Genomic DNA, 115,343 nt, shown 5'->3' with positions numbered 1-115,343 from the left:
GGAAGAAATTATGCGCAAGTATTCGTACGAAAAAGATGTAATATTATACTAATGGCTGAAAAATACTCCTGATATTTGTACGCAACCCCTTATAAAAGTACAAATATAGCCTTTTCATCGCAGTTTTTTAATCTGCTCGTACATCTGTTTGCCCAGATATTCGGCTGAATTCTGATTGAAATGAAGGCGGTCGCCCATCAATTCCGCATCCGACATATCTATCAGATAGGCATTCTTGTCTTCTTTCGCCAGGCGTTTCATCGCTTCTTCAACCTCACTGCCGTATTGCTTGTTCTTCCTGGCTACCGTACCGAAGATAAACGGAAGCTTGGAGTAGTCTTCTCCTGTCTTTTCACTCAGATGGTTGCGCACATAAGCGACGACTGCTTTCAGGTTCTCGTAGTATTTGTCGCCGTATGCACGGTCGCTTTCTCCTTGATGCCACAGAAATGCGTCAATCCGGTAACCGTTCTTTAATTTCGATAAGGTGTTGTCGATGCAACCGTCTATGTCATTGATAAAAGAAAGCAATAAGGAACGCCCCTTTTGGCTGGTTGCCACGTTGCCGGATAGCCATTCGGGATTTGCCGACCAGTGAACCGACTTGTCCGAACTGGTGGACGGTTCGATAGAAGTGCCTCCGATAGCCCATTTGATAACGTAAAAAGGCTCTTGCCATAATTGCTCCAACCAATAGTAGGTGATGGCGTCATATCCCCATGTGTGGGGCTTGGCCCTTCTTTTGCTCTTCGGCCAGAAAGGACGGAACTTCCCGTCTGTGCGGTTCTGGGCTATTTTACAGTATTTGTAGGCTCCTGTGGTGAAGGCCGTGTCTGTGGACATAGCTTTGATGTAATCCGGCAGACGGTCGTTGGGCACACGTCCGTCGGTGTTTGACTGTCCGGCAGTGATAATGACATGGGCAGGTTGGTTATTATCTGCCAGGCAATTGCAACAGAATGCAAGCATTAAAATGATAACTAAATTTTTCATGATGAAATGATGGTTTATGATTTTAAATACAAACTGAATAATAAAAAGTCCTCCCAAACGATAGAAACGTAAAAGAGGACTTTTTAATCAAACTAACAATCTTATGTGGGTTCTATATACCTATTGAAAACGAATCTATTTGATTGTCTCGAGGAACTCTGCCTCGACGATTCGCAGCTGATTCTTACTGCTGCTCTTTTCCAGTTCCATTTTGTTGGCGGCTTTCGCTTCTACTTCTATCAACTGCCCGAAAGCGTCCTTGTCACTTGTATTGCCTTTCAGACGGATCGTAATGGTATTGGCACGTACCGGCTTTTCTATGTTCAGGTGGACATATCCCAAACTCTTCTCTGTAGTGCCGCTCCATATCAGCTCTTTGCCTGCGTATACTTCCAGCGGGTAGCTGCGCGAACGCCATCCGTGCAGTTTCAGACAAACGTCATCTATCATTGCTTCTCTTTCCAATGTATAAGTAATCCATGCAGTGCTGAGCTTGCCGTCGTTTTTCCATTCAGACAGTTCTATATCATCGTAGCTCTTGGCAACATCTCCGCTGTTGGCTCCGGCCTTTGCCGATACAACCCGGATTCCTCTTTTGGTATCTTTATAAGAAGGAGTGGAAGGAGTCTCACCTCTGTCCAGTCTACCTTTCAAACTCGCTTGAGGCAGATAGGAACTTAATCCATTGTTTACTTTCACCGGAACCGTTTCCAATGTAAGAGTGGCTGCAGGTAACCCTTTGGCTTGTGCGGTCAGTGTTATTTTTCCGGCAGTTGTCGTACTGCGGATAAGTGCACGGTTGATACCACATTCTACCGGCAGATTGGTATCGAGGATATGGTTGTTTTCACCTTGTGCGATACCTCCGCGCCATTCGGCATTTCCCTTTAAAGTGAATTGGACAGTACGGTTATCCAACGGGCAACGTTTGCCGTCCTTATCTACTACCTCTACCTGTATCAGAGCCATGTCGGCACCGTCTGCGTGGAAGCCTTCCGGATTCTGGATGGCGGTAAGTTTCAGTTTGGCTGGTTCACCTACCGTGCTTACGGCGTAACGGCTGATTTCCTTTCCGTCCTTGTTGTAGCTGACAGCTTCCAGCTTGCCCGGTTTGAAAGTGACCTTGTCGAAAGTAAAGAGGAAGTTGTACTGCCGTTTACCTTTTCCTAACGATTTACCATTCAGGAAGAGTTCCACATCCTCGCCGGTGGATACTACATGTACCGGTTTTACTGTATTCTCCGGGTAGTTCCAATGACCGATGATGTAGGTCTGGTCTGCTTCCGTATCCACCCATCCGTTCCACATGACCTGATGAGCGTAGAATGCGTCTTTCTCAATGCGCATGGCATCCGTCACCCCGCTTCTGCGGTAGTTTTCCTCGCCCCGATGATGAGTATTGGTATCGGAGAAAACAATCTTGGTTCCACCGGAACTGACTCTGTTGCCTGTTCCGGGACGTTCACGCCAATAGTCATACCAACGATTAATCATAATGATAGCAAGCTGGTCTTGATTGCGGTTGTAATCGGTAGCCGGTTGTCCTTTGTGAAGAGGTCCGTCTCCTTCTTTATGGAAAGGATAACTGTATTCATCCCAATATTTTCTTAAACCTTCGTCGCGGCAATATTCGGTTGCCCACATCGGATGATGTTCGCTTTTGTTGATATACAGCATTTCGCCGCCATATTCCGCTTCACGGATATCCAACATCTCGCGGGAACCGATGGCACGTCCGCCGAATGGATCATACTTGTCACGAACGGCTTTCATCTCAATCATGTGAGGCCGGCTGATCGCTTTGTTTCCACATTCATAGAACAAGATACTGGGATTGTTGCGATTATAAATGATAGCGTCACGCATCAGCTCCAGCCGTTGTTCCCATTGGCGTCCTTCACGGTCTTTTTCCGAATCACCGGCAGGCATTGCCTGTATCAAACCTACACGGTCGCAAGATTCTACATCCTGTTTCCAAGGAGTGACGTGCATCCAGCGAACCAGGTTGGCATTACTCTTCACCATCAGGTCGTTTGAATAATCACTCAGCCAAGCCGGAACGGAAAGTCCGACAGCAGGCCATTCATTGCTGGTACGTTGGGCGTATCCTTTCATCTGGATCACCCGGTCGTTCAGCCAAACTTTTCCTTCTGCAAAACGTGTCTTACGGAATCCGGTACGAGTGCTTACTTCGTCGAATATACGGTTGTTACTGTCTTTCAGAGCTGTCTTTACCGTATACAGATAGCCATATCCCCAACTCCAGAAATGAAGGCCGCCAACAGGGGCAGAGGCTTTTACTGTTTTAGTTTCCCCTGCTTTCAAAGTCACTTTGTCGCCTTGAAAGGTCTTCACTTGTTTGCCGTCGGCATCTAATATAGTCACCTGATAGGTGAACTGGCGAGGCTCTTTACTGTCGTTTCTGACTTCCGATTCTGCACAGATCGTAGCTTTTCTGCCTTTGATGTCGATGTCCTTAGCGTACGTATATACTCCCGTCGTTTTCAGATTACTATACAGGGGAAGTGTCTGATATACATTGTCGGTAACGTAGAGGAATACGTTTTTGGGAATACCGCCATAATTGGCGTTGAAGTTACGGTCGTTCCATTGAAATTTGGACTTGGTTCCTTCTTCCCTGTACATCCAGTCGTTGTCCGTCCGTACGGCAATCACGTTTTCACCTTGTTTGATATAAGGAGTCAGGTCGAAACCTACTGCCATCACCCCGTTTTCATGTCTTCCCAGATTGTGTCCGTTGAGGTAGAAGTCTCCACGCTGGCGTACTCCTTCAAATTCGATAAATACTTTCTGATTACTTTTTAAATCGGGAATGCGGAAACTTTTACGATACCACACCACCGTGTCTGTCAGTTGTTCGATAGAAACTTTGAATGCTTCATCTTCATTGAAGGCATGAGGCAAAGTGACTTGTTTCCACTTGCTGTCATCGAATGTTGCATCTTTGGCTTTAGGAAAATCTCCTGTTTGCAGTTTCCATTCGCTGTTGAAATTGTACTTTTTACGTTCACTTGCCTGTCCCTTGACGGCGGGCAATGCGACCAGTAAAAATACGAAAAGAAATAAGTTGTGTTTCATGATGATCAATTAAAATGTTTTGCTGCAAAGGAAGCACATTAATGGAAAATACGCCTATACTCCCGTACGGAAAGGATGTATTTTTTATCTTTTGATGAAAAAACAGTAATGGAGATTTGTACGCAAATCCGTAAGATAGTACACTGGGGCTTCTTCTCACCACAGATTACACAGATTAACACAGATAATAGATCTTGATTATTAATGCATTAAATTAATCTGTGTTAATCTGTGTAATCTGTGGTGAACTCGAACCATGCTGTCCTTTATTCTTCTGATAAATAGAAGGAGCGATTCCAAATTGGTTCTTGAAACATTTACTGAAATAATAAGGATCATTGATACCCACTTTATAGGAAATCTCGGCAACGGTCAGGTCTTCGGTCAATAACAATTCCGCTGCTTTCTTCATACGGATAACACGTAAGTATTCATTCGGAGAGTATCCTGTCACTCCACGTACTTTCTTATAGAATACGGTACGTCCCAATCCCATAAGGTTGGCATAGTCGTCTACCGAGAATTCGGCTTCTACCATGTGCTCGTTCAGTATTTCGTTCAGCTTTGCCAGGAACTTGCTGTCTTTGTTGTTGGTGCAGATTGCTGAATGGACGATTCCCGGTTCATTGGAGAACTTCTCACGGAGTTTGTCCCGTTGCTCTATCAGTCTGGATACTCTGGCGAGCAGCAAAGATACACTGAATGGTTTGGTGATATAGGCATCCGCTCCGGCCTCTATACCTTCCAGGTATTTTTCATCCATATTAAGGGCAGTCAGCAGGATGATGGGGATATGACTTGTTGCGAACTCATTCTTTAGTTTCTTAGTCACTTCAAATCCTGTCATTCCCGGCATTAACACATCACAGATAATCAAATCGGCGTCAAAGGTCTGTGCACGTTCAAAGCCACTGATCCCGTCCGCTTCGGCCACCACTTCGAAGTATTGACCGATTTCCTCTTTTAAGAATTCACGGACATCGTTGTCGTCTTCTATGATTAATACTTTCCGTTTATTCAATGGAACGGAAGGTTCTGCCGGTTCTTCTGTCTTGTCACTCGCAATAAATTCTTTATGGCGTTGTTCTTCTTCCTCAATCAGTATTTGGTTAGGGATGAGGAAGTCTTTTTCCTCGTAAACGTCGGCATTTGCCGGTAGTTCTACGGTGAAGATAGAGCCGCCTCCTTCATTTTCCTTATAAGAAATCGTTCCTTTATGTATATTGACCAGACCATAGGTGAGGTGAAGCCCTACACCTACGCTGCTGTGTGAGAAGCTGCTTTGCATGAAGCGGTTGAACAATTCGTTTCTTTTTTCTTTCGGGATGCCTACTCCTGTGTCCGTCACTTGGATACAAAGTTGTTGCTTTTGTTCCGAGATTTCTACCTTGAATATGATTTTCCCATTGGACGGAGTGTATTTGAATGCATTTGAAAGTAGATTGTAAATCACCTTGTCGAGATTTCCTTTATCGACAGGCATTTTGTAAGAGGTATGTGACGGCTCGAAGCGGAAATCCATGTTTTTGGATTCGCTTACATCCTTGAAACTTAGGAATATCTCATAGCAGAAAGCGATAATGTCCGTTTCTTCTAATGAAAGGGCAAGTTTATTCTTCTGCATCTTCCGGAATTCCAGCAATTGGTTGATAAGCCGCAACATCCGCTTGGTACTCTTATCCATGATTTTTAGGGAATGTTGCATATCTCTGGAATGGTTTCCCATATTGACGATTCTTTCCAAAGCTCCTTGAATCAGGGTTAATGGAGTGCGGAACTCATGAGATATATTGGTGAAGAATTCCAGCTTGTATTCCGTCAACTGGTTTTCTACTGTGATGCGGTTGCGCAATGCGTTGAAATTCCGGATGATACGGAAACTGAAATAGCCGGCTACTGCGATTAACAGGGCATATAACAGGTAAGCCCAAGTCGTTTTCCAGAACGGAGGGGCTATCACAATCTCCATCACATTCTCTTCTCCCCAGATACCTGCGGCGTTGCAAGCTTTCACGTGGAGTTTGTACTTGCCCGGAGGCAAGTTCCGGTAAGTGGCGAAGTTCAGGTTGGAAGGCGAACTCCATTCCGTGTCATAAGGGGGCAGGCAATAGGAATACTTGGATACCCCATTCAGATAGTTGAATGTGGAGAAGGAGATGACAAACGATTGTTGATAATATTTCAAGTTCAGCTCGTTGATGTATGGCATTGCCTCCTGCAAAGGAGAATCCTCTACACCGGGAAGCATATTGGCTCCGTTGATCTGAAGTCCGGTAAAGACTACGGAAGTCGGTTTGTCCAGATTCTCTATTTTATCGGCATTCAATACAACCAAGCCATAGTTGGTACCGAACAGTAGTTTGCCGTCATTGCTTACACAAGCGGTGTTCTCACTATATACATTTCCCAAAGTGTAGGAAGAGAAGAAATAATTCTCAATTTGCTTGGTTGCAGGAGTGAAGCGTGAAATGCCATATTCGGTAGCTATCCACATCTTATTATCCTTATCCTGAACAATGGATTGCACTACGGCATTGGACAACCCGTCTTTGATGTCGTAACAGTTGAAGGTCAGATGTTGATAATCGCCTTCCGGATGGCAGACGGCAAATCCGGCTCCGGCGGTTCCGATCCACATATTGCCTTCATGGTCATTCATCAGGCAACGTATCTCATTGTTGGGGAATGTGCCGTTGACATGATTGTATATGATATAATTCTTGGGCGAAGCGATGAGGGAATCCGGATGGAAGATATAAATACCGTTATTGGTGCCTACCCACATCCGCCCGTTCTTGTCTTCTTCGATGACACGGATACGTTTCTCTCCATAGTTGTCCTGCAAGAAGTGCCGGAATTGATAGCCGTCCTTCGTCTTTACGGCTAAGTTCAGTCCTCCGCCGAACGTTCCCAGCCACATTCGGCCTTTCCGGTCACGGTAGATGGAGAACACCTGGTCGTTGGAGAGCGAATTGGGATCTTTGCTGTTGTTCTTGTACCATTTGTCCGCTCCGATACGAAGACCGGTTCCTCTCATACCCAGCCATAGGTTACCTTCCGGGTCCTCGTTCATACTGTACACATTGTGGGTGAAATCCTCGCGGCGTATTGTCTTGGTCAGACCGGGGTCGTATTCGTACAGGCTGCCCATGCGGTTTGCCATATAGATATTTCCGTTTCGGGTTTGGAAAAGCATACGGATGGTATTGGAGCGGTCGGAACTGTTCTCGCCGCTGGGATGGAGACGTTGTGTGCCTTTGTTCAGAATCTCCAGATGAGATAAACCGGAAAATTCGGAGCTTACCCAGATACCGCCGGAACGGTCTTCCATTACATATTGGAGGTAATTAGAGTTAATATGGCTGGATTGGCCGATGTCAAAGGTGAAATGCTGCAAGTCTCCCGTAGCCAGCTCGTATGCGTAAAGTCCGTTTCCGTAAGTTGTAATCCAGATGATATCCCGTGAATCGTGTACGATACTATATCGTTCCACATCTATATAGCCGATATGTTCGGAAGAAAGGAACTGGAAAGGTTTGATATTGCCCGTTGTAACGTTGACGTACCATAAATGTCCGGTATAGTTGTGCACCCATACATTCTTTTTATTGTCTTTGGTGACCGCACCGTTTTTGATATTCAGGTCGGAGTAGCGGGAAAGTTTTCCGGTAGGGATATCCAGCAGATAACTGCCGTTGGCGGTAAACAATACCCATTTGTCTGCCAGGAGGAAGTTGCCCGTGACACGACTGTTGTCGTCAAAGCTTGCGGCAAGTGAACCTACTTTTTCCAGTTTGTCGGTAGAGTAGGTGTGACGGTAGATTTCATTCTTGTCGGTGATGATGCAGGTATATTGGTCATAAGCGATGATATGTTCCCAACTTTGGCTCTGCGGGTCCAGATTGTCAGTTTGCCCGTTCCGGTATTTCAATAGCCCTTTACGGGTTCCGATCCAGACTTCTCCTTTGGCGCTTTCCAATACAAACTGCACCCTGTCGGAAGGTAGATTTCCCAACTCTTTCTTATAAGTCTGTGACGAGAACTTCCCATCCTGATAAACGATTCTCCTGCATCCGTTTTGATTATGCCATAGCCAGACGGAATTATCGGAAGTAATGAAGAACTTAGAATAGTTTTCTTTATATTCGTTGCATCCGGTGAAATCCACAAAACGGCCGTGACGCAGGTCATAACAACTGATAAAAGAGGACATCGTTGAAATCCATAGGAAGCCGTTCGGATCTTCTTCTATACTCCGGATGCGTGAATCGGCCAGTGAAAGCGGATTGTGGATGTCAGGGTAGATGTTGACAAAAGAATTGCCGTCATAATAACTTAATCCGTTGAGCGTACCCAGCCAGATGAATCCCTTACTGTCTTGCGACATATACCGGATGGAGTTATTGGCTAATCCGTCTCCGGTAGTCAGTTTATTGGAACGTACCTCTACGGAGGCGAATGCCGGGTACAAGTAGAATAACAGGAGGGAGAATATAAGTAACGTATTCTTCTTCATAGTGAATTTATGTGTTTTATCTTACGCAACAAAGATAAGGATAAAAAACGAAAATAAAAGCGGATGAGTGCAAGAAGGTTGTAAGCAAGAGATTTGGCTTTCTGTCCTTCTATTGGTCGAGTACGGAGCGCAGCTATGGCAACGCGTACAACATGAACTTCGACTTTGGCTACATGTACTACGGCAGTAAGGTCGGCGATTCTTTTTAGAGTGCGTTTCTCTCTCGCTTTTTAAGCGCCCCGTAGTCCCGCAGCATTTGCATGGCCGTAGAAGCCGTGAAGAAGCCCGGGCGATGCAGGCAAGAAAACGGTGAAGATATAAGCCGCAAAGTGTTCTTTGATATGTTGGGAAAACGAGAAACTTTCTCAAAAAGCATACGAGCTAAAAATAAAGTTCCACTTTTATAGTGGAACTTTAGGAATATACTCTATCTTTGCACAATAAACGATACGGAAAAATAATGGAAATAAGCTTTGATAAAGAATATCTGCGTCAATTGTATGAGGAAGGGATGACAGTGGATAAAAAACACCGCTTCCAACCTCATATTATAGCCCGATATCAGCTACGTATCAAGGTCTTGGAACAAGTCCGGGGTATAGAAGAACTCCTTGCAATCAATTCGCTGCACTATGAAGTGCTGAAGGGTGATAAAGCAGGCATCTCGTCCGTCCGGGTGAACGACCAATACCGCATTGAGTTTACAGTAAAGCAAATCTCGTCCGAAACAGTCGTGACGATATGCAATATTTTAGAATTGTCGAACCATTATAAATAAACGAAAGGCATATGGGAAAATATACATGTCAACGCCCCATACATCCGGGCGAACTGCTCAAGGAAGAGGTTGAAAGCCGCAAACTGTCGCAAGCCAAACTTGCTGCACAGGCGGGAATTTCGTACAAGATTTTAAACGATATTCTGAACTGCCGCCGTCCTCTGACCACTTCCACCGCGTTGCTGCTCGAAGCGGTTTTAGGGATAGATGCCGGACTGCTGATGCGTATGCAGTTGGATTACAACATGCAGCAGACCCGAAATGACAAATCTTTTATGGAACGTTTGAATCGGATACGACAATACGCAGCGTTGCTATAAGAGCCAGACTTTACCTATCGGAAGATTTACCCAAACAAAAAGATACTCCGTTAGGCGTGGCCCGCCTAACGGATGGATATTACTTGAACTGATACCCTCTGAAAGTCTCTTTCTTCTTAGTGAGATCCGGCCCGAAATAGAATCCCGGTTGCGTTGGTTGGTTGTAGCCTACATTCTGGGTTGCGATACTGATTCTGTATATAGGATCTTCCAGGAAGGTATGGAAGCGGTATTCAGTAGGAATAGTCGATACATACAGTCGCAGGGAACAGTTGTCTTCCGAGCGTAACAGCACTTCTTCACGCCAGTCACCCACGATGTCACCTTGCAGACAGGGTACGGCTTTCGTTCCGTTATTGGAGAGAGCCCCTTCGAATGTTACGATTCTGTTTACCTTTTGTGCTTTCCAATCATACTTGCTGATAATGTTCTTATCCAATAACTCGCGCAGCAAGTCGCCATCCCACCACACAGCCATGTTGGTAGGCAATCCTTTTATCCTGCCTGCAATAGCTTCTCCTTTTGCATTGCGCATTCCTGCTTCCCACGACCACATTTCCACTCCGGGCTGGGTAGGGTCGATGTCGGCTGCCATACAGCGGCCTACATCCTTGTTGCTTTTCACTTGGAGAATGATCTCTCCCGTTGCCGCGTCGCGATAAGTACTGCCGTCACGTTTGTTCTCATGGCAGTCCCACACTTGCAGTCCCTTGCGTGAAGGATCAAAATGGGTAAGATGGATAGCGTCTCCGTGTCCCATCTTGGTAGAGTAGAGTCCTTTGCCATTATGGTCGATGGCGCAAGAACCGTAAATAATTTCATCGCAACCGTCACCGTCCACATCTCCTACACGCAGGTTGTGGTTCCCTTGTCCGGCATAATCTTCGCAACCGGGATCATTACTATCGAATACCCAGTGTTTTTTCAGTTCTTTCCCGTTCCAGTCGAAGGCAGCCAGGACGGTGCGGGTGTAATAACCCCGACACATCACTACACTTGGATGAATTCCATCCAGATAGGCTACACAAGCCAGAAAACGGTCGCTGCGGTTGGCACGCTCGTCTCCCCAATCGGAAGGATCACCGCGCTGAGGGATATAGTCAATCGTGTGCAATGCTTCTCCCGTCAGTCCGGAAAATACGGTTAAATACTCCTTGCCTTTCCATACCCGTCCTTGATTGACAATCGCATTTCTTTTCTTGCTGAAAGTACCGTGTTCACGATAATCGGCTTGAGTGTTCCCTATGACATTCCCTTTTGCGTCAACACTTCCGTCTGCTGTGCGTGTCACGACTTCCGCTTTCCCGTCACCGTCCAGGTCATATACCATAAATTGTGTATAGTGTGCCCCTGCCCGTATGTTTTTACCTAAATTAATGCGCCATAACTGTTCACCGTTCAGCCGGTAACAATCGATAAGCACTTCTCCGGTATATCCGTCATGTGAATTATCCCGTGAATTGCTTGGGTCCCACTTCAAGATGATTTCATATTCTCCGTCACCGTCCACATCACCGATGGAAGCGTCGTTAGGACTATACGTATAGCTGTCTCCTGCGGGAGTCACTCCGCCTTCCGGTCTTTTCAATGGTATTTGCAGATAGCCGAGAGGAGAGTTCTCTGGTAAGGTATACTTGCCATCCGTATGGTGAGTCTCTTTGCCTTTTATCACAGGGCGTACTTCATAAACTGCCGCTGCCGGACTTCCGTTCTTGTCGCGAAACATCGTACCGGCGATAACGGGTTGGTCGTTCAGCTTCTTGCCGTCCCGGTAAACATTGAACCCGGTTTTTATCGGGTCGGAAGATAAATATCTCCAGGAGACGGCAACTTCCGAAGGGTTCTCACGGATAGCGATTACTCCGCGTCCGAGCTTCTCCCGTTGGAGTTTGGAATAGTTGTAATTGGGTTGTGCCATTACAGTCGGTATAGTAACCAATGTAAGCATACATAACAGTAACCAGCTTGTACTTCTTTTCATGTCACTCTATTATTTTGAGTATTAGATAATTCTTTTTATTTCATGTGGCAAATTTAGTCCTTTTTTGAATGCCTGTACATGGAAATATGTACAAAGACAATATAGAATTGTCCACTTGTGTATATAGGATTATCCATTCCATATAAATTTCTATCTTTTGTGTACATTCGTCTATTTAGCCTTCTACGGAATGCGGTAATTTTGCAATGTGAATAAAAAGGAGTGAATATGAAGTATCTTTTATCTATTGTACTATTGGCATTGATTGGCTTTACGAGTCCGAAAAGAACCATTACCGTTTCCGCGCATGACTGGGGGAATGTCCCCGTACAGCCCGATTTGTCGTGGGCGGAACAGGTAGGTGCGCAACGGGTTCCTAAATCCGACTGTATCCATGCAACGGACTTCGGACTGAAAAGTGATACTTCCGTTCTTAGTACCCGTTTTATTCAGTCGGCTATTGACGCTTGCCATGAAAAGGGGGGAGGGACGGTTATCATTCCTTCGGGCGTTTACCGTATAGGCGCCTTATTCATTAAAAGCGGAGTGAACCTTCATCTGAGCAAAGGCACAACGTTGATAGCAAGTGAGGATATCCGTGACTATCCGGAATTCCCTTCGCGTATTGCCGGCATTGAAATGATATGGCCTTCGGCTGTTATCAATATCATGGATGCGGAGAATGCAGCGTTGACAGGTGAAGGATTCATTGATTGCCGTGGAAAGGTGTTTTGGGATAAATATTGGGAGATGCGCAAGGAATATGAGAAGAAGAAACTCCGTTGGATTGTGGATTACGACTGCAAACGGGTGCGGGGAATCCTTGTCTCAAACAGCAAACATATCACTTTAAAAGATTTCACCCTTGTACGTACCGGTTTTTGGGCTTGCCAGATTTTGTATTCCGATCATTGTTCGGTGGATGGCGTTACCATTAATAATAATGTGGGAGGACACGGACCGAGTACGGATGGAATTGATATAGACTCTTCGACCAATATTCTGGTTGAGAACTGTGAAGTGGATTGCAATGACGATAATATCTGTATCAAAGCGGGTCGCGATGCGGATGGGCTACGCGTGAACCGACCGACGGAGAATGTGGTAATCCGTAACTGTACCGCACGCAAAGGGGCGGGATTGGTGACGTGCGGCAGTGAGACTTCCGGTTCTATCCGTAATGTGCTTGCCTACGATCTGAAAGCTTACGGCACGGGAGCGGCGTTGCGTCTGAAATCATCCATGAATCGTGGAGGAACGGTGGAGAATATTTATATGACCCGTGTGAAGGCTGATAGCGTAAAGTATGTATTGGCTGTGGGGTTAAACTGGAATCCCAAATACAGTTACTCCGCTTTGCCCGAAGAATATAAGGGGAAAAAGATTCCGTTACACTGGGTTACCATGCTGACTCCCGTCGAACCGAAGGAGAAAGGATATCCTTATTTCCGGAATGTGTATTTCTCGAATATACAGGCCGACAGGGCAAAACGTTTTATCACAGCTTCCGGATGGAATGAGGAGCTCCGCATTGAGAACTTCTACCTGTCTAATATTAATGCGAGTGTGGAGTCTGCCGGAAAAATCGCTTATAGCAAGAACTTCCGGTTGAAGGATATCCGTCTGACAGTGGAAGATAAGACTAAAGTGCAGGAGGCGGATAATATAGACAGCCGGATTGAGATAGATTATAAATGATTTTTCATTGCTGTAGGATGAAAAATCATTTATGAGAGGATTCTCAATGAAAACTAAATGATATAGACGTGCATGCGACAATTTTTAATCTTTTACGTACAATCGTACAGGGGTTGTATATCTAGAATAGTCTAATTTTGCTTCGGAATTCATAGAATGGTAATTAATAAATCATATACTATATGAAAACACTCTTATTTTTAGGTTTTATGTGTTTGTTTATGTCTTGTCATAAGTATCCTGACACTGTTGAACAAGCATTAAAGCAAGCTGGAGACAATCGCAAGGAATTGGAAAAGGTGTTGGAACATTTTAGAAGACAAGGAAAAATACCTTATCAGTCAGCCTGTTTCTTAATAGAGAATATGCCATATCATCAATCAAAAAAGATGATTTTACTTGATTCTGCATACAATTCCTATTTTGAGCGGGTTGATTCTATCTATTCTCAGTTGTTTGCCAATATGACTATTGAAGAAATACGTCCATATAAAAAGAAAAAACATGATTCATTATGCATATCATTAGCTGAAAAATTTAATGGTTTTGTCGTTCCTAAAATCTCAAATGTTGATAAGACTGATATTCAAATCATAGATTCAGAGTTTTTAGTCGATAATATAGAGTCGGCATTGAGAATTTGGAATGAGAAAGGTTATAAAACAGATGAGGATTTTGATTTTTTCAAAGAGTTTATTTTACCATATCGAACTACTAATGAATTTCCTTTAATAAAGCGTAGTCAAATTCGGAAAATGTATAAAAAGATATTATTAGATTCTTTATTGGACACTACACACGAATCTGTGGAACGATATAAGATATATGTTGATAAATGTAGATGGTTGAATAAATATGTAAAGCCTAAAGAACACATGGGAATTTATGATTTGTTCGTTCCTAGATTTAAAATGGATTGTCATAATATGACGAACTGGAGCTGTAATGTCTTACGGGCATGTGGAATCCCTGTTGTTTATGAATATACTCCGAAATGGTTAGATAGGGATAGCAAACATTATTGGTGTAATTCTCCTGATTCGACGGGAATAGTCCAACCTTATACAGCACCAGGCAATAACTTGCGTGAAGATTGGGATAGTAATATTAAATATTGTGGAAAGGTCTACAGAAAAACTTTTGGAGTACAATATAATACTCCTTATTTTATGGCAACAGAAAATGAATTTATTCCTAAACAATTTAGTACTCCTTTGTTAAGTGATCAGACTTTCCGTTATCATCAAACCATAACTTTCCGGTTACCATTACTGGATAATATTGATAATAATATTGCTTATATCTGTATGGTCACTACTAAAGGGCTTACGCCTGTAGGCTGGGGCAAAATCGATCATCGGAAGAGTGAAATCATTTTTGAACAGATACCTTTAAATACTTTGTTCTTTCCCGTTATTTTTGATGGAGAAACAATGCTTGATATCAATGAGCCGTTTATGATATTATCTTCACGACTTAGGAAAGATATACCAGAACCTCTTACGGTTAATGAACAGCAAAAAAAGAAGCTCGATATATCTTTGGTAAACGGAAAGTTACTTGTTACAGGGGCAAATAAACAGCTTTCCGGAATGAAATATATCACTTTGAAATGTGATACAACTAAAAAAGAAACGTTACATCTTTTACGTAAATATCCGGAAAAACGAAGACTGAAAGCGTTGCAGGAAAGGATTAAGGGTTCGTATATCTTGGGAAGTAATAAGGAAAAAAGGGATTTTGACACACTTTACATCTTAGATTATGTCCCATATCCATATTTTCAAGAAGTCGAATTTAAAAATGACAAGAAATATCGGTATTATCGCTTTCGAAATCCAGATAAGAAAGGTGTTAATATTGCTCATATGGAGTTTTTGGGGAAATATTCACGAAATCATAAATGCTCTTCTCCAACACCTCTACCTATCTTTTCTAAAGAACAACTAGAAGATAAAAATCAATCTTTATATCGGATTAATGGCATTCCTCTTAATACCGGTCATAATGCTGCGGATGCTTTTGACGGAAACTATGATACCTATGTGACAACTTCTTCGGTAGGTATGGATTTTGGAACTCCTGTACAAATCAATCGTATTCGGTTTGTTCCACGAACAGCGAATAATGGGATTGTTCCGGGGAATAGTTATGCTCTTTTTTATTATGCCAATGGTTGGAAGGAGTTTAAAATACTTTATGCAGAAAATAGTTATCTGGATTTTAAAGATGTGCCGTATGCTACGCTTTATTGGTTACGGAATCTAACAACAGGAAAAGAAGAACTTCCATTCTTCTATTCTAATGGTAAACAATACTTTCTTCACACAGACACAATAAACGAATCCATATATTAATAATATTCTTTTTCTATGTTTAATTTAGACAGGAATACGGTATTTTCATCTTTGATGGGAATATTAATAATTTCTTTAATTATTAATCGTTTTACAGAATTTTACAATGCATCTGTTGTTTTTCCTGTTTTAGGTACATTAGTGGTTGGCGGGATTTTAGTCTTTTCTATTCTATTCAACCGTATAGTACCTTTTGTGCAACTCCATTGGATTGATTTAATGGTAGGAGCGGGAATAACTTGTATGATAGTAGATTATTTGTTGGGGAATAGTGGTTTGTGGCAACTTGGTTGTTTATGTGTACTCATTCTCTATTGTATTTTACGATTGATTAGAAAAATAAATTATGTTGTGATTTATATAGGAGTAATGCTGGCAGCCTTTTTGCTTGCTACTATAGGCTATTTGCAACTTTTTAAGATTTTGCCGTCCGGTAATTCTCATTTTTCTATTACTGGTCATTATCATAATCCGGCTGTTTATGCAGGTGTTATGTCTTTACTTCTTTGTGTGATAGTAGGATTTATTATCTATACTTTTGGATATTCGTTTTATAGGAAAATACGAAATATATCATATTGCATTTTTGTTTTTTGTTTCCCGGTTTTTATTTGTGTCGATTCAAGAGCGGCATGGGTAGCTCTGATTGTAAGTGTATGTTGGGGCATATTGAGAATCTATAGACTTCAGATAAGGATATTGTATAAATCTTATCTTCCAGTGATGCTTGTTCTTTTTTTTGCATTGAGTTTGTTGGCTTCTTATGGTCTTTATAAATATAGATCTGATTCAGTAGATGGGCGAATACTAATAGGAAAAGTGGGTATTGAGATGATAAAGAATAAACCTCTAACAGGATTTGGTGCAGGAGGATTTGCTGGAAATTATATGTATTATCAAGCCCGTTATTTGAAAGAAAAAGGGACAGAACGTGAAAAATATTTGGCGGGAAGCACTCATTTAGCTTTTAATGAACCATTGAGATTATTGGTTGAATATGGCATTGCAGGGCTGTTGATTTATGTCATTTTGATATATTATATTTTGCAATCAAGAAGAAATCATTTGATTATTAGGTTATCACAGATGTTGTTGATGTCTGTTTTTATTTGGGGACTTTTTGCTTATCCTAATCGTGTATTTCCTATTATTTTGTTTACGGTGTTAGCTTTGGCATTGTTGGTCAGGTTGGATAAAGTAAAACGGAAAAAAATACATTTAACTTCTCGTTGTTTTGTGGTTATCAAAGTTGTCTTTTTATTTTTAGTATTGCTATTGGGTCATGGTATTTCAAATATGTTGCTAGATTATCACCAACTGTATTTTTTAACTCATTCTTCTCCAAATACGCTGTCTGAAAAAACACTTAGTGAATACAATAAATTGGAACATTGGATGTCAAACGAAATAGGTTTTTACTATCACTATTGTTTGGTTTTAAATAGATATAGAAAAGATGAACTTTTAAAAGATAAATTGTCTTTTCTGATATCCCGTTTCCCTTCACCGACAGTATTTGTGTTGAAAGGGGATGTACACAAACGATTAAAGGAATTTATTGAAGCAGAAGAATCATATAAAATGGCTCATTGGATGATGCCTACACTTCAAACTCCTAGAGGAAAGCTTGCTTTTTTATACCAAGAAACAGGAAGAAAGCGAGAGGCACTTTTATTAGCAAATGAATTATTAACAGAAAAGGTTAAAGTCTATGGCTTTGCAACACATGATTTGCACCTTAAACTGAAAGAAGTATTTAGTGAACAGTTAACTAAAAGTTTAATTAAAAAAAAGTAAAGCTTATGAGAAAAATTAAAGAAACCCGTCTTATGCTTATTGTCTTGGCGGTATTGTGCTTGTGCATTTATGCCTGCTATGATGGTGTGGATTTCCCAAGTGGTAAATCAAGTCGTTCTGGTAAATTAAAAAAGAAAAACAAGGAGTTGACTACAGCGATAGCTCGTCAATGGTTTGAGGCTAACATGACTCCGGTTGTTACTATGCGTTCATCTGAAGCCAAAGATGTACAGGCTGCAATGGTTAAACCTAAATGGGAAGATGCTTATGAAGCTAACCGAGGAAAGTATGAAGTTGTACAGACTCCTATTCTAATGCGTGGTAAGAGAATATTTGTTGATGCGGAGACTCAAAAAGAGTTTGAAAAAATACGGGGACAGAAATATCTTCGTAACGCTGCTCGAATGGTAATTCGGAAAGACCTTAGAACAGGTGAAATTAGAAGTTTCATTACTGTTTTTGTCGGTTCATTAGAGTATATGAAGAAGAGCAAGAAGATGGGACGTAACTCATATTTATATAGAGAATCAGATTTTGATGGTAAAGTGTTATTCTTTGAACCTAATGGTGGATTAATTAACGGTTGGAAATATCGTAATGGTAAAATTGTTGCTAAAATAATGCCATTGAGTGAAGATGCGAAATTTTTTATTACTCGTGGTTGGGTTGAAGAATGCCATACAGAGATTGATTTTGAAGTAGAAAAAGTATGCCATGATGAGGTTTCTATTGAACCTGATGAAGAATTTGGAGAAGCGTGGGTAGTTGAATCTATATGTGAAGATATAACAACTCCAATCGAATATCAGGTCTGTGAAGAAGAGTGGGAGGAAGATGAAGATAATGGTGATAGTGGTATAGGTGATGGTGATGGTATTAGTGGTGATGTTGATCCTACTGAAAATGAAGCAGCGCCCAAAGCTAAAAAATTATTTCAAAATAAAGATATGCCAGTACGGGATTGGAAATTCATAGAAGAGAGACTGGATTCAATAATGAAAGATTGTATGGGAAAAGGATTATATAACAGTTTGGTGGACTCATTAAAAGGAAAACATATTTCTTTTCAATTTTCTACAAAAGACCAAGCTTCATTTAATCCTCAAACCAATATGCTTCAGTGGAATAGAAATATGGATAGTAATCAACTTTTTCATGAATTGATGCATGCTTATCAATACCAAAATGAAAAGTCCTTTGATTCTTGGAAAAATGCTATAATAAATATGGAGATAGAAACACATTATGCTCATTATCTTTATATAAAAGGAAGCAGTGAATATGGTGGAAGTGATTGGGAAAAAGGTAGTAAGGGAGGAGATTCTCGGATATTGTCAATAATACATTTGGAGGATTATGTTGATAATAAGGGAAATTTAATTGATGGGATGATTGTGGATTTGCTCGATACCTATTTAGAATTTCATGTTGTAACGGCTTTTAAGCAGGATGCTAATTATGGGAAGTATAGTTATGATGAAAGTCGTAGTTCTCTGTCTAATTTTTCAAACTTAAATAAAATAACTAAAGATTGTTGATTATGAAAATTTACATAATTTGTATTGCATATTTATTGTTCTGTTCAACGATGGTTGCTCAAAACTACTATTATAATGTTGACAAAACTTTTAAAGAAAATGGTTACACTTATCAATGTGATGTATTAGAAAAAGCTAAATTTGTTACCCTTTATAATAAGGAAAACAAATTCACTTATGTTAACCAGGTTGATAGACATACGGAACAAGTAATTTCTATTGAAGAAAATATGCAAGAAAAACAACTGGAAGATGATTCTTGGACAAAACAAAAATGTTATTCTATAATAAATGGAGCTTTTTCAAAAGAAGAAAAGTTACGGGTGAAAGGTCGTAGTTTTGGAATAACAATGTTTATAGATCCAAATACGGGGAAAATTGCAGAGGTGAACTATAAGTTTACTTGTATGAATCCTTATGCAACTATTCCTATTTCTGTTTTTCGCCAAATAGAAGTTGAATTGAAGAAGTACGTCTGGTTCGTTCCAACAGAGCTCGGGAAAAGACGAAACTATATTATAGTGGGATGGCGACATGAAGTGAGATGACCTAAAGATATAGAGTAGTTTGTTTGGATAGATATATTTTAGCAAACAAACTACTTTTTTGTTCTACTAGAATTTATTGCCGAATATGAAAAATCATGTAATATGTATCGTACTTTTATTGTCTTGTATGACAATTTTTGCTCAAGATTCTAAATTGTATAAGTATTATCTTGACTTCATAAAAGATGAATCATTATCTGGTTTTGTCAATGTGAATGGAAAACTTGTTATACCTGCGGGGAAATATGCTGATATCTTTACTGATGAATTTGATAAAATAGCATTTGTGGCTATTAGAGGTAGGCAAGGAACATATGTAATTGTGAAGTATATAGAGTGTGTTTGAATAGTGCGCTCTATATTTTGGTATGTTATTAGAAACAAATTTCTATTCTTTTTGTACGATATTACAGTTTCTAGGGTATAAAAAACACTAACTTTGCTGTCATATAATACATTAATACTATGAAACGAATCAGCCTTTTTCTTCTTTTTTTTATAGGATACTACCTTTCTCTTCCGGCAACAAATTATTTTGTGGCTACGAATGGTAGCGATACCAACAGTGGAACAATAGAGAAACCTTTTGCCACTTTGAGGAAAGCACAATCGAAAGTGGTTGCCGGAGATACTGTTTATATCCGTCGGGGGACATACAAGATAACGGAGTCTGAGGTGATGGAACACCATACGGCGGGGAGTACTACCTGGAGCCGTGTCTTTAAAATGGATAAAAGCGGGACGGGGAAGGATAAGCGGATTTGCTACTCCGGCTATAAGAACGAACGTCCGGTATTCGACCTTTCGGAAGTAAAGCCCGTCAATGAACGGGTTATTGTGTTTTATGTAAGCGGTTCGTATCTGCACTTCAGAAATATGGAAGTAGTGGGCACGCAAGTGACAATCACAGAACATACACAGTCCGAATGTTTCCGTAATGAAGGAGGCAGTAACAATATCTATGAGCATTTGTCCATGCACGATGGCATGGCTATCGGCTTTTATATAGTGACGGGCAAAGATAATCTGGTGCTGAATTGCGATGCATACAATAATTATGATCCTGTATCCGATAGCGGAAGAGGAGGAAATGTGGACGGCTTCGGAGGCCATCTGACTTCGGAATCCTATACGGGTAATGTGTTTCGGGGATGTCGTGCCTGGTACAATAGTGATGATGGGTTCGATTTAATTAATTGCAAGGCGGCTTTTACCATTGATAATTGCTGGTCTTTTCTGAATGGATATACGAAGGAGGGGGATAAGGCCGGAGATGGAACCGGATTTAAATCAGGAGGTTATGGTATGAGTGATAATCCAAAGGTGCCGAAGGAGATTCCGATGCATACTGTTCAGTATTGTCTGGCTTATAAGAATAAAAACAAAGGGTTCTATGCCAATCATCATCTGGGAGGGATTGCCTGGTATAATAACACGGGCTACCAAAACCCGTCCAATTTCTGTATGTTGAACAGGAAAAGTGCATCCGAAAAAGTTGATGTGCCGGGTTATGGTCATATTATAAAGAATAACATATCTTATATGCCTCGAAGCGCGGGCAAACACTTGATAGACGTGGATGAAACGCTGTGCGAGATTGTGAACAACTCTTTTGCTCCCGAAAGTTATGAACTGACTTCTGCCGACTTTATAAGTCTTGAAGATACGGAACTGATGAATCCGCGTCAGGCGGACGGAACTTTGCCGGATATTGGCTTTCTGAAAATAACGGCAAGCAGCGTGCTTTATGGCAAAGGCATGGGATATGAGTCCGGAGGGCAAGTTCCAGTTCCCGACGAAGAACGATTCGGTTGGCTGGAGGCTGCCGCTATCGCAGTGGAAGATAATATGGCAAGTGTGGTAGGACCGGATGCAGAATTGTTTACCAGTTTTTTTGTGAACAACAATCGCGTATCGTTTACGGAAAGAAAAGTTGACCTTTCTTCCTATCAGGGACTTGTAATGTTGGAAGCGAGGGCTGCCAACGGTACTATTGTCCGGTTAAAAGTAAACAAATAATAACCTTGAAGATATTATTGATATGAGAAAACATCACATAATAACAAGAATCTTTTTAGCTACGGGAGTACTGTTCTGTCTCTTTCTCATTGCTTGCGGTAATGATAATGGTATGGATGACATAACTCCCGATATGCCTTCGGAGCAAACGCCTCATTTCTTGTGGGACACGAAAATCCTTTTGGAAGAACCGAACGGTTGGGGTTTGCTGGTACAGCCAGGTGCCGTTGCAATAACCAATCTTGCAGAGGGTAAACAATACAGATTGCTATGGCAGGGAGATTGGTCTACGGGAAAGAAGGCTACTCCTGTTTTGAGAATTGTGGAAAAAGGGAAACAGACTGAAATCATAGTTTTAAAACAATTGGAAGTGTCTGTGATAAAGGACGGGCACTATTCTCTCACGTTCGGTAGTGATGATAGAGAGGGGGAGTTGGTGCTCGCTAAGTGAGAGTTTGCATTAGCCTTAATTTCTTTTATCATGGTTCTCGATCCATATACCAGAGCTCCCATGCTTAATCTGGATATTCGTCAAGAAGTGAAGATTGTGAAAGATCCGATAGTAGATTAGGTGCCGGATGCCCGTATGTAATACGTAAAGGCTACGTGCCTGTTAGTAAGAACATACGTACTTAGTATGTAAAACGTCTGAGAATCGTAAAGGCTCACATTAATGAGCGGTTTTGTCCACAGCCGTGAGCTGAAAGGTTTATGGCTGTTAGCTCAAGGGCTCACGAATGTGAGCCTTTATAAATATCGGGAGTTTAACAAAAGAAATAGGGTAGATTAACTTTGTCTGTGTTGTTGTTCTACATTAAACATACGGTTGTTCAAGGAGCATATACTGCTTGTTTATATTTGAAACTCCTGATAGTAAGTATGAGAGTAAAAGTTGCTCTCATACTTACTATCAGGCTTGCTCTCATTGCTGAAATGCCGATGAATAAGTCGATACGGCTGTTTATGAGGGTATGAGGGTAAAAAGTGATAAAATCTTTTCTGTAGTATTTACGATATATGTCGGTTTGAATTCTTCCAGTTCGCTTTTTGGACGAAAGCCCCATGTTACCCCACAAGCGGTTACTCCTGCATTGGCGGCCGTTTGCATATCTACTCCGGAGTCTCCTATGTAGAGAACTTCGTCTTTTTCTACATTGGCCAACTTTAATATATCGAAGACAACCGTAGGGTCGGGCTTTACACTGATTCCTTCCCGTTGACCGAACACGGCAGTGAAATGAATGTTCGGAAAGTAGTGAGCTATCAGTTTCTCCGTAGCGGCCTGATATTTATTGGAAGCTACAGCAATCTGAATGCCGGCGGACTGCAGGTCGGTCAATAACTCTGGAACCCCCGGATAGGGGCGGCTATCATCCGCATTGTGAATATCATAATAAGGAATAAACTCTTTGCGGACACGGAGTACATTTTCCTCTGTTTTTTCTCCTTCGGGCAGGGCACGTTCAAAGAGTTTGTTGATACCGTTTCCTACCATGAAGTTATACTTTTCTATTTCATGCGTGGGATATCCTAATTTATTTAGAGCATAGTTGGTACTGTGTGCCAGATCGGCGATCGTATTTAGCAATGTACCATCCAAATCGAATATTGCTAGTTTCTTCATTGTGGTTTGGGGTTATTGTTAATCCTTTATGATATTCGGATGGCAAAGGTAGGAATAAAAACGGATTAATGACTCGATTTCCGGTTACTTTCGTTATCTTTGTAGTTACTTAAATGAAAGAAGAAAGGAGATAACAATGGACAATTCAATGGAACTGGAAGCTTATAAAGCTGAATTGGCCCGAGAAATATTAATGTCGAATAGCCGTCAGTTGCTTGATAAGGTAAAGATGGTACTTCACGGTGAGTCTTCCGTCAATATAAATACAGTGAAGGAGGACTGTGTGCCCTATACCCCCCGAACGAAATCAGAGGTATTGGATGATTTAAAGGAAGCGTGTGAGGAAGCCCGACTGATACGCGAAGGAAAGGCAAAAGGTATTTCAGCCGAAGATTTACTCAATGAACTGTAATATTATAGCTACCTCTTTATTTAAGAGAGAATTGAAAAGATTAAGTAAGCATTATAAATCAATGCGGCAGGATTTTGCCGGTTTACTGGAGTCGTTGAGACGGGAGCCACAGCAAGGGGTGGATTTAGGTAGAGGACTTCATAAAGTGCGTATGGCAATTTCTTCTAAAGGAAAAGGTAAAAGTGGAGGGGCTAGAGTCATCACTCTCACTGTTTTGATATCGGAAACCGATACAAATATTGTCCTTCTGACAATTTATGATAAATCCGAATGTGAGAATCTTACAGATAAGGAACTGACAGATATTGTAAAAAAGAGCAGTCTGTAGGACTGCTCTTCTTATACTCTTCCTTTTGAAGATGTTACTTCTTGGCAATGCGGAACCAATCCACATCCACCCATCCGCCATCATTAGTCACGATAGCCGGACGTGTGCAGAATGTTCCGATCTTAGTACCGATCCATTGTCCTTCCCTTGCTTGAAAAGGATTGCCTAGTGGTTGATATTTCTTTCCATCAAGACTATAGCTGAAGTCACACATGACAAGAAGGTCATGTCCGCCTTCGCTGGCTTTGATTTTCTTTCCGTCACATTTGAATTTTACTTTCAGATAAACAGTGTTTTGAGTGAGGCTGACAGAAGCATTCGACTGTTCCGGTTTCCCTTTATCGGCTCTTTTGCATTCCACTTGCGACAGAGTAAGTCCCTTATCCGTATTTTCTAGGAATAATCCGGCATAATCCCTGCCCATCACAATCAATCCGGTACGTTCACCTTTGTTTTTCTGATTGGGAGTGAAGGTCAGTTTCATCGTAGCTGTGAAATTGTCAGAAGGAGTCTTTTGTAATAATAGGTTAGCTACATCCCACATATTCTTGTAATCTTGTACGACAGGGTAAGAGTATAATCTCATGTAACTCTTGTCGCCTGCATAGTAGGCCCATTTCTCGTTGATATTAGCATGCCATTGCCATTGCGGAGACAGTGTGTAGCCGTCGAACTCGTCACTTTCCTGTGGGGTACAGATAGGATAAGTCTTTCCCACATTAGGCTTCTTGTAAGTCAGGACCGGTTCACCGCACCCGTCACCGTCTTTGTCTACCCCGATCACAGGCCAGTCGTTTATCCACTTCATAGGTTGCAGGTGCATGATACGTCCGTAAGCACCTACGTCCTGAAAGTGGAGAAACCAGTCTTCACCGGTAGGCGTATCTACCCATGCGCCTTGATGAGGCCCGTTGACGGGAGAGTTACCTTGTGCAAGTACAGTTTTCCATTCGTAAGGGCCGTATACGTTTTTGGAGCGTAGCACCACTTGCCATCCTGTCGGCACACCGCCTGCCGGATGGAAAATATAATAATAGCCGTTTCTTTTATAGAATTTGGGGCCTTCACAAGTTTGGTGGGCCTCATGACCGTCGAAGACGATGCGTGAAGGAGTGATGGCCTTTGTGGCTTCAGCATTCAGTTCGCAGATAGTGATGACACTTTTTAATCCGGCACGGCTTCCCGCATATGCGTGTACCAGATATACTTTTCCATCCTCATCCCATAGCGGACAAGTGTCGATGATTCCTTTTCCGGCTTTTACCAAAACGGGCTCGCTCCATGGGCCTTTCGGATCTTTGGCTTTCACCATGAAAGCTCCTTGATCGGGATCTCCCCAGAAGATATAAAACTCACCATTGTGATGGCGGATAGAAGGAGCCCATATACGGTTGCCGTGTTCGGGACGTTCGGGAGTTTGGATAGGAGCAAGCGCGTCGGGTACTGCTGCACCGATGAACGTCCAGTTTACCAAATCTTTGGAATGTAGTATTTGTAGTCCGGGCAGACAGCCGAAACTGGATGAAGTCATATAGAAATCGTCGCCTACACGGCAAGCGTCCGGATCGGAATAATCGGCATAGAGTACCGGATTCTTATACTTCCCGTTTCCAAGATCGGAAACCCATACTTCGGATACATAGTTGCTCTGTGCCAGAACAGGGAAGGTAGTCAGCAGGCAGAGAACCAGAGTCTGTGTCAGTCGTTTCATGATATAAATAGATTAAATAGTTTTATATAAATGATTTATACGATTTATGTGATGTGGCAAAGGTATGAAAAAAGACTCTGCACAAGGAGGAATAATTGTGCAGAGTCGTATAAAAATTGGTAGAAACCTCGTAAATTTTGTTTAGTTGTATTTGTATCTACCTTATTTATATAGTGTGGATATCGCTTTGTTAGCGGATACCTTTAATTTTTACAGTTACCGGATGTGCCAGTTCTTCTTTCCATTTGCGGAGATAGGCAAACCAAGCTTCCGGAGTTTTATATCCGAATGTTTCTTTCATCGAAGTGAAAGTGGTATGATATTGGAAATAGTTGTTTCCCGGAGCGGTAATCGTATAGAGGAAGTTCGCTTTATCTTTTTCCTCCGATTGCACATAACGTTGCGGAATGCAGGTACCCAGCCCAACAGTTTCTTTGGCATATTTCACCGTATCATTGACAGGCCAGTCCGTACCCCAGCTTCCTACTAACCCCTTATGATCGGAGAAGGACTTGGAAGCGCCTACGATGTCCTGTACACCCGTGCAGAAAACTTCTTTATCGAGCGGTTCGTCAAAAAAAGCCTCGATGTGAAGGTCACGATGTCCGGCATACAGTGTGTAGCGGGTTGTCATGTCCAATTCCGTGCCTTGATATTTCCATCCGGTTACTTCTATTTCTGCAATTGCACGTACCGGACCGTAGGATATGATACGCTCCGTCCGTGTTTCTACCGGAGTGATATGCGTTGCCTTTTGTCCGTTCCAGCCTTTCAATGCACCCGGTCCGCAACTGTCGAACACGCGAAGTACGTCATCACCGAATCCTTTAGCTAACTGTGCGTCCGTTGGATAGAACTGAGATTCTTTGATTTCCAAGCCTTTATTGAATTTCCCATAGATGTCCGGTGTCTGCTTTTCGTTAAAGTAAAGTCGGTATCCCACCAGCTCCGATTCCAGAATCGGACCGTGAGGACGTACCATACTATATATATTACTGCTACCGGGAACGGTGATTGCCTGCACCCGCTGATGTTTCCCTTTCCGGTGGTCTGCGATAAACATATCGGCATATACCCGTTCCGGATAGGTCTTCGTGCTCTTCTCCGAAGAAAGAGTAACCTGGAATGTTTTTCTGCCATGAGCGGGAAGGTCGGCGACGAAAGCCAGTTCGTCCATCTTACGGTCTTTGTCCAAGTCGTCTAGTTGGGAAGGAACCTCGTTCGTCCCTTCCATGACAACGGCGGATTTGATTTTGAAATCTGCGTGTAACTCATGCAGGTTGATAACAATCGGGGCGTCTGTTTTTGCCTGACTCCAATTGTTATGCACTTCTACCGTAATGGTTTTCTCCTGTTTCTGCGCTTGGGAAGACAAGTGGAAACCTCCTAAAAGGAAAGCAAGTATAATAAGATTCTTCTTCATGATTCTAAGGTTGATGTTATACGTCGTATTTCTCTCTGCAAAAGTAGTTGAAAAAAATAGCAGACTGTCTATCTTTGGAAGATAAAATAGTCTGCTATTTGAGCTTTTTACTCTATATAATGATATTTTCTACTCTTATGCTTTTGAGATATTTCATGATAATATTCAGAGAGTATGTCGTTCATGGGTATTTGTACGGATGGAAATTACTGTTTGAACTAGGTCTAGGTCTGTTTTTTACTCCTTTTCTACTAGATTTTACTCTTTGTATTCCTTATATTTTCTCAATTTTGCACTGGTGAAAGAACAAAGAATTCACTCTAGCGAAAAACATTATTAATATACAATGAAAATCTAAACAGAATGAGAAACATGAAGCCAGCATTTATAATTGCCAATCCTCCTTAGGCTTGAATCCGTCTTTTAAAGAAAAGGGGCATAGAATTTTTATTCTTTTAATAATTGTATATCTTTAAATTATATATAAACTAATATTTATGAAACATCTAGTAAGTTTATTTCTTCTGTCATTTCTGCTTTGCTGTTCTTGTTCACAGCAAATGGATGATGAATGGAAACCGAATGAACAATTTCCCAATGTGCCCGAAACCCACCCGGTTGGCGTTTCTTTCAGTAGGGCTAGTCTTGAAACTTTTGCTGAACATGGAATTACAGAGGTCGGTGTTTATGTCTACCTGCAAGATTCCATGGTATATGGAAAAAATCTCCCTTTAAATAATGGAGATTTAAAAGTCGACCTTCCTTTAGGAGAAAATCTGCAAACTTTCATCGTGGCAAATGCCGATCATCTGGTGGATACAGATAGTCTTTCCAAAGTGGTAGTTTATCAGGATGCTCATATTCAAAAGCCGGTTTATATTTCGGATGTCGTAGGTTTTACTTCAGATAACTCGGTCAGTTCGCTCAACGTAGAATTGAAACGTTTAGTCGGGCAAGCAGTGTTTCAGCCGAAAGAGACGGAGGAGGAATTGAGTGCTATCACTCGTTTTGACCAGCTGAATGTCACTTTTACGAATGTGGCAATAGGCTATAAAGTAAAGAGCAAAGAATGTATTACAGAAAATGTGACCATCTCCACTAATCTTTCTACCGGCTTTGGAGCTTCGGTTTATTCATTTCCCACAGTGAATGGAGATTCCAGAACATCTATAGATGTGGTATATCTGAAAGGAGGCGAGGAGGTGAATCGCATCATCAGCCCTCTTGATACCGGTATAGGCTTTGAGTCTTCCAAGCGTTCTACCGTACATATGAAAATTACGGATGAGAATTACTTGGACGAGCCGTGGCCTTCGGTACGCACAGTCATGTATAAGAGTACATCCACTCAACCGTTTACAATAGAAGTTTCAGAATTTTAAAACAGGAGTTATATGAGAAATATATTCTATTCACTGACGGGAATAATGCTCCTGTTGGGAATAACAGCTTGTTCGGAAGAAGAACGATATGCCACTTCGGTAGTAAAAGAGATACAACTGTTTCTGGATGACGAACCGTGGGCGGTGAACACAGGTGCCTCTAACAAACCCCTGTTTATCTATACAGCCGATGGTGAGTATGTAGCCAACTATTCGTCGCTTTATTGCTTTCAGTTGGCCAACGGGAGTTATAACATTATTTCTACCACACAATCCGATTCTATTCCCAGTCCGAAGAATCTGAAAGATATTGTGATACATCAGGATCCGACGGCTAAAACAAAATATGCCATTTCGGCACCGGTGACTTATAAATCCCCGTTCGACGAACCGCTTAGTGTGCGTATGTACAATCGTACAGGTGTGCTTCGTCTGAAGTCTACCGATCGTAAATCGGATAAAAGCTACTCGAAATTACGCGCAGTCGTTTCTTCACCGATTTCAGGATATAAACTATCGGATGCTACTTTTGTAAAAGCTCCGACAGATGTGCAACGCGAGAAAGAAACAACAACCGGTGGAGTGAACTACACCGATGACTTTGTGTTGTTCCAAACACAAAGCGAAGGTGGAACAGTGTCCGTGCGTATCGACTATCTGGATAAAGATAATACGGTGGTCCAATCTAAAGCTATCGATGGGGCGTTCTCTATTTTACCTGATGATACTTTGCAAGTAGCGTTTGCATTGAACAATGCAGACGAGCCGGTCATACAGGATTACACTGTTACGATTGCTTCGGAAGGATGGAACGAAGAAGATATCAATCCGGAAGCTCCGATGAGAATTCCTGACGGGTATAGATATGTAAGTCCTGACGAGAATCTGGAATCAATCTGTAAGTCAATGCTGGCAGATGCTTCGGTGAACGAGGTGAAACTTTTCCTGAAAGCGGGAGCTACCTATCACTTGGGTAGGCAGACTGATATGCCAAAAGTCCTCTATATTATGGGACAGTTACCGGAGGATGGTGAAGAACCGGCTTATATGGAAATGGGAAATATGAGTATTAACTGCGCTGATGCGATAATTGAAGCTTTCCATTTTGAGAATCTGAAGATAAAGGTGACAGATGATAACTTCTTCAAGTTTAAGAATCAGGCTTTCCATGTAACTACTTTCTCTTGGAAAAACTGTGAGATAAGTGATTTAGTCCGGACGATGTGGTATCAGGAAGTAGATGCTCCCCAGAAACAGATAGCTGATAAGATCGTGATTGAGAATTGTCGTTTCTTTGGCTTGAATTCACTTTTAAGTGGGTTGTTCGGACTTTCTACCAAGCAAGATGCTCCTGTACATAACTTTGTGTTTAAAAATTCAACGTTCCATGCCAAAAACTTAACAAAAGCATTGATAACAGGTTTGGGGTCGATGACAGGAGAGCTGAATGTAACAGTAGAGAACTGTACATTTGTGAGTATGGCTCCTGCTGCAATGACTTTCTTTGACTTGAATCCGAAGAATACTTCTTCATTCAACCTGATTGTCCGTAATAATCTCTTTAGCGGTGTTTGTGAAGCCGGGCAGGGAACCTGGTTTACTACAAGGAACGTCTCAAGCAAGACTTTCGAGAATAACTATCGCACCAATGGCTTTGTAGTGGCTAACTGGGGAGTCGATACCGCTGAAATACCGGTAGAAACAGCTCTCCCTATGGAGACACTCTTCAAAGATGTGGCTGGTAGAGATTTCACTATTACCGATAAAAACTCCGAAGTATATACTAATGGAATCGGTGACCCGCATTGGATTAAATAATCAATAGAGTATTAACAATATAAAGATATAAAACATGAGATATTTTCTATTCATATTGTTGGCTGGATTGTTGAGCGCATGTAGTTCGGACGACGAATCTAATGCGGGTGCAATAGCTGCCAAACTGGAAGTGTCGAAGAATGAGGTGAAGTTGAGTAACGTAGACGGTTCGTTTACAATCAACGTAACGGCTACCTCTACATGGACTGCCGAAGTGACCTCGACAGGCGATTGGTTGACTATATCAAAAAGCTCCGGAGAGGGGAATGGTGATCTCCGTTTGTTTTTTACCGAGAATACAGACGGCCCCAAGCGCACCGGAACAGTAAAAGTATCAATGTCGGGTGCAGGCTCGACATTGGAACAAGAGATTAGCGTAGAGCAACTGGGGGCCGATCCCGATATTTTGTTTGATTGTTCATCAGATCCTTTGTCATTCAGAGAAGGTACATTTACTTGTAAGGTAGTGGCAAATGTGGAATGGGAATTGCAGATAGCAGAAGAATACGACTGGATCAGGTTGAAGGAAACAACTCCCAGAACCCGCAGTTTTGTGACAGACGAAGTAATATTTGCCGTAGATGCTAATACGAACAAAACCAGAACAGCTGTTCTGGTATTCAAATCCATAGGAGAGTACACCTTGCAACGCGTTCTGAAAGTGACACAAGACGGTGTAAGCGGTGCGGTGACAATAGAACAGGATGAGTATATCATTCCTTATAAATGTCCTAAACTGGTTATCTCGGCTCCGCAAGGAGAAAATCCGGTAGATTACGATGCTGTAATATCCGAGAGTTGGATTACGCAGGATAAGAAAAACTCTACTGCCAATGAAGTCGTATTGAATATCGAAAATAATGAAACAGTCTTCCCACGTACAGCAACGGTAGAGATGTTGGATAAGGTAATTACCATCTTCCAATATGGTAAACCGGATACAAGCATCGGTGACGATCATTCTACTTCTATACTCGCTTTCCCGGGTGCCGAAGGTGGCGGTCGTTTTACTACCGGTGGTCGTGGCGGAGAAATCTATCGTGTGACAACGCTGGCAGATTATAATAAAAATGAAACTCCTATTGAAGGTAGCTTGCGCTATGGAATTGAGAAGTCCAACCAACCGCGTACCATCATCTTTGATGTATCCGGTATCATCGAACTGAAAAGAGGGCTGTATCTGAATGAATTTCCTAATTTGAGTATCATTGGGCAGACCGCTCCGGGCGACGGTATCACGTTGAAGAATTACAACTTTACCTTTAATCTTTCTAAAGATCCGGCCATAGGTGCAGGGTCCAGCCTGAATGCTATTGTTCGTTTCTTGCGTTGCCGTCCGGGCGATCAGTTTGCCGATTATGGAGAAGATGCGATTGGCGGACGCTATTTCAAAGATGCCATTATCGACCATATTACAGCTGGATGGAGTGTGGATGAGACACTGACTTTCTATGGCGTGCAGAACTTCACGGCACAATGGTGCATTGCTTCTGAAAGTATGAACTTGTCTAATCATGCCAAGGGTGCTCATGGTTATGGGGCTATGTTCAGTGGAGATAATGCTTCTTTCCACCACATATTGTTGGCACATCACGGTAGCCGCTGCCCGCGTATCTCGGATTTGTCTGCTCCCGGCACACAAGCGGATTATGACTTTACCGGATATTTCGATGTGCGGAATAACGTCTACTACAACTGGAGTGGAAGAGGACAAGGCAGTTACGGCGGAAAGTATGCTGCTTTCAACCTGACCAACTGCTATTATAAACCGGGGCCAGCTACCGGAACAAACAACCGTTCTTACCGTATCCTGTCAAGTGATCCTACTGCCAGAGCTTATATCAATGGCAATTATGTGTTAGGTAACACAGGTGTCACGGCTGATAACTGGACAGAGGGTGTTTGGGGACAATTCGATTCTTCACTGGGTACAGTTCCTGAAGCAGAAAAGCAAGCTATGAAGATGGCAGATTACCAACCTTTCAGCAAACTGACCAGTCACACAGCTGAACAAGCTTACGATAAAGTATTGGAATATGCCGGAGCTTCTTTGCGTAGAGATGTGATAGATCAGCGTATCGTTCGCGAAGTAAAGAATGGTACTTACACCTATATCGGTTCCAAACCCGAAGAAGACGGCAAAGCCAAGCAACCCGGTATCATTGATACAGTATCAGATACTGAAGGTTACATTGAGGTGAAGTCGTTGAATCCCTGGCCTGATACGGATGGTGATGGAATTCCTGATATTTGGGAAGAAGCTTACGGGTTGAATCCTAACGATCCGAGTGATGCACAAAAAATCAGTTCGTCGGTTGATCCTAACGGACGCTATCCGAACATCGAAGTTTATTTCCACAACCTGGTTCAGCACATTATCTATTATCAGAACCAAGGCGGAATAGTAATGGAAAAGAAATAAAGGTGTGGAGCAAATAAATCTATTTACAATAAAAGCATAGAATGATGAATAAAATAATCATAAGCATATTTATCCTGCTGTGGGTAGCAGCGGGTGCTATGGCACAGACTGCTACCGTGACCGGTACGGTGACCGACGACATGGGGCCGGTAATTGGCGCCACAGTAACGGTGCAAGGCACTTCAATAGGTGCAACGACCGATTTGGATGGTAAATTTACATTGACCAGTGTGCCCAATGTAGCCAAGGCCGTGTTGATAGTTCGCTATGTAGGTATGGAAGAAGCAAAAGAACCGTTGAAAGGACGTACCTCGAACATTAATATCCACATGAAAGAAGCTGTCGGAATGTTGGACGACGTAGTCGTAATCGGCTATGGTACGCAGAAAAGAGGTAATCTTACCGGTTCTATCGCCAGTGTATCCGGCAAGATATTGGAGAAAGTACAGACCACTTCTGCTGCTGAAGCCATCGTCGGTAAACTGCCGGGTGTGCAGGTGACAGCTGTAGACGGTTCGCCGGATGCTGAAATTAAGATTTTGGTACGTGGTGGCGGTTCTATTACACAAGATAACAGTCCGCTTATCATATTGGACGGATTTGAAGTAAGCAGTCTGAACGATGTTCCACCTACCGATATTGAATCTATCGAGGTATTGAAAGATGCGGCTTCCACAGCTATCTATGGTGCGCGTGGTGCCAACGGTGTAATCTTGGTGACAACCAAACGTCCTGTTGAAGGACGGGTTGTCATTAGCCTGAACACTTATGTGCAGACCAAAGAACTTTCCAACAAACTGGATGTGATGGACCCTTACGAATTTGTATTGATGCAATATGAAAATGCGCGCCAGAAAAGCTCTAATCCTACAGCTTTTAATAATAAGTATGGACATGCTTACGAACACTACATCTATCAGGGAAATGCCGGAACTGACTGGCAGGACGAGGTATTCGGTTCCAATCCGGTGGCCAAATATGTAGACCTTAGTGTGAATGGTGGTACGGAGAAAGCCAAATATAAACTATCCTTTATCCATCAGGACCAACCGAGTGTGATGGTAGGCAACGGACTGAAACAAAACAATATGAACGCTTCTTTCAACTTCAAACCTTTTAAATTCCTGACATTGGAATACCGCACGCGTTTGTTGCATAAGGAAGTAGATGGATCCGGTACGGAAGGCGTTAGTCTGCTGACCGCTTTGCGTGAAAAACCTACTACCGGTTTGGATGAGTACATGACGCTTCCCGAAGATGATACCTATTTCGATCCCGACCAACTGGAAGAGGTAACCCGTTTCAATCCGAAAGAAGAATCGGAACGGAATTACAAAAAGAGAATCAACAAGTCGCTCAATACGATGGGAGCCGTGACCTGGGATATTATGAAGGGTATGACTTTCCGTAGTGAATTTGGTTTCGAGAATAACTCTGAAGAACAACGCCGTTTCTGGGGTATGGAGACTAGTAAAGCTCGTAGCAACAATAACCAGCCGGTGGCGGAATGGAGCATGAAACAAGGTACCAAGTGGCAGCTTACCAACGTGTGGAACTACAACTTTATGCTAAAAGAAGCACATGATATCCGTCTGATGTTGGGACAGGAAATCAAGCATAACCAGACTACTACCAAAACTTACTCTACCCGTTTTTTTCCGGAAAATATCACGGCAGAAAAGGTCTTTGATAATTTGTCGCTGGGTACTCCTTACGAGAACTCCTCGTCAGCGGCCTCTCCCTCGCGTATTTCTTCATTCTTTGGCCGTATCAACTATAGCTATAATGATAAATACCTCGCTACAGTAACGCTACGTGCCGATGGCTCTTCCAAGTTTGCCAAAGGTAACCGCTGGGGATTCTTCCCGGCAGGAGCGTTGGCATGGCGTATCTCTAACGAGGACTTTTTGAAAGATAATCAGGTCGTATCCAACTTAAAGTTGAGATTAAGCTACGGTACTTCCGGTAATGACCGCATCGATGCCGACCTTTATCAGAAATTGTATAGGGTAAACAGTTCCCGTCCTGCCGGCTGGGGAGAAGTCAGCCATTATTATTATGAGTTTTATAACTCTAAATATGTGTACAATCCTGATGTGAAATGGGAAACCACCATCACACGTAACATTGGTCTTGACTTCGGTTTCTTTAAAGAACGCCTTAGCGGTACGATTGATGTGTACTGGAATACAGTCAAAGATTTGCTGGTGCCTTCGGATATTCCAGGTTACACAGGCTACACTAAACTGATGACCAATGTGGGACAGACATCCAATCGGGGTATAGAACTTCAACTGAATGCCTGGCTGGTAGAAACGAAAGACTTCTCACTGAACGCCACATTCAATATCGGTCATAATAAAAACAAGATTGATAAACTGGCAAGTGGTGAAAAAGAATGGATTCTCACTTCGGCCTGGAGAAATGATGTCGTGAACTCTGATGATTATCGTGCCTATGTGGGTGGTACCAGTGGTTTGATTTACGGTTATGTCAATGATGGATTCTATACCGTAGCTGATTTTGAATCCTTCGACTCCAAATCCAGAACATGGAAACTGAAAGAAGGAGTGGTAGATTCAAGTCCATTGTCCGATACTCCGCGTCCCGGTAATGCCAAGTTCAAGAAACTCACTCCGGTAGATCCCAACAGCACCAATCCTTATCAGCTGACAGAAGCCGACCGTACTGTAATAGGTAACACCACTCCGAAATTCTCGGGAGGTTTTGGTCTGAATGCTACTTATAAAGGATTTGATATGAGTATGTTCTTCAACTTTATGTATGATTTTGATGTACTGAATGCCAACAAAATTATGCTGACCACTTGGGCGGACAATAAAGAGAACAACTTCCTGATGGACATCGCTTCGGATAAACGCTGGCGTAACTTCGACGACATGGGTAATGAGATCCGTTACAGTCCGGAAGTACTGGCAGAATTCAATAAGAATGCTACCATGTGGAATCCCACTTCCATCGGACGCCCCATCTGTATGTCGTATGCCGTGGAAGACGGTTCATTCCTGCGTCTTAATTCAGCTACCCTCGGTTACACCTTACCAAGTGTGTGGACGAAGAAAGTCGGTTTGAGTAAAGTGCGTTTCTATGTATCGGGCAATAATCTGTTTACCCTTACCGGATATAGCGGTTATGATCCGGAGGTGAACATCGCTACCGGTTTGACACCGAACATTGATTATAACCGTTATCCGCGTAGCCGTACCTATACATTTGGTGCACAGTTGACTTTTTAATTGAAATCTATAAAATGAAAGAACAATGAATAAGAAACTAATATACTCACTCATTGCCGGAACTATGTTCACTTTGACGTCTTGCGATGATTTTCTTGATGTGCAGCCCGCCTCCGGCTTCACTCCCGAGTACATATTTTCCAGCGAATCGGAGATGAAAGCGTTGATGACCCGTATCTACTCTTCCATGACAGAAGACGGATTGTACGGAAGTAACCTTGCCAGCGGTTTGAATACGAATACCGATGTGGAAATGAGTTCGTTCAAGAACAACACTGTCAGTACCAATGGCTCGGATATAGGCTGCTTTGATTCCCGTCCCACCTGGTCGGTGTTGAACGCTACTTGGAACAATATCTATTATGCTATCAATTATGCCAACGACTTTTTGCAGGCTGTGCAGGAGTCACCATTGTTTTCCGATAAAGTAACAGGTGATACTCCCTCCGAAACACAACAGATGTATGGAGAAGCGAAAACTCTTCGTGCCATGCTCTATCTGGACTTGATCCGTACATGGGGAGATGTAGTGTTTATTACCAAACCAACGGAAGCAACCGACGACTTCTTCAGCTTGGGTACTACCGACCGCAATGTCATTCTGGAATATCTGATTGATGACTTGATAGCTGTAGAACCGATGATGAAATATGCAGTCGATTTGGATTATGGTGTAGAACGTGCTTCACGCGAATATTGCCAGTCGCTTATCGGACAGTTGGCTCTCTATCGGGGTGGTTGGACTCTTCGTGCCGACAAAGAAGATGTGACTCACGTAGGTTACATGGAACGTGGCGATAACTTTGAACACTACTATGAAATTGCCGTCACTTATCTGGGAAAAGTAATCAAAGAAAGCAAACATGACCTGACTCAAAGTTTTGAAAACTTGTGGGTAAATGAATGTAACTGGAAGACTGCCAACAACGATGATGTCATGTTCGCTGTTCCGATGCTGAAAAGTGTCACCAGTCGTTATGGCTATAATATCGGTGTCACTATTGCAGAAGGTAAGCACTCTTATGGCAGCGCCCGCAACTATGTAACTTTCTGCGGTACGTATGTCTATTCGTTTGATAAAGATGATTTGCGTCGTGATATGACTTGTGTACCTTATAAATATGATAAAGACCTGAATCAGGAGATTGATATGGGAGTGACCGGTATGGGTGTTGGTAAATGGTCCAAACTCTATATGCAGTCTCCGCTGGGTGCTTCCAGTGGTTCTAATACAGGTATCAACAGCGTACGTATGCGTTTTGCAGATGTTTTGCTGATGTATGCTGAAGCAGTCAATGAACTTTACGGACCGCGTGACGATGCCAAAGAAGCACTGAAGCGTGTTCGCCGCCGTGCTTTCGATGCGGCTCAATGGACGGATAAAGTAGAAAGTTATGTAGAGAGCCTGACTAATGAAGCAGATTTCTTCCAAGCACTCATGGATGAGCGTAAATGGGAGTTTGGTGGTGAAGGTATTCGTAAGTACGATCTTGCACGTTGGAATAAGTACGGTGAAGTCATCTATAATCTTTATAATGAGATGATTAATTGGGGATTGGTAGCTAACGGAGCTTACGTACCGGGCATTGAGAAAGTACCGTCTAATATCTATTACAAGCAAGTGACGGATCCTGAACATTCTGATAGAAAAGTATTAGACATTGTAGGTATTGACGAATATGGTCCCGGTGTAGGTCGCCCTGCTGGTTACACAGTATTGGAGTATGCGTTGGGATGGAGAGTGTTGAACAAAGAAACACAGCTTTATGAAACGTTGGATGCTATTTCATGGAGTTTCCGTGGATTTATCAACAAGAACAACGATCAATTAGTGAAACCTACCGATCCTGTGAGATACCTGTGTCCTTACCCTGCAAAGGTTATAACAGACCATCGCGGATTGATTCGGAACTATTATGGATACTAATCAGTAAAAAGACAAACGTTATGATAAAGTTATTACGAAAACTTGCAACGGCTATGCTGCCCGCACTCCTTTGCGGCACCCTGTTCATAGGCTGCGAGGCAGATGATAAATATACGAAAGTGGACGATCTGTTCCAGCCCCGGTTTGTATTGGAGAAACCGGAGGTAAAAGCAAACTCTGTGACATTGGTATGGTATAAAGTGAACGATGCTGCCTCTTATACGGTACAACTACATCAGGATCAATATTATACCAGTTTGTTTATGGAGATGGAAACTACCGACCCTTATGTATTCATCGATGATATTCCTTACGGTACAACTTTCTATATTCGTGTACGCAGTAATGCTGCCAAAGCTATCAATAACTCGCAGTGGAGTTATGCCAGTGCCTCTACTGAAGCTCGTCCGGAATATGCCCAACTGGTGGAAGATGTTTCCAAAACCGAGATTACGGAATCATCGGCTATCATTCGCTGGAAAAAAGACAATAAACATAATCCGGTGGATAGTATAAGCATTATGCCTATGATGAATACGACACTGCCTGGTATTAGCCGTTATCTGACCATTGAAGAAATGATGCAGGGATTTGCCGAAGTGGATGGCTTAACGAAGAATACACTGTATGCTGTCAACCTGTATGATACCAGTAAACCCCGTAAATATGACAAACCTTACAATCAGGTAACGTTCCGTACGGCAGGCCCGTCGGCTATGTCCATACCGGTAGGCTTGGATGACGACTTATCTGCGATGTTGCTGAACAACGATGTTGATCCTGAAGTGCCCGAAGGTACAGAATACTATTTGCCTGCAGGTTCTTCTTACCGCGTCACTCCGTTCGCTTTGATGAAAGGCTTCCGTTTGGCCGGTAGTCGTGATGGAGTTAAACCTATTGTTGTTTTGGAAGGTAGTTGGAGTATTGCAGAGGGTTCTTACCTCTCCAGTCTGGAGTTTGATAATATTGAATTCCGTCATGAAGCAAACAATAACTACTTTATGAATACCAGCAAGGCATACACAATAGAGAATGTCAGCTTTGTAAATTGCGATTTCATAAGTCTTCGCCGAGGTTTCTGGCGCCATCAGTCAGCTAATACCAAGTACATTATGAATCTGGAAATGGAAGGATGCCGTTTTGAAGGTTGTGGATGGCAAACAAGTGCATTTGGTATGATTCACCTCCAATCTTTCGACAAAGATAATGGAGTTTCTTATGACCAGGTAGACCGTGCTGTTTTCCGCAACTGTACGTTTAGTAACGACAATAACGGAACCGATGGTTATGGCTGGGGTAATCTCTTCTATGCTCCTTATATGGATAAACCTATCGACCTGGAATATAAGAATGTAACCATTTACAACTACAGCCGTAATCAACGTCTGATAAACATTGAATCTGCCGTAGGTTCCAAATTGGTAATGGAAGGTATCTTGTTGGCATCCCCTTGCGGTGACTTGTTTGCTATCGGTGCTAACACTACTACTACATTCTCTAATAACTATACCACCGCAGACTATGCATTGGGAGGTAAGAATATGAATGCGACCGATTTGAAAATTACGGCAGCCGAACTGTTTGCCGATCCGGCTAATGGAGACTTGACGATTAAGGATACCTCTTCTCCGATTGTAAGCAACCGTGCCGGTGATACTCGTTGGTTGCCTTAAATTTAAATTGAGAATATGAACTTATATGATTAAGAATAAATTAAAAGATAATATTATGAATCTGAAACATCTATTTTTCTTAGCGGTTGCCGGAACATTGGCAGTAGCTTGTAGTGAAGTTAATGAAAATTTTCTTACTGATGGCGATGGTCAAAGAATGCTTCGCACTATCAGTTCGGGCAACGACCGTTTCACTACACGATTGAATAGCGAAACCAGTGAATGGGAGAACGGTGATGCTATTGGTATATACATGTTCGATACAGAAGATAAGAATGTGCTGAACGATGCCCTTAACGTGAAATATACGACGATTGGCGAGGGGCTTACGGCGAACTTCTCGTCCGATCCCGGAATAGCAATCTATGATATGCCTACGAATTTCGTAGCCTATTATCCGCATACTACATCTGCGGATGTTATTGATGCCACAGCAGCACTTTATAAAGTAGATGTAAGCGATCAGTCTAACGGTATCTCTGCCCACGATTTAATGTGGGCAAAGGCCGCCAACCAGTCTACAGAATCATTGTTGGCAGGTGGATTGGCATTCACTTTCCATCATCAGTTAGTGCTTCTACGTGTCAAGATTACGAATGAAAACGTGTCGAATGTGACAAGTATAACGGTAGGGGGGATGAATACCACAGCTACTTTCAGCCTGATAGACGGGAAATTGACTAACATGGATACGCAGAAGTCTATTTCCCTGCAGAAAACAGGAGATAAATCTTTTATCGGTATCATGTTGCCTGCTGAAGAGTTGATAAATAAAATGTCGCTCACTATCATGGCAGACGGTGGTAAGTATCAGTACACAGTGCCTGAAGGCAGCAAGATAAATAAGTTTGTTGCAGGCTATGAGTATACTTTCAATATCAATGTAGGAAAAGAGACTAGCGGAGAAATAGACGGTGGTTCCGGCAGCAACACACCTTGGGGTGATGGTGGCAGCGAGGATGGCGACGGTGATAAAGTTTCAGAGAATGAAGCAATTCCTGCTGATTATGCTCAAAAAGCGATTAATGCAGAAACAAACCTGTCGACAATATTGTCCGGTGCTTCCGGTAAAGTTGCGTTAGTATTTGCTGCCAATGCAGAAGGTTATACCTTTAGTGATGCAATAGTAGTGCCCGAAGCTGTAACAGAGTTGTTACTGATTGGTGATACAGAAAAACAAGTGAAGATGAATCTGAAACAGATACAATATACCAGTCTTCAAAAGATAGCATTGAATAACTTGGATATAACAGGTGATAACTCAACTGCTCTGCTGACTAACAATGAAACTGCCCAACTCGCTACTGATGCTGTGGTAGATTTCAAGAAGTGTAACTTTAGTAACATGAAGACTGTTTGTGACTGGCCAACCAAAAATGACGGAGTGCAAAACTTACTTTCTGCCGTACTCATCGACGACTGTCTATTTGAAGATATGGAAAGTGTTTTCAATTATTACGGTTCTAAAGCAATTACTATCACCAACTCTACACTTTATAAGATGACAGAACGCGCCGTTTATGTGAAAGATGCCAATAGTGTGGTTATTACTGTAGAAAATTGTACGTTAGCGGATTTGGGCAAGACTCCTTTTGAAAGTCAATATGGTAATGGCAATCTCTACTATAAGAATAATATTTCGGCCTGCTTTGTAAAGGAGAGCCCTAATATAGGCTATAAAATGACTGTAAAGGAATTCTCTGGTAACTATGCGGCGGCAGCTACCGAAGCCGGACAATTAGCAGTGCTGAACGTACATAACAAAGCGATAGATACCAACGCCTTTCCTAATGCCTGGATAGATACGTCCAAAACAGTTACCGAACTGTTTGAAGATGCAGGAAACGGCAACTTCAAACTGAAAATTGATGCTCAAGTAGGTGACCCGCGTTGGTATAAGAATGTAAAATAACCATTGAATTACTCTTGTAATACTGATTAAACATTACAGTTATGAAATTATTTCATTCATTATTATATCCCTTGTTAGGTGGTTTGTTTTGCCTCTCTTGTTCGGATGATGAGCAAGATACAGGCACAAAACAACCTACTACTGCGGGAGAGGTTACCTTCGGTGTAGACCTCACAGGTTTCTCAACCCGTGTCACCCAAGACGGATCGTCATGGAATGACGGAGATAAGATCGGAACATACGTGCTGGATATGAAGACTCTTGAACCTGCCACAGAAGCAGCGAATGTACCTTATGTCTGCTCGGAAGAGGGTGCGTCGGTTTCTTTCACTTCCACTACACCGCTGAAAGTGCAAAATGATGGAACACCGGTGAAGTTTGTGGCATACTATCCGTATAATGCCGATGTACGTAATTTTAATTATCCCGTGCAACTGGCCGCTCAAGAAAGAGGAAGTACGGCGTGCGACTTACTATATGCTGCCACGAAAGAGGAATACACCTACTCTCCAGAGAACGAACCCCATATCTCATTAAACTTTACCCATCGTCTGGCAAAAGTGATTCTGAAGTTTGTGAATATGGAAAAAGAACCGTTGGAAGTAAGTGATGTACGGATTGAGGGGATGCAAACTGCCGCTTCATTCAATATACAAACAGATGTACTGACAGTTGATGAAAGCTCTGTTGCTACAATCAACCCTTATCACAATGCTACAACAGAATTCTACGAAGCTATCATTCTTCCTTCGGCATTGACAGACAGCTATAAAGTGTCTTTCGTATTGGACGATAGAGAGAAAGAGTGGATATTTACCAATTTGGACATTGCTTTGCCGCAATTCCACAAAGGTTATAGCTATACCTTTGCACTCTACATAGACGACAGCGGCTTTGTAGAGATGGGACGTCTTGAAAATGTGGAAGGCGGAAACTCATCAGCTCCCTGGGAAGACGGAAGCAGTGAAGACGGTACGGCCGATGGAGATAAGACTCCTGTAGCAGGATATGCTTTCACACCTGCCGACGGCACGCAGCAAGCACTTGCAGATACCGAACTGAAAATAGCCTTTGAAGGCACTGCACCCGAACTTGGCACGAGTGGCTGCATCCGTATCTATCGTATGAGCGATCATAAACAGGTAGACGAAATCAATATGGCAGAGCGCAGACAATCTATTGTAGACGGCCAGACCCAATTGAATACGTGGATGGATATTATCGGCGTTACGCCCACCGGCTCTTCCGTCAGTCGTCGTATCGTCAATTATTATCCGGCACGGGTGGAAGGTAACAGTTTCATCATCAAGCCTCATCAACAGCGTTTGCAGCCCGACACCGAATATTATGTAACCATCGAACAGGCAGCTGTGAAACAAACGGACTTTAAGGGAGTATACGGCCGTGCATGGACATTCAAAACGAAGCCGGCACCGGCATTGGCCGGACCGAACTATGAGGTGAAGATTAGTCACACCGACCCTAATGCTGACTTTTATACTTTGCAAGGTGCTATTGATTTCTGTGCGGCTCATGTCGATTTGAATGCTGCCAAGACTTTCCGGATGGATGACGGTATCTATCAGGAGATTATCTACTTGCGCGATCAAAGCAATATCACCGTAAAAGGAAATGCCAGTGATAATACGGCTGTCAATATTCAATATGATAACAGCAATGATATTAACGGTGGTATAGGCGGCGGAACCAATATCGATCAGTTTGCCCCTACTGGTACTATTGTACCTTCTTCCGGAGGTCGTTCGGTGGTGATACTCGATGGTAACAGTGATAAAATCCGTTTTGAAAATGTGACGATAGAGAATGCGTATGGCTGGACACTGGGTAAGAATGGCCAAGCCGAGGCACTTTATATTAACAACAAATCGGCTGCTTTTATCAATTGCCGTGTCTTGAGTTTCCAGGATACTTTGCTTCCCGGTGGAGGTTACAACTGGTTCAAAGATTGTTTCATAGCCGGAGCTACCGACTTTATCTGGGGATCGGGTAAGGTGGTACTGTTTGAAGATTGTCAGATCCATGCACCTAGCGGTACACGTGCTGTAATGCAAGCACGCGTCAGGGCGGGTTACTTAGGTTATGTATTCTTGAACAGCCGTTTCACGGTAGGCGAAAGCGTTACTAACTCCACTTTGATTTATCAGTTTGAACCGGATAACCTGACCTTCTTAAACTGTACGTTTGCGGATGTGTACGGTCCTAACTTTGTAGACGAGAATAAACCGCTGACACCGGCTGTACCTACTGTTGCCACCGGCTGCAAACTTTACAACTGCAAGACTGAATCGGGTTCTGATATTTATCAATCCATTCCGGCAACGGTGCGCAATACAGTGCTGCAACTTAGTAAGGAACAATACGATCAATACTTCGGTACGCGCGAAACCATCATGAGTTGGGATGGTTATACCGATGCGGCTTGGTTCAAATAATAAAATGTTTAGGTAAAAAGATACGATGAATAGATTGAATCGAATGACTGGCCTGGTACCGGTCATCATAGGACTATTTTGTGCTTGTCAGGGTACTGCCAAGCAGGTGGATGTGGAGACAGATTTGAAGGCGATGTATGCAGACCTTCCTTTCTCCATGCCCACCATAGAGCGTCCCGTTTTTCCCGATTATCAGGTAAATATCTGTGATTTCGGAGCAAAAAGCGATGGGGTGACGCTGAACACGGAGGCTATTAATAAGGCTATCAAAGCAGTGCACGACAAAGGAGGGGGTAAAGTAATCATTCCGGAAGGTTTGTGGCTCACAGGCCCCATTGTTTTGCAAAGTAACGTCAATTTGCATGCAGAAAAGAATGCTTTGATTGTGTTTAGCGGTGACACCTCGTTGTATCCGATTATTACGACTTCATTTGAAGGACTGGATACACGGCGCTGCCAGTCGCCTATCTCGGCAATGAATGCAGAAAACATAGCTATTACTGGTTATGGCGTTTTTGATGGAGCGGGAGACAGATGGCGTCCCGTGAAGAAGGATAAAATGACGGACAGACAGTGGAAGAATCTGGTGAACTCCGGTGGTAATGTGGATGAGAACGGCAAGGTGTGGTATCCCAATGAAGGGGCATTGAAGGCATCCGTTCTCATGTCTGGCCAGGGGGATCAACAGGCTGAAATTACGAGTGAAGAATGGGAGGAGATGAAAAGTTGGCTGCGTCCTGTACTGCTAAGTATTGTGAAGAGTAAAAAGGTGCTTCTGGAAGGCGTGACTTTCAAAAACTCTCCGAGCTGGTGTCTTCATCCGCTTTCGTGCGAATCTTTGATATTGAATGATGTAAAGGTGTTCAATCCCTGGTATTCGCAGAACGGAGACGCGCTCGATGTGGAATCATGCAAGAATGTGTTGATTGCCAACTGTTTCTTTGATGCGGGAGATGATGCGATTTGTCTGAAGTCTGGTAAAGACGAAGATGGCCGTCGCAGAGGTGAACCTTGTGAGAATGTGATTGTGAGAAACAATACCGTATTGCATGGTCATGGCGGATTCGTAATTGGTAGTGAGATGTCCGGAGGAGTGAAGAATGTATATGTGTCCGAATGTTCTTTTATCGGTACGGATGTCGGGTTGCGGTTTAAAAGTGCCCGTGGACGTGGTGGCGTTGTGGAGAATATTTATATCAATAATATAAATATGATTGATGTTCCTAATGATGCTTTGATTGCCGATTTATATTATGCGGCCAAAAGTGCTCCCGGTGAACCGATTCCGAGTGTGAGTGAAGAGACTCCTGCTTTCAGGAACATCTATATCTCGGATGTGTTTTGCAGGGGAGCAGGACGGGCGGCGTATCTGAACGGACTTCCCGAAATGCCGATTGAGAATATTTCCATCAAGAATATGGTGGTTACTGGTGCTAAAGAGGGGATTGTAGTGAATAAAGTGGCAAAGCTCAACATCGAGAATGTTGAAATTGACACTCCTGACCAATCTATGATACAGATCGAAAATACGACGGATATCACCATTAACGGAAAAGATCTGGGAACGATTTCAGAGAAACGGTTGCTGACCAGGAACTAATAACTAGTCGGATAATTACGGGGGATTTTAAGTGTGATACTTAAGATCCCCCGTAATTATAATAATTTCATGAATTCTGTTATAGTTACAATCTTTGTATGATTATGTTTCTCTAATACTAATAGATCTTTGTCACCGGTAACAATATAGTTTGCTTTGATAGTATCTGCTAGAGAGAGTAGATAAAGGTCTTTTTTATCTCTAATCTCTGATTTACTTTGAGTCCTAATGACGACGTATTTTCCATATAAATGGATAAGTTTGAGTGTGTCATCTAAATCCTCAGGATGAATATATTTTTGTATTTTCTCCCGTGAAGAAACATCGTAGAATTCATCTAACAACTCACGGCATACATATATTTCCAATGTAGGATATGTAAGTAATGAGCGCATAGTTGTAAGCTTACGTCCTAACATGAATGAGATCCATAGGTTTGTGTCTATGATTATTTTCATTCTCCGTATCTTATGGCATTTAATTCTGCAAGAATTTCTTCCTCTGAAAGATTAACTTTTTTGGGACGAGAGGCTATATAATCTTTTAGGAAATCTTCTCTTATATCAATATTCCAACCCATTTTTTTTGCAAGCTCTTTGAAGAACTTCACGTCGGATTTCGGTATACTTAAAAAAACACTTTGATTCATTGCTGTATCCATAACTATTTTCCTTTATTATATATCTAACGAATACAAAGATAAGAAAGTTCCTCAGCTTATCCAATCATTTATCATATCTTTATGACGCTTCTGCGAAAGATAATAGATTATTTAATAGAAAACTTCCTTTCCCTTACTCCCAAAGTTCCTTTTATCAGAGACTAATCTATAAATGTAATGATACAACAAGTAGAAACAGGGATTGGAATAACTTTGTTATCTCCAATCCCTGTTAAAGTGAATGATTTATATATCTGATAATTTATTGAATTTGAATGTTGATAGACTGTAAGTTGTTCGCATCAGAACTGTTTCCGTAAAGTATCTTATATGTTCCGTTTAAAGGACGTATGGTATTGGTCGCTGCATCAAACCATTCGAAAGAATCGTACGGAAGCTCTATTTGGACGTTCTGTGTCTTACCTTTAGCAATGTTAACCCGTTGGAAACCACGAAGAGTTTTTTGCGGACCTTCTTTGTCGTCAGGACGGCAGATGTATACCTGAACCACTTCTTCACCGTCTCTCTGTCCGACGTTACTTACCGGGATAGTAAGGATTGCTTTTTCGCCTTTGGTCAGCTTCGATTGGTTCAGGGTAGCTTTTCCATAAGAAAAACGGGTATAACTTAAACCGTAGCCGAATGGATAAAGAGGTGTTTCTGTCATGAAACGGTAGGTACGTCCTTTCATCGAATAATCTTCATAATCCGGTAATTGTTGCATGCTTTTATAGAAAGTGATAGGCAGACGTCCGGCAGGATTGTAATCTCCGAAAAGAACATCGGCAACGGCTGTTCCACCTGCCTGTCCGGGATACCATGCTTGCAGGATAGCGTCGCAATTCTGCGTTTCAGGCACGATGGCCATTGCCGAACCGGAGAAGTTGACGAATACTGTTTTCTTTCCATTCTTCTTTAGAAGAGCAAGAACTTCGCGCTGGATGGCGGGCAATTCGATTTCTGTACGGTCGCCGCCTTTGAATCCGGGGTCGGATACCCGCATGGATTCTCCTTCCAATAGGGGGGAGATGCCTCCGGCAAAGATAACTACATCTGCGCTTTGCAACTTGTTCAGGATTTCACGGGCATCCATTGGAGTTTGTTTTGCCAAGTCGAAGTTCAGTGCAGGGTTATCTTTAACCTGAATAAAACGCAACTCGATGTCGTAACTCTTTCCTGCTTCGTAGTTGAAAGAATACAGATTGGTATGATTCTTGATGTTGGTGGCTTCTGCTATTTGCTTGCCGTTGAGGAATAAAGTAACTCCTCCGTTAGTCATCACGCGGAAAGTGGCGGCACCGGAATCTGTTGGGCGGAAAGTGGAACGATAGATGGCGGTGAAGTTTTTCAATCCTACACCGGGAGCAAATACGGTAGAACCTTCTGCACTGAAATGGAAAGGAGTGGTCAGACGGTCGGTTGCGGCAATTTTGCCTTTATATTCGCGGTTATTCCAGTAGGTGGCGTTGAATCCGGCTTCTCCGCCGATGCTGCACTGATTGAATAGGCTGTGCAGGGTGGTGTCGTTTGTATATCCGCATACAGGTTCGTAGATGATTTGTGCGTCAGGTAGTTTGGCGCGTATTCCTTCCAGTAGAGTAACGGTATGTGAAGGGAAGCCGTTGTAGTTACCCCATTGCATTACCGAGTCGTTGGCGTTGGGGCCGATGACTGCGACTTTCATCTGACGGTTTAATGGAAGGATGTTGTTATTGTTTTGGAGTAATACCAGACTTTCATGTGCCATTTTCAGTGCCAGTTCTTTGTGTTTGAGACAGTCGATAACAGAAAATGGAATGTTACTCCAGGGATGAGTCGGATTCATTTCTCCCAGTTCAAAGCGGGCTTTCAGTAGTCTTTTGACTGATGCATTGATTTTCTCTTCCGAAATCAGGCCTTTTTTCACAGCATCGGTGATGCTTTTGAAGTTACCGCCACATTCGAGATCTGTTCCGCTTAAAACAGCGTCGGCAGAGGCATGGGCTGCATCGGGATGTGTTCCATGTTTCTTGCGTTGGAAGAAGTCTCCGATTGCTCCGCAGTCGGTGACTACGATTCCTTTGAATCCCCAGTCATTGCGGAGAATCTGGGTTAACAGGCGGTTGCTACCGCAGCAGGGATCGCCTTCGAAACGGTTGTAAGCGCACATCACTTCTTTAACTCCTGCTTTTTGTACCAGTTCCTTGAAAGCAGGAAGGTAGGTTTCCCATAAGTCTCTGGGGGCAATGTTCTCTGCGTTGAAGCTGTGACGGTTCCATTCGGGACCCGAGTGTACGGCAAAGTGTTTGGCGCAGGCATGAAGTTTGTCATATTCGGCATCTTCCGGTCCTTGCAGACCTCTGACTGCCGCCATTCCCATACGTCCGCTTAAATAAGGATCTTCGCCGTATGTTTCCTGTCCACGTCCCCAGCGGGGGTCGCGGAAAATATTGACGTTGGGAGTCCACATGGTCAGTCCCTGATAACGTTTATATTGTCCTTTTTCATTGAATTGGCGGTTCTTGGCGCGTGCTTCGTCGGATACGGCATCAAAGACTTCGTATAATAGTTCGTCGTTGAAAGAAGCGGCCATACCTATGGCTTGCGGAAAGACAGTAGCCAGTCCGGCGCGGGCAACGCCATGAAGAGCTTCGTTCCACCATTCATACGGCTTAATGCCAAGCCGGGGAATAGCCGGTGAGTTGTTTTGCATCAACGCCACTTTTTCTTCTAATGTGAGGCGTTGAAGTAAATCATCCGCCCGTTGTTCCACAGTCAGCTTCGTGTCCTGATAGGGATACTTGCTGGGTTGTTGTGCCTGTACATTTACCCCTTGAATTCCGATAAGACAGGCAATGATCCATTGCTTTTTCATTTTCTAGTTTTTTTGGTTTTTAGATTTGAGACTGCAATAGTACGCGCTTTTCAATCTTTTTGTGGGGAATATCCGGTAGAAAAGGAGGATTTCTTTATCTTTTCCTCTCTTTATATTCCGATGGCGTAATTCCTATCACTTTCTTGAAACATTTACTGAAATACTTCGGATCGTTGAATCCGGTCATGTATGCTACTTGGGAGAAATTATATTCATTACTGTCGATCAGTTGTACGGCACGTTTGATGCGTATTTCCCGTATAAAGTCAACTGGTGTCAGTCCGACGATTGATTTTAATTTCCGGTAGAAGATCGTACGACTAAGCATTAGCTGTTCTGCAAACTCATCAATAGTCAGTTCGGCATTGTCCATTTGTTCTTCCATATATGCCATAACTTTCTCCATAAACTGTTCGTCGTATGGGGTAATCTGTGGTTGTGAAGGAGTCAGAGGATCGGGAGAAGAGGTATTCTTTCCTTCCATCAGTCTATTCATATAGAGCTCCTGTAATGCTTTGCGTTGTCGTAACAAGGAGGCTACACGGGTCTTTAGATAAGTAGCACTGAAAGGTTTGGTGATATAATCGTCAATGCCTTGTTCCAATCCGGCGATGCGGTCGTCCAGAGAGGCTTTGGCTGATAATACGATGATAGGGATATGGCAAATATTGTTGTTCTCTTTGATTTGTCTGATCATCTCCAGACCATCCATCACCGGCATCATGACATCGCTGATAATAAGATCGGGCAGATCGTCAACGGCATGTTGCAATCCCTCTTCACCATTGGAAGCTGTGATTACCGTATAGTTCTCAGATAGAATGTTTTTCAGGAAAGCCTTTAATTCGTCATTATCTTCTACCACCAATATGGAGAAACTTTCCGAATGACTTTCGATGTATTCTTTTTCCTCTACCTCTTCCGGGGCTTTCATACTATCGACGGGATGGGGTGTTGAAGTCTGGCTGTCGTTCAGAATGAATTCGACCTGTACATCTTCTTCGAAAACGTTCCGTTGCAAAGGTAAGCTAACTGTGAAACGGCTGCCCGCTCCGGGTTGGCTGTTTACTGTGATAGTACCATGATGCATTTCCACCATTTCTTTCACCAAAGATAATCCTATGCCGGAAGATGGTTGCAGAATATTCTGTTTTACCAATGACTCGAAACGTTGGAATAAGGAATGCTGCTTTTCTACTGCAATTCCGATTCCTTCGTCTGCTACTTCTATCTCTACCGTATTCTCTTTCGTTGTGATGTTGACTGTGATCGATTTGTCGGCAGGTGTATATTTGAATGCATTGGAAAGCAGGTTGAAGAATATCTTTTCAAATTTGTCTCTGTCTACCCAGCTGTATACCGACTGGATTGTAGAAGTCAGCTGATAGTTTATGTTCTTTTCTTCGGCTATCAGTTTGAAACTACTCATCACCTTTTGTAAAAGTGGGATCAAATCAATCTTTTCAATCAATAGTTTCATTTTCTGATTCTGAATCTTACGGAAATCCAGAATCTGATTCATCAGCCGGAGCATACGCTCTGTATTCTGATGTACTAAAGTCAAGTGCTCACGGGCAGAAGGGGAAAGAGGCTCATTCTCTAATACCTCTGTCACAGGGCTACTGATTAGAGTCAGCGGAGTACGTAACTCATGAGATATGTCAGTAAAGAATCGCAGTTTTATATTAGCTAATTGTTGTTCCATATCCACTCTATGGCGTAACCGGTAGATGTAAAATAATACATATACGATACTTGCCGTGAAGAGTATGAATAGAATAAAATAGAGCAGCCATGCCCAGTAGGTTTCCCAAAAGGTGGGGAGTACATGTATAGATAGAGTCCGTACATTGTCCACCCAAACCCCGTCACTGTTTGTTGACTTTATCTGCAACTGATATTTGCCTGCAGGTAAGTTGATGTAGCTAGCGGAACGGTTATTATCTGCTTCATTCCATTCTTCTTCTAGTCCTTTCAGGCGATAGGCATATAAAATCCCTTTTGGATTGACATAATCAAGTGCGGCAAACTGGAAGGTTACATTCCTTTGCGATGGCTCTAGTTTCAATTTTGTGAGATTGTCAATGGAATGATCGGCCGGATGTCCTTGAATCTTGAGTCCTGTAAACACGATAGAAGGAACATAGCTACTTTTCCGCATCTTTTCCGGAGAAACTTCCAGAAAGCCTTTATCGGTTCCTAACACAATTTGGTTGCGGGCATTGATGATAGGCAGAGCTTCGGAAAAATTGAATTCCTGATAGATGGAACTTAATTCATAGTTTTCAAATGTTTCTTTGGCAGGATCGAGTTTAGAGAGTGCAATCTCCGAAACTACCCATAGCCGATTCTGTGCATCTTCAATCATTGATAACACAAGATCGGAAGCCAGACCATTATTTTTGTCATAGTTCTTGAACTGGATATTCTCACTAAGTAGATTGGAAGATAGCACTTTGTTTACGCCTCCGGTAAAGCTGACAACATAAGTGGTTTTATTCTTGTCCGTATAGATATGCATGATATCGTTAGCACTGAGACTTTTTTTGTCTCCCGGTCTGCGGATATTCCGGTAGAATTTAATCTCTTCCAGGCGTTCGAAGTTGTTTGAGAATGTAAGTAATCCGTTAGTTGTTCCTACTAAAATAACTCCTCCCGGAGCTTCTGCAATATTACGCACTTTCATTCCGTGAGCTATGGGATAGTTTCTTAATTCATTATTGCTATGAATAAATGATGTTTTCCCATCTTTATCCTGTGTCAGCAAATTTAATCCGCCTCCATAACATCCTACCCAGATATGATTACGACTGTCCCGAAAGATTGTATAGATACTATTACTGCTTAAACTATACGGGTCATTTGGATGGTGTTCAAAGTGTTGAATGGAGTAGTGATTCGCTCCTGTCTTTTTAAGTTGGAAGAGGCCGATATCTTTTGTCCCCAACCAGATATTTCCATCTTTATCTTCCAGAATGGTATATACTCCATTGAAGAATCCTTGTTTTTCTTTGGTGATATTTCCTTGTTTGGATAGGTATCCCACCAAACTGCCATCCGGTGCAAATATTTGGATATAATTAGATTTGGAAGCTGCCCATAAACGTTTGTCGCTGTCCTGCAGGAATGCACGTGTTTCCGCCTCGTAGTCAGTCAGGTTAAATTGATAGCTTTGTGGAAAGAAGCATAGTTTCTCTACGCCACGTGCTGTTGCAAACCAACAGTTTCCCTGATTATCCAATGTATAAGACCTGACTAACGGACTGAAAATGGATTTTGGGTTGTTGATATCCGTAAGAAGCGGTTTGAGAGTCTTTTCTTTCCGGTCATAGTAGCAAAAGTTTCCTTCTGTAGGAAGTAACCATAGGTTTTTCACATTGTCTTCAAAGATAAGTTTGCGACTTTTACGCCCATGCTTGATAATCTCATCTTTGGGAGTGAACAGATGCTCTTTTTCATTGCTCACGAGGTTAAGATGTACAATGCCCGGATCTTTTGAAAAAATCCAGATATCTCCCAAGTGGTCTTGATAGACAGATTCTACATCGTTGGAAGTTTGGGTAGCTGTACGGATGTCTATTTGCTGAAAACTGTTCTTTGGGATAGAATACAAAATCAGCCCATTATCCGTTCCCAATGCCAGCATATCTTTTCCTATGGTAGTGACATTGTTTATTTTATGATGCGGATAGGGAATATCTACGAATTTCAGTTTTTTAGTGTGGAAGTCATATCTGGCTAACTTGTCGTTCTCTGCAATCAGATAGATGGCTTTTTTTATTTGAGTGATAAACTGGAAAGGAAAGTCAGTATCCAGTGTTTTCTTTCCAATGATGGAAACACCTTTGTCTGTCAATATCCATTCATCTTCTTCAGAGTCTTGATAAATATTAAATATTTGATTTCCTTTCAGGTTGTGGTTGGAAGCTGAATAAAGTGTAATGCCTTCTCCTTTTTTACATAGTTGTTCGTCTACTCTGAATGCATATCCGTTTTCACAAAGAATCCAGGCAATTCCCTTCTTTAATGAATAAATACGTGTAACATAATTAGTTTGTTTTGTGGCAAGTTCAATAGGTTGGAGTACATCAATGAACTTCTCGGTTTCCACATCGAAAAGACAGGCTTGTCCATCGTAGGTGGGGCACCATATATCTCCGTATTTACTTTCTGAAATAGTCCCCATGCGATTACTTCCGAACGCATAATTGCTCTCTTGGGAAGTTTTATAGGTCTTAAACGTGTATCCGTCAAATTTGTTAAGCCCGTTCCATGTACTAAACCAAACAAGCCCTTTCTGATCTTGCAATATGCTCATAACCACTCCTTGAGCAAGACCGTCGCTTACCGAAAAATGTTTAACCTGGCAAATAGGCTGAGCCATTATAATGTTAGCCATTGTTAGAAAAAGAAATAAAGTGTGGAGCCGTTTCATAGTAGCTGTTTTTATGTTTATAGCAAAAATAAACAAAACAATGTAGAATAGAAAGTTTGATAAGTGGTTTGAACGAATAATACTCGTTTTTGCTTATTTTTTCCTCTTTGATGATGGTGTTTCTATGCGATAGGTAGGAGTTATACGTCGTATTTCTCTCTGCAAAAGTAGTTGAAAAAATAGCAGACTGTCTATCTTTGGAAGATAAAATAGTCTGCTATTTGAGCTTTTACTCTATATAATGATATTGTGGTTTTCTTTTTTTGCACCACAGAGGACACAGAGGTCACAGAGGATTCGGTTTAATAATATAAAATCCATTTATTCAGATTTGTACCTCTGTGTCCTCTGCGTCCTCTGTGGTGAACTTCTTCTCTTTCGCCGATTCCTCATAAACCTTTCCGTCTATCGTCAGATTCTTGGCGTTCTTAACGTTTAATATATTGTTGCCTTTGGAAGATTCTACATATACATTTTCCAAAGTCACCCCGTCTACCTGGTTGATGACGATTCCGTCCGTTGCTTCTGTTATCACGACATCCTTAACAGTGACATTGCTGATCGGCATTTCAGGTAATCCGTTGAAGAACATAGCCCTTCCCGAACCTCTGCACACAATATTTGAAATGTGGATGTTGCGGAATGCGGGAGTTTCTTCTGTAACCGGCGGAATAGCGGTTTTCATGCGGTTCAACAGGTCTTCTTCCGATTCCTCACCAGCTCCCTTTCCACCGTAAAACAGGTCGAAGAGCAGCGGTTCGTTCGGTATATTGATCATGTTGATGTTGTTAATGTAGATGTTTTCTACCACACCGCCACGTCCACGTGTACTTTTGAAGCGCAGACCTACGTCAGTTCCCATAAAAGTACAATCTTCCACATAGATATTCTTCACGCCACCGGACATTTCGCTACCTACCACGAATCCGCCGTGTCCGTGCAATACAGTGTTGTTTTTCACAATCACATTCTGACAAGGTTCTCCGCGACGGCGACCGTCTTCATCCTTGCCGGACTTGATACAGATTGCGTCATCTCCCGCATCAAACACACTGTTGATAATCAGTGCATTCTTACAAGATTCCAAGTCGATTGCATCACCATTCTGTGAATACCAGGGATTGATGACCATGATGTTGTTCACTGTAAAGTCTTCGCAAGACAGCGGATGCAGACACCAGCTCGGTGAATTCTTGAAGGTGACTCCTTCGAGCAGTATTTTTTTGCTTTTGATAATGCTTAATAGTACAGGACGTAACCAAGGGCGGATTTCATTCCACTCCTCATCCGTATTGATACCTTCGGGCACATTGAAATCTTTGCAAGCCATTGCTCCTTTCAGTGAACCGGGTGTAGGATACCATATTTCCTGTTTCTCGTCGAGTACACCGCCTGAATTGACCAGCTTTTTCCACTGTGGTGCGGTCAGCTTTCCTTTCTTGACCGGCCGCCAGCAGTCACCGTTTCCGTCGAATGTACCGTATCCTGTGATAGCGATATTTTCCGCATTGCGGGCTGAGATAGGAGATTGGCAACGGCGGGTTTCCAACCCTTCAAAAGAAGTGGCGATAATGGGGTATGCTTCAAAGTCACCGGTGAAGAGTACCAGCGCGTTTCTTTCCGTATAAAGATTGACGTTACTTAGCAGTTCGATAGGTCCTGTCAGCCAGATACCTTCCGGGATAATCACTTTTCCCCCTCCATGTTGGTTTACGTCTTTGATAGCATCGTTGATCGCTTTCGTGTTTAGGAACAAACCGTCTCCTTTGGCTCCGAATTTTTCAATGTTCACTTCATAAGCAGGAAAAGCCGGTTGTTGTACTTTAGGCATTTCGAAAGGTAAATTCCGGTAAAGAGCATCACTTATCAAGTTCTCTTCTACGGCACACTCACTTTGTTTGCATCCTGAAATAAACGGCAAACAACATATAGCCATCCAGAGGAATTTTTTTGTCAATGTGTTCATTTAGTAATCTAATTTTCTATAGGGTTATACATTTTATTGTTTTTCTTGGCATTCTGTCGAGCACTGCAAGAACTCGTAATTAACGATTGCAAAGATAGGAGTGAAAGTTCAAGGGAATGTGGACTAATTGATAGAATACGTGTATTTTTTGTCATTTGTGTCTATTATTTGCACACTTCTCGTGTTTTTATGCAGAAATATCCTATCTTTGCACAAAATTTAACTATTAAAAGATATGAGTTACAACTTGTTGAAAGGAAAAAGAGGTATTATCTTCGGCGCGCTGAATGATCAGTCTATTGCTTGGAAAGTGGCTGAACGTGCTGTAGAAGAAGGTGCAACTATTACATTATCAAATACTCCGATGGCTATCCGTATGGGAGAAGTCAATGCTTTGGCGGAAAAACTGAATTGCCAGATCGTTCCGGCAGATGCGACCAGTGTGGAGGATTTGTCGAATGTATTCAAGACCTCGATGGATATACTGGGCGGACAAATAGATTTTGTGCTCCACTCTATCGGTATGTCTCCCAACGTACGCAAGAAACGTACTTACGATGACCTTGACTATGGAATGTTGGATAAGACATTGGATATTTCGGCCGTTTCATTCCACAAAATGATTCAGTCGGCCAAGAAACTGAACGCTATTGCCGATTACGGCTCAATCGTTGCATTGAGTTATGTTGCTGCACAGCGTACTTTCTACGGCTACAACGATATGGCGGATGCAAAAGCGCTGTTGGAATCTATCGCCCGCAGTTTCGGTTATATCTACGGACGCGAACATAGTGTGCGTGTGAATACGATCTCTCAGTCGCCTACATTCACTACTGCAGGTTCGGGAGTGAAGGGTATGGATAAGCTGTTCGACTTTGCCAACCGTATGTCTCCGCTGGGAAATGCGACTGCTGACGAATGTGCCGATTATTGTATCGTGATGTTCTCCGATCTTACCCGTAAGGTGACTATGCAGAACTTGTTCCATGACGGTGGATTCTCCAGCGTAGGTATGAGTCTCCGTGCTATGGCTACATACGAGAAGGGGCTCGATGAGTACAAGGACGAAAATGGTAATATCATTTACGGATAATAAATTATGAAATTACGGATTTCTCTTCTTATTATAATAAGTATGCTTCTCGCCTCCTGTGGGATAAGCACAGGAAAAGGTACGGAGCAGAAAGAAGGAGAGATTTCTGTTCTGAGATATGATAAGCTGTTGAGCGAATATGTTCGCTCCAACAGCTTTTCTGCTATGCAGAAGTTGACGATGGATTACCGTATGCCGACAAAGATACTGATTGAGGATGTGCTGGCTATCGGCACGGTGAAAGATGATACGATTTCGCAACGCCTGCAAAAATTCTATTCAGATACGACGCTGGTTCGTCTGATGAATGATGTGGAAACTCAGTTTCCCAATTTGGATGCAGTAGAGGAGGGGCTTACTAAGGGGTTCCGGAAGTTGAAGAAGGAGGTTCCCAATACGGAGGTTCCGCTTGTCTACTCGCAAATCTCGGCGTTCAACGAGTCTATCGTTCTGGTAGATTCTCTGTTGGGTATCAGTCTGGATAAGTACATGGGAGAAGATTATCCTTTGTATAAGCGTTTCTATTACGATTACCAGTGTCGCTCCATGCGCCCGGAACGTATTGTGCCGGATTGTTTTTCGTTTTATCTTCTGAGCCGTTATGATATGGATTATCATGAGGGAACGTGCCTTATTGACTTGATGATACACTCAGGAAAGATTAATTATGTTGTGCAGAACTTGCTGGATTATGATAATATAGGCGAGGCGATGGGGTATTCGAAAGAGGAAAACGACTGGTGCAGGGAGAATGAAAAGGCTATCTGGGATTATATCTGTTCCAACGATCATCTTCATGCCCGTGATCCGATGGTATTCCGTTATTATATGAAACCGGCTCCGGCTGTTGAGATGTTGGGTTGCCAGGCTCCGGCATTGATAGGAACATGGGTCGGTGCGAGGATTGTTGCTTCGTATATGAAAAAGCATAAAGATATGAAGCTGAAAGATCTTTTAGAGTTTACCGACTATCATACAATGCTGAGTGAATCCAACTATCTGGCTTCTTGAGATAGATTAATTCTTAATTCTTCATTTAAAAGTGGAAACTGCCCTTTATTTGCTGCCCGTGACTTTAGGTGATACGCCTATTGAGAAAGTATTGCCTTCTTATAATAAGGAAATCATTTCCGGTATCCGGTATTTTATAGTCGAAGATATCCGTTCGGCCCGTCGTTTTCTGAAAAAGGTAGATAAGGAGATTGATATTGATGCGTTGACGTTTTATCCGTTGAATAAACATACTTCGCCCGAGGATATTTCCGGTTACTTGAAACCTCTGATAGGTGGTGCTTCTATGGGAGTTATCTCAGAGGCGGGGTGTCCGGCTGTTGCTGATCCGGGAGCGGATGTGGTGGCTATTGCACAGCGTAAAAAGTTGAAGGTGGTGCCTCTGGTCGGACCTTCTTCCATTATTCTTTCGGTGATGGGTTCGGGCTTTAACGGTCAGAGTTTCGCATTTCATGGTTATCTGCCGATTGAACCGGGAGAACGTGGCAAGAAACTGAAGGCATTGGAGCAGCGCGTGTATGCTGAGAATCAGACACAACTGTTTATCGAGACGCCTTATCGGAATCACAAAATGGTGGAAGACATTCTACAAAACTGCCGTCCGCAAACGAAGTTGTGCATTGCCGCCAATATTACTTGCGAAGGAGAGTTTATCCAGACACGTACGGTGAAAGACTGGAAGGGGCATGTGCCCGATCTGTCTAAGATTCCTTGTATTTTTCTCTTATATAAATAACGTTTTTCAGGTGTTCGTATTCATCTTCGAAACAACAACTGAAGAAGCCTTTCCCCAGATTCTCTTCGATCTGTTTGAAATTCCATAACTTGCTGTTCTTGAAGCGGGGAGTACACAGAACGGAATCGTCCTCCAAATCGATGATAAATAGATAAATGAGACGGTTTGTCACTTCATTTTCAAAGTGATAGACGATATTGAATTCCGGCTTGATATCTTTTGCTTGGGGAATTGCATTGCTGACCAGACGGTTGACACCTTCTGTCAAGGATTCTCCATAGCGAAGATAACATTCCATTGGAATATCCACTTTGTTTTTATCCAGAATGGCTGTGGACGGTCTGTCACAAAGAAAGAGCATTCCGTGTGTGGAGACAGCTATGCGTATCACCGGATTGATATAGGTGTTCTTATAATTGATGGCTTCTATCGCGGGAGTCTTTCCAATCACGTCTCCTTTGGTATTGACAATAGGCACGTACTCTGTGTGAGCCATCAGGTGATTAAAGAAACGGATGGCGATCTGGTTGAACAAGATACTCATTATAAAGACTGTAGGAGGCAGTATCTTATAAAGTACAAACAAACTGGTCTTGCTCAACGGAGACTGGAGAATAACGGTAATACTGATAATGATAAAATGAAGTATACCGAAGATCAGGACAATACGTGCCGATACGACGGCGGCTTCGGCTCCTTGGGCATATAAACGTTTTTTGCAAGCGCCTATCTGCCTTAAGAAGTAGTTGATAAACCTTCTCTTATGCATATAAAGGCTTAACATGGGAATGAGAATACCCACTTCCAGGGTAAGCGGTAGAGCACCCGGCGGAACATAATCTCCCGGAATGAGTGCGGCTAAGGATAATAATGACAATACTCCGGTTGCTATGTATAGGATAAAGTTAGGGAGTAGTACCCCCTTTTGTCGGTGAGAAAGATATATACCTACGATACCTATACCTGTACCGATGTAAATAGCCGTGTCTTGCGTTATAAGTTCACACAATAAAATGGAAATAATAACGGGGACAAAACCCAGTGACATGTTAAATGCGGAAGAAAGTATTCCTTTATGCTCCATCTCTACTTAATGTTTATTTGTCGGTTCTGCTTATAAAACAAATAGTGCCTGTGTTTTGTTTGCTAACGGATGTGTTTCTCTGCATGGTAGGATGAACGGACAAGGGGAGCGCTCTCTACAATGTTAAATCCTTTTTCTAAACCGATTGTTTTGTATTTCGCAAATTGGAGGGGAGTTACGTATTCTGCAACGGGATAATGACGGTGGCTGGGTTGCAGGTATTGTCCGATAGTAAGAATCTGGCAACCGACAGTCAATAAGTCATCCATCAATGTTTCCACTTCTTCTGGAGTTTCTCCTAAACCGACCATAATGCCGCTTTTTGATTTCACTCCTTTGGAAGAGATGCGGCCGATTACTTGCAGACTTGTGTCGTAGTTGGCTGCACTGCGCACTAGCGGACTAATGCGGCGTACGGTTTCCATATTGTGTGAAATAATGTCGGGATGGGCCTCTATCACGAGATCTACCAGTTCCGTTTTTCCTTGAAAATCGGGTATCAGCACTTCGATGGTAGTCTGAGGATTCAGGCGCTTTATCTCGCGGATGGTACGTGCCCAATGTTCGGCCCCCAAGTCCGGGAGGTCGTCACGGTCTACGGAAGTGATGACAGCATGGTCGAGTTTCATGAGTGCGATAGACTCTGCCACATGAGTAGGTTCGTTACTATCCAGCGGATGTGGCCGACCGGTCTGTGTGTTGCAAAACTTACAACTGCGGGTGCAGATGTCACCGCCGATCATGAAAGTAGCCGTTCCTTTCCCCCAGCATTCTCCCATATTGGGGCAACGCCCACTGCTGCAGATTGTGTGCAGGCAGTGGGAGTCAACTATTCGTTTGGTTTCAGTGTACCGTTCGTTGGCACCGATATTAATTTTCAGCCATTCAGGCTTACGTACTCTGTCAGCCATTACAAATTGTTCAAGAAGAAGTTAGTCAATCGGGTGTATAAGTGCTGACGCGTGTTTCCACCGTATATTCCGTGATTGCGATTGGTATAAATCTGCATATCAAACTGTTTTCCGAGTTGTACCAGCTGCTCGGCATACTCTGCACAATTCTGGAAATGAACGTTGTCATCTGCCATACCGTGTACGAGCAACAAGTTGCCATGCAGTTTGTCGGCACGGGTAAAAGCGGATGAGGCCTTGTATCCTTCTGCATTCTCTTTGGGAGTACGCATGAAACGTTCGGTATAAATAGTGTCATAAAAACGCCAGTCGGTCGGTGCGGCAACGGCTACGCCTGCCTTGAAAACGGGAGTACCTTCGCTCATGCTCATTAGAGTCATGTATCCGCCGTAGCTCCATCCCCAAATACCGATCCGGTCTTTATCCACGTATGCTTGTTTACCGAGATAGAGAGCGGTCTCCACTTGGTCTCTGGCTTCTTTTACTCCGATTTTCAGATAGGTACATTTCTCGAAGGCTTCTCCGCGTCCTCCTGTTCCCCGACCATCCACGCATACTACGATGTAGCCGAGACTCGCCATATAGGTTTCCCAACTGATTCCCCATGTATCCAATACTTGTTGCGAGCCCGGTCCGCTATATTGATACATCAACACCGGATATTTCTTCGATGCGGAGAAATTAACAGGTTTCATCATCCATCCGTTCAAGGTTACACCATCCGTAGTCTGGAAAGTAAAGAATTCTTTCTGCGGCACAGCATATCCGGACAGGGTCTGTTTCAACTTGTCATTCGTAACCAATGTTTTGAGAGTCTTACCCGAATTGTCATTCAACGTAACCAACATGGGAGTATCAAGACTCGTAAACTTATTCATGTAGTATTTCATTGATTTGCTGAAGAGCGGGGTATTGGTTCCGCTTTTTTGAGACAGCTTGGTCTTTTTACCTTTCTTATCTATCTTGTAGACTGCTTTACGCAAAGGACTTTCTTCATTGCTGGTGTAATAGAAAGATCCGTCCTCTTCGTCATATCCCAAGAAGTCTTTTACTTCGTATTTGCCGTTTGTAACCTTTTTGATCAGATTACCTCCCATACTGTACCAATAGAGGTGGCTATAACCGTCACGCTCGCTGAGCAAACTGAAATATTCAGGATAGAATTCGATATTATCGAAGATATTCTCCTTGATATAATAGGGTGATTCATCACGTAGTACCAGTTTGCAAAGTGTTGAACGTGGATCGGCAAAATAAAGATCGAAGCGGTCCTGATGACGGTTCAGTGTCATGATGGCCAGCTTGTTGGCGTCTTTGGTAAAGCGGATGCGGGGAATGTATCCATCCGGATCCAACGGAAGTTTCATTGTGCGGGTGACGTGCGATTTGATATCATAAGTGCGTACCTCGACTTTGGAATTCGGATATCCGGCTTTCGGATACTTGTAGGTATATTCACCCGGATAGTCCTTCAAAGCATTAATGTGGGGTGCTTGTCCGGCAAATACCGGAAAAGAATAGGACGGTACTGCCGATTCATCAAAACGGATGTAAGCGATTTGCGTATTATCAGCACTGAATTCCAACGCACGGTTAAAACTGAATTCTTCTTCATACACCCAGTCTGGGATACCGTTGATAATAGAGTTCTGTTTACCGTCTTCGGTAACCTGGTTTTCACTATTGCCATAAAGCAGTTTCACAAGAAAGATATTGTTATCGCGGACAAAAGCTATCATTGTTCCGTCCGGAGAAAAGACGGGGACCTGTTGAGGTCCGCCGTCAGACAGCCGTTCAATAATGTTGTTTGTCGTAACGCCCTTATCATTTCGTTTCAAAGGGTAGATGTAATGTACAGCTGTATATGAGTGCCGATAAATCGGGGTCGTCTTGGTGGCAATCAGTAGTTTTTTTCCGTCGGGTGAGAACTGATAGCTGTCGAAGTGCTTGAAATCACATTCGCGGGCAGTCTTTACATCGAAGATCACCTCTACTTTTTCACCTGTCTTGAAAGAATATTTGATGATTTGAGTGCCGTCATCATTCATTTGTGTGTAATGTTCTCCATCAGGCATCGGAATTACGCCTTGAATGTTTTCCGGACGGAAACGTCCCGAGGTGATATCTTTTAAATCGAGTGCCTTTTGTCCTTGTGCCATTCCTGTCAGACAGAGAAGGCAGAGTAATAGAGTGATGCTGATCTTTTTCATCTGCTTTTTTAATTCGGTTTTGGTTTTTATTCGTAATTGCAAAAGTAACAATAAACTTAGATTCGACAAAACCTGATGGATTTTTATGCAGATTTGATAAGGATTATTGGGAAGTTTCAATCTCTTTGTGAAAAGGACTTTAAATATTGTCACTGTGGACTCGAGAAGAAACTGCTTGCAATGTCACCCTATTTGTTGATGGAGGTACGCCAGTATCTCCGTTTCTTGTTCCGGATGGAACCATTGTATTTCTTCATCTCGTTTGAACCAAGTCATCTGTTTACGCGAATAAATGCGGGAGTTTTGCTTGATTTTATCTATGGCAAAGGGGAGTTCCCATTCTCCATCCAGATACTTGAACAGCTCTTTATAACCTACTGTGTTGAGCGAATTGAGGTGGCGATAGGGAAGTACCGAGCGTACTTCTTCCAGTAATCCTTCTTCCATCATCATATCTACCCGACGGTTAATACGGTCATACAACTCTTCTCGGTCACGGGTTAATCCTATTTTAATAATGCGGAACGGACGTTCTTTCTTTTGTTGGGTGCGGAACGAAGTATAAGTCCGTCCGGTCATATAACAAATTTCCAATGCATGAATTACCCGTTTGGGATTCTTCAGATCGACTATCCGATAATATTCCGGATCCAGCAGGCGAAGTTCTGCACAGAGTTGTTCAAGTCCTTCCTCCTCATATTTCTGTAGCATGAGTTGGCGGGTTTCCGCATCAACGGTAGGAATATCGTCGATACCTTTACAGATAGCGTCTACATACATCATTGAGCCACCGGTAAGAACCACGACCTCGTGTTGCGTAAATAACTTATCGAGGATTTCCAACGCTTCCGTTTCATATTGAGCGGCACTGTAATAATCTGTCAAATGAAGCGTACCGACCAAATAATGAGGTACACGTTTGAGTTGGTCGGGAGTAGGAGCTGCCGTACCTATCTTTAATTCGGCATAAAGTTGTCTTGAATCAGCAGATACAATGCTTGTTTGAAAAGACTCTGCTATCCGTAGGCTTAATTCTGTTTTTCCTACACCGGTAGGACCTATAAGAACAATGAGAGTAGGCAAGGGGGATAAGTGGTTAATGGTAACAGATTAGTGATTTAATGATCTGTGGATAAAACGAACCTTTACCACACTTATCATTAAATCACTAATCGTTAAATTAATATTTATCTTCATCATAAGGGCTACCTGCATCGCCACCGATATCGAATCCTTCTTGGTCGAAGTCTTCCATATCGAAGTCTTGGTCGCCATAGAAATTTTCATCTAAATCAAGCGAACCGCCGCTAGCAGCCATTTCTTCAAAATCTACAGTCTGTTTGGGAGCTTCTCCGGATTTCTTGGTACATTTGGCACCTGTCATATTCTTTCCGGTGATAATCTCAGATAGTTCGATGAAGAAACAACGTTCTGTCATGTAATCGAATACGTAGAGTAATTTCTGCTTCTCATCTTCTACTAATTCGCTGATTGTAGTTTCTTTCATCACCCAGCTATCCATTTCGGGATTGTCATCCATTTCTTCCAGAGTTACTTCTTTTTCTTTTTCCCAATCATCATCGCAGATAAAGAAAGAAGTCATCTGGTCGTTTGTATACCCTGCTGATTTCAGTATTGCCTCATGGAAGTCAAAGAAAGTAGCTTCCGGGTCAATTTGTATTTCTCTGACAAAATCGTCAACTTCATCAGATATAATAGTAAATCTGTATATCATAATATGACTATTTTGAACTGTTTATTTAATAATGCCACGCTCTGAGTTACGGATGAAGTTGATAATATAGTCAATCTCCGGACTCTTTTCAAATTCATCTTCAATTTTCTTTAATGCTTCTGTCGTATTCAAACCACTTTGATAGATGATACGATAGGCATTGTGAATTCTTTCGATCACTTCATTGGCAAAACCGCGACGGCGCAGACCGATGATGTTGATACCACTGAAGGCGATCGGTTCGCGTCCTGCGATGATGTAAGGAGGGATATCTTTGCTGAAACGACATCCGCCTTGAATCATTACATGACTACCTACATGACAAAATTGGTGCATCAATACGTTAGCACTGACGATTGCATTGTCGTCAATCACGATTTCGCCTGCCATTTTGGTAGAATTGCCTATGATACATCCGTTTCCCACTAATGCATCGTGCGCTACGTGCACACCCTCCATCAGTAAGTTGTTGCTTCCCACAATCGTGCGCCCTTTAGCTGCCGTACCACGGTTGATTGTTACGTTTTCGCGAATCAGGTTGTTGTCTCCGATTTCAGCGGTTGATTCTTCTCCGCGAAATTTAAGGTCTTGCGGGATGGCCCCAATGACGGCTCCCGGAAATATAGTGTTTCCGTTACCGATACGCGAGCCATATAAAATATTGGCATTAGCCATAATTTTATTATTGTCGCCGATAACCACGTTTTTATCTATGAATACAAAAGGCGCAATTTCTACATTTTCCCCTATTTTAGCTTCGGGATGGATATACGCTAAAGGACTTATCATTTGAATTTCCAATTGTTAATTACTTGTTTTTTACTATTTGTGCCATGAATTCAGCTTCGCAAACCACTTTCTCTCCAACAAATGCATAACCTTTCATGGTAGAGATTCCACGACGGATGGGGGCTAACAATTCCACACGGAAAATCAGTGTATCTCCCGGCACTACTTTCTGGCGGAATTTCACACCGTCTATCTTCATGAAATAAGTAGAATAACGTTCCGGTTCATCAACAGAGTTGAGAACAAGCAAACCTCCGACCTGTGCCATAGCCTCTACCTGAAGTACACCCGGCATAACGGGTTCTTGTGGAAAATGACCTTGGAAGAAAGGTTCATTAGCAGTGATATTCTTGACGCCTACAATATAGTTGGCACCAATTTCAATTACTTTGTCCACCAATTGGAACGGATAACGGTGAGGTAGTAGCTCACGGATACGGTTTACATCCATTACCGGTTCCCGATTGCAGTCATAGCCCGGTGCCTGGATTTCGTGCAGACGGATTTCTTTCCGCATCTGACGGGCGAATTTGTTGTTGATCGTATGTCCGGGACGGGTAGCGATGATACGTCCTTTGATCGGTTTACCGATTAAAGCAAGGTCACCGATAACATCAAGTAATTTGTGACGGGCACATTCGTTCGGCCAAACCAATGGCTTGTGATTAATATAGCCTAACTGGTTGGCGTCCATATGGGGTACTCCCATCACATCTGCCAACTTATCGAAACTTTCTTGCGACATCTTACGTTCGTAGATTACGATAGCGTTATCCAAGTCGCCACCTTTAATCAGGCCGGCGGAAAGTAACGGTTCTATTTCGCGAACAAAGACGAAAGTACGGCTGGCAGCCACTTCGTCTTTGAATTTATGCATATCTTCGAGTGTTGCAAACTGATTCGGAATGATGGTTGAATCGTAGGAAACCAGTACATTCAAGCTAAAATTCTCATCCGGCAATACGATGATGGATGAACCGGTCGTTTCATCCCGGAACTCTATTTTAGATTTGATAATATAAAAGTCTTTGACAGCATTCTGTTCTACTGTTCCTACACGTTCTATTTCTTGTACATAATATTGTGCACTACCATCCAATATCGGAAATTCCGGGCCGTTTACTTGGATAAGACAGTTATCAATGCCCAATGCGTAAAGGGCTGCCATACCATGTTCCACGGTGCTTACTTTAACTCCATTCTTCGACAAAACAGTGCCACGTGTGGTTTCCACCACATTGTCGGCTACTGCATCGATTATTGGTTGTCCTTCTACGTCAATACGTTGGATTTTATATCCGTGATTGTCCGGAGCCGGATTGAATGTTACAGTGAGATCAAGTCCAGTGTGAAGACCTTTCCCGCTCAGTGAAAAGCTATCTTTCAGCGTTTTTTGTTTCAGCATTGGTTACTTATTTAATAGTTGTTTTAATTCTTCGATTTCTTTGCGCAGGTCACGTAGCTCCTTCTGCATATCCGGCAGGCTTTTTCTTACGATGGATGCTTTGAAATATTGTTTGGGGTCCATAGGTGGAGTTCCGATTAGCTGGCTTCCGGATTTGATGTCTCCGGGAACACCGGATTGTGCACCCAATCCTACTTTATCCCCTATTTTGATGTGTCCGGCAATACCGACCTGACCGCCGAACATACACCATTCACCGATTTTTGTAGAGCCGGCAATACCGACTTGCGCAGCCATTACCGTATGTGAACCTATTTCATCATTATGTGCTATCTGCACCAGATTATCTATTTTAGCACCACTATGTACTATTGTAGCTCCCATTGTAGCACGGTCTACACAGGTATTGGCGCCTATATCCACTTTATCTTCCAGAATCACGATTCCGATTTGAGGAATCTTATCGTATCCGTTCGGAGTAGGAGCAAAGCCAAATCCGTCCGCCCCGATCACAGCACCTGAATGCAGGATACATTCATTACCTATACGGCAGTCGTGGTAGATGTTGACATTTGAGTAAAGCAGACAATTATCACCTATTTTCACGCCGTCTCCAACAAAAGTATGCGGATAAATCTGGGTGTTATTTCCAATTACGGTATTTTCACCGATATAGGCAAAAGCACCAATATATACATTCTCACCAATCTTGGCACTGGGGGCGACAAATGCTAGTGAATCGATACCTTGTTTTTTAGGTTTGCTCGTTTCGTAGAGATTGAGCAGTTTCGCCAGGCTTTCGTATGCATTGTCCACTTTGATAAGAGTGGCTTTGATTTCATGTTCAGGAGTAAAATCCTTGTTAACCAGAACAATGCTTGATTGTGTTTCGTAGATATAAGGTGTATATTTAGGGTTCGACAGGAAAGAAATAGCTCCGGGCATTCCCTCTTCAATTTTAGCGAATGTATGTACCGTAGCGTTTTCGTCTCCAATGATTTCCCCTTGGATAAATTCTGCAATTTGCTTAGCCGAGAACTCCATGTCTTTTATTTAAAATTTAATTAGTTCACAAATAACGGACTTTTTTTTCAGATTTCCGTGTTATTGAATGAATATTTTATACTTATCTGTGTAATCTCTGGTAACAGAGATAGTATTTCTTTACCTTTTTGGACAATAATGAGATGTTCAGCATGTCCGAAGCTTCGGCTATGTTTTTGATTGTGCCGTCGTTATAGATAATGTCAATACTGTCATCTGCCGGGTCGTACATATTCTTTTCGATGCTGGGGGTAGAAACAAAATAGTTCGCTTCGGAAAGGGGGATGTCTAGTTGTTGGCTGATTTGCAAAGTTAATTCTTTTTTTCTGTCCTCACTAATCGGTTCCGACGAAATTTCCACTTTGAAGATATTTCGGTTAATCATTCCCATACTTAAAGTAGAAAGTACTTTATCGGTATGTGTGCTCCATACTTTCAAAGCCGTCCAGATATCATTGTCATCCAGCTGGATAAAATTCTCCAGGCAATCGGGATTGCTGTAGAATTCTGTAGGAGTGATGTCGTTGTAAAGGAAGAAACGTAATGCAGGCGATGCGAACAGTTCTATTCCTTGTGAGGCTAGTTCTTTAGCGCGTAGAAGAGTACTGATCAACATTTTTTCGTATGCGACCGAAGTTTTGTGCAGGTATACTTGCCAATACATCAGACGGCGTGCCGTAAGAAAGTTCTCTATGGAATAGATACCTTTAGACTCGACTACGAGACGGTCATCGGCCACATCAAGCATTTTTATGATCCGTGCAGAGCCGATGTTTCCTTCTGTTACTCCTGTATAAAAACTGTCACGACGAAGATAATCAAGCCGGTCCATGTCCAGTTGCCCGCTAACCAGCTGATGCAAGAAACGTTTTGGATATTCATCCTTGAAGATTTGGATGGCAAGACTGAGTTGTCCGTTCATCTCCTTGTTCATCCGTTCCATCAGCATGAGGGAAATTTCTTCGTGAGGAATTCCTTTCACGATTGTATCCTCCAGTACGTGTGAGAATGGGCCATGCCCAATGTCATGCAGAAGGATGGCAGCCTGCACAGCTTCCGCTTCACTGTCAAAGATAAAATTACCTTTGGACGCTAGTTGGGTGATTGCTTCGCTCATTAGGTAGAATGCTCCCAGTGAATGTTGGAAACGGGTGTGCTGTGCACCGGGATATACTACCGATGAGAGTCCTACCTGCTTGATGCGGGTAAGACGCTGCAATAGGGGATGACGTACAATATCATACAGTAATCCCTTGGGTATATTAATGAACCCGAATACCGGGTCGTTAATTATCTTTCTTTCGTAGACCACTTAATTACTGATTGTTAATCACTCTCTTCAATTGTTCTGCCATTTGTGCCTGAACTTCTTGTGCGGCAGTACGGGCAGCTTCTGCAAACTTTTCTGTCTTATCTACGTAGATAATGCCACGGGAAGAGTTTACAATCAATCCACAAGTGCTATTCATACCATATTTGCAAACTTCTTCGAGCGAGCCGCCTTGCGCTCCGATACCGGGAACGAGAAGGAAATGGTCAGGAACAATTTTGCGGATATCTTCAAAAGCACGTCCTTGAGTAGCACCTACTACGTACATCATACGGTCATCGTTTGCCCATTCCTGTGATTTGCGCAGTACTTTTTCAAACAGACGTTCGCCATTTGCATCTTCTGTCAATTGGAAGTCATGAGATCCTTTGTTGGAAGTCAATGCCAACAGGATAACCCATTTGTTGTCGTAAGTAAGAAACGGAGTCACACTGTCTTCTCCCATGTAAGGAGCTACGGTTACAGAGTCGATATCCAGTTCCTCGAAGAAAGTACGGGCATACATGGCGGAAGTGTTTCCTATGTCACCACGTTTTGCATCGGCAATGATGAACTGATCCGGATAATTATCCTTGATATACTTTACTGTCTTTTCAAAAGCGATCCATCCTTTTACACCCATACTTTCGTAAAAAGCCAAATTGGGTTTGTAGGCTATGCACAAATCGGCTGTCGCGTCGATGATTGCCTTATTGAAAGCAAAAATCGGATCTTCTTCTTTCAGCAGATGTTCCGGAATTTTCTTGATGTCAGTATCAAGCCCTACACAAAGGAATGATTTTTTGCGTTTTATGTTTTCAAATAATTCTTTCTTATCCATTTTATTATTTATATATTACTATTTTAGAATCACTCTCAACTCTCAACTTTCAACTTATCTAAAGTTCGCTTTCCTTCAACCGTTCCGCATTTTCAGCTACGATCAGGTGGTCGATACAGTCTTGTATATCCCCGTCCATGAAAGCCGCAAGATTATAAATCGTGTAATTAATGCGGTGGTCGGTGATACGTCCTTGCGGATAGTTGTATGTACGGATTTTCGCAGAGCGGTCTCCCGTTGAAACCATCGTTTTACGTTTGGAAGCAATGTCGTCGATATATTTCTGATGCTCCTTGTCGTAGATGAAAGTACGGAGGCGGGCCAATGCGCGCTCTTTATTTTTGGGTTGGTCGCGTGTCTCGGTACATTCGATCAGGATTTCTTCGGCAACACCGGTATTAGGGTTCTTCCAGATATAGCGCAGACGCACTCCGGATTCTACCTTATTAACATTCTGTCCACCCGCGCCGCCACTTCGGAAAGTATCCCATTTGATCTCTCCTTCGTTGATGACCACATCGAACTCTTCCGCTTCAGGAAGTACGGCTACCGAAGCAGCCGAAGTATGTACACGTCCCTGAGTCTCTGTGGCGGGAACACGCTGTACACGGTGTACACCCGATTCATACTTCAATGTACCGTAAACATTGTCTCCCGTGACACTGCAAACTATTTCCTTGTATCCGCCGGCAGTTCCTTCGTTGGCGTTGGAGACTTCCAGTTTCCATCCTTTTACTTCGCAGTATTTGGCATACATGCGGAAAAGGTCACCGGCAAAGATTGCCGCTTCATCGCCTCCTGCTCCACCACGAATTTCAAGAATGGCATTCTTGCTGTCTTGCGGGTCGGCAGGAACAAGCATTAACTTGATTTCTTCCTCCAATACCGGAAGGCGTTCCTGGCTAAGGTCCATTTCCTCTTTGGCCATTTCGCGTATATCTGCATCCGACTCGGTGGCAAGGATATTTTTAGCTTCTTCGATGTTGCCCAGCAATTGAATATATTCCTTGCGGGCTTTCATCAAGTCATCCAGTTCCTTGTATTCCTTTGTCAGTTTGACATAACGTTTCTGGTCGGCAATGACTGCCGGGTCGGTGATGAGGGTTGATATTTCTTCAAAACGGGCTACAAGACCGTCCAGTTTCTCTAATATGGTACTGTTATCTGCCATTCTTTAGTATCTAAATTCTCCGAATTCACTCTTAATGATTAATTCAGTCTTGTCACATGCTTCGATACGCCCGACAATCTGTGCCGGTATTCCAAATGATTCGGAAATGGCGATAACTTCTTCAGCATGTTCCGGTGACAGATAGACTTCAAGCCGATGTCCCATATTGAACACCTTGTACATTTCCGCCCAATCTGTGCCGCTTTGTTCTTGAATAGTCTTGAATAAAGGAGGAACAGGGAAAAGATTATCTTTCACTACACGAACGTTTTCAACAAAGTGTAAAACTTTGGTTTGTGCACCACCGGAGCAGTGTACCATTCCGTGTATTTCAGGACGTAGTGCATCCAACAACTTCTTTACTACCGGCGCGTATGTACGGGTAGGAGAGAGTACTAACTTGCCGGCGTCGATCGGAGAGCCTTCCACACTGTCTGTCAATTTTAGATTTCCAGAATAAACCAGTTCTTCGGGAACTGCCGCATCATAGCTTTCCGGATATTTTTCTGCAAGGTATTTGCCGAATACGTCGTGGCGGGCACTTGTCAGGCCGTTGCTGCCCATGCCGCCGTTGTATTCTTTTTCATAAGTAGCTTGTCCGTAAGAAGCAAGACCGACAATCACATCACCCGGACGGATGTTGGCATTGTTTATCACATCCGAACGTTTCATGCGGCAAGTTACTGTGGAATCAACAATAATAGTGCGGACAAGATCACCGACGTCGGCTGTCTCACCACCGGTGGCATATACGCCTACTCCCATTTCGCGGAGCTCGGCAAGCAGCTCATCCGTTCCATTGATAATGGCGGAAATTACTTCCCCCGGAATTAACAGCTTGTTGCGTCCGATGGTAGAAGAGACAAGAATATTATCTACGGCTCCCACGCAAAGCAGGTCATCGATATTCATGATCAAAGCGTCCTGCGCAATACCTTTCCAAACAGATAGGTCGCCGGTTTCTTTCCAATACATATAAGCAAGCGAAGACTTGGTCCCGGCTCCGTCGGCATGCATGATGTTACAGTATTCCGGATCGCCTCCCAATATATCGGGAATGATTTTGCAGAATGCTTTAGGGAAAATTCCTTTGTCGATGTTCTTGATGGCGTTATGCACATCTTCTTTTGATGCGCTTACGCCACGCATCATGTATCGTTGATTACTCATGAGTTATAGAATTATTTTGTATACGGCTGCAAAAGTACTGCTTTTTTTTTGTACAGCCAACTATCTTACTAGAAATGCCGTTGCCTCTTTTCAGAACTCTACCTTCGGTGCTTTTTCGCTACCTTCTTCCGCTTCGAAGTAAGCTTTCTTTTCAAATCCGAACATTCCGGCAAAGATATTCTTGGGGAAACGACGGATATTGGTGTTATAAGCCTGTGCAGCATCATTGAAATTTTTGCGTGCCACGTTGATACGGTTTTCCGTCCCCTCCAATTGGGCTTGCAGTTCAAGGAAGTTCTGATTAGCCTTCAAATCCGGATAATTTTCCGTAATCGCTAATAATTTGCCTAAGGCGGAAGTAACGGCACCCTGTGCTTTCTGATATTGAGCGAGTTTTTCCGGTGTCAGGTCGGCTGCATCGACTTTCATTTGTGTTGCTTGACTGCGTGCTTCAACCACTCCTTCCAGCGTTTCTTTTTCATGTGTCGCATACCCTTTTACTGTATTTACCAGGTTGGGAATCAAATCGGCGCGGCGTTGGTATTGAGTTTCTACATTGGCCCATTGACCATTTACTTTCTCATCCATAGCGACAAGACCGTTGTACATGCTGACAGCCCAAATGACAATGACAGCTATAACAGCTAAAATAATGATAACTGACTTTTTCATATTTATCGTTTTTATTGATTGATATTGATAATTTGATTTTAAATCTTGGTGTTTCCTTGACTTTTCTAGGTTTTAGTTGGAGTCGTGAATTGACTAGAATCGTGAACCGGCACCACCTCCGCCGCCCATTCCTCCACCGAAGCTTCCTCCGCCAAAACCGCCTCCGAAACTTCTTCCTCCGCCGAAACCACCAATAAACGGACCGCCGCCACCACCTCGGTGATGATAATCATTGTCATAACTTTGTTGGCGACGTGTGAGGGTATGACCGCAATTTCTACACGTGTAAGTGATGTCTTCGGTTCTCACGCCATTGACTCTGGAGATCAGTCGGCTACCGCTTCTTTGTAACGTGTGTTTTCCGCATTTCGGACAACGGCTTTGCTTGCGTGCGGAAAGGAAAGCGATACCTCCACCAATCAGTATAAAGAAAAATACGGCGAGGATGAAATCGAATGAACCTCCGTTATTGGTTGAACCGGAAATAGAATCGTTCTCCATAGAACCGTCAAGGACTTGGCAAGTCGCTTTCAAACCGGCCACCATTCCGGCATTCCAATTCCCGTCTTTCAGATACGGAATCATGTATTTCGTCTGAATCCTCTTGCAGATAGCGTCGGGGAGAACTCCTTCCAGACCGTATCCGGTATAAAATTGAATGCAGCGTTGGTCGGTTACCAATAGAATAACCAAACCGTTATTCTTGTCTTTCTTTCCTACACCCCATTGATTGAGCAGTTGATGACAGAAATCGAAACAATCTTCCTCTCCAATGGAGGGAACCACTGCAACGACTGTCTCAATACCGGTTTGCAGTTCTAAAGCATAAAGCATGGAATCTATACTATCACAGGCTGCTTTTGACAGTATTCCCGCAGGATTACATACATATTGCATCTTATTCTGTAAGTGGACTTTCGGAAGATTGTCTACTGTGTACACTTTCTCCTGAGCCCGTAAGGGGATCAGCAAGAAAGTAATAGCTATGAATGTGAATATTAATTTCATCGTTTAATGAATATATTGCCCGACAAACTTACGGACTTTATCTGTGTATTCCTGTTTATTCTCTTTGTATGAAAGGGCGTGAGCCGCACCCGGTACTATCCAAAGTTCTTTAGGTTCCGGTTTTGCTTCGTAAAGCGGATAAACCATCCAAGTCGGAACGTATGTATCTTTGTCGCCGTGGATAAACAACATCGGCAGTTTGCATTTTGCTACTTGTTTCAGCGAAGAGGCCTCTTTGAAATTCCATCCGTACTTCTTTTCGCATAGCCAACTGGTGGTATACATCAAAGGGAAAGGAGGGAGACTGAAAGAACTTTTCAGCTCATGGGAAAATTCATCCCATACACTGGTATAACCGCAATCTTCCACAAAGCACTTGACGAAAGGCTGCTGCTCCTCACCGGATACCATCATTGTGGTTGCGCCTCCCATCGAAATACCGTGCACTACCATCTGCGTGCTGTCTCCAAAGATAGCATTGGTGATGTTCATCCATTGCAATACATCCATACGGTCTTTCCATCCCATCTGAATGGCCCGACCTTCACTTTCGCCTTGGTGCTGAAGGTCGGGAAGCAAAATGTTGAAGCCTAAATCCCGATTGTAGAGGTAACCGATCATAAACATACGGATGGCATTATCCGTATATCCGTGTACAATAACTGCGGTTTTGTTTGTGGGTCTGGGAGCAGCCACATAGTAAGCATGAAGCTGTATGCCGTGCGGGTTGACGATAAAAGTGTCTTTCAGGGCATTTACTTGTCGCAGACTATCTACCCACGAACGCAGAAAAGGATAGTTTCTGTACATAAAAGGATAAGAATCAGCGTCTTTATACAATATCTTGCCATCCGGCGTCAGAGATAAATTCAACATATAGAAACTTCCTCCAATGGTACAACCGGTCAATATCAACATGACAACGATAATGCTATAGACAACTTTTCTCCTCATAATTATACCTCTTTGATTTGCCCCTGACTTCTTCTGCCGAGAGTGAGGGGAAATGTGATTTACTTATGCCAGATTTCCCAAGCGGCGAATGCTTGAAGAAGCAACATTTCCAGACCGTTTTTGACGACGGCTCCTTGTGCTTCCCCCTTTTTCATAAAAAGGGTAACATTCGGATTATATAACAAATCGTAGAGCAAATGGTTTGGAGTTACTAGATTGTATGGGATATTCGGGCAGAAATCGACTTTAGGAAACATACCTACGGGAGTAGTGTTGACGATAATCGTATGTTCCGCCATGATTTCGGGGGTTAGTTCTTCGTAAGTCAGCATATTGTCCGCTTTATGAGTGCGTGAAACGAATACACTTTCGATTCCCAAATTTTTAAGTCCGTGATAGACAGCTTTGGAGGCCCCGCCGGTACCTAGAATCAAGGCTTTCTTGTGATGGGGTTGCAATAAAGGCTGTATGGATTGGGTAAATCCGATAATGTCAGAGTTATAACCTACTAATTTTACCTTACCTTTTGGTTGGCGGATGATTTTAATCACGTTTACTGCGCCTATCTTTGCCGTGTCACGATCGAGTTCATCCAGGAAAGGAATTACTTGCTCCTTGTAAGGAATGGTGACATTGAGTCCGCATAAATTAGGGTTCTCTTCGATGACTTCCATGAAGTTATTGATACTGGGAATCTCGAAATTCACATACTCTGCATCGATACCCTCGGATTTGAATTTCTCATTAAAGTATCCGATAGAAAATGAATGTCTCAGAGGATAACCGATTAAACCATATTTTTCCATAAAAGAAAAGGATTAAATTAATTAACTCACTATTTTGTCGCAGTATAAAGAGTGCAGATACCAAAGGTCAGCCGCTTGAAACTCACTTCGCCGAATCCGGCTTTTGAAAGAACTCCTTTCATTATTTCCCCTTGCGGAAATACTTTGATGGTGTCCGGCAAATAACGGTAAGCGCTGTTGTCTTTGGAGAGAAGTTTGCCCAGTAACGGAATGACGATTTTTGAGTAGATGGAGAATAGTTGCTTCATCGGAAAGCGCTCCGGAGTGGTTAGCTCCAGAATCACAAGATGACCTCCCGGTTTCAGTACACGGCACATCTCGGAGAGACCTTTGTCGAGGTCTTCGAAGTTGCGGATACCAAAAGCTACGGTAATAGCGTCAAAGCCATTGTCGGCAAAAGAGAGTGAAGTACAGTCCTCCCGGGCAAAAGATATTTTGTCCGAGAGTCCTTCCTTCTTTACTTTTTCACGTCCCACATTCATCATACCTTCCGATATATCCGTGCCGATTAACTCAGCGGGTTGCAGCTCGCGGCAGGCAAGGATGGCAAAATCTCCTGTGCCGGTAGCTACATCCATCATACGTTGCGGATGGAAAGGGCGAAGCCAGGCTATGGCTTTACGTCTCCAACTGCGGTCTATCCCTAAGGATAAGGTGTGATTCAACTTATCGTAGGCATGCGCAATGTTGTCGAACATACGTTCCACCTGCTCGGTTTTCTTTCCTTCCTTGTCGTAAGGTTTGATATGTTGTTGCGGGTAATCCATTCTTATTCAGTCAAGAAATTCATAACGTTCTTTTCGATACGTTCAGCAATATTGCTGGTATCTTCTTTTACAAATTTCTCACCGGTGATGTTTTCGAACAATTCGATATAACGGTCGCTGATGCTCTGTACGATAGCCGGAGTCATTTCGGGCACTTTCTGACCTTCTTTACCCTGGAAACCGTTCTCCATCAACCATTCGCGGACGAATTCTTTAGAAAGCTGTTTCTGCGGTTCGCCTTTTTCGAAGCGTTCCTGATAACCTTCAGAGTAGAAATAACGGCTTGAGTCCGGTGTGTGGATTTCGTCCATCAGATAGATGGTACCGTTATGCTTACCGAATTCGTATTTTGTATCTACGAGAATCAGTCCGCGCTCTGCTGCGATTTCAGTACCGCGTTTGAAGAGAGCTAATGTGTATTTTTCGAGAACCTCATATTCTTCCGGAGTAGCCAGTCCTTGTTTCAGGATTTCTTCTTTGGAGATGTCTTCGTCGTGCAATCCCATTTCGGCTTTTGTAGTCGGAGTGATGATTGGTTCCGGAAATTTCTCGTTTTCACGCATTCCGTCCGGTAACTTCACACCGCAAATTTCGCGTACGCCGCTTTTGTAAGCACGCCATGCGCTGCCGCACAGATAGCCGCGTACAATCATTTCTACCGGGAAGCCTTCGCACAATACACCTACCGTTACCATCGGGTCCGGAGTAGCCAGTTTCCAGTTCGGGCAAATGTCAGTAGTGGCGTCAAGGAATTTAGCTGCAATCTGGTTCAGCATTTGTCCTTTGTAAGGGATACCTTCGGGCAGTACTACGTCAAAGGCCGAAATACGGTCGGTTGCTACCATGACGAGTTTTTCGCCGTTGATGTTGTACACATCGCGCACTTTTCCGTGGTACACGCTTTTCTGTCCCGGAAAGTTGAAATCTGTTTTTGTTAATGCTTTCATAATGATATATATATTAAAATTATGCTTCTTTCTTTAATTTCACCACAGAGGACACAGAGTACACAGAGGATTTAATCCAAATATTTCAATGAAGACTCTGTGTACTCTGTGTCCTCTGTGGTGAACCATTCCGTTCGGCTTTCACTTCTTTGTCGAATTTTTCGTAAGCATCCACGATACGTTCCACCAGTTTATGGCGTACGATATCTTTTTTGTTCAGTTCAACAAAACTGATACCTTTCACTCCTTTCAAGATACGGAGGGCTTGCACCAATCCCGATGTTTGTGAAGCGGGGAGGTCGATCTGTGTCATGTCTCCCGTCACAATCATTTTGGTGTTCATACCCATACGGGTAAGGAACATTTTGATTTGTTGCGTAGTGGTGTTTTGGGCTTCATCCAAAATTACGACTGCGTCATTCAGTGTACGTCCGCGCATAAAGGCTAACGGAGCAATCTGGATAACGTTCAATTCCATGTATTCCTTTAACTTGGCGGCAGGTATCATGTCTTGCAAGGCATCATATAAAGGTTGCAAGTATGGGTCGATCTTATCTTTCATGTCGCCGGGCAGGAAACCGAGCTTTTCTCCGGCTTCTACGGCGGGGCGGCTAAGGATGATTTTCTTGATTTCTTTATTTTTCAATGCGCGTACGGCAAGGGCGATAGCGGTATATGTCTTTCCCGAACCCGCCGGACCGATGGCAAATACCATATCATTTTTGGCGAATCCTTCTACCAGTTTCAGCTGGTTTTCGCTTCGGGGGATGATGGGCTTTCCTGTGACGCTGAATACAATCACGTTCCCGGTTTGCTCTGCTTGCGGGGCATTTCCTTTTATAATGTCAATAATAACCTCTTCTTTCAGAGAGTTATATTCGGCGCAGTACTTCTCAAGTTTGGTGATATTTTCTTCGAAAGCACACATTTCTTCCTCATCGCCCAGCACTTTGATGACATTACCTCGGGCAACTATGCGTAGCTTTGGATATAAAGCTTTAATTAACTGTATGTTGGCGTTGTTTACGCCGTAAAAAATAACCGGATCAATGTCCTCAAGAACAATCAGTTTCTCTATCATTCAATTGTATTAAAGAAAAATTTCTGCAAATTTAATGAAACGTTTTGGATTCTCTGATTGTTTAGGGGCGAATTTTATTGCAATTTACATTCATTTCTTACGTCACCTGGCCGTAATATGGAAGCAACCTTGCTTCAGTTCATATTTAATATAGCATTTTTCGGCTTTCCGCAAGTCTCTCAATACCTCTGACAGGACGAGTTTAAGGGTGTCTGCGCTGACATCCTGTAAGGGACGTCCGTCTTCATCTTCTACTTTCTTGAAGCGTTTCCAACTCACATCGAAAGTAGCCCCGAAACAATGTGCCGAATTGGCGGAAGCATTTCCGTTGCGACGGCGGAGACGCTTCACATCGTTTTGTGTACGCAGTACGGAGGTGACAATCACTTGATTCGGGTTCAACCCTTTGGCAGCCAGTGAATCGAGAAAGTTGGAGCCGATTGTATCGAGCAATGCGCTGGCACGTGGAACGAGGTAGGGGATGGAGTGTGTTAATGAATCTACTGTATAGAAATCATTATCAGTGATATGAGTCAGTTTTTCTTTCATAGCTTCCGCTTCCTCTCGGTCTGCCAACGGGCTGATACCTATCTTTTTAGCGACTTTCAGATGTGCATCGTTCAAATCAGGGAAAGAGCGTTTGTAACTGACAACGCCACGAATGTTTCGGGGCTCATTCAGTTTCAGTGACATATCTTTCTTTTTGCACCCTGAAGTGAGTGTCGTGAAGCTAATAACTAGTAAAAATAGTGGTAATATGCGAAGCTTGTAAATAGTCATTTTGTCTTTTTTGCCCGCAAATATACGCTATTTTTTCATACGTTCTATGCTTTGCATTATTTTCCGCTGCATATTCATAACGTACTAGGTTTTGAATTAAACAATGATAGCCTTCTTATTCTTATTGATTTCTATAGGCATTCTTTTATAATTGATTCACTATTTAGACTCATTTCATTCGTTACTTTTACTTCGTATAACTATAGTGTACTTTGCGTATGACTATAGTTATACGTAAGGAAGACTATAGTTATTCTTGCGGAATACTATAGTCAAACGCAAAAAGAATAAGTAATGCGGCTAATCTGATTAGGCAGAAAAAGAAATAAAAATAGTATTTGGCTCCTTTCCGTACCGTTTTTATACTGATTCGTATATATGATAAAAATGCACTGATGAGAATAAGACTTTTCTTTTTCTCATCAGTGCACTTTACTAAACTAATAAATTCGGATTATTTCTTTTTTTCTTCAGCTTTCGTTACGGGCTTTTCTTCCGTTTTGTTTTCCGGATTAATGATACCTTTCACTGTTTCACCGATAGGCAACTTGTCCAATACACCGAGACTTGGTGCAACCGTTTTCACCAGTGTATTCAGGAAATTGCTTGTGCCGCCGTTTCCTCCGTCGAATACAGTGATATTTCCTAAGTTCATGTGTTCGAATGCCTTTACCTGTTCTCCGGCAATTTCCTTCCATTGGTCTACCATCTTGTATTGGATGGCGATAGCCGGATTTGATTCGGCAGCTCTTACCATTGCTTCGAAACCTTCCGCTTCAGCAAGTAATGAACGCTTTTTACCTTCTGCTTCCGCTTCCAGTTTCAGTTGGATAGCTTTTGCTTCTGCTTCCGCTTGTGCTAAAGTGGCTTTTGCACGGGCTTCTGCTTCACGGGTTATCTTTTCCGCAATAGCGTTTGCTTGAAGAATAGCTTCTTGCCTGGAGATTTCGGCAGGTACAATCTTTTCCGCCTTTAATGAAGATTCCACTTTCCGGGCTTTTGCTTCTTCTACTTCTTTTTGAGCGATTTCACGGGCTGTTTGTACTGCGGCTTCCGATCTTGCAGCGGCTTCACCGGCTTGCTTATCAGCGTTAGCTTGTGTTACAGCCAAATCCGCATTTGATAAAGCAACCTCTTTTTGTGCGTCATTTCGCCCGATAGCGGCTTTCTTCGCAGCTTCCGCCTGTTTGATTTCCATGTCGGAGTTCAGTTCGGCAATACGACTTTCTTTTTCGGTATTTGCCTGCTCGATACGGATATTCTTTTCTGCTTCCGCTTTGGCTACTTGAGATTCTTTTTCCGCATTTGCGATGGCTACTTGGGAGATTCTGTCCTTATCTGCATTGGCAACGGAAATTTCCTGCAATTTCTTTGTTTCCGCAATGGCGATATCCTGGTCTTTACGCGTCTCGGCAACCTTTGTTTCCCGTTCTTTTATTTGATTGGCAATCTTAATGGCACCTAATTTTTCCTGTTCCTCGATGTTCGCTTGCGCCTCATTCTGTGCCTTACTTTCGGCTTCCTTACCTAAGTTTACGATATAGTTGGCAGCGTCACGGATATCACTGATATTGATATTCATGAGGTACAGACCGAATTTGCGAAGTTCCGTATCGATATTGTCTTTTACTTTAGAAAGGAACTTGTCGCGGTCGGAGTTCAGTTCTTCAATCGTCATGTCGGCGATAACCAAACGCATCTGCCCATAGACTACATCTGTAATCAGATTCTGTTTGTCGTCCATTGTCAGCCCTAACATACGTTCGGCGGCATTTTGCATCACTTCCGGGTCGGTGCTGATGGCTACAGTGATAGTAGTCGGTACATCGACACGTATATTCTGTGCGGAAAGAGCCCCCGTCAGTTTGCAGTCGATCTGCATCGGCTTCATTGACAAGAACTCATACCCTTGGATAATCGGCCATACAAAGGCTGCTCCTCCGTGATATAGCTTTGCGGATTTTTTGTCTCTTCCTGTCTTACCGTATACAACGAGGACTTCGTCACTCTTACATTTGCGATAACGAGACAAGATACCGATAAAAGTGAGTAAGATGACCGCCACTAATATAGCGACCATGATTAGAATTTCTTGTGTCATAGATTTGTGTATTTTAAATAGTTACTGAATATACAATGTCCCGTTCTGATATCGGGTGATAACCGTATGGTCTCCCGTTTGATACGTCTTTCCCGATTCGGAGATTACGTCCACTTCGCGCATGGCTCCATCCCGTTTTGTCTGTACGGTGTATCTGCCGTCATTTTGCTTGAAGTAGATCGTACATTCGCGTCCGACCAACTGTTCTGTCTGTTCAGAACGGTTTACCTGTTGTAGTTGGAAAGCTTTTTTATACAAGAACCAGACAGCGAGAACGAAACAGAGTCCTACAAAGATTGCAACGGCATAGGTCTGAATCTCCGTATTTCCTGCCAAATACATATACCAGCCAAATCCGATTCCGAAATGGGTGAGCCCCTTGAAAGAAACTACGCTGCTGATGTCAGTGTCTACGTCAACATCAGCGTCTATATCTCCGAAGAAGATTGATAGAATAAATTGAATCACAAAAATGCCTGTTGTGACGAGGGCGATAATGAGGAAAATAGTACTGCTCATAATTTGGTACAGTTAGTGAATCATCCATATTGTTTTTCAAATATACGAGTTTATGCGAACTATACAAAGATAAATAAGATAAAATGACTACTTTTGCACGCGAAAATTCAAAAAAGGAGGAATAAGCGTGCAAAGGTATTTTATTTATTTGGCTTATGATGGAACCAACTATCACGGTTGGCAGATTCAACCGAATGGAATTAGTGTGCAGGAATGCTTGATGAACGCATTGTCTACCTTTCTGCGTCGTGGGATAGAAGTTGTGGGAGCGGGGAGAACCGATGCGGGGGTGCACGCCTCTTTGATGGTCGCCCATTTTGACTATGATGAACCGTTGGATACGGAATCCGTTGCCGACAAACTGAATCGTTTGTTACCGCCTGATATTTCTGTCCATCGTGTTTGCCGTGTCCGGCCGGAGGCTCATGCGCGTTTTGATGCGACAGCCCGGACTTACAAATATTATGTGACCACTGCCAAATATCCTTTCAACCGGCAATATCGCTGCAGGGTTTACAGTCCGTTGGATTATGAACGTATGAATGAGGCGGCGAAAGTGCTTTTCGAATATACTGACTTTACGAGTTTCAGCAAATTGCATACGGATGTAAAGACAAATATCTGCCATATTACCCATGCGGAATGGACACGGGAAGAGGACGCCACTTGGGTGTTTACCATCCGGGCCGACCGCTTTTTGCGGAATATGGTGCGTGCCATAGTGGGCACATTGATTGAAGTGGGGCGTGGAAAGCTTTCCATTGAGGGCTTCAGGCGAATTATAGAACAGAAGGACCGTTGCAAAGCCGGAACTTCCGCTCCGGGACAGGCTTTGTTTCTGGTGAATGTGGAATATCCCGATACGATATTCCTTTCTCCTACACACCTTTAATTCTTAATTTTTAATTCTTACTTATTTTCTATGTGGTTATTGTTGGCTTTTCTATCAGCTACTTTGTTGGGCTTTTATGATGTATTTAAAAAGAAATCACTGAAAGACAATGCGGTGCTTCCTGTATTGTTCTTGAACACTTTCTTTTCCAGCCTTATCTTCCTGCCGTTTATCCTGTTCTCTATATATGAGCCGAATCTGTTGGGAGGAAGTATATTCAATGTCCCTGTTGCGGGTTGGGAACAGCATAAATATATTATCATCAAGTCATTCATAGTGCTGTCTTCATGGATATTCGGTTATTTCGGGATGAAACATTTGCCCATCACGATCGTAGGACCGATCAATGCCACCCGTCCGGTGATGGTTCTTGTAGGGGCAATGCTCGTGTTTGGCGAGCGGTTGAACCTTTATCAATGGATCGGTGTGCTGCTGGCTGTTGTCTCTTTTTTCATGCTGAGCCGTTCGGGAAAGAAAGAAGGAATCGACTTCAAGCATAATAAATGGATATTCTTTATCGTGCTGGCTGCGATAACGGGAGCTATCAGCGGATTGTATGACAAGTATCTGATGAAGTCATTGAACCCGATGTTGGTGCAGTCCTGGTATAATGTTTATCAGGTTTTTATCATGTGTCCCATTCTATTATTGCTTTGGTGGCCGAAAAGAAAGTCGACTACCCCTTTTCGCTGGGATTGGACGATTATCCTGATTTCCATTTTCCTCTCTGCAGCCGACTTTGTCTATTTCTATGCATTGAGTTATGATGATTCCATGATTTCCATTGTTTCGATGGTTCGGCGGGGAAGTGTAATTGTTTCTTTCATTTTCGGTGCGCTTTTCTTCCGTGAAAAGAATTTAAAAAGCAAAGCGATTGACCTTATACTAGTGTTAATCGGAATGATATTCTTATATTTGGGGACTAAATAAGATAAATATGAAAATAAATAAATTAGCAGTCGCTATCTTTTTTTCTGTTGTCGGGAGCATTTCTATGACTTCTCTTCAGGCGCAAGAAGCTAAAACCGTATTTGTGAATATGCCGGATTCTTTGAGTCCGCTGCTGACCAAAGTAAATCGTGAAGACTGTATCGACTTTCTGGAAAGTAAGATGAGGGCACAGGTAGAGAACCGATTCGGTAAGAAATCGGAAATGACGGATTTAAGTAAAGACTATATCCGTATGCAGATGTCTCCACAGACTACATGGCAAATGAAATTATTAGCGTTGAACGATACGACGAATATTATTTGCACTATATCTACAGCTTGCGCTCCTGCTTGCGACAGCCGTATTCACTTTTATACTACCGACTGGCAACCGCTTGCAGCTTCTCAGTTTATCACTTTACCGATATTGAACGATTTCCTGAATACTCCGGAACCGACAGCTGTTTATGAATTTGATGAGGCTAGCCGTCCGGCAGATATGCTACTGATGAAAGCTGACTTTAATAAAGAGAATACAGAGCTGACCGTTACATTGACCACTCCCGATTATATGTCAAAAGAAACGGCAGAGAAACTGAAGCCGTTTCTCCGCCGTCCTATTGTTTATCGCTGGGAGAATGGAGCTTTTACCAGGTAAACTCTCCACTCTCAATTCTCCACTCTCAACTTTTTAAGCATTCGTTGATGAATTCCACCATTTCCGGTGTGTGAGCTTCTACGCTTTGCAATAACTTGAATTGTGCTTTGGTGCGAACCAAGTTATGTTCGGGATATTTAATCTTATAGTAAGTATCTCCATTGATGTAATCAGCCAAGAACCGTACACACTGCATATAAGGGAATAGAGCGGCTGCATAAGGAAGATTCTCGATCTCTATCGGAGTCAGGAATGACTTGGCGCCTTCCAGATAGCCTTTTGTAAATGCCTTGAATATTTCCATATTGAAGTTGACACGATCCAAATCCTTGTCGTCCTCGTCACCCGTATTGGCTCCCGTACGGAGGAAATCACCGTAGTCGGAGAAGATAAAGCTGGGCATTACCGTATCCAAGTCAATGACGCATAACACTTTGCCATCTTCGTCGAACATCATATTATTAACTTTCGTATCGCAATGGCAGACCCGTTTGGGGAGTTTACCTTCCCGATACAGACGTTCCGCTTTACACATTTCGTCTGCACGTTTTTCTATTTCATCCAAATAGTACTGTACTTCTGCCACTCTTCCGGCTGCATTCGCTGCAACAGCGTCACGAAGTTGTTTGAGACGGAACTCCATGTTGTGGAAGTCGGGAATCGTTTCGCCCAGTGTTTCCGGAATATCGGCCAGCATAGCCTGGAAATTACCGAATGCTTTTCCGGCATAATTTGAATATTCGGGATTGACCGTCTCGTAGGTCTTTGCACGTGGGATGAATACCATTACACGCCAGTAACTTTCACCGTCGAACCAATATGTCTTGCCTTCTTCCGTTTCGAGGAAGTTCAACACCTTGCGGTCAATATCCGCTTCGCCTGCTTCTGTCAGTTTTTTGCGTATATGTCCTGTAACGGCGGATATATTTGCTTGAAGCATTTCTACATTCTGAAAGATAGCATGATTGATGCGTTGCAGGACATAGTCGGGGGCATCTACCTCTTTGGTGTTTACTTTATAGGTGTCGTTGATAAGTCCTGTTCCTAAAGGCTTGATCTCTTCTACTGTGCCTTGAACTTTGAATTTAGCTACAATGCCAGATAAATCTTTCATGGGTCTTTTCTTTAAAAATTTATACTAAGGTTATCGATAATCATATTTAGCGGCTTCATTGGCCTGACCGGGAGAACGGACGGGGACGAGTGTGAATCCCCAATTGTATTCGCGATTGGCCGGAATCTGATAGATTGGTTCCGGACGTGAACCCCAACTGTCATAGCCACCCACGCCTTGTTGCTTCATATCCACACATACTTCCACGAAGTCTCTTGGAGTGATGTCATTGACATGATGCATTCTTCTCAGAACATTACGTGCCGCTTTTTCATTGTGATTGGCAACTTCTTCGGGGGTGAAGTTACTCCATTGGTAAGGATGAGGAAGCGCTTCTTCCGAATCGAAATCTTCGATGGAGTTGCGTAAAGTGTTGAATCCGACTAAGCTGTCGGCTACAATGACCAGCCCCTTACCTTTGTCCGGAGACAGGGCAATCCAACGTGTATCGGTGCGGTGTCCGTTTTCTTGCGGACGAACATAGTTGAAATACATTTTGTCTGCCGTTGTCTTATATACACCGACAACTGTTCCGTGATTACGGTCGATGTAATTTTCTTCCGGACCGCGACCGAAGTATTGTACGTTATTCATCTGAGCCGGCAGACGGAAACGTACTCCGATGCGTGGAACCTCCAACTTGGAAGCCGCTTTGCGGGCTGCATCACTTCCGGGAGTGAAAGTAGCCATGCGGGTAGCTTCGGAAACTTCCGTTTCTGCCGCTTGCATATCCGTAGAAGTAAACTTGGCATTCACATTGACCACTCCGCTCGGATAGATTTTGTAAGTGACTATATAAAGGTTTCCGGCAGCCAACAAGTAAGTTGCATTTAATGAAACCACTTTATTCTCATTCGTCATGCTGACGTCCGTCACATGGAAGTTCTTGCTCGACTCTTTCCAAACTTGTAAACGTTTGGGAGCGCCGTTTCCATAATCATTGTCATTGGGAGCACGCCAGAAATTAGGTTGGATACCGAATCCATCCTTGAAATATTCAGTACCGTCTACTTTATAGGAAGTCACCAGACCGCTTTTCTTATTAAATACGAAATTTACCTTTGAAGATGATACAATGAGTTCATCTCCTTGTGTGGATGTGCTTAGTGCAGGTCCGCTGACTTTATAAGTTTCTTTTTCTGCCTGAACAGGAAGTTGGAACTGGTCGTATGCTATTTCATAACCAATCGGAATTAAAGGTTCCGGCTCCACTGTCGTTACGCTGAAGTTGACAAAATATTCTGTTCCCGGCTGTGCTTTCAGCCCATTGACCGGTACTGTGAATTCTTTGGAAGCTTGCGGTTCGATATCCAATGATACCTTGCCGCCTCTTATGATTTTGTTGTTAGCGACCACATTATAATGAATCTGATATTTTTTCAGATTAGTGAAGTAGAAACGATTGGTAATCTTGAATTTGCCGGATGCGATGTCTGTTGCTTCAAATCCTACATTCTGATGTACATACTTCACTTCAGCCATTGCGGGGTGCGGACTTCGGTCGGGGTTTACAAGACCGTTGCAAAGGAAGTTACCGTCGCTGGGAGCATTTACACCGAAATCGCCTCCGTATGCCCAATATTCTTTCCCGTTTTTGTCTTTTTGGAGAATACCTTGATCTACCCAGTCCCAAATATATCCGCCCTGAAGATTCGGATACTTATAGATAGCCTGCCACTGTCCCCACAGGTTTCCGGTGGAGTTACCCATAGCGTGCGCATATTCGGAAGGAGCTACGGGACGGTCACTGCCGTTTTTGCCGATACTTTCCAACCAATCGGCACCCGGATATTGAGGAACATACATATCGGAGTTCCACTCCCATTGAGCACGTTCGTAGTTAACGGGGCGTGCCATGATATTCTTATCCGCTTCTTTCAGCCATAGGTAAGTCTGATAGAAGTTATATCCGTTTCCAGCTTCATTGCCCAATGACCAGATGGTAACACTCGGATAGTTTTTGTTACGTTCGAACATATTGATCGTACGGTCCATGTGTGGTTTCAGCCATTCGGGGTTGTTACCCAATGTGCCGCCTTTACGGAGATCGTAGTACATTCCATGACTTTCTATGTTTGCCTCGTCATAGACGTACAGCCCGTATTCGTCGCAAAGTTCGTAGAAACGTCGGTCTTGCGGATAGTGGCAAAGACGTACGCTGTTCAAGTTATGTTGTTTCATCAACTCGAAGTCACGACGCATCAAATCCTCTGGCACGTAATGTCCTGTAGCCGGGTTGTGTTCATGGATATTCACTCCTTTCAGTTTCAGAGGTTGGCCGTTGATGAATAAGCAGACATACGGCTGTCCGTTGGCGGCTTTTTGTTCGATCGGCTTAATCTCGATGCGGCGGAAACCGATATTGAAAGGAACCATTTCCACAATTTTATTTCCGTCCTTGATATACATCAGCAGTTTGTAGAGATTGGGGTGTTCTGAGGTCCATGTCTTTACATTGGGTATCTCTATTTCCGTATGTCCGAAGAGAGAAACCGTACTGTTGGCGTTGAATGCGGAATTCTTTTCGCTTTTGGCGATTACCTTATTTGTTTTCGGATCAAAAACCTTATATCCGATAATATAATCTTTGGAAGTTTGAGAACCGGTATTGCGGATATCCATAGTCAACTTGAAGATACCGTTTTTATAAGTATCATCCAATGTCGATGTTACCCGGAAATCCTTGATTGCCACTTTGGGCTGTGAATAGAGGTATACGTCACGTTCGATACCGCTTATACGCCAGAAGTCCTGACATTCGAGATAAGAACCCGTACTCCAACGGAAGATCTTTAGGGTAAGTACGTTCTTGCCGGGTTTCACATGTTTGTTGATAAGGAATTCAGCGGGATTCTTGGAATCTTCGCTATATCCCACTTCCTGTCCGTTGATATATACGTATACACCGGATTTGGCTCCGGCCAGATGCAGGTAGATATCCCGTCCGTCCCAATCGGAGGGAATGTCGATATTCCGGCGGTATACTCCTACCGGATTCGCTTCGGGCAGGGTAGGAGGCTGAGGGTTGCGCGGTTTGAACTCGTATCCGTGATTCGTGTAGATGGCTGTTCCATGTCCTTGTACTTCCCAGTTACCGGGTACTTGAATATCATCCCACGATTCTGTGCTGATATTCGGATCGGTAATGTTATCAGGAAGTTTTTTATAAGAATCTACAAAATAGAACTTCCATGTTCCATTCAATAAGCGGTAATATTTGCTTCGCTCAAACTTGCCGCTTAGCGCATCGTCGCGGTTGTCATACGTCATAAACACAGTACGGGGGTACTCTTTGTTGACAGCAACTACTTGCACGTCTTGCCAATAAGGCTTTACAGCGTTCTCAGCCGTCGCATTAAATGTTGTCAGGGAAACGATTCCCATGAAAATGCCTGTTAATAACTTGGGGGTTGGTCGAAATTTCATGTTTTTCAATATTGGTTTTTCATTTCTTGTTTATTTTATTTTTATATGATCAAATCCTTCTCCATACACTCCGATGACTGCACTTTGTGAAACAAAAGCATTCGGGTCTATATCTTTAATCAACCGGAATATGATAGGTGATTCCCGTTTTTTCGCTAATACGAACATCATCTTCACTTCACGTCCCGTATAAAAACCGGTTGCATTGATAATCGTCACTCCCCGATGTGGATATTCGTTAATACACCGCCCTATTTCTTCATATTTGTTGGATATGATAAAGAATTGTACGGATTGGCGTGCGCTGTTCACTACCTGGTCAAGAACGAAACTACAAATATATAGAGTTACAAATCCATACACCACTTTTTCCCAGTCTTTTAAGACAAAATAACTGGAAGAGATAATAATCATATCACAAATTAATACAACTCGTCCTAAAGTGATGTCTCTATATTTGTTGATGATGGCAGCGATAATGTCTGTTCCACCTGTACTCCCGTTGGATGAAAAGGCTACACCGATACCACCTCCGCAAAATGAGGCTCCTATGACACATGCCATGAATGGCTGGTCGTGAAGCAGACTGATACCTGTCGCCATCTTTTGAATAACAGACAAAAAAAAGGTCAAAGTGAATACTCCAAAAATCGTTTTGATACAGAACTTCAACCCTAATAATTTAAGGGCAAGCAAAAGCAAGAAAAAGTTGATGGCGAAATATGTGTATTGCACGGGGAAGCCGGTAGCCCAATATACGATAGATGCGATACCCGGTACTCCTCCGGTGGTTATATCGTTAGGTAGTAAGAATACTGTCCAGCCGATGCCGTACAAAATCATGCCGACGGCAATCATTACATAATCTCTGGCTTCACGGATAATGCTCTGTTTGGAGGGTTTTGGAATAGCTGTTTTCATAAATGAGTTTATGATGATCTATAAAATGTTGAAACACGAACCTATGAATAATCCGGCTTTTCTGGGAAAAACCGGATTGCTTCGTAGTGCTCGTGCTAAAAAAGGATATTGTTTTTTATTTTGCAAATGCGTGACGATAGCCTTTCACCTTGTTCCATCCGCCACGTGTGAAATCGGGGACTTCAACCGGAGCCGAATTGTTTTCGATAGAAAGTCTGGTCAGTTCGGCCATACAGCACCATTCTGCCAAGTCGTATACATCCATATCCAATGGCAGTCCGTTCTGCAGGCAATAAGCCAAACGATAGTCCATGATAAAGTCCATGCCGCCGTGACCGCCTATTTTCTTAGCTGTTTCTTCCAACTCTATGTGGATAGGATCTTTATATTTATCCATCAATGCTTTCTTTACATCTTCAGGAACAGAACCATGTGCGTTCAGATTTTCGTGATTCGGCACGTCTTTTGAGTCTACTTGTGAAGGTCTCAAGCAGTATTCTTCAATCGGATACTTACTTGCGTAACCGTCAGTTCCTACAACTTGATACATACGGCTGTACGGGCGGGGAGTCATTACATTGTGCTGAATCAGCATCGTTTTTCCATTCTCCGTGCGAATCAATGTGGAGGTCTGATCGCCATTCTGGAAATCGGTAACTTCTTCTCCTGTTTGCTTTTTAATATAAGCCGGTCCGTTGACTGCTTTTGTATCCATTGACACCAAAGTTTTCATACGGTCGCCACGGTGGATGTTAAGTAACTGGCAAGCAGGACCCATGCCATGAGTGGCATATACATCACCGCGATTCTTATGATTGTAGTCCATCCTCCAGTTATTCCAGTATGCTGGCCAGAAATCTTCCAGATTGTGAATGTATGAACCTTCTACATGGAGCACCTCGCCGAATACGCCTTGTTGAGCCATATTCAGACTGGTCAGCTCGAAGAAGTCATATACACAGTTTTCAAGTTGCATACAGTGTTTACGGGTCTTCTCGGAAGTATTGATTAATTGCCAGATCTCGTCCAGTGTCATAGCGGCAGGAACTTCGATAGCTACGTGCTTTCCATGTTCCATGGCGTAAACGCCCATTTCCGCATGGTGTTTCCAGTCGGTGGCGATATATACAAGGTCGATGTCGTTCCGTTCGCAGAGTTGTTTCCAAGCATCTTCCGACCCACTGTAAGAGGTTGCTTCGGGTAATCCCGCTTTTTTCAGAATTTCTTGTGATTTCTCCACCCGCTCAGGAAGTAGGTCACACAAAGCTACGATCTTAGTATTTGGAATATGAGTCCATCTTTCTACAGCGCCGGGTCCGCGCATTCCTAATCCGATGAATCCGACCCGTACGGTATCGATCTTAGGAGCAACGAGTTGAATGACATCCTCTTGTCCGGCAGGGCGTACAGGAGTTTCTACTTTAATGGGAGCGAAAGCTTCTTGAGCCTTTTGGGGTTGTGTACAGCTGGTGTGCAACGTTAACAATGTAAGGCCGATTGCGGCAGCTGTGAGTAGTTTTTTTATCATATTTAAAAGTTTTAATAGGGATTATGCGTTGTTTCTCATTTGGGTGTCAAAAATAATAATTTAATTCTTATTTCCGTTAGAAAAGGTACTCTAAATGTTCATGCCTGCATGAAGTTTGACTATTCAGACAGTAAAATACGTTTTCCATCAGCTTGTACGGCACATAGCTTGGCGTATGTCAATGATACGCTTGCAGGGATTTCGAATCTTGTAAAGGTAGAAAAATAAAGTAGTTTTCCATTGGCATCTTTCTCTCTTAATTCGAAAGCTACAGCTTCTTCTCCATTCGTGATAGCAACTTCCCGTCCGTTAATAACGCCTTTGATTTTCTTTGTTATGGGGCTCGGCTTTGTGAATTGTGTGTAGTAACCCACATCTGGAGGAGTTGTATCCAGTCCGGTGTCACCGGCTTTCCGGTCTTCAAGGTAATAGAACGGTTTGGCTTTTGTCCGGTATCTGGACATTGCTTGCTTGGTCTCGTTTATCATGTCTTCCGTCACGATATAGTTGTAATGGCCATATTGCTCTATTTGGGTGTTCACAGGAACAAAGAATCCCCACATTTCGAAAAATTCGGTTAGATCTTCTTGTGCGGCTTCGCAAGCCATTCGTGCAAATAATAGTTGTTTCTCTCCCGGATTGTTTGAATTCGTCCGGTTGTCGCGCATCAGCCTGAATAGCTTTTGCCAGAAATCCGGTTTATGTCCGCAACGATGATAATAATTCCACAGTTGCCAATTCATGCGCATATGTAGTTCCGTATTTTCTCCTTGATAATTACTGCCGAATTTGCACCAAGGACGGTTAAGTACACAATGGGCTTCCGAGAGCGTCATTCCTGTGATATTTCCATCATTGTCGGTCATCCGGTTATCGGCAGCTTTCGGGAGATTCAGTTCTGTGCCGCGTGAACAGTATTTTCCCAGTTTATACAGGATGAAATTGGAAAACAGATTGTTGGATGATTCAGTAGAGCTGGGCCAGTCGATAGCCTGTTGATGGATGTGCCCGATTTCATGCGCAGGTCCCCAAGCATTGTCTTTGGCACTCATCACCTTGTCATACAATAGAATATTCTCCAGGTAGGTATACACAAATGCGATGCGGTAATCGGATGCCCACATATATGCGCCTTCGGGAGAGATGGCAAACAGATGGTTGTTTACTTGGGAGGGGCGTACATTCTCAATTCCCATTAACTCTTGTTCCCAACTGATGATATTGTCCCACAGATTGATGGCGGATAATATCTCGTCTTTTACGAACTCACGCAACTTGTCCCGGTGGAAATAGAAGATAATCTTGTCTCCACGTACTCCGAAATATTTGTCGGTGGACTTGGCTAGCAGTTCGGCGTATTTGGTATTTGTCTTATGTTCTTTTAGGTCGAAAAAGCCGCTAACCGTTCCGCTACCTGGTGGAATATGTATTTTTATGGGTTTCGGATGGTTGGTCAGGTCGCAGTTGTACATGACAAATAGTTGCCCTTTATTGCGTACCTTGATTTTATTGATTCCCGGTTCCAGATAATAGACACTGCCCGAAGCGGCAGTCTGTACATATTCTTTTTCTGCCCAGAAGTTTGTTTTCTCTTCTCCCACGCATTGCAATGAAACCTCGTGTCCGTCAGTGTCGCCGACGAGAACCAAAATTTCATCGTCTTTCTCCACTGCGATGCCTGTCAGGTTGTCAAGGCTACTGTAATGTTTGGTCATCAGTTTCTCGGCCCATTCGTTGATATCACTGTAAGCGTTATAGTTACGGATACGGAACTCTTTTTCCCACTCATCGTAGGAACCGTTTTTCAGCACTTTGGCTATGTGGATGAAATATTCATTAGGTAAGTTGTTGATTTTTTCATCGGTAACATCCGGCTTCAGTTCGCTGCAAGTGATATCCTTAAATACTGTCAACAACTCGTTTTCTAATGTCTTGTCGGTATTCTTCTTGAAAAAAAGCATCTCATCGCAACTGACAAAATTACCTAATCCGCTCTTGACGACAAACTTTATTCCCGTTGCTTTCATGTTTTCTTTGAAAACGATTCTGCTCGGGTCGTTTTTCATCTTAAAGTCGTATGTCCCTTGTAAAGTATATTGTTTCCTGTCGGGATCGGTAGATGTATATACCTCTAATTCACCGAAGTTGCCGTTGCCGGAGCGTGTATGGTAGATGACGTAATTGATATCCGTATCCCCTTTGAAAAAATATTCCAAAGTGACCGGAAAGGTTGTATTGCTCCATGAACTGTGATAATGTGATTCGGATAGTTCTGTTGTGAACAAACCATCGTATGATTTGTCGATGTCAGCTCCGGGCTGGCATTCGCTGGCTTTCCCTCCGTATGGAATTACTTGAATATCTTCCGGAAGTACTATGTCTTTTATCTTGTTTTCCTCTTCCGGGGGATTGGGGGTAGCAAAAATTTGCGTTTTGCTACACGCCTGTATTCCATTGAAAATAAAGATGAATAGGAACAAGAAAGTAAGTTTATTGGCTATTTTCATATAAGTACCATTGTTTTTGTGAACAATCTATCTTTCGTCATTTAGAGTGCGGTGAGAAATCTCTTCTTAGCGTATTCGGAAGAAGAGATTCTTCACCGCAAATTCATTTGAATGATTGTATGATATTTATTGTTAGTTTGTGCGTTTCATCAATATGCGTGTCCCGTCTGCTTGCACGGCATAGAGACCACAACCTGCCATAGAGACGGTGCGAGGAACGAAAAAGTCGAATGAGTTGGAGAAGTAAACTGTCTCTCCCATAATTAAATTCTCTTCGCTACCGGTTTGTTTTCTTACCTCAAAAGCTACTGCCTGGTCTCCGTTGCTGACAACAATCGCTTTTCCTTGTGTAGAGGCTTTCTCTGTGTATGTCGGAGTTTTGGTAATCTTAACATTATCCTTGAACGTAGTATAGTAACCTACATCACCCACTTCTTTGTAGCGGGAATCGCTTTCTGTGAAGAATTCCTGTTTACGGTCTTCGATGTACTGAATCGGAGCGGCTTTCGGATATTTTAGACTCTTGATATACTGTTTTGTCTCCTCAATCATAGTTTTTGTCACCGTATATTGGAATGAACCGTATTGTTCGATAGATTCGTTAACCGGTTTGAAGAATCCCCATGTCTCGAAGAATTCCGTGAGGTCTTCCCCTGTGGCTTCGCACACCGCTTTCACAAATGCCATTTGGCGTTTTCCCGGATCATTTTCCGGAATATTTCCATAAGTTGTACGCATGATTTCGAATATTCTCGGCCAAATAGTCGGGTTATCTGCTGTTCCTTTGCACAATTCATAGTAGATCCACAGTTGCCAATTCATACGCATATGTACTTCGGTATCTTCATTTTGGTGGGTGGAGCTACCCATATTATACCAAGCGCGACCATCTCCGTAAACGGATTTCGCCATATAGTCCAATCCGCGTCCGCGTGATTTGTATTTGCCTAAGCGGTAGATAACGTAGTTGGAGAACAAGTTGTTGCTTGATTCAGTAGAACTAGGCCAGTTGATGGCATATTGGTGAACATGACCCATTTCGTGTGCCGGTCCCCAAGCGTTGTCTTCTGCTGCCATTACGTTATCGTAAAGCAGAATGTTTCTCAGGTAAGTGTAAACGAAAGCGACGCGATAGTCTGAAGCCCACATATAACTTCCTTCCGGAGAAATGGAGAACATATGGTTATTGTAGGATCCCTCTTGGCGATATTTCTCAACCCCACTCATTTCCTGTTCCCATTTCAGAATGTTATCCCAAAGATGGATAGCGGACAGAATCTCCGTAGGAGCTGCGTCCAACATTTTCAGTCGGTGGAAATAGAACATCATTCGTTCGCCACGTACACAGAAATATTTGTGGGTTGCCTTGCTCAGCAATTCCGCATATTTAGCATCTGTTTTATGTTCTTTCAAGTCGAAGAAACCGTTGACGATACCACGTCCCAACGGGATATGAATCTTCACAGGAGCAGGATTTTGTTTCAGACCTTCTCCTTTCACGTTATACATTACGAAGAGCTGTCCTTGTCCTTTCATCTTCAACATATTTACTCCTTCCACCAATGAGTATTTGTCTCCGCTGGTTGCTGTTTGTACGTAGTTCTGCGCATTCGGGTCTTGGTGGTCGAAGTCCTGCTTTGTTCCGCCTTCTTCCCAAATACATTGCAGTGAAACTTGTTGACCATCAGGAATCTTACCCACTAATACCATTAACTCTTCATCCTTTTTTACATAGATACCGGTCGGGTTATCCAAGTCAGAGTATTTTTTAGTCTGTATTTGGGTTGCCCAATAGTTGTTGTCGCTATATGCTTCGTATTCTCGGATACGGAAATTCTTTTCCCATTCGTCATACGTATTGTCTTTGAGCGCTTTCGCTACACGTTTCAGTGTATTGCTAGTTAATGCTTCAATAGCTTCGTCGGTAACATCCGGTTTCAACTCAGAACAAGTAAGGTCAGTGAACACTTGTAATATAGGATCGTTCATTTCACGATAGTTAGTCTTTTCGTAGAATGACATATCTTTACATGCTACGAATCCTTCCACCTTGCCGGAAGCTTCATTGTCTGGATTCTTATTGTTGCCATAACCATCCAATACGTGGAAGCGAATCGCTTTAGTTCCTTGTGGAAGTTTGTCTGTGTCTAAAATTTGAGTACCTCCACTTTGCTTAAAGTCGAAAATCTCATCTTCGTTGTTTTCGTCTTTTAAGAATGTAAAGTCGTCATTCTCATATTTTTGTTTTTCTTCTAGGCTGTATCCTAGTTTAAATTTACCAATGGCTCCATTACCATAGGGTTGATAGTAGACGATTTTGTCTATTTTATAGCTATTATTTGCAAAGTAATAGTCTAGTATGACGGGAAACCTGGTTGTAGGATCATCAATCTTGTATTCCCAAGGTGAATGATATCCTGTCTCAAGACTGGTATCGTATGAGTTTTCTATTCCGTCATTACCATGTTGTTGATTAGCCTTTCCGCCGGTTGGGACAATTTTCTTGTCATCTTTAAACTGGACATCATTAATCCCATATTGTGTCAAAGTGATGGTATAGTTTACATCTGCTATTTCTGATGTAACTGTGATTTTGGCTGTACGCTCATTTGTCAGCTTACTATCCAGAATAGATAAAGTGATTTCATCTTTTTGCTGGAATGCCGTTACCCATTTCTGGTTCGAATTCACGGTCCATTCACTTACACGCATATTCGTCTTTACAGGAATAGAGATTGTTGTGCTACGGAAATCGATCTCTTTATTCAATTCGCTTCCGTCTATCTCGAATTGTTTGGCTATGAGTTCTTCTTCATCGTCTTTACAGCCCGTATAGACGGTCATGGTAAAGAGACAGAAAAGGAAAGTCAGATAATTGTATATATGTTTCATAAATAGTTATCTTTGTTGATTAATTTTAATTTGCCCATATGGTTAATTTCGCTACACCCCAACAACCGCCAGCGGAAGAAGCAGTTCCATCAACCGCAGAATTTCCTTTTTTAACGGCTATTCTTAAATATTTGAATGGAGTAGATGAAATATATACTTTAGAGGTGAATTTTTTATATTCTTCACCTACTGCAGGAGTATTTGATACTTCACCGAGTTTGAACCAACTATTTGAGTCTGCGTTGCTTGTCACTTCATCATTGTTGGAAGCCCAAAGTGTAATGTCACTAGGGTTGGTACTTCCTGTGCCTCTGGTTATATATTCAAACATGACGGAATGCACTTCTTTCCCTAATTTGACATCTAATGGAGTCCCATAAGTTGAATTTCCCGTAACTGCCCAATATTGGGTCTCAAAATGTGTCGAGTTGTCATCATCAAGCATATTACCATAGTCATTAGCTATATGCCAACCATATATATCGAAGAAACTGTCTACTGTTAAATTAATCTTGTCATCTTCCGGATCTAGCGGATATTCCAGTATTATATAATGCATTTTATCACTAACTGTAATTGTTTCTATATCAGTGATTGGCTTGAGTTTTAAAGGAACTAAATAAGTATATCCTTTTGCCAATCCGGAACGTTGGATTCTTATGGTAGCGGCGGTTTCATTGTTTCCTGCTTCAAATACACCTGCGTTGGTATTGACGATAGCACCGTCAGGAATCATCAGATAGGAAGTATTATTGCTTGTATTATATTCCTCCAATACCTCTTGTCTTTGGTCAACTTCTATGTCAGCAATGAAATCCCAAGTATTCTGTACTCCGGATACCATAGCTATTCCGGTTTCAAAGGCCCATTCGTCTCCTGGCAATGTGTTCAAATCGACAGTCTGGCTTCCTTTTTTGAAGTAGATACTCAACTTGGTTACATTCAGTTTCAGAATCAAGTCTTTCTTTTCTTCATTGACTTGATCGTTCGGACTACTGAGACGGAAAGGAATCGTATATACATAATTCGGATTCTCTCCCTTTGTCGCATTTATTTCTTCCAATATCTTGGTCGGAGATATTTTCATTTTTATCTGTTTGTAAGTTTCAGAAGAGGTCAAGTCGAGTATTTCCGTTTTGTAGGTGTAACAATCGGAAGAAATCACTTTGTAATTGTTACCTTGGTAACGTGCGTCTTTGTCAATCTCAGTTTGAGACATAATTTTTACTTGTGCCTGTGCGGTAGCCGCAGGATTGCTTCCGGTTTTTACCACAGTCAGTGAATAGTCTACCGGTGAACCGTCATCGAAGAGCTCTAAAGTCTGCTGCCCGTAGTTCTTCAAGTAGAGAATCTTGTCATATTGCTCGGGAATCAAGTCTTCGTAGCTGTCTTCTTTGCAGCCTCCTAGTGCAATGATTGTTCCCAAGAAAAGGAATGAATATGTTAATTTCTTCATATTAGTATACTTGTTTAAGATTAATATTCCGGTGCTTGAACCATCTGTGTGTTTTTATACACTTCGTTCACGAATACCGGAGCCAGATACATACGATTTTCCCATTTGAAGTCTTGCTGTACGGAGACAGGCTGATTCAGCTCTTCAAAAGACGGGTTTTCCAATTTTTCTATATTAAGTCCTTTGCGTACGCCTGCTGCAAATACTTGCGGAGCAATCATCCAGCGGCGGGCATCATAGTAGCGGTGGCCTTCGCCATACAGTTCAATGAAACGTTCATTGCGTATCCAGTCCACCAGAGATACTCCTGATGTCTCAATCATTTCGTGCGTTAGTTCGGAGATACCGGCACGACGACGGATAGTGTTCAAGTATTTTAATGCATTTGTTTCATCCGGATTATCTTTGGATGCATAGCATTCTGCCAGATTGAGATAAAGCTCTGCCAGGCGGATAATGGTAGCCGGATAATCTTTCTGGTCGAGATTGCCATATTGAGTCCAGTTGGTGTTCGGACGGATAAACTTCTTGCAGAGATAACCGGTTACACAATAGTTGCGCGCACTGTTTCCTGTGACGCTCTTTCCTTGTTTGGCAGGATCTTTGAGGTCGATGACCAACGGATTCCCGTCATTTAACTTCACGGCATATTGGTCGCCGTCAAAAGCAATCCATGCGTAGAAGCGCGGTTCACGATTGGCATTCAAGCGGATGATATCTCCATTATAAGGTTCATACCATGTATCTTCTGCTGCAAACTTTCCTTGTTCGGCAGCGATGCGTGGCAGTTCACCGTCTTTGGTATAGAAATTTTCTACGGCATTAAGAAATGGTGATATTCCGCTGTAACCGTCGTTCCAGTAAGTACCGTTGTTTTGCTTGCTGCAATGCAAGGGCAAAGATGCCATTTTCTGGTTATAAGTGTCCGTTCCGGCTACTCCCCAGATCATTTCTTTGTTTCCATCGGAGTAGCGGGTGGTTACGATGTAACGCATTAACATGATACGCTTTTTAAACTCGTCGGTGAATGCGCTGTTTTCTACAGGTGCTTTTAACTTGCTGAAAGGATCGTTTAGCTGATCGTTGCTGATCATGCTTTCGCAGGCTGAGATGCCCATCAATGAGTTACCGCCGTCACCCTCGGCCCATTCCAGTGCATCTTTACAAGCTGTCAATGCACGTTCCCACTTGTCTGGATCGTAAGTCTTGCTGACCAGTTCGTAGCCATATCCCGGTGTAGTACATTTCTCGTTCTTCCAGTCAGGGAAAGGGAATTTGCCGTTCCATAACGGTGAAGCTGCGTACAGTAATAGACGGGCTTTGATAGCTTTGGCAATGGTAGAAGTGGCGCGTCCCCATTCATCTCCTACACGGGAGGCGGGAAGATCCTCTGCCGCCTTGTCTAGTTTCATACAAATCCAACTTGTCACATAGTCGAAGTGGGAACGGCCATTGTATTCATTCGACGGTGTGTCCATGTCGATATAAGAGTCGGTGATGGGAATCGGCCCGTAGTATTCGAGCAACAGGAAATGATAATAAGCGATGAGGAAGTTGGCTTCCGCTTTCCACTCTTTCTTCAGAACTTCGGATATGCCTTGCGCATTTTCCAACTGTGAGAGGAACAAATGGCATTGGCCGATGTAACGGTAGAACGTTCCCCATTTCCAGGCAGCGGCATTACCAGGAGTAGCGAGACCCCATGCTACTTTTTGTCCGTCATGTCCCCATAGCGGAGGTAGGGCATATTCATCCGTTGATGCTTCCACATTGGTATATTGCCACGGAAAATATTCTTTGATACCGGCATAGCAGGAATAGAGGAATCCTTTGGTGGCTTCCGGTGTTTTAGTGGCATCTATCAATTGGGCTTGTTCGGGAGGAACCACATCCAGATAGTCGCAAGATGTCAGACAGCAGGCAGCTATTGCAAGCATTCCGCTTATTTGGGTTATTTTATCTTTCAGTCTCATATATGTGAGTATTAAATTTTAAGTTACAATTTAGAAATTGAGTTGTACACCGACATTGAATGTTCGTTGCAGCGGGTAGGAGTTGTATGATAGTTCTGGATCCCATAGCTTGAACGGACTGAATACGGCTAGATTGTCACCACTGAGGTATACACGGCCATATCCGAAGTTATATCCGAATTCCAAAGTTTTGAAACGGAGGAAATTACCGTTGCGCATCCAGTATGAACTTGATACATTATTGTTAGCTGTTTGCGAACTTACCAGACCTAGACGCGGGTAAGTGGCGTTGGGATTCGGATTGGCTTCCGTCCACCGTTCGTTGGCGATGAACTTCATGACGTTATAGTCACTTTCTCCGAATGGAGTGACACCGCTGACCATAATCTTGCGTTTGGCAGAACCGTTGAAGAATACACCGAAGTCAAACTTCTTATAAGTGATGTTCAATCCCAAACCGTATTGGATACGAGGGGTGCTTCCGTATGGTGAGAGCATCACTTCGTCGTTGGAGTCAATTTTTCCGTCACCGTTGATGTCGCGGTATTTGATATCACCCGGTTTTACTACGCTGCCCAAGTTTTGTTCCGGACTGTTGTCTATCTCTTCCTGGCTTTGGAATAAGCCTTCGGCTACATAACCGGTGGTGCGGCTAAGCGGTTTTCCGGTAGACGTTTTCCATACATACGGATAAATGGGCTCATCGAGGTCGACATATTTGTTCTCCGTATAAGTGAAGTTGCCACGGAAGTCGATGAAAAGGTCTTTGATGATTTCTTTGTGCCAGTTGAGGCTGACTTCAAATCCCCAGTTGTCTACCTTACCTTTGTTGCTCCAGGGTTTGGCGGTATAGTATGCCAGTGATTCCGGCCATGCCTCCCGGTTCAACAAAATATTATAACGACGTTCTTTGAAATAGTCGGTGGTAATGGTTATCTGACGCAACAGTTCGATGTCGAGACCGATGTCGAGCTTTTTCACACGTTCCCAGCTGGCGTTTTGTACGGCGTATGTAATCATCTGCGGTCCGCTCAGCGTGTAGTTCATGTCTACGCCTGTGGTGAATCCTATGTTGTTAAGGTATACCTGGTCGATGTAAAGAAAGTGTTGCGCTCCGGCACCCATACCGGTTTCATCGCTACCTACCAGACCGTATGAACCTCTGACTTTCAAGTTACTGATGGCGTCTGTTAGCGGCTCGAAGAATGCTTCGTTACTGATTACCCAACCTAAAGAAACGGCAGGGAAGAATTCAAAACGGCTTTTCTTTGCCAGACGTTCCGTACCGTTGTAACCGAAGTTCAACTCAACGAGATAACGTTGGCCGTAATCGTAAGTAAAGCGTCCGGAAATACCCTGGTTGCGTTGTGGCAATACATCGCTGCGGTATTCACGCTGCATATACATCAACATACCGGTGACGTGATGCAGGTCAAATTGACGGTCGTAGTTCAAGCGGGCATCCATATAGAATGTCTGGTCGGAAGATTTGCCGATAGCGGAAGTAGCCAAATAATCGGTTCCGTCGGTATTCAGTGCTTCCAGCTCGTAGTCGGTCGGGTTGGCGGGGTTATAACTGCCGCTTTTCACTCCATAATAGTAGGGATTAATGCTGCGGCTGTAATTGGATGATGACCAGTTTTTCCAGTTCACCATTGCCTGAATGCTCAGACCTTTAGTGATGAAGTCTAGTTTCTGGTTGATTTTCAAAGAAGTGTTCAGCGTGTTCTCATTATTTTCTTTGAATGAGCTCAACATATAGGCGTATGGATTGGTACGCAGACTCGAACCTGCCCAGCGTGCATTACCGAAACGGATATGCTTGTCACCCTCTTGTGCGGGGAATGTGGCTGGAAAGTATACGGGATTGGTGGACAACATCATGGCGAACAGACTGGAAGTACTGTAATTAGGCCCTTTCTGACTATGGATCTGCGCATTCATGTGCAGGTCGATTTTTGTAGTCGGGGTAACCTTATATGAAATATTGTTCTGGAAATTGTATCCCCAATTGTTGATGTTGTTATTATAGGAATATACTTTCTTCGTGTTTAGAAGACCAGTATCGTGGTTCGCTTGCAAGCTCATATAGTAAGAAGCCTTGCTGCCACCACCGGAGATGTTGACATTTATACGTTGGTTCATGTTCATTTTCTTGAAAATCATATCTTGCCAGTCTACGTCGGGATATACGTACGGGTTGACATGATTGCGTGTATTGTCAATCACTTGTTGTGTGTATTTAGGGGTAGACTGCGGGCTGCGGGTGGTCTGCGCTTCATTGTATAGTTCCATCCAAGTAGCTCCGTCCACGAACTCCGGCATATTCATCGGTTTGTTGAAAGAATTCTCGATAGTCACGTTGATACGTGTCTTTTCATTTTCTTTACCGGTCTTGGTCGTAATCAACATCACACCGTTCGCACCACGCGCACCGTAGATGGCGGTTGCCGAAGCATCTTTCAAGATAGAGAAGCTTTCAATGGTTTCGGCGGGGAGATTGTTTAAGTCGGCAGTGGAGATTTCCACATCATCCAAGAGAATCAGCGGTGTGGCACGCCCTCCAAAAGTGCTGACACCACGGATGTAGAATTCGGAAGCGGCACCCGGCTCACCGGATTTTGTCATGGAGATGACTCCCGACAGTTTGCCGGCAAAAGAAGAGGTAAGTGAAGAACTGGGCGCTTTTAGGGTCATACCTTTCACGCTTGTGATAGAGCCTGTCACGCTGACCTTTTTCTGAGTACCTGCGCCTACTACCACGACTTCATTCAGCAGCTGGTTGTCCGATTCCAGTTTTACATTGATGACACCCAAATCACCTACATCGACTGTTTTCTTTTTATAACCGATGTAGCTGATCTCGAGTAACGCTTTTGTGCCTGTGATGGAGATGGAAAAATTACCGTCCAAGTCAGTAATCGTACCTCCTTCTTTTTGTCCTTTCAGTACAATGGATGCTCCGATAATTGGATCTCCGTTTTCTGCATCGATAACCGTACCTGTCACGGTACGTTTCTTCTTAGTTTGCTGTGATGCTTCCACCTTGCTCGCTTTCAATATGATCTCGTTTCCTTTTATCATATAGGTGATGCCACTCCCATTGAATACGACTGCCAATACATCTTCAATGGAGCCCTCACAGTTAATATTCTTGCTGGTTGTGTTTTTCAAATCAGCAGCATTGTAGAAAAAGATGTAATTACTACTTTTCTCAATAAGCTGAATAGCTTGCTTGATTGTAATAGACTGCCCTTTTACCGCGATTTTACTTTGTGCTCCTAGTACAGAGAGCGGATAAAAAAGCAATAGCAACACGATATATTTCAGATATCGCTGCCTGTAAGAAATTTGAATTTTTCTCATGCTTTTAGCATTTTTGATTAGACATTTGGTTAATATTGGTTTTAATTGTTATTCGTTCTTTATCATTATATGATTTTTTTGTTTTTCTTGGGTAAGGTTTAAGCTGAAGCAAATTTTGCTGATGACATCTTCGAGTGGTTCGTCGTAGCGGATAATGCCTGTGAATGCCGATTCGTGGTTAATCATTTTGTCCAGTACGATGTTCGTGTCATATATCTGATTGATTGTTTTGATAAGCTGTTGCAGAGGGACATCCTTGAAATGGAATTTTCCGTCTTTCCAGTTTACATGGATGATATTTCTTATTTCAGTTTGTGCATTGGTCGGGTTATAGACCATTTTTTGCATTGGTTTCATCACTGTCTTCTTTCCGGTAGACTCTACATTGAATTCAATCTTGCCATGAAACAGTGTGATTTCGTTTTTTTCGGCATTGGACTGTTTGACGAGGAAACAAGTACCTTTTACTTCTATGAAAGCCTTGTTTATATAAACTTGAAAAGTACTTTTTTCATGTTTATACACTTCAAATAGCGAATTGCCTTTCAACCACACTTTTCTGTTCTGATTGAATACTTTGGCATATCGAATGGAACTTCCGCTTTCCATCCATACTTTGGTACTATCCGGCAAAACATGAACTTGACTCTCTTGAGCTGTGATTTCGATGAATTCTTTTCCGGATTTATCTCCTTGAGAACTTAACCATAATCCTCCGACGGCTAACAAAAGAGTGACGGAAGCTGCGATGAAGTACCATTTTTGTTCCACGAAATTTTTATTTTGTTTCTTGTGGATGCTTTTCGCTTTTACTTTTTTCCATATTTGCTCTTTTATTGCCATGTCAACCATTCTGTTTCCGGACTCATCCCATTGCTTTTTTATTTCTGTATTTACAAAATCCAGGTCCGCGATATCTTTGCGTTGGCTTTTTGTCAGTCTACCTGTCAGTAAAATCTTGATTATGCTCTTTTTATCCATTCTTTGTATATTGTTCATTTAAACTTCTTTTTTTAGTCTCTATATATAAATACACATAACTCGTTCAAAGCCCCACATCCACATTAAAAAAAATCATTTTTTTAATGTGGATTGTAACTGTTCGGTCATTCCCTGTTTTTTGCCTAAAATAAATACTTAAAAAAATGTAGCAGTTTATTATTTTTTCCTTACTTTTGTGATATAATTAAACACAAATGGAAGAGAAGCTGGTTATAGACAGACTGAAAGGTGGCGATGCGGAAGCGTTTACTATCTTGTATAATCGTTATTGGCTAAAAGTTTATAACTTTGCGCAACTTTACATTATATCTTCCTCCGAATTGTCGGAAGTGGTTCAAGATGTGTTTTTGAAAGTCTGGGAGTCGAAAGAAATACTGGATGCTGATAAGAATTTTGATGGATTTCTTTTTATGATAACCCGAAACATCATATTCAATTATTCGCGTAGATATTTCATTGATTTGAATTTTAGGATGACGGCTCTGAGGGGAATTGAAGAATCATACGAAATAGAAGAAGAACTGGATGCTGTCGATTTGAAAAATTATATTGATAGTTTGGTTGCGCAGCTTCCTCCCAAGAGACAACAGATCTTCAAAATGAGTCGTGAGGAACATCTGTCGTGTAAAGAAATTGCTGAACGTTGTGGAGTAGGGGAAAAAGCAGTGGAACGGCAGATCACTTTAGCCTTGAAATTTCTAAAAGATAATCTGCCGTTGTTTATGCTATTTGTTCGTGTTGTCTAGCGGAAACAGTTATTTGGCTTTCCGGAAGAATGGATTTTTACTGATTTTGATATCCGATGATTTCATCTTTTCAAATTTGACAATACGTCCTAATACATCACCCTCTATTTTATTGTTTGAGATAACGACGGACTTGCAGGCTTCCAACGTGATACCTTCTTTGCGGTAGTGATAGGGCTGATAGGTTGTGTTGCGTATTAACGTATTGTTCGAAAATGTTAAACCATCTACCGAGCGGGCATAAATAATCGGGTAATCAAAAAGATGGAATGTGTTGTCTACAATCCGGATATTGCGGTGATACGGGTACTTTTGTTCCGGGGTAGGAATTTCGGGATCAATGCTGATTACCGCTTCGCAGAACTGGTAAAGTGATGAGTTGCAGGGGTAACGGAATTCGTTGTTGCGTATTAATACATCTTTCACAGCTCCTGATTCATACCAGGCGTTAGCGTCTCCGGCAATCAGAATGGCGGAACCGCTCGATTCGAAAACATTGTTCTCTATGACGACTTTTCCCGGAGTGGATACGAGCAAGCCGCGTGCACGGCAACTTCCAAAATGGCAGTTACGTATTTCCGCATCGGGAGTACAGGTCAGATTCTCTATTACATATCCTACTTCAACTCCGGTGGGGAGGGGCTTGGATAATTCAATGATAAATTCGGCTTTGTTTAATGCTGTAAACTTTTTCATTTTGTTGGTAGCTACTGTACGCATTGTATTATGTTCGATGAAACCGATTATTTCATCCGGGCGTCCCCATTCCATACCTTCACTCATATCTTGCATGAATTTGCATTTGATGCGGGTAGGAGAGAGGACTTCCATAATGCGCGAACAAGTTCCGTGAATGTTGATGGGGTCGTCCATGAGTCCTGTCCAACAACAATTCTCTATTTTAAGCAAACCGCTGCATCCCATAAAGTGGAAGCCGTCATCGTGTCCGCTCAATACGCGTCCTTTAGAGGCGTTTGGGATGATATGGACATCATTGAATGAAATGTTTTTACTATATTGCGACAGAATGCCAAGCCCGCACGTGTGGAACAGTTTCAGATTTTCCATCTTTGTGTCTGTACTGTGGTAGATGAAGATTCCGGCATGATCGCGGGTACTATGTCTCAATACGAGGATAGTGCCCGGTGCGGGATAGAACTTGTTCGCTTCTCTTTTAGGGTCAGACAGGCGGACACGTCCGGGACTTACTTCTATCGCGTCATAGCTGCGCCATCCTAGATTGTCACCTGTATTGGGCAAAACGAAATGGGTCTTGGGATCAAATTGCATAATGGACCATACGCCGCTTTTCCATCCTTCGCCGACGAAGGTCAGTCTCTTGTTTTCGATGATGTAGGGATATTGGCAGGCGTTGATCTCAATCTCCATATAGTCGGGGGTAGATTCGATGACAGCGCCTTGTGCGGTTAAAGGAATGTCCCAGTCTATGGTGAAATTCTTCAGTGTTATGTTTTGGCAGTGATCTAAAGTGAATGGCTGCATCCGTCCGTGCATGATAAATTCCGAGTTGTTTCCGTCAATGGTGAGATCATTGATCTCCTTTAGCAGTACAGCAAGGATTTTAGGATTTACGTCATACGTATTAGTTTCATGATATTCTTTTTCTGTGGCGTGTTGTGACCAGAAATCATACCTCCCTTTCGGAAATAGGAGCGTAGAACCCGGATTTTCTTTGCAGGCTTTGATTGCTTTTTGTATAAAGGGTACTGCATTGATACGACTGTCCGGTTTTAAGCCGAAATCGGCAACAGAGATAGTTTTATTTGCAGAAACGCTGACTGTGCAAATTAGAAAGATAGCCAGTAAGCCTGTTTTTAATGTTAAAGGTGTTTTCATGTTTTTGATATTGAATATGTGATGGCTTTATAATAAATACTGTTTGTGTGCTTGTAACCCTATTTTTCCCCTGTAAAAAAAGGTTTTTTTAATATTTGCAGTCTTTCCAAGCCCCTCTGGTAAAATCCGGTATCTCCATCGGCATACTTTTGTTTAGTACTGATTTTTCACTTAACTCTGTAATACATGACCATTCGGCAGCGTCATAAACGTCCATGTCCAGTGGCAAGCCATTGCGCAGACAATAGATAAGCCGATAGTCCATAACATAATTCATTTCATTGGGTAATCCTTTGCGATGCGCTTCTTCTCCGATAGTTGCGCTGAATGGGTGTTTGTAGCGTGCTAATGTTTTCTCCAACATTTCTCCTTGAAGGGGAGTGTCGCCGTTAGGTTCCAGTGCGATGCGAGGAACCGGGTATTTCTGGGCAAAGCCCATTGTGCCGCATACTGTTTGCAGACGGCTATACGGGCGAGGTGTGGATACATCATATTGAAGCATGATTGTTTTTCCTTTGACTGTATGGATAAGAGTCGTATTGACATCTCCTAAGAGGTATTTCTGATTGGCTTCCGGTGAATATTCGCCGAACATTCTGCGTGCGTACTCACTCATACCTGCTTGATGAGTGGACATGGAAACAAGATATTCCATTCTGTCGCTGCGGTGAATGTCAAGTATCTGGCAGGCGGGACCCAAACCATGCGTGGGGTAGGGGTTGCCGGTATGTTCGATGCTGTATTTTTTTCCCCAGTGATTGTGATAACCGCCTTCGCTCTCTTCGGCGAAATACATTGAGCGCAGGTCGTGAATATAGGCTCCTTCCACATGCATGATTTCCCCCAGCACTCCCCGACGTGCCATATTGAGTGTGGTCAATGCAAACGGATCGTAGCAGCAGTTCTCCAACATGATGCAGTGGCGTCTTGTCTTTTCCGCAGTGTCTACTAACTGCCAACATTCTTCTACACTCATAGCTGCCGGAACCTCAATCGCTACATGTTTGCCGCATTCCATCGCAAAAATCGCCATAGGAGTATGCATTAGCCAGTCCGTGCAAATAAAGACTAAATCTAATCCGTTCGATTCACACATCTTTTTCCATCCTTCAGTGCCGGTGTATCCGGCTGCTTCGGGACGATTGGCTTCCTTTAATAGATAACGGGCTTTTTCCAAGTTTCCTTCCCTGATTTCGCAAAGAGCATTGATTTCGGCTCCTTCAATTTGCAGATAACGCTTAAGAGTGAGTAATCCCCGATTACCCAATCCGATAATACCAATGTGGACCGTAGGAATAGGATCGTGTGCCAATCGGAGTACGTGTGATCGTGTTGAAGAATCTTTCATAATCTTAGTGGTCTAAAGTATATAAAAAAAGAGAATCCAATTTCTCAGATTCTCTTTAGAGAGCGGAAGACGGGGCTCAAACCCGCGACCCTCAGCTTGGAAGGCTAATGCTCTATCAACTGAGCTACTTCCGCAATTTTTGTGGGCAAAGATGGATTCGAACCACCGAAGGCGTAAGCCAGCAGATTTACAGTCTGCCCCATTTGGCCACTCTGGTATTTGCCCTTTATTTTGCTCTTGAGGAGGTTTGTTTCTCAATTGCGGTGCAAAGATACAACTATTTATTTAAACTCCAAACAAAATCAATCATTTTTATTGCAGTAATTGCACATTCGTCTCCTTTGTTACCCAGCTTACCACCGGCACGATCCTCTGCTTGCTCCATTGTATTGGTGGTAATTAATCCGTAAATTACTGGTATATCGCCAGTTGCGTTTAACTCGGTAATTCCTTGAGTGGCTCCCATGCAAACGTAATCAAAATGCGGAGTATCTCCTTTAATTACGCAACCTATTGCGATTATTGCGTCAATATCACAATTTTCCATCATTTGATTAGCGCCAAAGGTAAGTTCGAAACTTCCGGGTACGGTTTTTACCAGAATATTTTCATCTTTGGCTCCATGTTTTTTTAATGTATCGACCGCTCCTTTCAGTAAAGCACCTGTAATATTGAAGTTCCATTCAGATACAACAATGCCGAATTTCATATTTTCTGCATTCGGAACGGAGTTGAAATCGTATTCGGATAAATTATGGTAAGCTGTTGCCATAGTAAGTAGTAATTTGAATTTTGGGGATTGACTTTTAAACGTAAATAACGCAGATAATGCGGATTTGTTCATTTTGAAATTCGCGTTATCTGCGTTATCCGCGTCTAAAAAGTATAATATACTTAGTTATATATAATAAGGTATTTAGAGCCTTATTATTTTTTCATCAATTTAGCTTGTTCGATGTATTTGTCGATGTCCATTGCTTGGTAAGACTGGAAATATTTATCCTTAATCTTAGTATAAGCGTTTACTGCATCGTCATATTTTCCTTGTTTTACCAGGATTTCTCCGGCTTGCAACAGGAAGATCGGGCTCAGTGTATTGTTGTCGGCTTTGTCTGCTGCCGACAGCAGAGTAGAAGCCGCTTTATCCAATTGTCCAAGTTGTGCATAGCAGTTGCCGGCAGCACCCAAGATTGCCGGAGCAACCATCTGGTCGCTTCCATCGAAGCTATCCAGCATCTTTACTGCATCTTCATATTTACCGAGTTGTGCGTAGCAGATACCTGCGTATGCTTTTGCCAAGTTAGCGGCTTTTGTTCCACTGTAGTCATCCGCTACTTTCAGGAAACCGGCATAACCTATACTGTCACCGTTCAGAGCCTGCTCAAAAGCGTCCTGCTCAAAGTATTCCTGTCCTTTGAAAAGAGCAGCTTGTGCTTTTTCTTCACGAGGTTCAGCATAGAGGTTTTTGTACATGATAAAACCTGCTACAATAATAATCACAGCAACAACACCGCCGATGATTGCGTTTTTGTACTTGATAAGAAACGCTTCCGATTGTGTCAGTGCATCTTCTACGTTCAGATGTTCATTCTGATTTTTTTGTTCTGCCATTTTTATATGATTCTTTTTGTTATTATTCACTGTTTGATATTTCGACTCGCAAAATTAGTTTTTTTATATCTACAAATGAAATTTAGAGCCATCTTTTTTTATTTTACCTCCGAAAACCACGAAAATCTTGCTACTTTTGTGAACAAATTAACGTGTAAACAATGATACTGAAACGAATATCCATATTGAATTATAAGAATCTGGAAGAGGTGGAGCTGGGATTCTCCGCTAAACTGAACTGTTTTTTCGGACAGAATGGAATGGGAAAGACCAACTTGTTGGATGCGGTGTACTTTTTATCTTTCTGTAAGAGCTCCGGTAATCCGATTGATTCTCAGAATATTCGTCATGAACAGGACTTCTTTGTTATTCAAGGTTTCTATGAGGCGGAGGATGGAACTCCCGAAGAGATTTATTGTGGAATGAAACGCCGTTCGAAGAAACAATTCAAAAGGAATAAGAAAGAATACAGCCGTTTTTCGGACCACATCGGTTTCCTGCCTCTGGTCATGGTGTCGCCTGCCGACTCAGAACTGATTGCCGGTGGAAGTGATGAACGCCGACGGTTTATGGATGTGGTGATTTCCCAGTATGATAAGGAATACCTGGATGCATTGATCCGTTATAATAAAGCATTGACGCAGCGCAACACTTTGCTGAAAAGCGAACTGCCGGTGGAAGAAGAACTCTTTCTGGTGTGGGAGGAGACGATGGCACAGGCCGGTGAGGTTGTATTCAAGAAGCGTGAGGCGTTTATCAAAGAGTTTATTCCTATATTCCAGTCTTTTTATTCGTTCATTTCTCAAGATAAGGAACAGGTTGGACTGTCTTACGATTCCCATGCGCGGGAGGCTTCTTTGTTGGAAGTATTGAAGCAAAGCCGGGAACGGGATAAGATTATGGGCTTCTCTTTGCGGGGAATTCATAAGGATGAACTGAATATGCTTTTAGGGGAGTTTCCGATCAAGAAAGAAGGTTCGCAAGGACAGAATAAGACGTATCTGGTCGCTTTGAAACTGGCGCAATTTGATTTTTTGAAACGTACCGGAAGGACCGTTCCTCTATTATTGCTGGATGATATCTTTGATAAGCTGGACGCTTCACGTGTGGAGCAGATAGTGAAGTTGGTTGCCGGAGATAATTTCGGGCAGATCTTTATTACGGATACGAATCGGGAACATCTGGATCGCATTTTGTATAAAGTGGGCAGTGACTATAAAATGTTTTTTGTTGAAAAAGGAATCATTCGCGAAATGGAGGCTGAACAATGAAACGTAATGACGCTGAACAGATAGGGAAACTGATACAGCAATTTCTTCGTCAGGAGAGTTTGGAGTCTCCGTTGAATGAACAAAGATTGTTGGATGCCTGGCCTAAAATCTTGGGACCTGCGGCAACTTATACCAGCAATCTTTATATCCGTAATCAGACTTTGTATGTGCATCTCACTTCTGCAGCTCTTCGGCAGGAGTTGATGATGGGGCGTGAAATGCTGATACGTGCGCTTAACACGAAAGTGGGGGCTACCGTTATTACAAATATTATTTTTCGTTGATGGTTATAATTATATCCATGCGGATGTCGAAAGATTCCGCAGGAACTTCTTCTACTAATTGGAACGGAAAACAGATACCTGCTTTGTAGGCTGATGGTATGCGTGGTAAAAGCCGGTCGTAATATCCTTTTCCCCGTCCCAGACGGTTTCCTTTCAGGTCGAAAGCTACTCCGGGAACAGCGATAAAGTCTATGGTCGCATAATCGGTAAATAATTCTCCCGTCGGTTCTTCTATGCCATAGCTTCCGGTTGCCATGTCTTCGGGACCGGTGTATATCCGTAATTCTAAATCATCGTCTACCACTACCGGGAGTAGAATACGTTTCTTTTTGCTCCATTTTTGTACAAATGTATGTGTATCTACTTCATCCTTCAATGAATAGTAAAGTAAAACGGTGCTTGCCGCCCTAAAAGCCGGATGGGCTTCGAGGGCGGCAAGTATTTGGGTTGATAGCGACTTCCGCAACACTGAATTATAATGTGTCTTCAGTGTTGCTATATGCTTACGCAGTTCCTTTTTTCTTTCCATCTTTATTGGTCGGTTCTTCCTCTTCTACAGCTATCGGTACTTTTGGAAAGGCTTCTCCTTTTTCGAGTATTTCAATACCTTTGTTGACAGTGGCGTCACTCTTGTTAAAATACTGAAGATAAGCCTCCAACCCTAGCATATTGTAGATGATGTTGCCATAAATGTTTTTTTCTAACAGCTTATACGACTTTTGGATCAGGATATTTCTTCTTTTCACTCCCTTACTGTCAGCAAAGCGGACAAACTGTTCTACCAGTCCTTGACGGCGGAGATAATTCAACAGTTCTTCTTCCGTCTCGTACTCGCTGAGCTTTTTCCGGTTATTGTCGGTATATTGGAAAGTAAATTGGATAGTCAGTCCGCGACCGATAACCGTAGAAAGGTAAGAAGTGACTCCCGTAGTATCTTGCGGTACGAATATATCCGGCATGATACCGCCACCGCCATATACGGTACGTCCCAGACTGGTATTATAGCGTTCTTTTTCATTCTGCTTGATACTGTCGCGTGAGAAAAATTCTCCATGCTCATAACGGTTGTATAAATCCAGTTCGTAGTTCCGGTCTTTGCCACTTTCGTATGGGCGTTGGATACAACGTCCGGACGGAGTGTAATAGCGGGCAATCGTCAGACGGATAGCGGAACCGTCACTGAAGTCGATAGGTTGCTGTACAAGTCCCTTGCCGAACGAGCGTCGTCCGATAACTGTTCCCCGATCGTTGTCCTGAATAGCTCCGGTGAAGATCTCGCTGGCAGAAGCGGAACCTTCGTCAATGAGTACGACAAGCGGCATTTTCTGGCAACTGCCTGTGCCGTTAGCAAATTCTTCTGCACGGGGATATTTACGGCCTTGCGTATATACTATCAGTTTCCCTTCCGGCAAGAATTCGTTTACCATGCGGATAGCTGCTTCCATGTATCCTCCGGTGTTACCACGCAGGTCGATAATCAGCCCCTTGCATTTTTTATGGTTCAACTGTGCCAATGCGTTGAGCAGCTCTACATGAGTGGTACGTCCGAACTTGCTCACTTTTATGTAGCCGATATCATCGTTCACCATATAAGCGGCGTCTACAGTATTTTGAGGAATATCTCCACGTGTGATATTGAAGTTCAACAGTTCTTTTTCTCCCATGCGTTTGATTCCTAATTTCACTTGAGAACCTTTCGGCCCTTTCAAGGTACGCATGGCCCGTTCATTGGTTACTTTCTTGCCGACAAATAAACTGTCGTCCACAGTGACGATACGGTCGCCTGCCATCAGTCCCACTTTTTCAGAAGGACCTCCCTGAATGACTGCATTCACATGAATAGTGTCATTTTGTATGGTGAACTGAATACCGATTCCACTGAAACTGCCTTCCAACTCCGAATTGACTTCTTCGAGGTTCTGTGCCGGGATATAAGTTGAGTGCGGGTCAAGTTCGGCAAGAATCTGCGGCATAGCTTTTTCTACGAGGTCGGTCATGTTTACAGTGTCTACATATTGGTCATCTACGATTCGCAATAGTGCGTTCAGCTTGTTGGAGGAACCATTGATGATACCCAAACGGTTACCGGCGAAATGTTTGGCATAAAATGTGCCGATAAGAATCCCGATTACCACGCTGATTGCTATGATGACAGGTGTAAAACGTGAAGAGCTTTTTGTACTCATGTCTATTCCTTTTTTAAAACGTTCGTCTTATTTATTCATCTTATTATTTGTCCGAAGCAGGCTTTTCATCCGGTTCTGCATAGATAACTTCGATTCCTGCCCGCTTTAATAACTCTATTCCATCTTCCAGGCGATAATGCTCCGAGTAAACCACCCGTTTGATACCTGCCTGTATGATTAATTTGGCACATTCGATGCAGGGAGAAGCGGTGACATACATCGTTGCACCGTCACTGCTGTTGTTTGAACGTGCTATTTTGGTGATCGCATTTGCTTCCGCATGCAGAACGTACGGCTTTGTCACGTTGTTTTCATCTTCACATACATTCTCAAAACCGGAAGGCGTTCCATTATATCCGTCGGAGATAATCATTTTATCCTTGACGATTAAAGCTCCTACTTTGCGGCGTTGGCAATAGGAGTTCTCCGCCCATATGCTAGCCATACGTATATAACGTTTGTCAAGTTCTGATTGTTTCTTCTCTGTGTCCATATTGTGTGTCGGATTAGTTACTGATTAACAACGTAAAAGACCATTCGAAAGGTCTGCTGACTTCCGGTAGGCTTATACAAAAGGTATAAATTTTTGCTGTCCCCTTCGTAAGATGTCGCATTCTTGAGACCTTCCAGAAAATTTTTGGCAAGTTTATCACCTCCGTCCTTTCCTTCCGTGATATTGGCTTTGAATTTATTGTCTTTGCCGTTTGCACTCCAGGTTCCGGCAAGGGGATACGAAGTGATAACGCTTCCTCTTATGTTTCCTCTAATCAGATCATCTTCAGTTGTACCCTCAAATATAACATTGTATGTGCCATTTTTTTTAAGTTCATCCATACTTTTCTTCTTTTCCGCTTCATTTTCCCAAAAGCCGAACATCTCGTGCCCTCCATCAACAGTGATATAGTTTAGCTTCCAAGTCTTTCCTGTGAATATGGCGGCTACATCATCCGAATCATTACATCCTGAAAATAAAGGAAGTAATAATAATAGTCCTATTATTTGAAATATATTCTTTTTCATAGTTAATACTTATTTCTTTATTCCATTTCTGATTAGCAACGCGTCAATAGACGGTTCTTGTCCTCTGAAACGTTTGTAAAGTACCATCGGGTGCTCCGTTCCTCCTTTCGATAGAATGTTGTAACGGAACGAATCGGCAACTTCGCGATTGAATATTCCTTTCTGCTTAAACAGGGAGAATGCATCTGCATCCAACACTTCCGCCCATTTATAACTGTAATATCCTGCGGCATAGCCACCGGCGAAGATATGAGAAAATTGTGTACTCATGCAAGCTTCTTCGATGACCGGCAATATCTGCGCCTTTTTCCAGGCTTCCTGCTCGTAGGCTTTCACATCCCCTTCAAAGGCTGTATTGCGGGTATACCATGCCATATCGAGCAGACCGAAACTTACCTGTCGCAAACAAGCGTATGCTACATTAAAATTTGAAGCGTCTACCAATCGTTTTATTAAATCATCAGGCAGGGCTTCACCTGTCTGATAATGGCGGGCGAATGTATTTAGGAAGTCCTTTTCTATGGCAAAATTCTCCATGATTTGTGAAGGCAATTCCACGAAGTCCCAATATACATTGGTTCCGCTCAAACTCTTATAGGTAGAGTTGGCAAACATACCGTGCAGGCTATGCCCGAACTCATGAAGGAATGTCTCTACTTCATTGAAAGTCAGCAGGGCAGGCTTGTTTTCGGTCGGTTTGGTGAAGTTC

At 42.8% G+C, this 115,343-nt stretch carries 83 protein-coding genes and 2 tRNA genes (1 of these 85 running past the window's edge); 30 read left to right on the top strand and 55 right to left on the bottom strand.

The genetic code is table 11. From position 1 onward, the window contains the following. Positions 1–114 precede the first annotated feature (114 nt). The 3 genes from GD630_RS11215 to GD630_RS11205 form a co-directional block, all read right to left on the bottom strand. Complete coding sequence (locus GD630_RS11215; protein WP_143865600.1) at positions 115–993, bottom strand: sialate O-acetylesterase; 879 nt, start codon at positions 991–993, stop codon at positions 115–117. Positions 994–1,128: 135 nt separating this feature from the next. Beyond that, entirely contained in the window at positions 1,129–4,092 is a 2,964-nt protein-coding gene (locus GD630_RS11210; RefSeq protein WP_143865598.1) for a glycoside hydrolase family 2 protein, read from the bottom strand. A 214-nt stretch (positions 4,093–4,306) separates the two neighbouring features. Next, complete coding sequence (locus tag GD630_RS11205) at positions 4,307–8,608, bottom strand: two-component regulator propeller domain-containing protein (protein WP_143865597.1); 4,302 nt, start codon at positions 8,606–8,608, stop codon at positions 4,307–4,309. A gap of 460 nt (positions 8,609–9,068) precedes the next feature. On the opposite strand from GD630_RS11205, the gene GD630_RS11200 reads away from it, so the two are divergent. Beyond that, positions 9,069–9,386 (top strand): type II toxin-antitoxin system RelE/ParE family toxin, encoded by a 318-nt coding sequence (locus GD630_RS11200; RefSeq protein WP_143865594.1) that lies wholly within the window; start codon positions 9,069–9,071, stop codon positions 9,384–9,386. Positions 9,387–9,397: 11 nt separating this feature from the next. Continuing rightward, a complete protein-coding gene (locus GD630_RS11195) occupies positions 9,398–9,706 on the top strand; it encodes a HigA family addiction module antitoxin (protein WP_143865592.1) in 309 nt (102 codons plus the stop codon). 79 nt (positions 9,707–9,785) lie between these two features. Here GD630_RS11195 and GD630_RS11190 read toward each other — a convergent pair whose 3' ends face one another. Next, the gene (locus tag GD630_RS11190; RefSeq protein ID WP_143865590.1) at positions 9,786–11,687 is read right to left on the bottom strand and encodes a rhamnogalacturonan lyase; all 1,902 of its coding nucleotides are present in this window, start codon (positions 11,685–11,687) and stop codon (positions 9,786–9,788) included. Between the two features lie 228 nt (positions 11,688–11,915). Here GD630_RS11190 and GD630_RS11185 point away from each other — a divergent pair, with 228 nt between their 5' ends. The 8 genes from GD630_RS11185 to GD630_RS11150 all read left to right on the top strand — a co-directional run bounded on the left by GD630_RS11185 (position 11,916) and on the right by GD630_RS11150 (position 22,095). Next, positions 11,916–13,385, top strand: coding sequence for a glycoside hydrolase family 28 protein (locus GD630_RS11185; protein ID WP_143865588.1), 1,470 nt, complete (start codon positions 11,916–11,918; stop codon positions 13,383–13,385). Positions 13,386–13,567: 182 nt separating this feature from the next. Continuing rightward, on the top strand, positions 13,568–15,742 hold the full coding sequence (locus tag GD630_RS11180; protein ID WP_143865586.1) for a discoidin domain-containing protein: 2,175 nt from the start codon (positions 13,568–13,570) through the stop codon (positions 15,740–15,742). A gap of 15 nt (positions 15,743–15,757) precedes the next feature. Beyond that, positions 15,758–17,539: an O-antigen ligase family protein gene (locus GD630_RS11175; protein WP_143865584.1), complete on the top strand. Its 1,782-nt coding sequence runs from the start codon at positions 15,758–15,760 to the stop codon at positions 17,537–17,539. A gap of 5 nt (positions 17,540–17,544) precedes the next feature. Then, positions 17,545–19,077 (top strand): hypothetical protein, encoded by a 1,533-nt coding sequence (locus GD630_RS11170; protein ID WP_143865582.1) that lies wholly within the window; start codon positions 17,545–17,547, stop codon positions 19,075–19,077. A gap of 2 nt (positions 19,078–19,079) precedes the next feature. Continuing rightward, positions 19,080–19,625: a DUF5043 domain-containing protein gene (locus GD630_RS11165; RefSeq protein WP_143865580.1), complete on the top strand. Its 546-nt coding sequence runs from the start codon at positions 19,080–19,082 to the stop codon at positions 19,623–19,625. 85 nt (positions 19,626–19,710) lie between these two features. Further along, a complete protein-coding gene (locus GD630_RS11160) occupies positions 19,711–19,971 on the top strand; it encodes a hypothetical protein (RefSeq protein WP_182505590.1) in 261 nt (86 codons plus the stop codon). Between the two features lie 119 nt (positions 19,972–20,090). Continuing rightward, positions 20,091–21,644, top strand: a complete 1,554-nt coding sequence (locus GD630_RS11155; RefSeq protein ID WP_143865578.1) for a right-handed parallel beta-helix repeat-containing protein — start codon at positions 20,091–20,093, stop codon at positions 21,642–21,644. 22 nt (positions 21,645–21,666) lie between these two features. Then, positions 21,667–22,095, top strand: coding sequence for a hypothetical protein (locus GD630_RS11150; protein WP_143865576.1), 429 nt, complete (start codon positions 21,667–21,669; stop codon positions 22,093–22,095). Positions 22,096–22,605: 510 nt separating this feature from the next. On the opposite strand, the gene GD630_RS11145 is transcribed toward GD630_RS11150, so the two are convergent. Continuing rightward, positions 22,606–23,268, bottom strand: a complete 663-nt coding sequence (locus GD630_RS11145) for an HAD family hydrolase (RefSeq protein WP_143865574.1) — start codon at positions 23,266–23,268, stop codon at positions 22,606–22,608. A gap of 136 nt (positions 23,269–23,404) precedes the next feature. Here GD630_RS11145 and GD630_RS11140 point away from each other — a divergent pair, with 136 nt between their 5' ends. Together GD630_RS11140 and GD630_RS11135 are read left to right on the top strand one after the other, a co-directional pair. After that, positions 23,405–23,680 (top strand): hypothetical protein, encoded by a 276-nt coding sequence (locus GD630_RS11140; RefSeq protein ID WP_017142534.1) that lies wholly within the window; start codon positions 23,405–23,407, stop codon positions 23,678–23,680. Beyond that, positions 23,670–24,008 (top strand): type II toxin-antitoxin system RelE/ParE family toxin, encoded by a 339-nt coding sequence (locus GD630_RS11135; RefSeq protein ID WP_017142533.1) that lies wholly within the window; start codon positions 23,670–23,672, stop codon positions 24,006–24,008. The genes GD630_RS11140 and GD630_RS11135 overlap by 11 nt, the downstream gene beginning before the upstream one ends. 34 nt (positions 24,009–24,042) lie before the next feature. On the opposite strand, the gene GD630_RS11130 is transcribed toward GD630_RS11135, so the two are convergent. Both GD630_RS11130 and GD630_RS11125 read right to left on the bottom strand, forming a co-directional pair. Next, positions 24,043–25,719 (bottom strand): glycoside hydrolase family 43 protein, encoded by a 1,677-nt coding sequence (locus tag GD630_RS11130; RefSeq protein ID WP_143865572.1) that lies wholly within the window; start codon positions 25,717–25,719, stop codon positions 24,043–24,045. A 190-nt stretch (positions 25,720–25,909) separates the two neighbouring features. Next, entirely contained in the window at positions 25,910–27,142 is a 1,233-nt protein-coding gene (locus tag GD630_RS11125) for a DUF4861 domain-containing protein (RefSeq protein WP_143865570.1), read from the bottom strand. Positions 27,143–27,639: 497 nt separating this feature from the next. Between GD630_RS11125 and GD630_RS11120 the strand changes: the two genes are divergently transcribed. The 9 genes from GD630_RS11120 to GD630_RS11080 are packed head-to-tail and all read left to right on the top strand — an operon-like array spanning position 27,640 to position 45,586. Further along, positions 27,640–28,524, top strand: a complete 885-nt coding sequence (locus GD630_RS11120) for a hypothetical protein (protein WP_143865568.1) — start codon at positions 27,640–27,642, stop codon at positions 28,522–28,524. Positions 28,525–28,536: 12 nt separating this feature from the next. Continuing rightward, positions 28,537–30,342, top strand: coding sequence for a DUF5123 domain-containing protein (locus GD630_RS11115; protein ID WP_143865566.1), 1,806 nt, complete (start codon positions 28,537–28,539; stop codon positions 30,340–30,342). Positions 30,343–30,376: 34 nt separating this feature from the next. Next, positions 30,377–32,764 carry a BACON domain-containing protein gene (locus tag GD630_RS11110; RefSeq protein WP_143865564.1) on the top strand — a complete coding sequence of 796 codons (2,388 nt, stop codon included), beginning with the start codon at positions 30,377–30,379 and terminating at the stop codon, positions 32,762–32,764. 44 nt (positions 32,765–32,808) lie between these two features. Then, positions 32,809–36,021 carry a SusC/RagA family TonB-linked outer membrane protein gene (locus GD630_RS11105; RefSeq protein ID WP_143865618.1) on the top strand — a complete coding sequence of 1,071 codons (3,213 nt, stop codon included), beginning with the start codon at positions 32,809–32,811 and terminating at the stop codon, positions 36,019–36,021. A 25-nt stretch (positions 36,022–36,046) separates the two neighbouring features. Then, positions 36,047–37,948 carry a RagB/SusD family nutrient uptake outer membrane protein gene (locus GD630_RS11100; protein ID WP_143865562.1) on the top strand — a complete coding sequence of 634 codons (1,902 nt, stop codon included), beginning with the start codon at positions 36,047–36,049 and terminating at the stop codon, positions 37,946–37,948. A 20-nt stretch (positions 37,949–37,968) separates the two neighbouring features. Beyond that, positions 37,969–39,621 carry a DUF5123 domain-containing protein gene (locus GD630_RS11095; RefSeq protein ID WP_143865561.1) on the top strand — a complete coding sequence of 551 codons (1,653 nt, stop codon included), beginning with the start codon at positions 37,969–37,971 and terminating at the stop codon, positions 39,619–39,621. Between the two features lie 55 nt (positions 39,622–39,676). Further along, complete coding sequence (locus GD630_RS11090) at positions 39,677–41,533, top strand: fimbrillin family protein (protein ID WP_143865559.1); 1,857 nt, start codon at positions 39,677–39,679, stop codon at positions 41,531–41,533. 41 nt (positions 41,534–41,574) lie between these two features. Continuing rightward, positions 41,575–43,986 (top strand): pectinesterase family protein, encoded by a 2,412-nt coding sequence (locus tag GD630_RS11085; protein WP_143865557.1) that lies wholly within the window; start codon positions 41,575–41,577, stop codon positions 43,984–43,986. A 25-nt stretch (positions 43,987–44,011) separates the two neighbouring features. Beyond that, positions 44,012–45,586: a glycoside hydrolase family 28 protein gene (locus tag GD630_RS11080; RefSeq protein WP_143865556.1), complete on the top strand. Its 1,575-nt coding sequence runs from the start codon at positions 44,012–44,014 to the stop codon at positions 45,584–45,586. Between the two features lie 56 nt (positions 45,587–45,642). On the opposite strand, the gene GD630_RS11075 is transcribed toward GD630_RS11080, so the two are convergent. The 5 genes from GD630_RS11075 to GD630_RS11055 all read right to left on the bottom strand — a co-directional run bounded on the left by GD630_RS11075 (position 45,643) and on the right by GD630_RS11055 (position 55,502). Next, entirely contained in the window at positions 45,643–46,044 is a 402-nt protein-coding gene (locus tag GD630_RS11075) for a putative toxin-antitoxin system toxin component, PIN family (RefSeq protein ID WP_143865554.1), read from the bottom strand. After that, positions 46,041–46,247 (bottom strand): hypothetical protein, encoded by a 207-nt coding sequence (locus GD630_RS11070; protein WP_143865552.1) that lies wholly within the window; start codon positions 46,245–46,247, stop codon positions 46,041–46,043. Before GD630_RS11070 ends, GD630_RS11075 begins: the two co-directional genes overlap by 4 nt. Before the next feature lie 262 nt (positions 46,248–46,509). Next, positions 46,510–49,101 carry a xylan 1,4-beta-xylosidase gene (gene xyl3A / locus GD630_RS11065; RefSeq protein ID WP_143865550.1) on the bottom strand — a complete coding sequence of 864 codons (2,592 nt, stop codon included), beginning with the start codon at positions 49,099–49,101 and terminating at the stop codon, positions 46,510–46,512. Between the two features lie 94 nt (positions 49,102–49,195). After that, positions 49,196–53,536: a hybrid sensor histidine kinase/response regulator transcription factor gene (locus GD630_RS11060; RefSeq protein WP_143865549.1), complete on the bottom strand. Its 4,341-nt coding sequence runs from the start codon at positions 53,534–53,536 to the stop codon at positions 49,196–49,198. A gap of 325 nt (positions 53,537–53,861) precedes the next feature. After that, positions 53,862–55,502, bottom strand: a complete 1,641-nt coding sequence (locus tag GD630_RS11055; RefSeq protein WP_143865547.1) for a glycoside hydrolase family 28 protein — start codon at positions 55,500–55,502, stop codon at positions 53,862–53,864. Positions 55,503–55,737: 235 nt separating this feature from the next. On the opposite strand from GD630_RS11055, the gene GD630_RS11050 reads away from it, so the two are divergent. From GD630_RS11050 to GD630_RS11040, 3 genes are read left to right on the top strand one after another with little or no spacing between them, the layout of a single operon-like run. Continuing rightward, entirely contained in the window at positions 55,738–56,595 is an 858-nt protein-coding gene (locus tag GD630_RS11050) for an enoyl-ACP reductase FabI (RefSeq protein WP_007749728.1), read from the top strand. A 6-nt stretch (positions 56,596–56,601) separates the two neighbouring features. Further along, positions 56,602–57,606: a gliding motility protein GldB-related protein gene (locus GD630_RS11045; protein WP_143865545.1), complete on the top strand. Its 1,005-nt coding sequence runs from the start codon at positions 56,602–56,604 to the stop codon at positions 57,604–57,606. A gap of 31 nt (positions 57,607–57,637) precedes the next feature. After that, positions 57,638–58,342 (top strand): SAM-dependent methyltransferase, encoded by a 705-nt coding sequence (locus tag GD630_RS11040; protein WP_143865543.1) that lies wholly within the window; start codon positions 57,638–57,640, stop codon positions 58,340–58,342. Here GD630_RS11040 and GD630_RS11035 read toward each other — a convergent pair. The 22 genes from GD630_RS11035 to GD630_RS10930 all read right to left on the bottom strand — a co-directional run bounded on the left by GD630_RS11035 (position 58,308) and on the right by GD630_RS10930 (position 81,646). Then, entirely contained in the window at positions 58,308–59,426 is a 1,119-nt protein-coding gene (locus tag GD630_RS11035; RefSeq protein WP_143865542.1) for a hypothetical protein, read from the bottom strand. The genes GD630_RS11040 and GD630_RS11035 overlap by 35 nt on opposite strands. Before the next feature lie 62 nt (positions 59,427–59,488). Then, positions 59,489–60,337, bottom strand: coding sequence for a lipoyl synthase (lipA, locus tag GD630_RS11030; RefSeq protein ID WP_143865541.1), 849 nt, complete (start codon positions 60,335–60,337; stop codon positions 59,489–59,491). Continuing rightward, positions 60,337–62,547 carry a S9 family peptidase gene (locus GD630_RS11025; RefSeq protein ID WP_143865539.1) on the bottom strand — a complete coding sequence of 737 codons (2,211 nt, stop codon included), beginning with the start codon at positions 62,545–62,547 and terminating at the stop codon, positions 60,337–60,339. The genes lipA and GD630_RS11025 overlap by 1 nt, the downstream gene beginning before the upstream one ends. A gap of 183 nt (positions 62,548–62,730) precedes the next feature. Further along, complete coding sequence (miaA, locus tag GD630_RS11020; RefSeq protein WP_143865537.1) at positions 62,731–63,630, bottom strand: tRNA (adenosine(37)-N6)-dimethylallyltransferase MiaA; 900 nt, start codon at positions 63,628–63,630, stop codon at positions 62,731–62,733. Between the two features lie 97 nt (positions 63,631–63,727). Beyond that, complete coding sequence (locus GD630_RS11015; protein WP_007765005.1) at positions 63,728–64,282, bottom strand: IS1096 element passenger TnpR family protein; 555 nt, start codon at positions 64,280–64,282, stop codon at positions 63,728–63,730. A gap of 21 nt (positions 64,283–64,303) precedes the next feature. Beyond that, complete coding sequence (lpxA, locus tag GD630_RS11010) at positions 64,304–65,071, bottom strand: acyl-ACP--UDP-N-acetylglucosamine O-acyltransferase (protein ID WP_143865535.1); 768 nt, start codon at positions 65,069–65,071, stop codon at positions 64,304–64,306. 19 nt (positions 65,072–65,090) lie between these two features. Further along, the gene (locus tag GD630_RS11005; RefSeq protein WP_007757741.1) at positions 65,091–66,476 is read right to left on the bottom strand and encodes a bifunctional UDP-3-O-[3-hydroxymyristoyl] N-acetylglucosamine deacetylase/3-hydroxyacyl-ACP dehydratase; all 1,386 of its coding nucleotides are present in this window, start codon (positions 66,474–66,476) and stop codon (positions 65,091–65,093) included. Positions 66,477–66,479: 3 nt separating this feature from the next. Beyond that, the gene (lpxD, locus tag GD630_RS11000; protein ID WP_143865533.1) at positions 66,480–67,520 is read right to left on the bottom strand and encodes a UDP-3-O-(3-hydroxymyristoyl)glucosamine N-acyltransferase; all 1,041 of its coding nucleotides are present in this window, start codon (positions 67,518–67,520) and stop codon (positions 66,480–66,482) included. Positions 67,521–67,602: 82 nt separating this feature from the next. Continuing rightward, complete coding sequence (locus GD630_RS10995; RefSeq protein ID WP_143865531.1) at positions 67,603–68,832, bottom strand: HD domain-containing protein; 1,230 nt, start codon at positions 68,830–68,832, stop codon at positions 67,603–67,605. 4 nt (positions 68,833–68,836) lie between these two features. Beyond that, complete coding sequence (pyrF, locus tag GD630_RS10990) at positions 68,837–69,670, bottom strand: orotidine-5'-phosphate decarboxylase (RefSeq protein ID WP_143865530.1); 834 nt, start codon at positions 69,668–69,670, stop codon at positions 68,837–68,839. 58 nt (positions 69,671–69,728) lie between these two features. Continuing rightward, positions 69,729–70,841: a peptide chain release factor 1 gene (prfA, locus tag GD630_RS10985; RefSeq protein WP_007765010.1), complete on the bottom strand. Its 1,113-nt coding sequence runs from the start codon at positions 70,839–70,841 to the stop codon at positions 69,729–69,731. Between the two features lie 3 nt (positions 70,842–70,844). Beyond that, complete coding sequence (locus GD630_RS10980; RefSeq protein WP_143865528.1) at positions 70,845–72,011, bottom strand: AIR synthase-related protein; 1,167 nt, start codon at positions 72,009–72,011, stop codon at positions 70,845–70,847. 90 nt (positions 72,012–72,101) lie between these two features. Then, positions 72,102–72,683, bottom strand: a complete 582-nt coding sequence (locus GD630_RS10975) for a LemA family protein (RefSeq protein ID WP_007757729.1) — start codon at positions 72,681–72,683, stop codon at positions 72,102–72,104. A 93-nt stretch (positions 72,684–72,776) separates the two neighbouring features. Further along, positions 72,777–73,691: a TPM domain-containing protein gene (locus tag GD630_RS10970; protein ID WP_143865526.1), complete on the bottom strand. Its 915-nt coding sequence runs from the start codon at positions 73,689–73,691 to the stop codon at positions 72,777–72,779. Positions 73,692–73,694: 3 nt separating this feature from the next. Then, complete coding sequence (locus GD630_RS10965; protein ID WP_182505589.1) at positions 73,695–74,645, bottom strand: alpha/beta hydrolase; 951 nt, start codon at positions 74,643–74,645, stop codon at positions 73,695–73,697. Positions 74,646–74,704: 59 nt separating this feature from the next. Continuing rightward, positions 74,705–75,451: a shikimate dehydrogenase family protein gene (locus GD630_RS10960; RefSeq protein ID WP_143865524.1), complete on the bottom strand. Its 747-nt coding sequence runs from the start codon at positions 75,449–75,451 to the stop codon at positions 74,705–74,707. 29 nt (positions 75,452–75,480) lie between these two features. Continuing rightward, positions 75,481–76,218, bottom strand: coding sequence for a bifunctional demethylmenaquinone methyltransferase/2-methoxy-6-polyprenyl-1,4-benzoquinol methylase UbiE (ubiE, locus tag GD630_RS10955; protein ID WP_143865523.1), 738 nt, complete (start codon positions 76,216–76,218; stop codon positions 75,481–75,483). Positions 76,219–76,220: 2 nt separating this feature from the next. Next, positions 76,221–77,165, bottom strand: a complete 945-nt coding sequence (locus GD630_RS10950; RefSeq protein ID WP_007757719.1) for a phosphoribosylaminoimidazolesuccinocarboxamide synthase — start codon at positions 77,163–77,165, stop codon at positions 76,221–76,223. 85 nt (positions 77,166–77,250) lie between these two features. Next, positions 77,251–78,246: a PhoH family protein gene (locus GD630_RS10945; protein WP_143865521.1), complete on the bottom strand. Its 996-nt coding sequence runs from the start codon at positions 78,244–78,246 to the stop codon at positions 77,251–77,253. Positions 78,247–78,348: 102 nt separating this feature from the next. Further along, entirely contained in the window at positions 78,349–79,026 is a 678-nt protein-coding gene (locus GD630_RS10940) for a DUF5715 family protein (RefSeq protein WP_143865519.1), read from the bottom strand. A gap of 454 nt (positions 79,027–79,480) precedes the next feature. Further along, positions 79,481–81,127 carry a flotillin family protein gene (locus GD630_RS10935; RefSeq protein ID WP_143865517.1) on the bottom strand — a complete coding sequence of 549 codons (1,647 nt, stop codon included), beginning with the start codon at positions 81,125–81,127 and terminating at the stop codon, positions 79,481–79,483. Positions 81,128–81,148: 21 nt separating this feature from the next. Next, the gene (locus GD630_RS10930) at positions 81,149–81,646 is read right to left on the bottom strand and encodes a hypothetical protein (RefSeq protein ID WP_007757712.1); all 498 of its coding nucleotides are present in this window, start codon (positions 81,644–81,646) and stop codon (positions 81,149–81,151) included. A gap of 127 nt (positions 81,647–81,773) precedes the next feature. Between GD630_RS10930 and truA the strand changes: the two genes are divergently transcribed. From truA to GD630_RS10915, 3 genes are read left to right on the top strand one after another with little or no spacing between them, the layout of a single operon-like run. After that, entirely contained in the window at positions 81,774–82,538 is a 765-nt protein-coding gene (gene truA, locus GD630_RS10925; protein WP_143865515.1) for a tRNA pseudouridine(38-40) synthase TruA, read from the top strand. Positions 82,539–82,568: 30 nt separating this feature from the next. Next, on the top strand, positions 82,569–83,468 hold the full coding sequence (locus GD630_RS10920) for a DMT family transporter (RefSeq protein WP_007765029.1): 900 nt from the start codon (positions 82,569–82,571) through the stop codon (positions 83,466–83,468). Positions 83,469–83,475: 7 nt separating this feature from the next. Next, the gene (locus GD630_RS10915; RefSeq protein WP_143865513.1) at positions 83,476–84,126 is read left to right on the top strand and encodes a DUF3256 family protein; all 651 of its coding nucleotides are present in this window, start codon (positions 83,476–83,478) and stop codon (positions 84,124–84,126) included. 25 nt (positions 84,127–84,151) lie between these two features. Here the strand turns inward: GD630_RS10915 and GD630_RS10910 are convergent, their stop codons facing one another. The 10 genes from GD630_RS10910 to GD630_RS21325 form a co-directional block, all read right to left on the bottom strand. Then, on the bottom strand, positions 84,152–85,240 hold the full coding sequence (locus GD630_RS10910) for a phosphotransferase enzyme family protein (RefSeq protein WP_143865511.1): 1,089 nt from the start codon (positions 85,238–85,240) through the stop codon (positions 84,152–84,154). Positions 85,241–85,270: 30 nt separating this feature from the next. Next, positions 85,271–88,624 (bottom strand): glycoside hydrolase family 2 TIM barrel-domain containing protein, encoded by a 3,354-nt coding sequence (locus GD630_RS10905; RefSeq protein WP_143865615.1) that lies wholly within the window; start codon positions 88,622–88,624, stop codon positions 85,271–85,273. Positions 88,625–88,696: 72 nt separating this feature from the next. Further along, positions 88,697–89,587, bottom strand: coding sequence for a YitT family protein (locus GD630_RS10900; RefSeq protein WP_007757706.1), 891 nt, complete (start codon positions 89,585–89,587; stop codon positions 88,697–88,699). 115 nt (positions 89,588–89,702) lie between these two features. Further along, on the bottom strand, positions 89,703–91,112 hold the full coding sequence (locus tag GD630_RS10895; protein WP_143865613.1) for a Gfo/Idh/MocA family protein: 1,410 nt from the start codon (positions 91,110–91,112) through the stop codon (positions 89,703–89,705). 122 nt (positions 91,113–91,234) lie between these two features. Beyond that, complete coding sequence (locus GD630_RS10890; RefSeq protein ID WP_143865509.1) at positions 91,235–93,622, bottom strand: M60 family metallopeptidase; 2,388 nt, start codon at positions 93,620–93,622, stop codon at positions 91,235–91,237. Positions 93,623–93,754: 132 nt separating this feature from the next. After that, entirely contained in the window at positions 93,755–96,514 is a 2,760-nt protein-coding gene (locus tag GD630_RS10885) for a M60 family metallopeptidase (RefSeq protein WP_143865507.1), read from the bottom strand. Between the two features lie 25 nt (positions 96,515–96,539). Beyond that, positions 96,540–97,970 carry a DUF1735 domain-containing protein gene (locus tag GD630_RS10880; protein ID WP_143865505.1) on the bottom strand — a complete coding sequence of 477 codons (1,431 nt, stop codon included), beginning with the start codon at positions 97,968–97,970 and terminating at the stop codon, positions 96,540–96,542. 20 nt (positions 97,971–97,990) lie between these two features. Continuing rightward, positions 97,991–99,943, bottom strand: a complete 1,953-nt coding sequence (locus tag GD630_RS10875; RefSeq protein ID WP_143865503.1) for a RagB/SusD family nutrient uptake outer membrane protein — start codon at positions 99,941–99,943, stop codon at positions 97,991–97,993. 30 nt (positions 99,944–99,973) lie between these two features. Beyond that, the gene (locus GD630_RS10870) at positions 99,974–103,309 is read right to left on the bottom strand and encodes a TonB-dependent receptor (RefSeq protein ID WP_143865501.1); all 3,336 of its coding nucleotides are present in this window, start codon (positions 103,307–103,309) and stop codon (positions 99,974–99,976) included. 48 nt (positions 103,310–103,357) lie between these two features. Continuing rightward, a complete protein-coding gene (locus tag GD630_RS21325; RefSeq protein WP_143865499.1) occupies positions 103,358–104,308 on the bottom strand; it encodes a FecR family protein in 951 nt (316 codons plus the stop codon). A gap of 197 nt (positions 104,309–104,505) precedes the next feature. Between GD630_RS21325 and GD630_RS10860 the strand changes: the two genes are divergently transcribed. Beyond that, on the top strand, positions 104,506–105,057 hold the full coding sequence (locus tag GD630_RS10860) for an RNA polymerase sigma-70 factor (protein ID WP_143865497.1): 552 nt from the start codon (positions 104,506–104,508) through the stop codon (positions 105,055–105,057). Between the two features lie 9 nt (positions 105,058–105,066). Here GD630_RS10860 and GD630_RS10855 read toward each other — a convergent pair whose 3' ends face one another. The 6 genes from GD630_RS10855 to GD630_RS10830 all read right to left on the bottom strand — a co-directional run bounded on the left by GD630_RS10855 (position 105,067) and on the right by GD630_RS10830 (position 109,873). Further along, positions 105,067–106,914 (bottom strand): right-handed parallel beta-helix repeat-containing protein, encoded by a 1,848-nt coding sequence (locus GD630_RS10855; RefSeq protein ID WP_143865496.1) that lies wholly within the window; start codon positions 106,912–106,914, stop codon positions 105,067–105,069. An 88-nt stretch (positions 106,915–107,002) separates the two neighbouring features. Beyond that, a complete protein-coding gene (locus GD630_RS10850) occupies positions 107,003–108,262 on the bottom strand; it encodes a Gfo/Idh/MocA family protein (protein ID WP_143865494.1) in 1,260 nt (419 codons plus the stop codon). 61 nt (positions 108,263–108,323) lie between these two features. Next, positions 108,324–108,396 (bottom strand) — tRNA-Gly (locus GD630_RS10845). Positions 108,397–108,404: 8 nt separating this feature from the next. Continuing rightward, a tRNA-Tyr gene (locus GD630_RS10840) sits at positions 108,405–108,487 on the bottom strand. Between the two features lie 52 nt (positions 108,488–108,539). Beyond that, positions 108,540–109,034, bottom strand: a complete 495-nt coding sequence (gene ribH, locus GD630_RS10835) for a 6,7-dimethyl-8-ribityllumazine synthase (protein ID WP_143865492.1) — start codon at positions 109,032–109,034, stop codon at positions 108,540–108,542. A gap of 155 nt (positions 109,035–109,189) precedes the next feature. Further along, complete coding sequence (locus GD630_RS10830; protein ID WP_007765063.1) at positions 109,190–109,873, bottom strand: tetratricopeptide repeat protein; 684 nt, start codon at positions 109,871–109,873, stop codon at positions 109,190–109,192. A 161-nt stretch (positions 109,874–110,034) separates the two neighbouring features. Between GD630_RS10830 and recF the strand changes: the two genes are divergently transcribed. Together recF and GD630_RS10820 are read left to right on the top strand one after the other, a co-directional pair. Beyond that, the gene (recF, locus tag GD630_RS10825; protein ID WP_143865490.1) at positions 110,035–111,144 is read left to right on the top strand and encodes a DNA replication/repair protein RecF; all 1,110 of its coding nucleotides are present in this window, start codon (positions 110,035–110,037) and stop codon (positions 111,142–111,144) included. Continuing rightward, positions 111,141–111,428 (top strand): DUF721 domain-containing protein, encoded by a 288-nt coding sequence (locus GD630_RS10820; protein ID WP_007765066.1) that lies wholly within the window; start codon positions 111,141–111,143, stop codon positions 111,426–111,428. Before recF ends, GD630_RS10820 begins: the two co-directional genes overlap by 4 nt. Here the strand turns inward: GD630_RS10820 and GD630_RS10815 are convergent. The 5 genes in view from GD630_RS10815 to GD630_RS10795 are tightly spaced (at most 43 nt apart) and all read right to left on the bottom strand, a layout consistent with a single transcriptional unit that may run on beyond the window. Further along, on the bottom strand, positions 111,415–111,894 hold the full coding sequence (locus GD630_RS10815; protein WP_229098918.1) for a 5-formyltetrahydrofolate cyclo-ligase: 480 nt from the start codon (positions 111,892–111,894) through the stop codon (positions 111,415–111,417). The genes GD630_RS10820 and GD630_RS10815 overlap by 14 nt on opposite strands. Before the next feature lie 37 nt (positions 111,895–111,931). Then, positions 111,932–113,614, bottom strand: coding sequence for a S41 family peptidase (locus GD630_RS10810; RefSeq protein WP_143865487.1), 1,683 nt, complete (start codon positions 113,612–113,614; stop codon positions 111,932–111,934). 43 nt (positions 113,615–113,657) lie between these two features. Next, positions 113,658–114,107, bottom strand: coding sequence for a dCMP deaminase family protein (locus GD630_RS10805; protein WP_143865485.1), 450 nt, complete (start codon positions 114,105–114,107; stop codon positions 113,658–113,660). Positions 114,108–114,124: 17 nt separating this feature from the next. Further along, positions 114,125–114,634, bottom strand: coding sequence for a DUF4847 family protein (locus tag GD630_RS10800; RefSeq protein WP_143865484.1), 510 nt, complete (start codon positions 114,632–114,634; stop codon positions 114,125–114,127). 9 nt (positions 114,635–114,643) lie between these two features. Continuing rightward, on the bottom strand, positions 114,644–115,343 hold the final stretch of the coding sequence (locus GD630_RS10795; protein ID WP_143865482.1) for a M3 family metallopeptidase. Its footprint extends 1,361 nt past the window's final position; 700 of the gene's 2,061 nt are visible here — the last part of the coding sequence; the start codon falls outside the window, past its right edge — the gene reads right to left on this strand; its stop codon occupies positions 114,644–114,646.

Source organism: Bacteroides zhangwenhongii (assembly GCF_009193325.2).
Lineage (GTDB): Bacteria > Bacteroidota > Bacteroidia > Bacteroidales > Bacteroidaceae > Bacteroides > Bacteroides zhangwenhongii.
This window is presented reverse-complemented; position numbering and strand designations above follow the sequence as displayed.

Bases quoted from the DNA above. Each gene is read 5' to 3' on its own strand.
- prfA (WP_007765010.1), bottom strand. From the start codon at position 70,841: ATGGCAGATAACAGTACCATATTAGAGAAACTGGACGGTCTTGTAGCC.
- pyrF (WP_143865530.1), bottom strand. From the start codon at position 69,670: ATGGATAAGAAAGAATTATTTGAAAACATAAAACGCAAAAAATCATTC.
- GD630_RS11175 (WP_143865584.1), top strand. From the start codon at position 15,758: ATGTTTAATTTAGACAGGAATACGGTATTTTCATCTTTGATGGGAATA.
- GD630_RS10940 (WP_143865519.1), bottom strand. From the start codon at position 79,026: ATGACTATTTACAAGCTTCGCATATTACCACTATTTTTACTAGTTATT.
- GD630_RS11165 (WP_143865580.1), top strand. From the start codon at position 19,080: ATGAAAATTTACATAATTTGTATTGCATATTTATTGTTCTGTTCAACG.
- ubiE (WP_143865523.1), bottom strand. From the start codon at position 76,218: ATGGATTACCCGCAACAACATATCAAACCTTACGACAAGGAAGGAAAG.
- GD630_RS11195 (WP_143865592.1), top strand. From the start codon at position 9,398: ATGGGAAAATATACATGTCAACGCCCCATACATCCGGGCGAACTGCTC.
- GD630_RS11210 (WP_143865598.1), bottom strand. From the start codon at position 4,092: ATGAAACACAACTTATTTCTTTTCGTATTTTTACTGGTCGCATTGCCC.
- GD630_RS11190 (WP_143865590.1), bottom strand. From the start codon at position 11,687: ATGAAAAGAAGTACAAGCTGGTTACTGTTATGTATGCTTACATTGGTT.
- GD630_RS10950 (WP_007757719.1), bottom strand. From the start codon at position 77,165: ATGAAAGCATTAACAAAAACAGATTTCAACTTTCCGGGACAGAAAAGC.
- GD630_RS10980 (WP_143865528.1), bottom strand. From the start codon at position 72,011: ATGAGTAATCAACGATACATGATGCGTGGCGTAAGCGCATCAAAAGAA.
- GD630_RS11150 (WP_143865576.1), top strand. From the start codon at position 21,667: ATGAGAAAACATCACATAATAACAAGAATCTTTTTAGCTACGGGAGTA.
- GD630_RS11200 (WP_143865594.1), top strand. From the start codon at position 9,069: ATGGAAATAAGCTTTGATAAAGAATATCTGCGTCAATTGTATGAGGAA.
- GD630_RS10810 (WP_143865487.1), bottom strand. From the start codon at position 113,614: ATGAGTACAAAAAGCTCTTCACGTTTTACACCTGTCATCATAGCAATC.
- ribH (WP_143865492.1), bottom strand. From the start codon at position 109,034: ATGGCAACAGCTTACCATAATTTATCCGAATACGATTTCAACTCCGTT.
- GD630_RS10935 (WP_143865517.1), bottom strand. From the start codon at position 81,127: ATGACACAAGAAATTCTAATCATGGTCGCTATATTAGTGGCGGTCATC.
- GD630_RS11045 (WP_143865545.1), top strand. From the start codon at position 56,602: ATGAAATTACGGATTTCTCTTCTTATTATAATAAGTATGCTTCTCGCC.
- GD630_RS11055 (WP_143865547.1), bottom strand. From the start codon at position 55,502: ATGAACACATTGACAAAAAAATTCCTCTGGATGGCTATATGTTGTTTG.
- GD630_RS11035 (WP_143865542.1), bottom strand. From the start codon at position 59,426: ATGGAGCATAAAGGAATACTTTCTTCCGCATTTAACATGTCACTGGGT.
- GD630_RS11095 (WP_143865561.1), top strand. From the start codon at position 37,969: ATGATAAAGTTATTACGAAAACTTGCAACGGCTATGCTGCCCGCACTC.
- GD630_RS11215 (WP_143865600.1), bottom strand. From the start codon at position 993: ATGAAAAATTTAGTTATCATTTTAATGCTTGCATTCTGTTGCAATTGC.
- GD630_RS10860 (WP_143865497.1), top strand. From the start codon at position 104,506: ATGGAAGAGAAGCTGGTTATAGACAGACTGAAAGGTGGCGATGCGGAA.
- GD630_RS10800 (WP_143865484.1), bottom strand. From the start codon at position 114,634: ATGAAAAAGAATATATTTCAAATAATAGGACTATTATTATTACTTCCT.
- GD630_RS11160 (WP_182505590.1), top strand. From the start codon at position 19,711: ATGAAAAATCATGTAATATGTATCGTACTTTTATTGTCTTGTATGACA.
- GD630_RS11090 (WP_143865559.1), top strand. From the start codon at position 39,677: ATGAATCTGAAACATCTATTTTTCTTAGCGGTTGCCGGAACATTGGCA.
- recF (WP_143865490.1), top strand. From the start codon at position 110,035: ATGATACTGAAACGAATATCCATATTGAATTATAAGAATCTGGAAGAG.
- GD630_RS10975 (WP_007757729.1), bottom strand. From the start codon at position 72,683: ATGAAAAAGTCAGTTATCATTATTTTAGCTGTTATAGCTGTCATTGTC.
- GD630_RS10855 (WP_143865496.1), bottom strand. From the start codon at position 106,914: ATGAAAACACCTTTAACATTAAAAACAGGCTTACTGGCTATCTTTCTA.
- GD630_RS11100 (WP_143865562.1), top strand. From the start codon at position 36,047: ATGAATAAGAAACTAATATACTCACTCATTGCCGGAACTATGTTCACT.
- GD630_RS10830 (WP_007765063.1), bottom strand. From the start codon at position 109,873: ATGGCAGAACAAAAAAATCAGAATGAACATCTGAACGTAGAAGATGCA.
- xyl3A (WP_143865550.1), bottom strand. From the start codon at position 49,101: ATGAAAAAGCAATGGATCATTGCCTGTCTTATCGGAATTCAAGGGGTA.
- GD630_RS11130 (WP_143865572.1), bottom strand. From the start codon at position 25,719: ATGAAACGACTGACACAGACTCTGGTTCTCTGCCTGCTGACTACCTTC.
- GD630_RS11115 (WP_143865566.1), top strand. From the start codon at position 28,537: ATGAGAAATATATTCTATTCACTGACGGGAATAATGCTCCTGTTGGGA.
- GD630_RS10870 (WP_143865501.1), bottom strand. From the start codon at position 103,309: ATGAGAAAAATTCAAATTTCTTACAGGCAGCGATATCTGAAATATATC.
- GD630_RS11110 (WP_143865564.1), top strand. From the start codon at position 30,377: ATGAGATATTTTCTATTCATATTGTTGGCTGGATTGTTGAGCGCATGT.
- GD630_RS11125 (WP_143865570.1), bottom strand. From the start codon at position 27,142: ATGAAGAAGAATCTTATTATACTTGCTTTCCTTTTAGGAGGTTTCCAC.
- GD630_RS11145 (WP_143865574.1), bottom strand. From the start codon at position 23,268: ATGAAGAAACTAGCAATATTCGATTTGGATGGTACATTGCTAAATACG.
- GD630_RS10920 (WP_007765029.1), top strand. From the start codon at position 82,569: ATGTGGTTATTGTTGGCTTTTCTATCAGCTACTTTGTTGGGCTTTTAT.
- GD630_RS11155 (WP_143865578.1), top strand. From the start codon at position 20,091: ATGAAACGAATCAGCCTTTTTCTTCTTTTTTTTATAGGATACTACCTT.
- GD630_RS11170 (WP_143865582.1), top strand. From the start codon at position 17,545: ATGAGAAAAATTAAAGAAACCCGTCTTATGCTTATTGTCTTGGCGGTA.
- GD630_RS10885 (WP_143865507.1), bottom strand. From the start codon at position 96,514: ATGAAACATATATACAATTATCTGACTTTCCTTTTCTGTCTCTTTACC.
- GD630_RS10890 (WP_143865509.1), bottom strand. From the start codon at position 93,622: ATGAAAATAGCCAATAAACTTACTTTCTTGTTCCTATTCATCTTTATT.
- GD630_RS11140 (WP_017142534.1), top strand. From the start codon at position 23,405: ATGGACAATTCAATGGAACTGGAAGCTTATAAAGCTGAATTGGCCCGA.
- GD630_RS10970 (WP_143865526.1), bottom strand. From the start codon at position 73,691: ATGAAATTAATATTCACATTCATAGCTATTACTTTCTTGCTGATCCCC.
- GD630_RS10910 (WP_143865511.1), bottom strand. From the start codon at position 85,240: ATGAAAGATTTATCTGGCATTGTAGCTAAATTCAAAGTTCAAGGCACA.
- GD630_RS11185 (WP_143865588.1), top strand. From the start codon at position 11,916: ATGAAGTATCTTTTATCTATTGTACTATTGGCATTGATTGGCTTTACG.
- GD630_RS11105 (WP_143865618.1), top strand. From the start codon at position 32,809: ATGAATAAAATAATCATAAGCATATTTATCCTGCTGTGGGTAGCAGCG.
- lpxD (WP_143865533.1), bottom strand. From the start codon at position 67,520: ATGGAGTTCTCGGCTAAGCAAATTGCAGAATTTATCCAAGGGGAAATC.
- GD630_RS11025 (WP_143865539.1), bottom strand. From the start codon at position 62,547: ATGAAAAAGATCAGCATCACTCTATTACTCTGCCTTCTCTGTCTGACA.
- GD630_RS11085 (WP_143865557.1), top strand. From the start codon at position 41,575: ATGAAATTATTTCATTCATTATTATATCCCTTGTTAGGTGGTTTGTTT.
- GD630_RS21325 (WP_143865499.1), bottom strand. From the start codon at position 104,308: ATGAACAATATACAAAGAATGGATAAAAAGAGCATAATCAAGATTTTA.
- GD630_RS11060 (WP_143865549.1), bottom strand. From the start codon at position 53,536: ATGAAACGGCTCCACACTTTATTTCTTTTTCTAACAATGGCTAACATT.
- lipA (WP_143865541.1), bottom strand. From the start codon at position 60,337: ATGGCTGACAGAGTACGTAAGCCTGAATGGCTGAAAATTAATATCGGT.
- GD630_RS10915 (WP_143865513.1), top strand. From the start codon at position 83,476: ATGAAAATAAATAAATTAGCAGTCGCTATCTTTTTTTCTGTTGTCGGG.
- GD630_RS11050 (WP_007749728.1), top strand. From the start codon at position 55,738: ATGAGTTACAACTTGTTGAAAGGAAAAAGAGGTATTATCTTCGGCGCG.
- GD630_RS11015 (WP_007765005.1), bottom strand. From the start codon at position 64,282: ATGATATACAGATTTACTATTATATCTGATGAAGTTGACGATTTTGTC.
- GD630_RS11135 (WP_017142533.1), top strand. From the start codon at position 23,670: ATGAACTGTAATATTATAGCTACCTCTTTATTTAAGAGAGAATTGAAA.
- GD630_RS11180 (WP_143865586.1), top strand. From the start codon at position 13,568: ATGAAAACACTCTTATTTTTAGGTTTTATGTGTTTGTTTATGTCTTGT.
- GD630_RS11120 (WP_143865568.1), top strand. From the start codon at position 27,640: ATGAAACATCTAGTAAGTTTATTTCTTCTGTCATTTCTGCTTTGCTGT.
- GD630_RS11070 (WP_143865552.1), bottom strand. From the start codon at position 46,247: ATGGATACAGCAATGAATCAAAGTGTTTTTTTAAGTATACCGAAATCC.
- GD630_RS10880 (WP_143865505.1), bottom strand. From the start codon at position 97,970: ATGAAGAAATTAACATATTCATTCCTTTTCTTGGGAACAATCATTGCA.
- GD630_RS10820 (WP_007765066.1), top strand. From the start codon at position 111,141: ATGAAACGTAATGACGCTGAACAGATAGGGAAACTGATACAGCAATTT.
- lpxA (WP_143865535.1), bottom strand. From the start codon at position 65,071: ATGATAAGTCCTTTAGCGTATATCCATCCCGAAGCTAAAATAGGGGAA.
- GD630_RS11005 (WP_007757741.1), bottom strand. From the start codon at position 66,476: ATGCTGAAACAAAAAACGCTGAAAGATAGCTTTTCACTGAGCGGGAAA.
- GD630_RS11075 (WP_143865554.1), bottom strand. From the start codon at position 46,044: ATGAAAATAATCATAGACACAAACCTATGGATCTCATTCATGTTAGGA.
- GD630_RS10945 (WP_143865521.1), bottom strand. From the start codon at position 78,246: ATGATAGAGAAACTGATTGTTCTTGAGGACATTGATCCGGTTATTTTT.
- GD630_RS11205 (WP_143865597.1), bottom strand. From the start codon at position 8,608: ATGAAGAAGAATACGTTACTTATATTCTCCCTCCTGTTATTCTACTTG.
- GD630_RS10905 (WP_143865615.1), bottom strand. From the start codon at position 88,624: ATGGGAATCGTTTCCCTGACAACATTTAATGCGACGGCTGAGAACGCT.
- GD630_RS11080 (WP_143865556.1), top strand. From the start codon at position 44,012: ATGAATAGATTGAATCGAATGACTGGCCTGGTACCGGTCATCATAGGA.
- GD630_RS10875 (WP_143865503.1), bottom strand. From the start codon at position 99,943: ATGAGACTGAAAGATAAAATAACCCAAATAAGCGGAATGCTTGCAATA.
- GD630_RS10960 (WP_143865524.1), bottom strand. From the start codon at position 75,451: ATGGAAAAATATGGTTTAATCGGTTATCCTCTGAGACATTCATTTTCT.
- GD630_RS10965 (WP_182505589.1), bottom strand. From the start codon at position 74,645: ATGAGGAGAAAAGTTGTCTATAGCATTATCGTTGTCATGTTGATATTG.
- GD630_RS10900 (WP_007757706.1), bottom strand. From the start codon at position 89,587: ATGAAAACAGCTATTCCAAAACCCTCCAAACAGAGCATTATCCGTGAA.
- GD630_RS10805 (WP_143865485.1), bottom strand. From the start codon at position 114,107: ATGGACACAGAGAAGAAACAATCAGAACTTGACAAACGTTATATACGT.
- GD630_RS10930 (WP_007757712.1), bottom strand. From the start codon at position 81,646: ATGAGCAGTACTATTTTCCTCATTATCGCCCTCGTCACAACAGGCATT.
- GD630_RS10850 (WP_143865494.1), bottom strand. From the start codon at position 108,262: ATGAAAGATTCTTCAACACGATCACACGTACTCCGATTGGCACACGAT.